The sequence below is a fragment of the Maribacter halichondriae genome (assembly GCF_027474825.1).
Lineage (GTDB): Bacteria > Bacteroidota > Bacteroidia > Flavobacteriales > Flavobacteriaceae > Meishania > Meishania halichondriae.
Genome location: NZ_CP107030.1, coordinates 3,888,357 through 4,003,699 on the forward strand (window position 1 = coordinate 3,888,357; position 115,343 = coordinate 4,003,699).

Consider the following 115,343-nt stretch of genomic DNA (forward strand, 5'->3'; position numbering starts at 1 on the left):
CAAAGACCATAACACCTACCAAAAGAATAAAGAACTGCATAGGAATTTTGAAAATTCCATTGAAAATCAATCCCAATTGACTTTCCCTAACGGATTTTCCCGATAGATAACGCTGTACTTGACTTTGGTCCGTTCCGAAATAGGCCAAGGCCAAGAAGAGTCCCCCTGTGATTCCACTCCAAAACGTATATCGGCTTTTAGGATCGAAACTGAAGTCGAGAATGTTTAATTTATCACTGGCTCCAGCAATTTTGAGCGCCTTACTAAAATTTATATCCGCAGGAAGATATCCCAAGATAAAAAAGAACGTGATGAACATGCCGGTCATAATGATGAACATCTGCTGTTTTTGGGTAACGCTGACCGCCTTGGTTCCTCCTGAGACGGTATAGATGATTACCAAAGTACCGATAATGATGTTCAGGGTCTGCAAATCCCACCCCAGTATGGCCGATAGTATGATAGAAGGTGCATAAATGGTAATCCCCGCGGCCAGACCGCGCTGTATCAAGAATAGGATAGCCGCCAACGAACGGGTTTTGAGATCGAACCGATTTTCGAGAAATTCATAGGCCGTATAGACCTTTAGCCTATGGTAAATAGGAACGAAAACCAGACAGATAATGACCATGGCTATCGGAAGCCCAAAATAGAACTGCACAAAGCCCATACCATCATGAAAGGCTTGCCCGGGAGTGGATAGAAAAGTGATGGCACTGGCTTGTGTCGCCATTACGGAAAGCCCTATGGTCCACCATTTGGCATCGTTACCACCACGTACATAATCGTTGACGTTTTGGCTTCCACGGGTTCTCCAAACACCGTAGACTACGATAAACAACAAGGTTCCAACAAGTATTGACCAATCTAATGTGCTTAATGTTCCCATATTACATATTAGAAGTCATTAGATAATAAAAGAAAAGCACGTAGATGATATTCAATATCAATACCAAGGAGTATTCTTTTTTCCAGATAAAATTATCTTTTTCGTTCATCCCTTTATTTGATCGTCGGTTTCGATTTTATCCCTGCCCAATGACAGCATATTGGCAAATAGTTTATACGCCCCTGTAACGCCCGCAGGCAGTTCTCTGAAAAAACTTAGTCCCGTATAAATATAGTTTCCTTTGCCATATGGGGCGACCAATAGACTACCTTTTGTCGCTTTTTCCCCTTCGTCGTTCATTTCAAGTATGGGTGTAAATTTAGCATCCCACTCATTCGGAAAGTAAAGACCGCGTTCTTGGACCCATCCATTAAAATCGCTCTCAGCAATTTTATTAGGGAAATTGACCAACGAATGGTCGTTCGCCAAAATCTTAACGGGTGAATTTTCGTTCGTGACCCGATCTCGAGAAAGTTTAAGGTCAAACGGGGCAATATCTTCGAATTGTGAGGACCACCTTCCCGCAGTGTTATATTGCACAATAAGATTACCACCTTCCTTTACATAGTCCAATAAATAGCGTTGTTTGAATTTAAGTGCTTCCACCACGTTATACGCCCGGATACCGACCACTATGGCGTCGTACTTTTGTAAAGTGCCCTCACTGATATCATTGGGGTCTATTGTTTGAACAGTATACCCGATTTGCTCCAAACTCTCTGGTACCGCATCGCCTGCTCCCATGATATAACCAATGTTTTCGCCGACTTTTTGGATATTTAACCGTACGACCTTGGCCTCTGCATTTTGAAGCACCGACTGGGTGGGAATGTGGTCATAAGCTATGGTGATCAATTCTTTGGAAATCTCTTTCCCGTTGATTTTGATAATAGGAGAAATATAGCTTTCATTTTCTTCTTCGGGAGGCCACAGTTTAAAAATCAAGGTTTGCTGATCACCCTTTTTGGCTATTTCAAAGGCTTGGGTCTCATTGTCGACTTTCCATCCTTTCGAAAAGCATAATTGCACTTCACCTTTTATACTATCTTTTTGTGCCTTGACGGTAACGGGGATTTCCTTCGCCTTTCCATCCGCAAAAATGATTATGGTATCATCAAAACTTGCGGTGGCCTCGGGCAATATTTCAAAAGGTTCGTATAATTCACCTTTGTCGGGTTTTGCGAATCGATAGACTATTGGCCTTTCAAATACAATCGGGTATTGGTCGAATTGTAGCTCGAATTCGACATAAAAGGCCCTGGGAGTTTCGGGCAAGCCTATAAGATTTTGATCCTCGACCTTATACATGCCTAAAGAACCTTTTTCGTTCAACCAATAGGGACTGGTGTATTGTGTCGTCTCTGGTATTTCGAATTCAAGTTCAAAATTATTTTTTTCATTATTTCTTAAAGGGACGTGAGGAGTTTCACTCACCAACGAAGGGTCTACCTTCAATGAACTTAGGGAAACCGATGTATCGGACCGATTTAGAACTTCGACGTCGATTTTCACTTTCCCACCAGGATTTGCACTGGAAGCATCGGCGGATGCTTCTAAATAAATTCCTGATATGGCTAAAATCAAATCTTTAAGTTCTTCTGTTTTTTGGTTTCGCCAATGTTCGTCAGGTACTTTTTGTAATAGTTTATAGGCCGCAATGAGTTGTGGAAGATGTTCTGAAGGATCCTTGAAATTAAAATTACTTTCTACATCATAGAGAATCTGACCAATGGACGCTCCGCCTTCGATGCGTGACCATGTCGTATCGATACCCTCAAATAAGTTGTTTTGGTCCGTTGGCATATCTCCCACTAAAAGTTCAACATACTCATTCTCGAAACCCCTTGAAGTCAATCTGCCAAAGCCCTGGCAAAGGTGTTGGCTACTGGCCAGAGAAGCGATTTCGTTATTCGACATTCCCAAAGATGGATAATAGGCCCCAATGTCAACATTCAACATTTTTGATTTATCCGCAGCCTCGAATTTTTCTTGACTCCCGTAAAACCACCATGAAGTATTGAAAAAAAGACGTTTGGGTTGCCAAGTTTCGGTACCCTCCAATTGTTTAGCATAGGCATTTTCATCATTTACAATATCAAAAGCCTCGACGCTGAGCATCGCCGAAGAAGTATGGTGCCCATGGGTGCTTCCCGGACTTCGATGGTCGAAACGGTTGATAATGACATCGGGCTTTAGGTTGCGAATAATCCAGACCACGTCACCCAGTACCTCTTGTTTATTCCATATTTTTAGCGTTTCATCGGGGTGTTTGGAATATCCAAAATCCACAGCTCTTGAAAAATATTGTTCTCCGCCGTCAACTCTTCTGGCCGCCAAAAGCTCCTGTGTTCGCAAGACACCCAGTAGTTCCTTAAGTTCGGGACCGATTAGATTCTGCCCCCCGTCGCCACGGGTCATTGAAAGGTATGCGGTCCGCGCCTTGGTATTATTTGACAAGTATGAAATCAACCTTGTATTTTCATCATCAGGATGTGCCGCGATGTAAAGGGCGGTGCCCAAAAAGTTCAATTTTTGTAGGGAGTGGTAAATATCGGTGGCAGATTGCTTCTTAGGAGCTTGACAAAATGAAGGATTGGCTACAAACAGAAAAGTAGCAAGCAGTACCAGAAAATGACGCATGAGCTTGAATTTAGTTGGCAATCAAAGATAGAAAGATTAAAGGCTAACGATTGTTTTTTAGAACTTCTTTAACAAACTAGAGGATTTCACTATCGTCAGGGGTGTCATTGTAATGATAAACCAAGGTGACGGCCTTTTGGATCATGAGGTTGTTGGGGTACACCAATAACTCACCGTTGTCTTTTCTGAGGTTGACATGAAACGCCTTTATATCTTCGATGAGATAGGGTTCTTCAGATTCGACATCTTTATCCAGAATTTTTACGCGATCCCCAATTTTAAAGGGAAAGGAGAAGAATAAAATCACCCCGGCCGTAATATTGCTTAAGATGGACCAACTTGCAAAAAGAGCTACCCCGATGACCGCAAAAATAGATGAGAAAAGCAGCCCTAAATCCTTAAAATTAACTCCCCAAATAAAAGTCAATGCACCAACGCCAAGAAACGTCAATAAGACGGATACATATTTGGTTATGAGCAACGTACGGGCTTCGACGATGTCGCTAATCTTCCCAATCTTCCGAACCATCTTATTTATTACATACCGCAGAATGATAAGGACCAAAAGCGTCACGAACGTCGCGAACAACTCGCTTTGATGGTTGGCTATAAAATTTTCCATACGATTATATTCCTAAACTATCGCGTAAAGATAAATCGTTATTTCCGTTCTGTCTCCAATAGGGGTTTTTAACCTTTTTAATTTTATGGCGGTGGAAGTCATAGATTTGGCATTGTCGCCGAATCCGCTTGTAAAAGTCTCTGTCCAGCTTTCTATTGTATAGGGAAAGGAAGAAGTAAAGTTGATTTTTAAAGTGCGCCCAAGTTCGGGATAGTTTAATTCATAGGAACTTAGTTCATTATTTTCACTTAAAGTAACAGTTGCTTTATATGATTTTAATTCTTTATGAGACAGTCGAATATATTCCAAGGACGGAATTATTTCTAGATTTCCGATCGGCAATGTGTTCGGATCGATTCGAATCTTGTTCCAAAGTTCGTTTTCCAGTATTGTTTTCTCCAATTCGATATTCTGGTCGGCCTCCGATTCGAAATACGAATGTGACATAATTTCGAATTTTGAGCGGTTGTTCAATTGAGCATACACCTGACCACACCATTCTTGCGCGGAGAAAGAAACTTTCAGTGCATGTCGATTATCATGAACGGGATAAAAACTACTGCTCATTATGGAATACGGATAAATACCGGTCAAGTAGTTTTTGGTACTGTTTAACTTTAATACGGGTATGTTGCTCTTGTCGTTACCGTCGGCTTTGACTTGTTTCTCGGGCAAAAATGGCTCTGTTACATAAATGAGCACCGAATTTCCTTCGCGTAGTTCCCCATATCTTGCCTGCTCAAGTTTGTATGAGGTTATTTCAGCATTGCCGGCATACCAATATTTTTTAAATTCTTCTGAGAGTTGCTTTTTTGGAGCCGCTTCGCGAGAATCTTCAATCGTTGCGACATCATTTCCAGAATTTATTTCTCGCTCCTTGCAGGATTCCATGACCGCAAAAATTGCCGCTAACAAGAGAACGGTAAGCTCCCATTTCAACCACTTTTTCATAACCCTTATATTTTACTACTAAAGTACCATGCTTTTTTAAAAATTAAAAATGCTATAGTCACATAGATAGTGGGCTAGAGATATTGGATAAGGGTCATGGTATTTTAGTTGGAACTTGAAACCAATTGTCTGAATTCACTGCGATAACCGAATGGGTCGGTTCCGATTGCGTTTTGCGTAAGTTCCAAAATCATTTCTTTAGAAATACTTCCCTTGAACTCGGAATCCTTCATGAGTAAACCGAATGCCGCTACACCCGTTGCGAACCTCATACTTTCAGAGGCGTTTTGTATTTCGGATGCATCTGAACCAATCGATAATGCCAATTCGCGACTACTTTCGGTATTCGGTTTTTTATATCGAAAATCGAAGGTTGCCAATGGTGACTGGCTCGCATTCTCGATCAAGACGATTTCATATAGCGCAGTGATTGTCTGTCCGGATCCTATTTCCCCTGCATCAATGGTATCATCCTCGAAATCATCTTCGTTAAGTGATCTGTTCTCATAACCGATGAGTCGGTACGAGTCTACCTGGTCGGCATTGAAAGTAACCTGTATTTTAGAATCTTTGGCCACGGCAAAAAACTTGCCTTTCTCGTGAATAAAAACTTTTTTGAGTTGCTCGATATTGTCGACGTATTCATAATTTCCATTTCCTTTGTTCGCTATCTGTTCCATGGCGTCGTCGTTGAGATTGCCGCTTCCTACACCTAAAACAGTAAGATAGACTCCGTTTTCTCTTTTTTCCTCGATCAGTTTTACCAATTCTTCGGTCGAGGACGGACCGACATTAAAATCGCCATCGGAACCTAAAATAATTCGATTGTTGCCATTGGGAACAAAGTTTTTCTCCGCAATCTCATAGGCGGTCAGAATACCCTCGGCACCTGCAGTGGATCCACCGGCACCCAATTGGTCGATGGCCGCTTTTATTCTTTCTTTGTCGTCCCCGAAGGTCGATTCCAACAAAACCCCGGCACTTCCAGCATAGGTGACGATTGCCATCTTATCCGTATCCCGCATTTCGTCTACCATCAATTTGAAGCCGGTTTTCAAGAGTTCGAGCTTTTCAGGACTGCTCATAGAACCAGACACATCGATAAGAAAAACATAGTTCGCATCAGGAATCTCCTCTTCAGCCACAGTTTTGCCCTTCATGCCCAACCGCATGAGATGGTGACCGTTGGCCCATGGGCAATTTGTAAGTTCTGCATTAAGAGTGACATTTTCTTCACCCTGCGGCTCTTCATAATCAAAAGTGAAATAATTCAGGAATTCTTCGATTCGAACGGCTTCAGGGGGTGGATTTTGCCCTAGGCTCAAAAACCGCCTTGAATTGGAATATGACGCTCCATCTGCATCCACGGAAAATGTGGAGACTTCTTGATCCGAGACTTTTATGAAGGCATTTTCTCCGTAATCGGTATATTTTTCGACCTGCGGGACCTCTAGTCCCGGTTCAAAAGAATTTGAACTAAAGTCCCCATCTAAAAAAGAGGCACTCGTACTATCGGAGTTGTCTTCACATCCGACCAACAAAACAAAGGCATAGCAATAAAGGGCTAATCTTTTCATAACAGTTTTCTTTAAAGATTTCGAAAAACAGAAAAGGTTGCGCCAGTATATATTGAAATTGTAAATAGCGTGGTGTTGGCGTTAAGAGACAAGTTCGTTCAAGACCTTGTAGACCAATTGTGTGGGTAGCCCGACCACATTGGTGTACGAGCCCTCTATTTCTTCGATTCCTATAAGGCCTATCCATTCTTGAATGCCGTAGGCACCGGCTTTGTCGTAGGGTTTGTAATTTGTTATGTAATAGTCTATTTCATCGTCCGAGAGGTTCTTGAACTTGACTTTGGTGACATGACTCACTGTTTTCTGCTTCTTTGTCGTAGTAAAGCAGACCGAGGTAATGACCTCGTGCCAGTCATCTGAGAGTTTTCGTAGCATTTGAAAGGCTTCTTCATAATTTTCCGCTTTTGCCAACGATTCATTTTTATACCAGACCACGGTATCTGAGGTAATCAATATTTCGTTATTAGCCAAGCTTCCTTGAAACGCGGAGGCTTTCAAAACGGCCAAATAATCCGATATTTCGATTTCGGTCAATTCTGGAGGATAAATTTCTTCCACGGATTTTATCCGGATTTCAAAATCCAATCCCATTTCTTTAAAGAACTGTTGCCTGCGCGGAGAGGCGGAAGCCAATATAATCCGATACTCCTTTAGTTTATCCTGTAACATAAAGTCTTATGCATTTTGGGCATCAAAATTCTCGAACCAATCACCGCGCACTTTCAATACTTGTTCGATAACGTCGCGCACACATTCGTCGCCCCCTTTTCTATGCGAGATATATTTTGAAATGGCCTTCACCTCTTGGGCGGCATCTTGCGGGCAGCAGGGTAGTGCCACTAGCTGCATAGGTGGAATGTCGGGTAGGTCATCACCCATATAGAGCACGTTTTCTGAATTGATTTCGTATATATCTAGAAACTCTTTTAAGGGTTCCTCTTTATGATGTGCGCCCATATAAATGTCGGTTACGCCCAAACCCTTCAAACGTTCACGGACGCCTTCGTTCGTGCCTCCTGTGATAATGCACACGTTATACCCTTTTTGAAGTGCGGACTTCAGAGCATAGCCATCTTTAACACTCATTTTCCGGAGCATCTCACCCTTTGTAGTAATTAAAAGTGTACCGTCTGTGAAGACACCGTCTACATCAAAAATGAAGGTCGTAATATCTTTTAAGTATTCTTTATAGCTTTTTTCCATAGGTTTCGGATATTGATTGGCTTAGTAGTGAATAGATTTCTTCATGTATGGTATTCCCCTTTAAAAGTTCAAGATGTGTATCGATGGTATTGGAGTCGTCCCTTTTTGAAGGACCGGTTTGCGCTTTTTCGGGGCCGAGCTCTTCTATTTTATGTGCAGTCTCGAGTATCAAAGGTTTCAAAATATCAAATTCGAAGTTTTGATTTTGGCAAATATCCGCCCCGATTTTATATAAATGATTAACAAAATTGTTCACGAAGACTGCTGCCAAATGCAAATATGCCCGTTTCTGTGAAGATACTTGATGAATTGTGGTGGAAATACTCTCAGCCAATTTTTGTAATAGCAATACATCTTTTTCTCGTTCCGCTTCAATGCAAAGGGGAATACTGTCGAATAGCACCTTCCTTTTTTTACTAAAGGTCTGAAGGGGATAAAAAACACCTCTTCTGATGTTCTTAGGAAGTACTTGCATATCTGCACTACCTGAGGTGTGTACTACTAAACCTCTAACATCAACAAATTCTTGCGAAACTTTTGAAATGGCATCATCGCTCACGGCAAGAATATAGATATCGGCCTTTTTAATTGTAGATTTTGTTAGCTCGGCGAACTGTTCATTATCGCCTAAAACATCTTTTTTCTACCAAAAACCTGGATTACCTGCACCTCATTGCTGTTAGAAAAAGCATGATAAAGGTGATAGGCAACATTTCCGGTGCCGATGAGGGTAACATGGATCATTCCGTAAAACTAGCAATATATTTTCACGATAATCAAATCAACTAACAGTCTTTAAAAATGATATCAAAAAAAGTAAACCGTTTAGGAACGGTTCACTTGATTAATTTTCAAAAAGCAAGGAATCACGCACAAGAAACTGATATTGAATGTGTATGACTGTCATCATTTGAGGACACTACCGAAATAGCACTGTTGTTCATCAAAGTAGTGAAGTTGGCAGCGGTCAAGGTAACCGTATGGTCATGACCTGACGACCCCTGAATCGAATATGTTTTTTCGGCCCCAGCAGCTACATCGGCCTTCGATACAACTAATGTATGTCCATGATTTCCCCCAATAGAGCTATTGGTTCCGTTGGCCCCACAATCTGCCTCTGCCTGAGGGTCTTCTTCTGGCAACATTGGGGTGGCCGTGCCATCATCGGAAGAGGAACAAGCGATAAACGATGCCACGGGCAATGCTACCAACATTGCGCCCGCGGTCTTTTTGATAAATGTTTTTCTGTTCATTTTCATAGCTTTTATATTTTTTATTACAAGATACTAATAATTAGGCATTTGTCGCAAATTGCAATGTAAGAGACAAGGGCACCGACAAAATTTTAAGAAAGCACTCCACAGAAATGACATTTGTTAAATCCCGTTTTTTCTTTTTAAAATACCTTATTTTTGCATCCTGAAAAAGAAAATTTCTCCGATGACGGAACTTCTAAAAAAGATTTTTTTCTCCACACGTTTAATGGCCATTTTATTCTTGGTTTTTGCCACGGCCATGGCTTTCGGAACCTTTATCGAGAGTAAATATAGTACCGAGACCGCCAGAATCTGGATCTACAATACCACTTGGTTCGAGGTGATCATGGTGTTTTTTGTGATTAATTTTATCGGGAATATGTTCCGCTATCGACTATTCCGTTGGGAAAAATGGCCCGTCTTGACCCTACATCTTTCTTGGATATTGATCATCGTCGGTGCTTTTGTAACGCGCTATATTAGTTTTGAGGGCATGATGCCGATTCGGGAAGGAAAAACGGAAAAAGTTTTCTATTCCGATAAGACATTTCTAACGGCCTACGTCGATGGGGAAATCAATGGCGAACCGCAACGAAAAGTCCTTCAACATGACCTGATCGTTACCTCGGAAGCCCTAAAATCGAACCTTCCCTGGGACAGTGATTTTAATGGACAGGATTTTACGATTAGGTATGTCGATTTTATTAAAGGTGCCGAATTGGGCATTATTCCTTCCGAGGAAGGCCAACAATTTTTAAAAATCGTTGAGGCCGGTCAAGGGCAGCGGGAAGAACATTATCTGGAGAACGGACAGGTGAGCAATGTCCATAATGTTCTGTTCGCACTGAATAAGCCCACCGACGGAGCTATCAACATTTTTACGACTGATTTTACCTATCAAATCCAATCACCTTTCGAAGGAAGTTTTATGCGGATGGCGGATCAATTTCAAGGACAGGTCGTCAAGGATAGTTTGCAAGAATTTCAACTACGCTCCCTTTATACTTTGGCGGGAATGCAATTCGTCATCCCCGAACCTATGTTAACGGGAACATACGGAGTGGTCAAAATACCGAAGGAAAGAGTTACTGAAGCAACGCTGGATGCATTGGTGGTTGAGGTCGCGAGCAACGGTAAGACCATTGAGAAAAAAATATTGGGCGGAAAGGGCATTTCCAATTTCTCCGAAAAGTTCGAAGTAGGTGGGCTTGATTTTTCACTGGCCTACGGGTCAAAAGTATACGAGCTTCCTTTTAGTATCAAGTTGAACGACTTTATTGCTGAAAAATATCCAGGTACCGAGCAAGGTTATAAATCGTATATGAGTAAAGTAACCGTGGAGGATGACCGGCCTTTTGATTATGACATCTTTATGAACAACATTTTGGATCATGAAGGGTACCGTTTTTTTCAGGCAAGTTTTAACCCCGATGAAAAAGGGACCATTCTGTCGGTCAATCATGACCAATGGGGCACTTGGATCACCTATATCGGGTATTTTTTGTTGTATCTGGGTCTCATGGGCATTATGTTCTTTGGAAAGACCCGTTTTAAGGATTTGGCTAATTCGCTTGACAAATTGAAGAAAAAGAAAAAAACCATACTGACGTCGCTACTCGTTCTCGGCATGGTTTCACAACTAGCTGCACAAGAAGAACATTCCGCCGATGATGGACACGACCATACGACCGGAATTCCCACTCAAAATCAAATCGATTCATTGTTACAGGCTACCGTCGTGTCTAAAGAGCACGCCGATAAATTTGGGGCTCTCATTATTCAGGATGAAGGAGGGCGTATGAAACCGATCAATACGTTTTCTTCTGAATTATTGCGCAAACTTAGCGGAGAGGACAAGTACAAGGGGCTAAACGCGGATCAAGTATTTCTTTCCATGGTGATGAACCCCCCACTTTGGTACAATACCGAATTTGTGCTGTTGGATAAAAAAAGTGATAATGATAGTCTGCACCGGTTGATAGGGGTTCCTGAAGGACAAGAATTTGTCAAAGCAACCGATTTTTTTGATGAAAAGGGAAACTATAAGTTGGAATCTTTTCTAAGGGAAGCGACTGCCACGAACAATCCGAACCAGTTTCAAAAAGATTTTAAGGAAGCCAATATCCGGCTGATGCTGCTCAACCAGGCTTTGAGCGGAGAGATTATGAAAATTTTCCCTCTATTGAACGATGAGAACAATAAATGGATTTCCGCTGTCGAATACCGGGGCGGGCAGTTCCAGATAAAGGATTCCCTCTATGCCAACTTTGTTAAAAATGCGCTTCCCTATTACAAAATGACTCTGGGGAATGCGCTGCAGACCGGCGATTACGGAGAGGCCGATAAATTGCTGGAAGCATTTAAGCAAAATCAAAAGAACCACGGCAGTGAAATTCTACCTTCCCCTGAAAAGGTAAAGACCGAAATTATTTATAACAAACTAAATATTTTCAACCACCTATACCGCTTATACGGATTGGTAGGAATCGTGCTTTTCTTCGTGCTCATTTTCCAGATTTTCAAAGATCGCGAAATATGGCGGGTGGCTGCCTATTTCTTCAAAGGAACCATTGTGCTCTTTTTTATATGGCATACGGTAGGGCTGATTTTACGATGGTATATTTCGGGGCACGCCCCTTGGAGTAATGCTTACGAAAGTATTTTGTACGTTTCATGGGCCACGATGGGTATGGGGCTGCTGTTTATCCGAAAAAGTGATATTACGTTGGCGGCGGCAGCTTTTGTTACGGCACTTCTTCTTTGGATCGCGCATCAGAATTGGGTTGATCCTGCCATTGGTAATTTGGTTCCTGTTTTGGATAGTTATTGGTTAATGATTCATGTCGCCGTAATCGTTGGTAGCTACGGCCCCTTGACCGTAGGAATGATTTTGGGCTTGGTGTGTTTGATTTTAATGATTCTGACCAATAAAAAGAACAAGTCTCGCATGGAAATGAACATCAAGGAACTGACGATTATCAACGAACTTTCTTTGACCGTTGGACTCATCATGCTGACTATCGGAAATTTTTTGGGTGGACAATGGGCCAATGAAAGTTGGGGTCGCTATTGGGGCTGGGACCCGAAGGAAACTTGGGCCTTAATTTCCATTATGGTCTACGCATTTGTGATTCACACACGATTGGTACCGGGCCTTCGGGGCAAATGGACCTTTAACTTTTTGAGCTTAATCGCTTTTGCCAGTATTATGATGACCTATTTCGGGGTCAATTACTATTTGGTCGGTTTACACAGCTACGGTCAGAGCGGGGGAGCGGCAATTACGCCAGATTATATCAAGTATATCGTTTTAGGTGCTATTTTTATAGGGGGTCTCAGTTATTGGCGCTATCGGGTCAATTATTCAAAATAGCAATAAACAACATAGTTTACTCCATCAAAAGTTTCATGAGTTCTTCTGCCGCAACTCTTCCCTTTAACTTTAAAAAAGGTCTTGGTGTATTGTCCCCTAGTTCAAAAACAATAGCCGGCATATCGTGGTTCACGTAAAAATAGTTTCGGGATACCATGGTCGGGTCGATTTTGGTCGAAGCACTTATATTGGTTTTTTTACTGGCTAATCTTTGGCTAATATTTTCAATCCAATCAAAGACAATTTTACCTTTCTCTTTTGTAACTACGGTATCTATGGGATAGTAGATATCGTCCCAAGTGGAGTGAAAATCGATTCCGAAATCGAACTCGAATCCTTCCTTGTTTTTGGTAGTCAGAAAATCACGGACACCGGAAGTTTCGGGCTGGTTGAACTCCTCCCAATCGCGATTCAGATCGATTCCGCCCATATTATGACGCCAATGCCCGTTATCCACACCATCCGGATTCATTAAGGGGCTAACGAAAACTTTATATTTTTCCCGAAAGGCAATGGCTTCTTTTGTGGTTCCACAAACGGTTTCGATGAAGGATTTCATGGCCAAAAATCCTGTCACTTCTGGAGGATGTTGCCTTGAAATGATCATGATTCCCTTTTTGGTATCTGAATTTCCTATTTCCAAAAGGTGCAAAGGTCGGCCCTCCTTACTTTTTCCAATTTCATAATTTTTAATGAATTGCAATGTTGAAAGGGAATCGATCCATTGTTTAACACGGGTCGAACCGTATAGTTCTTGAGCGGTTATCCAAGTCGGGTTTTCATCTATGGCCAACGTAATCTCGGCAAATTCAGGAGCAGCATTGATTCCGAATTCCCCTTCGCCCAAATTTATGGGTTTGTAATTAAGACTGTCCAGTACCTTGAAATGAAGGCCATCTGAACTGATTTTTGGATAATAACGACTTCGTGAATCTTGATACGTTAATTTGATGGTAACACGTCTTGGGGAAGTCGTCCAAGCCTTGAAAGCATACCATGGACTTACATTGATGGGCGTATTTTCCGCCGTAATCAAAATAGTATAATGATTATTGCCGTCATCGACGATGCCGTTCAGTCTTCCTCCTTCAAAATCATTACTAAAAAAAGTAGTGCTATCGGTTAGGGCCCATACCCCCTTCCATTGCTTTTGAACTGGTTTTGACTTGGTCGAAACAATGGGGCTTGGCCCTTGTCCCTGATAACCTGCAACAGTTTTTTTGGTATTCTTGCAGGAATAATACGTAAGTAAAAAAGTGATTAACAGAATTAAACGCAACGCTAATTTCATGGCTTTAAGATGATTTTTGACCAAAATACGTCGAAATTTTTTGTTCCGGCTTAAAAAATTTTGGCGTATAGTTTACTGAGCAATTGATTTTTTTCGCATCTTTATACTCTCATGAAGTTATAAGAATTATGTTTTTTAGAAATGTCATAGGGCTCAAGCCCAGAAAGTAATCGACTTGCTTAAGTCGACGTGTTGACATTTTTTACTTCTTCCGTTTAACATAATTCTATTTATAATGCAATCAACCAATAAACTCACGTTAAAAAAATTATACGATTATTTTATTATTGCGATAACCGGTAGGGAAACCGAATTTACGACCGGGAGTATTCGCAAGGCTATTTTTATGCTTTCCATTCCCATGATATTGGAAATGATGATGGAAAGTATTTTCGCCATTGTCGATATCGCCTATGTGTCTCAGGTCAGTGTCAATGCTGTCGCTACTATCGGCCTCACGGAATCGGTCATCACTTTAGTGTACGCCATAGCTATCGGACTCAGTATGGCCGCAACGGCAGTAGTTGCCCGAAGAATTGGGGAAAAGGATGTTAGGGGTGCAAGGGAGTCAGCTGTTCAAGCTATTATCCTAGGTGTGATTGTTTCACTATTGGTAGGGGTCATCGGATTTTTTTATGCACGGGAAATTCTTTCGCTAATGGGAGCCGAACAAGACCTAATCGATGAAGGTTATGGCTATACCCAACTGCTTATCGGTGGCAACATCACCATACTGCTTTTGTTCTTGATAAACGCCATATTCCGCGGTGCGGGAGATGCTTCCATTGCCATGTGGGCATTGGTACTTTCCAACGGACTAAATATCATTCTGGATCCCATTTTTATTTTTGGATGGGGACCTATTCCCGAGTATGGAGTCATGGGCGCAGCTATTGCGACGAACATCGGTCGAGGCACAGCAGTTTTATTTCAATTGGCCATCTTGTTTGTCGGATGGAGCAGAATAAAAATAGGTTTTAAGGATGTCGTGATTCGATTCGAGGTTATGCTCAATTTGGTCAAGGTTTCTTTGGGTGGCATCGCACAATTTCTTATCGGAACAACCAGTTGGGTGTTCTTAATGCGAATGATCTCCGAATTCGGCAGTGAGGTACTTGCCGGTTACACCATTGCCATTCGTGTCATGCTTTTTACGTTGATGCCCTCATGGGGCATGAGCAATGCTGCTGCGACTTTGGTAGGTCAAAATTTGGGAGCCAAAAAACTTGAACGTGCCGAAACTTCCGTCTGGAAAACCGGTAAGTACAACGCAATTTTTATGGGTATTGTCTCGCTGGTCTATTTATTTTTTGCAAAAGAAATTGTTGGCTGGTTCAACGATAATCCCGTTGTTGTCGAAAATGGAGGACTCTGCCTACGGATTATCGCCTTAGGGTATATTTTCTATGCCTATGGTATGGTGGTCACGCAAGCTTTCAATGGGGCAGGAGATACCGGTACACCGACCAAAATCAATTTTATTGCTTTTTGGCTCTTCCAGTTACCTTTCGCGTATTTGGCGGCCATAAAGTTCGAACTGGGTGCCCTGGGAGTATTCATTGCGATTACCACGGCTGAGGTCTTGTTGGCGGTAATAGCCATGATATGGTTCAGAAAAGGACATTGGAAGAAGTTTCAGGTGTAGTGCTTTTTTGTAACTTTAGCTTTTGCAAAATACAAGAAAGATGGATTCAAAAAAGAAAGGTTTGAATACGATTTGCACCCATGAGGGACAATTGGAAGACAAGCAACATAGAGGTGCGGTTTCTCCATTATATATGGGAACTTCCTATGCTTTTGAAGATGTTGATGTAAAGCGCTACCCAAGATATTTTAATACGCCGAACCAAGTAGGTCTGGCGAAAAAAATCGCAGCGCTGGAACATGCTGAAGCAGCCTTGATTTTCGGTAGTGGCATGGCGGCCATTAGTACCGCACTAATGGCTTTTCTTAAGGCTGGTGACCATATCGTGCTGCAAAATATGCTCTACGGAGGAACTTACAATCTGGTGACCGAGGAGTTTGAAAAATTCGGAATATCATATTCGTTTACCGATGGTTTGGCCGCTTCTGATTTTGAGTCGAAAATACAGGAGAATACGAAGGTTATCTATATTGAAACACCTTCGAATCCGTTGTTGACCATAACGGATATTGGTGCCATATCCCAAATTGCGAAAAAGCATGGATTGGTTTCGATGATCGATAATACTTTTGCCAGTCCCGTTAACCAGAACCCCATTGATTTTAGTATTGATGTTGTTATCCATAGTGCCACAAAGTACATGGGCGGGCATTCCGATATCTGTGCCGGAGCCGTCGCATCTACCCAAGAGCATATGGAACGTATTTTTGGTCTGGCAAAAAACTTGGGCGGAAGTCTTAGTGATTATACCGTATGGCTTTTGGAGCGTAGTATTAAGACTATGGGCATTCGCGTGAGGGCACAGAATGTGAACGCTCAGCATATGGCAGAGTATCTTGAAAGTAATGGGGATATTGAAGCGGTCTACTATCCGGGCTTGAAAAACCATCCGGATTATGAATTGGCCAAATCGCAAATGAAAGGTTTTGGGGGAATGTTGTCTTTTGAACTTAAAGAAGGATTGGACGCGTCTCAATTCCAAAAAAACCTAAAGCTTATTAAGTCGTCCATGAGCCTTGCAGGAATAGAAAGTACAGTATTGTCACCGACTCAGACCTCGCATGCCCTTTTAAGTGCTGAAGAGAGAAAAAAACAGGGAATAAAGGATGGCTTGATTCGTTTTTCCGTAGGAATCGAAGAACCCGAAGATCTTATTGCGGATATTGAGCAGGCACTAAAAGTAGTGGGCAATTTACAGTTGCAGTAGGTAGTTTTCAGTAAGTAGTAAAAAGTAAAAAGTGAACGGTAATCAGTAATAAGTGAAAAGCTGTGAGTTGAAATTGAATCTCTGAACGGATAATTTTTTGAACTTGAGCTTGAGCTTGAACTTGAACTTGGAATGAAACTAGACATATTGGTATTTGGTTCGCATCCTGATGATGCGGAGCTAGGTGCGGGAGCGACCATAGCAAAAGAAGTTTCGGCTGGAAAAAAGATAGGCATCGTAGATTTGACCCGAGGGGAATTGGGAACAAGGGGTACCGCCGAAATCCGTGATAAAGAGGCTGCGGCTTCCGCAAAGATATTAGGGGTTTCCGTTCGGAAGAATCTGGAATTTGCAGATGGTTTTTTCGTAAATGATAAAGAACATCAGTTATCCGTCATACGAATGATCCGGAAATATAGACCTGAAATCGTGCTTTGCAATGCGGTCGATGATCGTCATATCGACCATGCAAAGGGAAGCAAGTTGGTCAGTGACTCCTGTTTTTTAAGCGGATTGGTCAAAATAGATACGAAGTTCGAAGGCGAGGAAGTATGGCAAGAACCGTGGCGGCCCAAACAAGTATACCATTATATTCAATGGAAAAACCTACAACCTGATTTTGTGGTCGATGTCTCGGGATATATTGAAAAGAAAACAGAGGCCATTCGGGCGTATGCCTCTCAATTTTACGACCCTAAGAGCAAAGATCCTGAAACGCCCATAAGTAGTAAAAACTTTACTGATAGCGTTGAATACCGAGCAAGGGATTTAGGCAGAATGGTAGGAGTAGATTGCGCAGAAGGATTTACGGTTGAACGTTATGTGGCCGTCAATAGTTTCTCCGATCTCATTTAGGCGGTTTTCTGATACTCTTTTTTTGCCTTTGGAAGGGTAAAGTAAAAACAAGATCCTTTTCTCGGAATACTTTCGACCCAAATACTTCCGTCGTTTTTTTCCACCATCTCTTTGCATAAAGATAGCCCAAGACCCGTACCTTTTTCATTATTGGTACCGTAGGTCGTGTGGCTTGAATTTTCCGCAAATATCTTTTCCTGGGTTTCCTTGTCCATTCCGACCCCAGTATCCCTGACGAAAATTTCCCAATGGTTGTTCTTTTCGGCCGCACCGATAGTTATCATTCCATTTTCAGGAGTGAATTTTAGCGCATTGCTCAACAAGTTTCTGATAACAATGTCGATTTGGTCCCCATCAGACCAGGCGAGGGTATTCGCTGAAAGACGACTTACGATTTTTATTGATTTGCTACTGGCGATTTCCGAAAGTAGTTTTATGTTATCGGAAACGAGACCATCCAATGAAATAACGGATGGTTTGGTAATTGCCCCGTTCATTTGAGTTTGTCCCCATGACAATAAGTTGTTCAGCGTAAAAGAGATATGGTCCAAGTCGGTCCCCAGTTTGGGTATGAACTCCAAAAATTCTTTTTGTTTGATTTCCCCATCGCGGTAAAGCTTTAACAAACCTTGAAAAGCACCGATAGGCCCTCTGAGGTCGTGACCGATAATGGAGAATAACTTGTCTTTGGTTTCATTGATTTCGGTTAGCTCCCGTTCACTTTTTTCAAGTTCCTCTTTATTGGCATTCAGTTCGATGTTCAGTTTCTTTTGAATGTTCTCGTTTCTTCTTACCAGAAATGTAATGATTAAAAATATCGACAAAATACTTAGGGCCGCGTAGACATACTTTTTCTGTTGGGCCAAGGCTCTTTCATTTTCTAGTATTAGATCTCTTTTTTGTTCATCATATTCGAGTTTGGTCTTTAACATCGTCAAACTCTTTTTGTTCTCGTTTCTTGAAAGCGTATCCGATAGCTTCGAGTACAGTTCATGATAGGTTAGGGCTGTTGCAAAGTCTTTTCCTTTCTTACTTATTTTATATAGTGTATTGGCACACTTTTGTGTACCTTCCTTAAACTTCAATTTGCGGGAAATATCATAGGCATGCAGTGCATAATGTTTCGAAACACTATCCTTGCCAATACCGAAATACGCTTCTGCCATTCCGTTGTACAAATCGATGCGACCACGCTCATCTTGAATTTTTTTGTGTAGGGCCTCACTTTGACGATACCAATACAATGCCCATTTGTGATCGTTTTGCTTTAAATAGGTCTTACCCTTTATTTCATAGGCATAGGCCAGCCAATCGATGATTTCTTGCTTTTCGAAAATCGCAATACTGGCATTCACGTTAAACATGGCATACTCAAGCTCGTTCATATCCGCATAGACAGAGGCCATATTGCTCATGGTCTCGGCGGAATAGATTTCGTTACCAATCTCGGCATTAATCTTTTTGACCTTTTTATAAAATTCCAATGCCTGTTTGTAGTCTTTTTGGGATGCATATAAATTGGCGATGTTCTCGTTGATAATAGAGAGCATTTTGAGGTCATTTAATTTTTCAGCCTGTTCTATGCTTAACAAATAACCGCTCAGGGCTTTGGCATAGTTTCCATTGTATGCGTATTCTCCTGAAAGATCATTGTGTATTCGAACGGTAAAGAGGCTATCTTTGATTTCTGTGGCCTTTTGCAGTGATTTTTCTAAATATGCTATGGCATTTGAACTGTTTCCTTTGTCCGAGTGATAATTACCCAGGTTGAATAAGGCCCGACTTTCTCCTTTAGCATATTGAATGGCCTTACTGATTCTCAATGATTTTTCGGATAACAGAAACAGGCTATCGGTCCGGTAATACCGCAATTCGGAGCCGAGATTCGAAAGCAGGTTTACGTAAGTGGTATCCTTTTCAATAAAATTGGTGCTTTGTTCCAATGTTCGAATGGCCTGCACTAAGCTATCCCTGGTTTTCTGTGCCTGACCGAAATGAAAGGTACATACCCAAAACAAGAGAAGAAATATCCTCTTTTTTGAAAAAGGTAATTTAGGTACAAAGCAGGTTAGTGCCAAGGTCATGATTTGGGAGATTAACTGGCAGTAAATTTAATCCTACAACGCAGCTTATTCTAAATTATGTTGTGAAACGACAATTTTTGTGTGTTTTGACCACTAAACTATGTATTTGGTCGATGTTTTTGCATTTTGACCTTAAGGATTGTAGAAACGAAAAAGCATGTGCTATGGTAAAATATTCTTTTGCGATAGGAAATAGAGGTTCATTTATTTTGATGGAATAGTTAAAAAAAATTACCTTTGCCATCGCTTACAAATGGTGGTTGTAGCTTCTGCCTTCGCCCACAAAAAGTGGGACTACGTCGGTCAGGCAGCTTCGCCAAGTAAATTTTGAAGCAAATTAGTTACATGGTGGTTGTAGCTCAGCTGGTTAGAGCATCGGTTTGTGGTACCGAGGGTCGCCGGTTCGAACCCGGTCTTCCACCCTAGAGGTTGTTAAAAGTCCTGTCATTATTGATGGGACTTTTGTCTTCTATAATTTATGTGGTAGCGTGAGAAGCTTGTACTGACCACCTGTCTGAATGACATAGTAGGGCAGGCATGCGAAATGAATCCTGTCTACCGTAGATAGGTCTTTCACCCAAAAAGCAAAAGCCCTGTCGACGGACAGGGCTTTTTGTTCACCTATGTTCTCAATTTGTTTACTTGGTAGCCTTGTCAACTATTACTTTATTATCCCTATTGGCAACTTCCCAAGCGGTATGGAAGATGAGCCGAGATCTATTCTCTAGAAGGTCGTAATTTATTTTATCAGGAGTATCCCCTGGGCGATGGTAATCGTCGTGGGTTCCGTTGAAATAGAAAATAATGGGAATATTGTTCTTTGCAAAATTGTAGTGGTCACTGCGATAGTAGAACCGATTAGGGTCATTCTCGTCGTTATAGGTATAATCCAACTCTATATTGGCATATTTTTTATTGACCTCTTCAGAGAGTTCATGGAGTTCGGTACTCAATTTATCCGAACCGATTAAATAGACATAATTGCGGTCGCCTTCTCGCTTGGGATCGATGCGGCCTATCATATCGATATTCAAGTTGGCTACCGTTTGTGCCAATGGAAAAATGGGCTCAACATCTGTATAATATTGAGACCCTAGCAATCCTTTTTCTTCACCGGTTACATGCAAAAATACAATAGAACGTTTTGGTCCGTTGCCTTCATCGGCGGACTTTTTGAAGGCCTCTGCAATTTCAAGTAGGGCAACTGTTCCCGAACCATCATCGTCGGCTCCGTTATTGATATCACCATCGGCAGAAATTCCGATGTGATCCAAATGCGAAGAAATCACGACATATTCATTGGGTTTTTCACTTCCCTTGAGTATGGCCGCAACATTCTCAGAGTCTACCTCTTCGTTAGTGCTGGTCAAATTCATCGAAATCTTTGTCGCTATTGTCTCTGGAGCATTTTTTTCATCAATGTTTGGCATTAGTACTTTGGCCAACTTGGAATTGATAAATAGATTGGCACGCTCATTCGCATCTTCATTCTTAAGGCCCATCTGTCCTCTATCGTTATTCTTCATATAGTCATAATATCCCTTGTAGCGTTGAAAGTTTCCGTCATCATAGTAGATGAAACCCTTAGCTCCTTTTTCGGCGGCCAACTCCATTCGTTTTCCGGGGGCTTCTGACATATTGCTCCAAACGGACTTTTTCTTCACTTCCAGAAAATAGATAGGTACCATCTTCATTTTGAGGTTCCCCGGCTTTTACCAAAATCCACTTGTCTTTTACATCGACATCCTTATAATCGGAATAATCGCCTTCTTCGATTCCGTAGCCGACATAAATTAGTTCTTCAATATCTCCGGTAGCATTTGAAAAAGTCAGCATATTCTCTCCGATGGGAAATTCGGTGCCATTGACGGTCATAGATCCAGTTGGGAGGTTTTTGACCTCTAATGGAACGTTTTGGAAATAATCACCATCACTTTTTGCCGCTGGGATTTCCATTTTTTCATATTCGGCCTTTAAGTAGGCTATCGCTTTTTTCTGTCCGGGTTTACCGGTCTCACGACCTTCGAATTCATCGGAAGAATAGGTATACAAATGTTCCTTAAGTTCAGCTTCGGTAATCGATTCGGCATAGGTAACCGGCCCAATTTTGGGTTTTGTCGGCTCAGCGTCCTGTTCTGTGACCGTTTTTTGTGAGGAATTACAGCCCATGGCCATGGCCACGATTATGAGTAGTACTTTTTTCATTTTATCTTTTTATAGTGTTCAAAATTTCCCAAAAATAGTGAAAATAGAGCGATTTGTGGTTTACGTACTTGATTATTACATCTCCATGAGGATGGTATAAATTTGTAACACTTAATGGGTAGGTTCCGGCCTCATTTTTTTTGCGTACTGGGAGGGAGAAGCCATTTTATTCTTCTTAAACTTTCTGTTGAAGTTGGAAATCGACTGAAAACCAGAGGCTTCCGATATTTCGGCAATCGACAGCTTTTCGTTCCCGGATAATAGTTGACAAGCATGTTCCAGTCGAAGCTCAATCAAAAATTCAAAAAACGTTTTGTTCGTTCGTTGCTTGAAAAACCGGCAGAATGCCGGGGTGGTCATGTGCACTAAACTAGCGACATAGTTCAGTTTGATTTCTTTGTCAAAATGGTTCATGGCATAATCGAAAACCAGTTGAAGTCGGCGTCCCTCGTTGTTCGAAATGATTTTTTTGGACGGAACAAAAGTGGTCAGTTCTCCTATTGTGGCACCGTTTATTTTCTGAACCAATTTTAAAAATCTAATAAATGCCTGCAATTTATCGACCGTTGGTAATTCTAGCAAAATTCTCCGAATCGATTTTTTTTTGGAAAGTACTCGTATTCCACCTTCAGAAGTCCTGAAAAACTTTTTTACATCTTCCAATTCAGGAATCTGGAAAAAATCGTTTCCAAAACTTTCCTCGGTTACAAAAAGGGTAATCATGTGAGATAACTCTTTGGTAGGTATGCTTTGAAAAAGATGCGGGATATTACTTCCAATAACATAAATATCCCCCGCTTCAAAACTATATACGCTGTTCGCAACGATCAATTTTCCCTGGCCCTGTACGATGTAGCTGATTTGTACCTCGGCGTGCTGGTGTAATTGATTATAGAAGATTCGGGCCTTGTCTTCTTGCACCACCAAAGTACTGTCAAAAGGCTTGGGAATCTTAAATGGGAGTACTTTCATAACCAAATAATATGTTAATATTATGAATAAATATTTTAAAAAGTAACAGAGAGGGTTAAAATAATCATAGAATTGATTAAAATTGAATTAACATAAAATAGCACCTCAATGCTATTTTTGTTTCAAACTTGTAAACCGATAGCAATGAAAGTACAATGGGAGGGTGTCATGCCCGCAGTAACTACAAAATTCACCGACGACGACCGATTAGATTTGGCTATGTTCAGAATCAACATCAACGCACAGGTCGATGCAGGAGTACATGGAATAGTATTGGGGGGATCACTCGGCGAAGCCAGTACCTTGACCCAAGAGGAAAAGAATATTTTGGTCAAGGAAACAGTCGATATCTTGGAAGGAAAGATTCCTGTTATTATGACCGTGGCCGAACAGTCGACTAGGATAGCAATTCAAGCTGTAAAAGAGGCAGAAGATGCAGGGGCTAACGGATTGATGATTTTACCACCGATGCGGTACAAATCGACCGACCATGAAACCGTAACCTATTTCAAGGAAATCGCAAAAAGCACATCGTTGCCCATCATGATCTATAATAATCCCGTGGATTATAAAATCGAGGTAACGGTCGATATGTTCGAAGAGCTCATGGAACTTGACAATATTCAGGCCGTGAAAGAATCTACCCGCGATATTATCAATATTGGAAGACTACGCAATCGATTTGGCAACAACCTTAAGATCTTGACAGGTGTGGATCCCCTTGCGCTAGAAAGTTTATTAATCGGTGCCGATGGTTGGGTTGCCGGACTGGTGTGTGCATTTCCAGCCGAGACCGTTGCGATTTATGAACTGGCAAAAGCGGGACGCGCCAAAGAAGCTATCGAAATTTACCGCTGGTTCCTTCCTTTATTGGAGCTTGATATTAGTCCGCAATTGGTACAGAACATCAAATTGGCCGAAGTGGCTACAGGAATTGGTACCGAAAATGTCAGACCTCCTCGACTTCCTTTGCAGGGAGCCGAAAGAGAACGGGTCTTAAAAGTGATCGAAGAAGGGGTGCGAACAAGACCCACCTTACCCGATTATAAAGCGCTTGCCATGTGCTAGAAATTCGACCCACGTGCGAAAATTGTAATAAATCGCTTCCGTTTGATGCGGAAGACGCTATGATTTGTACTTTTGAATGTACATTCTGTAAAGCGTGTGTCGAAACGATTTTACATGCAGTCTGCCCCAATTGTGGGGGTGTTTTTGAAAAAAGGCATATCCGTCCGGAGGGACTATTAGGAAAATATCCCATTTCGACCAAAATTGTTCATAAACCTGTTGATGTGGAAGCACATCTAAAACGAATCAAAAAAAGATGATCAAAGGCGTAAATTATATCGGAGAGGAAGTATCTGCCAAGGGAGACACTATTTTTTCGACCTTCAATCCGAAAAGTAATAAAGAAACCAGTTGGAAATTCCATGAGGCCACCAAAGCCGAAATCGACGAGGCAGTACAATTGGCGGCTGATGCCTTTAAAACCTACAAGGATTTTTCAGGAAATAGAAAAGCAGAATTTTTAAGGGCCATTGCCGAAGAGATAGAAGCCCTTGGTGATGCCCTGATCGATGTATACGTTCAAGAATCCGGATTACCTGAAGGCAGGGCGAAAGGCGAACGAGGCCGAACCATGGGTCAATTGAAAGCTTTTGCCACCCTTTTGGAAGAAGGTTCGTGGGTCGAGGCCACCATTGATCCGGCAAAACCGGATCGTGAACCCTTACCGAAGGTCGATATTCGAAAAATGCTTTTTCCTGTAGGGCCGATTGTGGTTTTTGGGGCGAGTAATTTTCCTTTTGCCTTTTCAACCGCCGGAGGCGATACCGCTAGTGCGTTGGCCGCGGGTTGCCCGGTCATTGTAAAAAGTCATCCCATGCACGCAGGAACTGGTGAAATGGTTTCCCATGCTATTGCCCAGGCTGCCAAAAAAACAGGAATGCCCAAAGGGGTATTCTCCAATTTGAATAGTCGCGGCATTGAAGTCGGACAACAATTAGTGATGCATCCTTCTGTCAAGGGTGTTGGTTTTACCGGAAGCATTAAAGGCGGCACTGCACTTTATAAATTGGCCAATGAACGTGATGAACCTATTCCTGTATTCGCGGAAATGGGAAGTATCAATCCGGTTGTAGCCTTACCGGCGGCACTTGTGGAAGAAGGAGACGAATGGGCGACACAATATGCAGGTTCGATAATGCTGGGTGCCGGACAGTTCTGTACCAATCCCGGTTTGATTTTGGGTATCAAAAGCACTTCTCTGGATAATTTTATCAAAACCTTGGGAACCGAAATCTCAAAATTGGAGCCGAGTTGTATGCTCCACCCGAATATTCATGGCAATTACGAAAAAGGGAAAAAGGAACTTTCATCGCAAGGAGGCGTCAATGTGGTCGCAGATAATGAATCGCAAGTTGCTCCCAACCATGCGCAGCAAACCGTATTGACAGTTAATGGTCATAATTTTTTAAAGAATCCGAAATTGCATCAAGAAGTATTTGGCCCCTTTTCAGTGGTTGTCCGTTGTGAGGATGCGAACGAATTGACCCAAATTTTGAACAAACTCGAAGGACAATTAACGGGTACCCTTCTGGGCAATGCCGACGAAATTAAGAAATACGAAAACGTTGTGGATGCTTTGAGAAGTAGGGTAGGGCGTATCATCTTTAACGGAGTGCCCACTGGTGTGGAAGTATGCCCATCAATGCACCACGGAGGCCCATTTCCTGCAACGACGGATAGTCGGTTTACTTCGGTCGGAGAATCCGCTATCAAGCGATGGGTGCGTCCAATTTCGTACCAGAATTGGCCACAAGAGCATTTGCCAGAGGCTTTAAAAAATGAAAATCCGTTGGGAATCATGCGTATCGTGGATGGTAAGCACACCGACACTAAAATCTAATTTCGATGAAAAGATCGTTTCTATTCAGAAAGGTTTGTCTGGTTTTTATTTTGATTTTTTTGATTTCGTGCGAGACCAAAAAAAAGAAGATGCATCCGATCAATTAACTTCGATAATCGAGGAAACACAGAATTTCAATCCTTTTGATTTTGAGGCACATCCCTTAGGTAATTATGACGCTGAAAATGAAAAGCAGGAAGCTGAATTCGCCGACAAACAGTTGGCGCGTTTGGATTCCATTGCTTCAGAGGGACTTTCCGAAACAGAGCTCATCTCCCTAAAACTCTTAAAATTCAAGCTAAAGAATATTGTCGACGAGTACGAATATGAAATGTACCTCAATCCTATTCAGTCGGATCAAGGGTTTCATCTCAATCTGAATTATCGGGTAAAACCTATTTTGAATCATGAGGATGCGAAAAAGTATCTGAAGGTGTTGAACGCCATTCCGAGGTTTACCGATCAACATTTATTATTGCTTAGGGAAGGATTGAAAAAAGGCCTTTCGCAACCCAAAGTGATTTTTCAAGGTTATGAATCCACTTATGACGAGCATATCGTAGTCGATTATTCCAAAAGTAATTTCTATTCCCCCTTTAAAAACTTACCAGAAATATTGTCTGAATCTCAAAGGGATTCCGTTTTACAGGAAGCACAAAAAGCGATTGAAAACAGCGTCGTACCTTCTTTTGAGCGGATAAAAAAGTTCTTTGAAGAAGAATACATTCCGAATACCCGAGAAGTAATCGGAGTTTCGGAAACCCCACGGGGAAGTGAGTTCTACCAGAACCGAATCGATTATTATACCACGACTGACGAATACACCGCCGATGACATCCACAATATCGGTTTGAAGGAAGTGGCCCGGATAAAGTCCCAAATGGAGGAAATTATCAAGCAAGTCGATTTCAAAGGCAGTTTTTCCGATTTCTTGACCTTTTTACGTGACGATGAACAATTCTATGCAAAGACAGGAGATGATCTTTTGAAAGAAGCCCGTGATATTGCCAAACGTATCGATGCCGAATTGCCCAAGTTTTTTATCACATTGCCCAGAAGACCCTATGGAGTAGGAAAAGTCCCTGATGCCATCGCCCCAAAATATACGGGCGGGAGATATTCAGGCCCATCCAGTGAAACCCAACCTGGGTATTATCTGGTGAACACTTATAAATTGAGCAGTCGACCACTCTATGTTTTACCATCGTTAACAGCGCATGAGGCTGTTCCCGGGCATCATTTACAAGGTGCACTGAATCGTGAATTGGGCGATAGTATTCCCGATTTTAGAAAAAATATGTATCTCTCGGCCTATGGCGAAGGTTGGGCACTGTACACCGAATTTTTAGGAAATGATATGGGTATTTACAGAACGCCCTATGAGCAATTCGGGAAGTTGACTTACGAAATGTGGCGCGCTTGTCGCTTGGTGGTCGATACGGGAATCCATGCCAAAGGCTGGTCGAAGCAACAAGTGTTGGATTATATGCTTTCCAATACTGCCCTTTCTGAACATGAGGTAAATACGGAGACCGACCGCTATATCGCATGGCCGGCTCAGGCGATTTCCTATAAAATGGGTGAAATCAAAATTCGGGAACTTCGCAAAAAGGCTGAAAAGACTTTAGATGCTAAATTCGACATCCGAGAATTCCATGAGGTTATTTTGGAACAGGGTACGGTGACGTTGCCTATTTTGGAGGAGCGGGTCAATAGCTATATTGAATCTAGTAAAGAGGATTAATTTTCTTATGGCACACATTTTCAAATGCATCGACGCCCACACCTGCGGCAATCCGGTCAGGGTAGTGGTCGAGGGTGGCCCTAAACTTAAAGGTGCTACCATGGTCGAAAAACGCCAACATTTTTTGCGGGAATACGATTGGATCCGCAAGGGACTTATGTTCGAACCCCGGGGCCATGATATGATGAGTGGTAGTATTTTTTATCCTCCCGCAAATCCTGAGAACGATTTCGGTATTCTTTTTATAGAAACCAGCGGATGTCTGCCCATGTGTGGTCATGGAACTATTGGGGCTATTACCATCGGCATTGAAGAAGGGTTGATACAGCCTAAAACTCCGGGTAAAGTCAGAATGGAAACCCCAGCGGGACTAGTTCAAATCGATTACCAACAAACTGGAAAAAAGGTCGATTGGGTAAAACTGACCAATGTAAAATCGTATTTGGCCGCTTCCGAATTGACCATCGAAAGTTCAGATCTGGGCGAATTGGTTTTTGACGTTTCCTACGGCGGTAATTTTTACGCCATTGTGGACCCTCAAAATAATTTTTCCGGAATACAGGATTTCTCGGCAAGCAAACTGATTCAATTCAGTCAAGAGTTACGCCAGAAGATCAACCAAAAATATCCCAATAAATTCATTCATCCCGAAGATGATACCATTCGCGATGTAAGCCACATGTTGTGGACAGGGAATGCGATTTCCCCTAAAGCAACGGCGCGAAACGCGGTTTTTTATGGAGACAAGGCGATTGACCGTTCCCCTTGTGGCACCGGAACTTCAGCGCGAATGGCCCAATGGCATGCGAAAGGCAAATTAAAGGTTGGCGAGGAGTTCATCCATGAAAGTTTTATAGGTTCACAATTTATTGGAAGAATTGAAGAGGAAACAACCTTGGCGGGCATTAAGGCTATTGTACCTAGTATTCAGGGTTGGGCCAAAATATATGGGCAGAACACGATTACTATCGATGACGATGATCCCTATGCCCACGGATTTCAAGTGATTTAAAAATGAGTAAGAACATCATTATTATAGGAGGGGGAATCGTAGGGCTGAGCTCTGCGTACTATCTTCAAAAAGAAGGCCACCAAGTAACCGTAATCGACAAGTCGGATATCACGTCGGGAGCTTCCTTTGTGAATGCAGGATATCTTACGCCTAGTCATATCATTCCCTTGGCATCCCCTGGTAAAATTGCGCAGGGCATTAAATGGATGTTCAATTCCTCGAGTCCATTTTATATGAAACCCCGATGGGATGTGGATTTCTTCAAATGGTCGTGGTATTTCCATAAATCCTCTACCAGGGAAAAAGTGGAAAAGGCAATCCCCGTTATCAAGGACGTCAATTTGTTCAGTCGTGATCTTTTTGAGGAAATGAAAGCCTCTGGCGATATGGGCGATTTTCATTTGGAGCGTCGCGGATTGCTTATGCTCTACCAAACCGATACGGCTTATGAACATGAGATGGAGGTTGCCCGAAAAGTAAGTTATTTGGGATTGGAAGTTTCCGAATTGAATAAATCGCAATTGGATAGGTTAGAACCCAAGATTAAAATCAACGCCAAAGGAGCCATTCACTATGAATGCGATGGGCATACCACTCCGACCGAACTAATGCCCAAGCTTTTGAAATATTTACGAGATTCGGGAGTTGTTGTGCGGACCAATGAAGAAGTGTTGGATATATCGGTAAAAAATGGTGTGGTAAAAGAACTAGTTACTTCTCTTGGCACATATCAGACCGATCAAGTAGTGCTCGCCGCTGGTTCGTGGAGCGGGAACCTTTCGAAAAAATTACAGATAAATCTACCACTACAACCTGGAAAAGGGTATCGTATCAACATACATCGACCTTTGGGCATTTCAATGCCTGCGATTTTAATGGAACGCAATATGGCCGTAACCCCAATGCAGGGATTCACTCGATTTGCAGGAACTATGGAGTTTTCGGGCATTAATACTGTTGTCAGAAAAGAAAGAGTTCTGGCCATTGCCAATGGCGCCAAAACCTTTTATCCAGAATTGGAAATTACCCAAGAGGAAATCGATGATGCCAAAACGGGCATGCGTCCCGTATCTCCCGACGGGTTACCTTACATTGGAAAATCCAGCAAACTCAAAAACCTGACCTTTGCTACCGGCCACGCAATGATGGGTTGGAGCTTAGGTCCCGCCACAGGAAAACTGGTTTCAGAAATCATCGATGGTAAGAAAACATCCATGGATATTTCCGCATTTGATCCCAATCGAAAATTTTAGCAGGAAGAATCCCCTATAATTTTCCATTCCCCATTGATCCTTTTGAAAACAATCATAAACGTTCCGTTGGCATCACCAACTTCTCGGGTTAAAAAATAACTGCCCATGACCCAGTAGGCATCGGCATTGATTTGGGTAATGTTGGCGATTTCAAAATTCAGCTTCCCGATTTCTTTTTCTGTGGGATAGTTCTTTTTGTAGTTTGCCAAGGTGGTCTGCCATCCTTTTGTTATTCTTCCCCGGCTGAAATAGGTAAGTTCATCCGATTTCCAATAACCTGCCATAAAACTTTCCAGGTCATTGTTCGACCAGGCTTTTTGTTGCTGGTCAAGAATGGTACGAATTGCGGTTATATCATCCGTTGCTGTCGGGGCATTTGTTTTACAGGATAAAAAGAAAAAGATTGCCAATGCGAGTATAAGTTTTTTCATGTTTTTGTTTTTCCCGAAAATAGCGAATAAAAAGAAAAGGCCCAGACAAAAATGTCGAGGCCGATTTCAAATTATTTCAGTTACCTACTAATCGTTCGAAAGAATACTCAAAATATACCAGAACAATAACATCAAAGAGGCGAACAGGCCTAAAGAAGCGGCGACATGTTGATGTTTTTGGTATTTATGGATCATGTTCGAGGTCTGGTATAAGATTGAGCCAGAGGCCAAAACGACCATACCTACACTGAACCAAAGTCCGAGATTAAAACCGAACAACGTACCTGCTATGATCAATCCCAATGCGATACAGAATCCGACGGCAAGGGCAGATTTCAGAAATGAAAAGTCTTTCTTGGTCAAAAACACAATGGCAGAAAGTCCTGTAAATAGGGATAAAGTCAGAATGGCAGCTTGATTTAGAATATCGAATGCGCCTTCACCAGCCATCATCATTGCTATGAAAATCAAAGGAATAAATATAAAGGCCTCGGCGATGACATATAGGATCAACCCGGCGTAATGCATATTTGTATTGTCGCTTTTCAGTGCCATACGCTCGGCATAGTTGGTAACTAGCATGAAACCTCCTAGAAGCAATAACCAACTGATACCACCTGTCAATGAAAGTGCCAATTCGACAATGACATCGATTTGAAAGAACAAAGTTTCGACAAATATGAACAGCAATACGGTGCCTGCCAAATGTGCGTATGTTTTTTTGTAAAAGGCTACGCGTTCGACATCGGTAAGTTGACCTACCATTTGAATGTTGGAATTTTGATGATTTTCCATAAAGACTTGGGTTTTTAAAATCGTTTAAGTTAATGGAACGTCGGTATCGAAATGAAAATTGCTTTTAACGGACGAATGGACAATTTTTTCGTTTTATCACCAAATTTGCAGGCAAAATGCTAACCTCTTTCCTATGGGAATCACGAGTGAAACAAAACTTTGCTATCTTGGTATTAGATTAAGATATATCCTAAAACGCGTGAACTATTATAGCGTAATTCACAAAATTAAGAATAGAAAAATATGAGACTATTTAAGACCGAAAACGGGGCAGTCGTAGCGTTTGAGGGTGTTTATTATATAAGAAGGGAAATCGATTGGAATCGTTTCATTAATCGAAAAAACCTTTACCAAATCGTAAAGCAAGAATTGAAGGATTTTTTACCAATTGGAGCATTTGATCAAGAAAAACATCATATCGCCCCAATTCAAAATCAAGAAATATGGGCCTCTGGCGTAACCTATATGCGCAGCAAACAAGCCCGAATGGAAGAGTCAAAAGATGCCGGTGGAGGCACATTTTATGATAAAGTGTACGATGCCGAACGACCTGAGCTTTTTTTAAGGCAACACCTAGCAGAACGGTCGGCAATCACGGTACGGTTCGAATTCGCAAAGATTCCACTTGGGATGTGCCGGAACCTGAATTGACACTTTTTGTAACCTCGGAGGGAAGTATCGAGGGCTATTCCATAGGTAATGATATGAGCTCTCGCAGTATAGAAGGAGAAAATCCGTTGTATTTGCCTCAAGCTAAAACATATGATGGTTGTGCAGGGTTGGGTCCTTGTATCTATGTTCCTGAAAATTCTATTGATCCCAATACCATGATACGTCTAGAAATCTTAAGGAAGGGGAAAATCGAGTTTAAAGGGGAAATCTCCATTAGCAATATGAAACGAAAACATCAAGAATTGGTTGATTTTCTATTTCGGGAATGTAGCTTCCCAAACGGGGTCTTTTTAATGACAGGTACGGGCATAGTTCCTCCAGATGAATTCACTTTACAATCTGATGACGAGGTGCGCATCAGCATTGAAAACATAGGAACTTTGATAAATTATGTTGCCTAGCCTATTTACTTTTAGAGAAGTGAAATGAAAAATAGTTTTACATTTTTTTTAATAATACTGGGATTGGTTTCCTGTAGAAGCGATGTGAAAAAAGAGGAGAATACTGTAGTGACGCATCGCCCGAACGTTATCTATATTTTGGCCGATGATCTTGGGTATGGGGATTTGGGTTGTTATGGGCAGGAAAAAATCAAAACTCCTATAATCGACGAAATGGCTCAAAACGGCATGAAATTTACCAGTCATTATGCCGGAAATACCGTTTGTGCCCCTTCAAGAGCATCTTTGATGACCGGACTCCACCAAGGGCATGCCCCTGTCAGGGGAAACAGGAACAATATTTTGGGAGCGGATGATATTACACTCGCCCGATTATTCAAGAGCAACGGGTACAAAACTGCTATGATCGGTAAATGGGGCCTTGGTGAAATCGGTTCGTCAGGCGAACCCAATAAACAGGGCTTCGATTCCTATTTTGGATATTTGAACCAGATTCATGCACATAATTACTACACGGATTATCTCATCAAAAATGGAGACAGTATTCCGTTGGACAATATAATAGTTAAGCAGACCGAGGGTTATGCGAAAGGCATTGGCCAAGCCGCAACCATCAAAAAAGACTATTCTCATTCAATGTTTATCCAAGAGGCACTGAGCTTCATAGGCAGTGACCATGAAAAACCATTTTTTCTTTATCTACCCTTGACCATTCCCCATGCTAACAATGAGGGACATTTAACGGCCGAACATGGTATGGAAGTACCCGATTTGGGTATGTACGAAAATGAAGATTGGCCCGAGGTGGAAAAGGCCAAAGCTGCCATGATTAGTTTATTGGATGCCGATGTGGGTCGAATTCTCGACATACTGAAATCGAAAGGTTTGGATGAAAACACGCTGGTAATTTTCACAAGTGACAATGGTCCGCACCAAGAAGGTGGAGTTAATCCTGACTTTTTTGATTCAAACGGAGAATTACGTGGTATCAAACGTGATTTGTATGAGGGCGGTATTCGCGTGCCTTTTATCGCACAATGGAAAGGAAAGATTAAGCCAAATTCCACTTCAGATTTGTCGACAGCCTTTTGGGATATTATGCCCACGTTTTCAGAATTGGTAGGCGCAAATCTTACGGGAAGTACTGATGGAATTTCGTTTTTGCCAACGCTTATGGGCGAAGTTGATTCGCAAATGGAACATGATTATCTCTATTGGGAGTTCGCCGAAGGCGACCACGATGCGCAGGCAGTTCGCAGTGGGGATTGGAAACTGTTGCATATCTATAAAAGTGATACCTGGGAACTTTATAATCTCTCAACGGATATAGGTGAAAACAAGAATGTAATCGATGAAAACAGAGAAATCTTTGAACGGTTGAAAGGATTTATGGAGAAAGCCCATCGATTCGACGCCGATTACCCATTACAAGGAGAGCCCAATGCCTAATGCACCTTCTCTTTTTTGAGTTTTGAAATTGCCCTGGCTTTCTTGACCTCCATTTTTTTCAACATCCAATCTGGGTAGTCAGAGCCATCTTCCGCTTCATAGATCTGTAAAAGTTGGCCTTCTCTTGGTTTTTTCAACTCATCGGGGTGTTTGCCTAATATGATTGCCGCCGTATCGACACCCGAATGTGATGCACCCGCGACGCCATGTGATAAGATACTTGCACCACAGAGATAGAGGTTCTCAATTTCACTTTTGGCCTTATACGCAAACGGACCGATATGTTTCAGACTTTTTTCGGTGCCATATACATTACCTAGCGTGGTATTGATATAATATTCGTTGGTTATTGGTGTGCCTAACTCGGCATGTACAATGTGTTGGCTGATTCCCGGCAACGCTTTATCCATGCCGTTGATCATTTTTTCGGTCAAACGGGTTTTGAATTTTAAATAAGCTTCGGAACGTTGCTCTTTTTCATCCTTAAAATTCTCAAAGGCACTGTAATCGATAAACGTTATCGCTTCAAAACAATGGTGCTTACCATCGAAGCTCGTAGGGTCCTTTAGCGTAGTACAGCTTATGAACATTCCTTCAAAAGCTTCCCCTTTCGAAATATCGGTATTGAGAGCGTTGTCATAATATTCATCGGCATCTTTATTGGGCATCATCCAGATGTTGCCGGAATCCATTCCCAATTGGCGGACATCAGTATCAACGGTCAAGAATAGCATCAATGAGGTACAGGAATACTTCGTTTTTTCAAGTTTTTTTGAAGCTTGGCACTCAAGTGCTGCTTTCCTATTAAATTCAAATAGGTAATTCCCGGATCGGCATTGGAAATTATTCGTTCAGCAAAGACTTTTGTGCCATCTCCCAATTGTACTCCGATTGCCTTTTTTTCTTGCTCTCCTTCCAAAAGAATTTTTAGTACGGTAGTGCTGGTTCGAATTTCACTTCCGTATTTCTTTATGGTATTTGTCATCGACTTTATCAAGGCACCGCCTCCGCCCATTGGATAATATCCACCTTGAAAATAGTGGTTCATCAATGCCGCATGTAACGGAAAGGCCGCTTTTCTAGGTTGAACGCCATGGTCGCCACATTGAATGTTAAGAATATTGCGCAACAAGGGGTCTTTGATATGCCAACCGATAACTTTACGAAGGCTAAAAAGGGCGTATTTCCCAAAATGTCTGGTGCGGTAGGGTAAGGTCAATTTTTGCCAAAACCCTTTGATATAAGGCATTGAAAACAACTCTTTGCTTACTTTTTTAAGAAGGTTCAGGTATTTTCGAATTCGTTTCTTTTCCTTGGGAAAACGTTCGGAAAGTCTATCGATGAGTTGTTCGAAATTCGCCGGATAATCAAAGCGATGTTCACCGATATGAACGTGTTCATACGCGTCGGGATTCATTCTAAAAAAAACAAGCTCATTGGCAATTTCCAATCCACGGTACAAGTCGTTGGTTGCCTCTCCTTCCCCTAAAAGACCTACATAGTGTACGCCCGGGGTAAAGCGATGTCCATTAAGATAAAAGCTGTGGCACCATCCTCCTGGAACATCATGTTGCTCCAAAACAAGAACCTTCTGTCCTTCACGGGCCAAACAGATAGCCGCAGCCAAGCCTCCGGCGCCCGAACCTATAATAATGGTATCATATACCTTTGATGGACTCTTTGAAGAAGTATCGTTCAATGGGATTTTTTTCAAAGTTAGCTATTTCAAAACTTTGGCAATAGCTTCCTCGACCATGGGCTCCATGACTTTATATCCCTCAACGGTGGGATGAACCTCATCTTCCGCATACTTTTTTGGGAGTCCGTTACGATCATCAACCATTTCTGAAAAATAGTCCAAATAGATATGCCCGTTGGCTTTGGCATATTCTTGAATCATTTTATTGAGGGCGGGAATCTTTTCATTGGGCTTCAATCCGGGGCGCCACGGATAATCGAAGGCCGGTAGAACGGAAGACAACACCACTTTGATATTATTTTGATGGGCAAGTTCGGCCATCGATTGCATATTGTCCATAATCTGTTCCAAGGTCATTGGGCCGGTATTACCCGCTATATCGTTCGTGCCTGCTAAAATTACGACCACTTTGGGCTGCAGGTCGATTACATCTTGACGAAAACGTAACAACATTTGGGGTGTAGTCTGTCCGCTGATACCTCGATTGATATACGGTTTTCCTTGAAAGAATCCAGGGCGACTGTTCAACCAACCTATTGTAATGGAATTGCCCATAAAAACGACGCGGTCTTCATCTTCCGAAGGAGGAACCACATTTTGATTGGCTTCCTTAAAATGTCCCAAAGCGGCCCAGTCTTGAGCCTGTACCATATTCGATAGCCCCATTATTGCAATCAATATCAAAAAAGCGGTTTTTGAATGTTTCATATAGCCCAGTTGTTTTCAATATTTAGCAGATTTTCCATTTGCCAATGTGTTTTTAATAAAATCCCGAATGTCATCATTTGCATTTTGAAGATCTTCGCGACGTAGGTACATCATATGACCGCTGCGATATCCTTTGAAATCAAAACGGTCTTTCATCCGCCCACTAGGGTCTACCTGCCACATAAGATACTTCGCGTTGAAATAAGTCGTAGCTCCGTCATAATACCCTGATTGTACCAAAACATTAAGGTAGGGATTCTGTGCCATCGCCTGTCTTAGGTCTTCACGTGTGGTTTCGTCGTCATTGTCCCAAGGATGGACCGGACCGAACATATTGTATTTGATGTCAGTCTTAAAATTCAGCTCTTCCTGTAAATAATAATTGATGGCAGGCGTGAAGCTATGTAGCCAAGAAGTGAGTTCGGCACTGTAATCGGGCCGAAGACCTTCTAATTGTTTGTCGATACCCAAATATCGGGAGTCCAGTCTCCCAATATTATAACCACCTTTCTCTTTTAAAAGATTTTTCCAAAAGTAGGGGGTGGGTACGGCGAGATTTTGGTCGAGGATATCTTTTTTGGGCAATCCTGAATAATAGGCCATTTTTTCCGCCACCGCATCGCGTTCGGCATCGTCAATGAATCCGCCTTTCGCCATCGCTGGAATTAGCGTATTGACCGTATACTCCTCTGATTCGGGAAGAACTTCCAACAAGTCTTTATTCTGTAATTCAGCGGGCAACGCTTTATGGTGCCATGCCGCTGCCGTATAATAGGGTAGTTTGATGGCATCGGAAACAGGCCCTCCGTTTCGTATTATCGTGTAATCGGCAGGGGATACCAAAATAACGCCATTGAGGTACATCCACTGTTCGTTTTGTAATGCCAGTGAGAGCCCCATCACCCTTGGACCACCATAACTTTCGCCTATCAGATATTTTGGCGAACTCCAGCGATTATTACGCGTAACAAAAGTGTTCAGCCATTCCGCCAGGTATTTGATATCGGCATTGATTCCGAAGAATTTTTTACGATCTTCCTTTTCCAATTTTTCGGGTATTGTACGCGAATAGCCTGTATTCGCCGGATTCACATATACAATATCGGTAACATCCAAAACCGAAAACGGATTTTCCTTTACACCATAAGGTTGTATTGGATAGCCTTCGTCGTCGATTTTTAAGGTTCTTGGTCCGGTATAGGCCAAGTGCATCCAAACGGAACCGGAACCTGGGCCTCCGTTAAAAGAAATTAATAAAGGTCTTGACGCTCTATCTTTAACATTGTTACGAGTGTAATAGGTATAATGTAACGAAGCGATGGGTTGGCCTTCTTCGTCCCAAACCGGCTGTGTGCCCACCTTGGCGGTATAACTTATCGGGGTGCCATTAATATTTACGCTGTGTTGCGAAGTAACGACGGTGTCGACCGGCAGTTTTCGTTCTTGGGAAATCGTAGTTAGCACAAAGAGAAGGGTAAAAGGGAGTATAATTTTTTTCATGAATTCTATTTTTGTCTCGCCTTAAAAATATGAATTTTGAACTATACAAACCACGGGGAACTGCTAAGATTCGGTATATTAACGGGAAAGACCCCCTTGCAGGTGAAATCATGCTCAAACTATAGGGCACACTCATTATTAAAACCGATTTTGGCATTCACTTTTCAGGTGTTGCGAATCGATATCGCCTTCTCACCTAATGTTCTGGCGCAGTCCTTTTTAAAAACGGTTGTGCTTTGGTCACCTCTTCGGAAAGTACGTTTCTAAATATGTTCGCATCAAAAGCTATTTTGGATTTTACCAAGGTGGAATTATTTCGAAATTGAATACTATCGAGCCATGGTACTTCCCAATCAGTGGCCGTGGCCTTGATCAATTCCATTTGAGGAATTATATGTTGCTTTATAAAAACGTTGCGGTCGAAGACGATGTCATCGTTTTTTGATAAAAGGGATACCGAGACACTTATCTCTATCATCCATGCGCGAAAAAGATCGGGATTTTTAAAACTCTCCTTAAAAACTTCGAGGTACTCCTGTAGTCCAAGATAAACACTGGCTGCCTCATATCTAGCTCGTACGGCTAGTATTGCACTTGAATCACTTTGGTCCAAATCACTTAGAATAGGGCCAACCAGCGCATATTGTAACATTAGAAGAAGATGATGTTCATCCATCCGCTCCACATGGAGTCCGTCCATAGCTACCATTAGCCTATTTTTTAAACCAATACAATTCTTTGTTAAGGCCGAATCATAACGTAGAGCTTCGCTCAGGTTTTGCCATAACCAATCAAATTCAAGGGATTTTTCATTACGGATTTTCGCAATTTCGTTATCCTTTGCGTTCGGGCGGTCTATCGAATTAAGTAACGCATCATACTTTGAGCCGTTGTATAACAGAACAGGCTCAGCCTTCTTGAAGAATCCCCTCGCTTTTGCAAAAAAGTATTTTCTGTTTTCTTCGTTATCACTTTTCAATAGACTATCAATATATACGGAGCAGGAAGCGAGTTGATCTATATAAACCAATTCTACATTTTTGCCAATATGCACCGAACCTTGTACCGCCATGAACTTTTTTTGTTTATCGCAACCTATCACAAGAAAAAGGAGAACCCAACCAATAAAGCCCGCCTTGATATACTTAAACTTAACTCCGTACATGCTTTAACTTCTAAAAAGACAAAATTAGAAGTGTATCATTAAGACAATCTTAGTTGAATATTTTTAATTGATGATGTAAAGGTTATCCATATTATGTTTAGGTAAAGACGTTCTACGCTCATAATTTCTCCGCATAACAAAACTGTTTTCTGAAAAAGGGCAAAGTGTAAAACCTTCAAGAATCTGTAAAACAAATAGTTACGATATTTTTTACATTAAGTTCAAATTGGATTAACAAGTTGGCTACGTAAATTTTTTGATTATTTCACATTGTAACATTTCGTTAAACCTCTCTTAATCTAATCACAAAATCTAGCTAACACACTTTGCACAATGCCTAAGTAGTTTGTCAAGAACCTTAAAACTTTATAAAATGAAAATGATTAAAAAAATTATGCTATGCGCCGTCGTCGTAGCTTTTGCATCTTGTGAAAAGCTCGAAGATTTTACCGGAGACATTTCGTCTGGAGGAAATGATTCAGAGGGTACCATCTTCGAAAACAAATCCGCATTGGAGCCCTTGGTGGCCGTACAGTCGCAATTCAATTTTGTAAAAGCCTATTCCTTGATAAGTTCTACCGACGTGCTTGAAGATGATTTCAGGCTCGTAGGAGCCCAAGATGGTGCTGGGTTTTTGAGAGATGGCGATGGCTATATTTATGTCGTGAATGCGGAAGATGATTATGCGATAAGTAGAATTCATCTCGATAGAAATTTAAACCCGACCGGGGGAGAATGGCTTTTAAACTCAGGAGTGGAAGATTATGCCCGTCAATGTTCGGGCGTGTTCAAAAAGTGATGATCCGATTGAAAACAAAAGCGAAAGTGGCGAGGAGAATAAGCCTAATATTGTCGAACTGGCACAATACGTTAATCAACTGAGCACCTTGATCGATGTTCTCGAACGCTCAGACGCTAGTATCTCAGAGATGCTTCGGGCGGAAGGTGCAATGACCGTATTCGTGCCAACAAACAATGCTTTCAAGGCCTTTCTATCCCAATTGGAAGATTTCGAATCCATAAAGGATTTCGATGAAGTTTCAGAAAAACAATTATTGGCGACAATCTTAGAATACCATATTGTAACCGATGCCGCCTATTTCTCCGATAACCTTTCCGATGCAAAGGTCTTGACTACACTTCAGACCGAAGAACTGACAATTAACTTAGTTACCGATGTTTTGGTTCAAGATAAGACGGAAGAAACTGCGGCAGTACTGAATGCTGATAATGAAGCCTCGAACGGTGTTGTCCATATTATCGATAAAATACTTTTGCCACAGGAAGTTTTGGATGAGTTGTTTCCAAAGCCGACTATTTTTGAAATTATCGAAAGTCAGGATGATTTATCGCTATTTCGTGACGCTATCGTAAAAACAGGACTTCACACAATCCTTAAGGAAGAAGCCCCCCTGACCGTTTTTGCGCCGACCAACCAGGCCATCGAGGTCCTTTTCGATGTACTTGGCGAAGAATTTACAGGACTTGACGATTTTGACAATTCCGTTTACATTGAAGTATTGCGACAACTATTGTTATACCATATAGTTCCTGGAAATTTTGCTTCCAATGACTTTGAACCAGGTATGTTGGAAACTTTATTGACGGATGAGTCTATAGAAATTATCCCTTCCGAAAATACTTTTATTATAGGGGATGCCTCTGCGTTCAACGCAAACCTACTATCTGTTGACCAATTGGCCTCAAATGGAATAATACACAGTATTGATAGAATATTGATTCCACAAAGTGTCATCGATTTTATAAGGTCGGCAAAGTAAAATAATTCAAAAGACTTAAAATTTTTCAAAAACTCCCAATCCGAATAAAGCAAAATCATATTTTACGGGATCATCGGGGTCTAGTCTCTGTAGTTTTTCGTCCAATTCGACCAAGGCCTTGGCATCATTTTGTTTCCGTTTTAGCAACTTAAGTTTTCGAGCCACGTTGCCGGAATGCACATCAAGCGGACATGATAATTGAGAAGGGGCGATACTTTTCCATAATCCAAAATTTACTCCGGTGCGGTTGTCACGAACCATCCAACGCAAGAACATATTGGTGCGCTTGGCCGCAGAACCTTTCAATGGATCGCTGATATGCTTTGTTGTTCTTGCAGGATGGGGAAGTTCGAAAAAAGTCTTTTTAAAAGTAGAAATAGAGGCTTGTAGGTTATCTTTTTTTGCTTCCTTGGAAAACACTGCTTCCAGACCATCATGCTGTTGGTAAATATTTTGTAACCCCCGTATGAAATAGGTAAGGTCGTTGCCGTTAAAAGTCCGATGTACAAAATCCTTTAGTGTTTCTAGCTCTTTTTGACTGTGGTTCATTATGAAGTCGTAGGGTGCATTTTCCAAAAGCAACATCATTTTTTCCGCGTTATTGATGATGCTTTTTCGATTTCCCCAGGCAATGGTAGCTGTTAGAAAGGCACTTATTTCTATATCCTCCTTTTGGGTAAACCGATGCGGAATTTGCAACGGGTCGCTCTCTAAAAAGCGAGGGTGATCGTACTGCTCCGCTTTAGCATCCAAAAACTCTTTAAGTTCTGTTTGGGTCATTCCAACGGGATATCTAGAACTTTCAAAATCAAGACCGGACCTACCAACAACAAATTGTAAACGGCATGCAGTGCTATGGCCCACAATAGACCAAAACGTACACGTATAAACCCTAAAAGTGCACCGACGCTTAACTGCGGCGAAACCAATAATGGGGATAACAAAAGTGTTGTCGAAGTGATTTCGAAGTTGGTCATGTGGTAAAATCCAAAAATCAATACCGAAGCGTAGAAAAAGAATTTGAAGTATTTTGACCCGTTAAAGAAAAATAAGGGGCCTCTGAATATAATTTCCTCGAGTATCGGAGCTATGAACACTGCACCAATGAAAAGAAAGTATAGCGGATATTTTTCAAGAGCCTCTTCAATGGCATGTTTACCAAAATCCAAGTCAAAGACAGTCTGTACCAAACTGACGAACAATCCTAAAATTATACTGAAAACCAAAGCTAAACCTAGAAGTTTTAAAAAAACAGAAAATCGGTAAGACCATTCTCGGTTTTCATCCTCCTTATAGATAGGGCTTTTCAAAAATTCCAATACATCATTCCACATACCGATATTTTTTGTCGAAGGACCTTTAGGTTAACGTTACAGGTTCTGAATTTGTAATACCCCCATCGACCATTACCAATTTGCGATCTGCAAGATTGGCCAATTCTTCATTATGCGTTACAATGACAAAAGTCTGTCCGAACTGGTCTCGCAACTGAAAAAAAAGCCGATGTAGATTATCAGCACTTTCAGAATCTAGGTTGCCACTGGGCTCATCGGCAAAAATAATCGAGGGATTATTGACCAAGGCCCTAGCCACGGCTACCCGCTGTTGCTCTCCACCGGAAAGTTCGCTGGGTTTGTGGTCATATCTTTCTTCTAGACCTAAGAAATCCAATAGTTCTTTAGCTTTTTTTTCGGCGTCGGTTTTAGAAGTTCCTTTTATAAATGCCGGTATACAGACATTCTCCAAGGCCGTAAATTCGGGTAATAGCTGATGGAATTGAAAAATAAACCCGATATGTTCATTGCGAAATTTGGCAATTTCCCTATCGGATAAATTGGTCACCTCAATACCGTTGATGACCAATGTACTATCCGCCTTGTTGGTCTGGGAGTCCAAGGTTCCCAAAATTTGCAAGAGGGTAGTTTTACCAGCACCCGATGCACCAACAATGGAAACCACTTCACTTTTTTTAATATGAAGGTCGACGCCTTTTAGTACATTAAGTTTACCATAAAACTTTTGAATATTAGTGGCCTTGATCATAGTCTAAAAATATAAAAGTTGAAAAGTAAACATTACGGTCAACACCTCAAAATTATTCGATAAGCACTATGGTTGAATTGATTACTTAATTATTGCGTTGGCAGTCTATTTCGTGCTATTTGTTATTTTGTTTGCCCATAATGTGAATTATACGTTAATTTCGGTAGAAGTCATTAGTAAATCAAATTATTGTTTAATATTTGAATAAAATATCTAAACAAAATAATGCTATAATATATGTCGCCATATAGAAACTTAGAGGAATACAATTTAGAGATTACCGATGAGGTTAAAAGTAGATATTCATCTATCATTGATGAAATAGGAGAAGATATTTCTCGAGAAGGCTTGGTCAAAACTCCTGAGCGCGCCGCCAAAGCCATGTTATTCTTAACACAGGGCTACAAACAAGATGCCGTTGAGATATTACAGGGTGCCATGTTCAAAGAAGATTATGACGATATGGTCATTATCAAGGATATTGAACTGTACTCACTATGCGAGCACCACATGCTTCCTTTTTTCGGGAAGGCACATGTCGCCTACATTCCAAACGGACATATTGTCGGTTTGAGCAAAATTCCCCGTGTCGTTGATGTTTTTGCAAGACGACTTCAAGTTCAAGAGCGATTGACGCATGATATTTTAGAGTGTATCAATGACACATTGAAACCCAAAGGGGTGGCCGTAGTGATCGAAGCGTCGCATATGTGCATGATGATGCGAGGAGTACAAAAACAGAATTCGGTGACAACCACATCAGGATTTCGCGGCCAATTTGAAAAAATAGAAACCCGTAATGAGTTCTTGAAACTCATCAGTTCGAACTTATCCTGAAAAAATGCAGGTTCAGGTTCAAAAAAGCCTAAGGAGTTTATAAAATAATTTTTGTATCCTCTACTGACTACTGACTACTGACTACTGACTACTTTTTTTGGCACTTTATTTGCTTCTATTTGACATGAACACTAATTTTAGATGATGTCAATAGAAAAAGACGATAAATATAAAAAACTCCTTTTAGGCCTTCTATTCGACGCTGTAGGGTTACTATCTTTTACCATTCCCTTGGTCGGAGAATTTTCCGATATTGTTTGGGCACCTCTGGCCGCCTGGTTGATGACACGTATGTACAAAGGGAAGATCGGACAGGAGCTGGAGTAATCACTTTTATAGAAGAAATTATTCCCGGCTTAGATGTTATTCCGACCTTTACGATTATGTGGTTGTACACGTATGTGTTCAAAGGTTCGAAGAAAGGTAAGGTTATCGATATCAAATAAGAGGTTGTGCGACGTTTCGTATTACACTCAGTGATTTCCTTAAGTTTTTTTACCGTAACACTTGTTACTTAAAAGTGCCGTAAAAAGTTCTAACTTTACGGGGTAACCAATTCATTGCTCCGTTTCATGCATAGAAGAAACTTTGTCAAGAAAACCATTTTGGGCACCATGGCCGGAGCCATTGGAACTGAAATTGTTTTTGGAAATCATATACTGGATGGGTATGTTCCCCTTGGCCTACAAGACCCCGACCCTTTTAAAATGTTCAATAAAGACCCGGAAATGGTTGTGTTGAACGACAAACCTTGGAATATGGAGGCCAGGGCACATTTGTTGGATGATAAGATTACGCCGAACAAGTTCATGTTTATCAGAAATAATGGAATAATCCCTGAAAAAATCGATGCTTCGAGCTGGACCCTTACCATCGATGGGGAATCGGCCCGACAGACTAAAACCTATACCTTGGCTGAATTGAAATCGAAATTCAAGCAGTATACCTATCAGCTCACTTTGGAATGTGGAGGAAACGGACGAAGTGAATTCGACCCTCCCGCAAAGGGGAATCAATGGACAATAGGTGCTGTCTCTTGTGCAACATGGACGGGTATTCGTTTACGAGATATTTTAGAGGATGTAGGAATAAAAAAGGATGCCGTTTACATAGGGTACCACGGCGCAGATATCCATTTAAGCCGAGACCCATTAAAAGAACCGATTTCTAGGGGAGCTCCTTTGGCAAAGGCCTTACAAGATGAAACACTTTTGGCTTTTCAGATGAACGGAGAAGAAATTCCTTTGGCACATGGGTATCCCTTACGTTTGGTCGCGGGTGGGTGGCCCGCTTCTGTTTCCGGTAAATGGGTGAATCGTATTAGTATACGCAATAAAGAACACGATGGTGAAAAAATGGGAGGTTCTTCATACCGCGTTCCCTGCAAACCTGTTGCTCCCGGTGAAAAAGTCAGCGATGGGGATATGTGTATTATAGAATCGATGCCGGTCAAATCTCTGATTACCTATCCCAAATCTGGGGCCACCTTTCCGAAATCGAAACGACTTGAAATCCGGGGCCATGCCTGGGCAGGAGAACTTGAAGTTTTAAAAATGGAATATTCCATTGATTTTGGGGCTACCTGGTCGGATTGCAAATTGGAAAAACCCATTAATCGATTAGCCTGGCAGCATTTTTCTGCCAGTATTCCCTTCACCGAAATAGGATATTATGAAGTATGGGCCAGGGCCACCGATTCGAAAGGAAAAGCACAACCGATGCTTTTGCCCGGTTGGAACCCCAAAGGATATTTGAACAACGCCTGTCACCGTATCGCGGTAAAAGTGATTTAATATGGATGATAAAGAAATCTATAAAAGTTCGCGGCGGTTGTATCGTTTTCTCATTGTTATGTGTGCCGTGGTCGTGGTTGCCTCGATTATCGGAATATATTTGTATTCGAATGACGAGGGAAGTGCACAAGGGTCTGCAAATAGCGAAGAATATACATCTGTTCCCGAAGATGATGATCCGAACAAAATCGTGGATGGTATTCATGTACGTACGGGATTTATAGAAGCTCCGGGAATGACGGAGACCATAAACAATTGCACGAACTGCCATTCTGCGCAATTGGTAATCCAAAATCGTATGAACGAAGAACGTTGGATTTCGACGATTCGTTGGATGCAGAAAACGCAAAATTTATGGGATTTAGGCGAAAATGAAAAAATTATAGTGGATTACCTTGTTACTAATTACCCTCCGGTTGAAAAGGGTAGGAGACAAGCGTTAACAGATGTCGAGTGGTATAAACTTGGGGAGTGATGTAAAAGAGAACCTTTTCTACGACCAAAACACCGTGGTTCTAAACAAAAACTGTTTTGAAAAATTATTTAGAAGCTTTTATAGATTCCTTTATTGGTACGCTACAATGGACGTGGAGGTCCATCATCTTCGAGGTGCCATGGTACACCAATTATTTTTGGGGTTTAATCTTGATTTCACTTATTGTTTGGGGATTGGAAATTGCCTTTCCGTGGCGAAAGAACCAATCCATTTTCAGAAAGGACTTTTGGTTGGATGCTTTCTATATGTTCTTTAACTTTTTCATTTTTGCCATTTTTATTAGTGGTTTTTATAGGCTGCTTGAAATCTTCTTTTCGGATGTAGGTATTTCAAAATCAAGTTTGACCTTATTGAATATGGGTGACTGGCCCGGATGGTTACAGTTGACGGTTTTCTTCGTTCTCTTGGACTTTGTACAATGGTTTACCCATATTTTATTACATCGTTATGAATTTCTGTGGCGATTTCATTCCGTCCACCACAGTGTGAAAGAAATGGGTTTTGCCGCTCACCTGCGGTATCACTGGATGGAGAACATCCTTTACAAACCGTTAAAAATATTGGGTGTAATGGTCATTGGGGGCTTTGAGCCCGAACAAGCGTACATCGTTCATTTTGTGGCGATTGCGATTGGTCATTTGAACCATTCTAACATCAAGATCACTTGGGGCCCCTTGAAGTATATTTTTAACAATCCAGTGATGCACTTATATCATCACGCCTATACGCTTCCCAAGGGGAGTAAAGGCGTCAACTTTGGTATCAGTCTCAGTCTTTGGGACTACCTTTTTAGAACTAATTATATTCCTGAAGATAGTGGAACAATTTCACTTGGATTTCCGGGTGATGAAAAGATACCTAAAAGCTTTTTAGGTCAAATGTCTTTTGGCTTCAAAAAGTCAAATCAGAAGACCGATATCAATCCGCAAAGCTAATGCACATCAGGGTATCATCTACATTTACCGGTGGTGTTGAAATTTTGTAAAGGATGACCCCGGAAACCGGTGCTTTGAACTCGGAAATCTTGGTTCCGAATTCATTTGTTATATGTCCGACGGTATCGCCTTTCTGTACAGCGTCACCTGCTTTGTAGGTACTGTAGAATATACCACTTGCGTCGGCATCGATATACTTTTGATTGTTCAATCGAATCAACTTTTGGTCAGGTGCCATTATATTTTTAGGGTACATGTTCATGGTGTTGAGCATATTGTAAACACCAGTTTTAACCAAGGCGACTGCCTCCTCTTGCACATTTCCTAATTTTCCGCTTTCTATACTGAGTGCTACCTTACCATCTTGACAGGCTTGCTTAAATACATATTTCGCAGGGTCATCTTTTTTTAGCGTATATGCATAGGAAACGACGTATTCAAACCCGCTGATTTCTGAAAGTTCTTTGGCTTTTTTTGTCTGTTCTGGATAGTTTTCATTGTTATAGTAGCATATGAATGGAAGCAAATCTTCCGACGCATCACCACCATGGATATCCAAAAAAACATCGCTCACGGGAATTATATTCGTTGTTATAAAGTGTGCGATTTTTTGTGTCACTGAACCATCAGACTTACCGGGGAAAGCTCCGTTCAAGTTTACTTTGTCCTGCGGATTCATAAATGGGGTTCGCGAATAAAAAGACCCTGTATTGGCAATGGGAATGATAATCAGGGTTCCTGAAAGATTGTTCATGTCAATTTCTTTCATCAGTTCCTGTGTAGCCACAATAGGAGGGTATTCAAATCCGTGAACTCCGGCCACCATGGTAAAAACCGGCCCCTCTTTCTTGCCTTTTATGACGATTATGGGCAAAAAAGTTTGGTTGTTCTGAGAATCTTCGATTTCTATTCGAAGATTTTTTTGAGCGGTCTTATTTCGCTCTCAAAAACTTCCTGAAACTGATTTTGCGCTAGCAAAAAAAAGGAATCACAAACATCAATAGAGCTCCGAACCACTTTTTTGTTTTATCGCTTCTCATGGGAAAAGGGGAGTGGAATGACTCCACTCCCGATTTTATATTTAAACATTTATCGAACTCTATTCAACGGTGACAGTGAATGTCTGTGCAATATCAGTCTCGCCCCCGGCATCGGCCAACGTGCCATCGTTCGGTTTTTTGGGCTCATGGCGAAGGGTGATTTGCAACGTTCCGCTTCCAGCCTCGCCAGTTGAAAGCTCGAAACTCAAACCTAGTGGATTACCATCACCATCTTGGTCTGAATAAGTCGCCCCCGTAACCGAACCACCCGTACTAAAGAAAAATTGATGTTCTTCATCTTCTTCCTCGACTTCCTCGGTAATGTCTTCGGCAGGAGTTTCCGTTTCGTTCAAAAGTTCGATACTTCCCGAATAGGTGGCATTGGCTGCAAGGTTTCCTGATACGGTGATTTCGGGAGCGTTCGGCCCATCCCCATCAAGGTCTTGTGATTGAAGGGTCACCGTTGAATTTCCTGAACTGGTCAACGTTACCGTCATTGTTGTAATGACTTCCTCTTCATCCACAGGTACGGGATTTTCATCGTCGTCGGAACAGGATGTGAAAGCCATTGGAATAAACAATAGACAAAGCGCATAAGAGCGAAACGAAGTTTTCATAGATTTTTTGTTTGTTTTCATTTTTATTGTTTTTAAGGATTAATAATTATAAAGTATACGTATGCTTATATTTCTGCCGAGATCATCTACGAAATAGCGTAACCGATTTAGATAGTCACGATATTCGGTATTCAACAAGTTTGTGATTCGTAATCCGACGGTCAAATCGTTCGTTTTGGAAATACTGAACTGTATCTCGGAATCCAAAGCCAATAAATGATAGGCTTCCGGAGGCGAATTGATGTCCAATTCAACTTCTTGTTGTTGTTCGGGCGAGAAAACCGAAATATTGGGGGGAAACCGTTTTTGCTCAAATACATATTGGCTCTCTAGAGCGACCCTTAGGTTTTTCCAATTTGCATCGGTAAATGTCAAGGTATTGTTTAGATTGGCAGCCGGAATATTGATCAAGGGCGTATCCGTACTTTTATCATGCCCTCGTACCCATGAGAAATTATGATCGGTTCGCCACCGGTCCGTCCAGTTTTTGAATAGGGCCACATCGATGCCCAATAATTTTGCGTCGGTTTGACGATATGACCAAACGGGAAAAGCCCCACGAATAGTAAATTCAACGGAGGAAGGTTCCAAAAGGATAAAGTCATTGATGGAATTCAAATAAGGTGCGACACTATAGCCCCAATCGGTGCTCTTTCGTTCAAGGGAAGCTGAAAATTTGGAGGCCGACTCGCTCTTGATACGCAAATCGCCCAGCTCTATTCTGGCGGCGGAGTGATGAAGCCCATCACTAAAAAGCTCCGATGGGTTAGGAGCCCTGTTCGAAAAGGAATAATTGAACCGTACCACATGATTCTCGTTCAAATCGTACTTAAAACCTGCTGTAGCGGACACGTTATGATAATCAAAAACGGGATTGGTCAATAGCTGCGTACCGAGATCTTCGATAACGAAATCAGCAAAATCCTGGTCATAATTACGCTCTTCCCAACGAGAATCGCGATAAAATTTCTTGGCATCCATTCTGGTAAAATCATAACGTAGGCCGCCATCGATTACTATGTTGTCTTTTAGCTGATATTCGGCTATTCCGTAGCCTCCGAAATCATATTTGTCATAATCCGGTATCAACCTCCGAACACCCGTACCGGGATTGGCGAAATTGTTCTGGTACCGTCCCAAAAGTCCGACTTTAAGGTCAAACCCTTGCTTGGCATCCCATTTAAAATCTGTGGAGAGCGTGTGCGTTTTCAATCGCAAATCCAAGGAGGCCTTATCGGCATCATCGCCTACCCGTATGTCGTATTCGAACCGCTGATTACGTTGAAAATCGTATTGAATCGTCCATTTTCCTAGGCCTTCGAACCTTCGGTAATAGTTCAGCTTTCCCAGATGATGACCTACTTCTTGGTTCGGGCGATTAATGTCATAGGTAAAAGCGTTTATAACATTCGGTTCTTCACTATTTATGGCCTGTATCAAATCATCGACATTACCAATGTGCGAGGCCCTCAGAATACCGATATCGGAATCAAAAAAAGAATAGTAGGCCTCCCATCCTTGTATAAATTCTCGTTTTCCGACGGTAAGAGAAATTCCTCGCTCTTGTATTCCGGTATTGGACAACAGGTAGTCGGGAGATTCCAAATCGCCTAAATATTTAAAAGAACCCTGTGCTTTAAGATACAGACCACTGGAATAAGATTTGACAAGACTTGAGGTAATATTTCCCCCACGTCCGTTCGAAAATGCGTTCAATTGCGTTTTTCCAAAGAGGGAATCGGTATTTACGATAGGCAAGGGATCCATGATGATGACACCACCGATGGCATCGCCACCATATTCAAGAGCCGCGGCACCTTTAATCACACTTATATTCTGATTCGCATTGATATCGACATTCGGCGCATGTTCTTCGCCCCATTCCATATCTTGCATCCGTACATTATTGTTAAGAATAAGAATGCGACTTCCGTTTAGCCCTTGAATAACAGGTTTAACGATGTTCGCTCCCGTATTAAGCGAGGAAACCCCGTTGATTTGTTTCAGGGCATCTCCCAAACTTCCTCCGCTAAAACGTTCCACGGTCTTCAGGGAAAGGCTTTCCTCTTGGCTAGAAGCGGTCTTGTTTATAACGGATGAACCGACTACCTTGACCTCGTCCAATTCCTCCAAGTGATGCTCCAGTTTGATTTTTTGATACGTATCTCCTTTAATCTCGACGGTAATGAATTCCGATTTACATTCAGGATGCGATACCTCGAGTTCAATGACACCGTTGCACAGATTTTTGAAAGTGAATTTTCCTTCGGCATTTGAGGTGGTGGTATTCGACCTCCCTGTAATGGTTATGGAAGCACCCAATAGCGGGGTATTATCATGGAAATCTACGATTTCTCCTAAAAGGATACGCTCACATTCCTGTGAAAAACAGATATTGGATACCACACAAAAAAGAATGGATAGAATAAATCTCATCAAAGAGGATTTGACACTCAAAGGAGTGCCGTTATATTAAAAATGGGTTGTTGAAATGCGGATTTATCCTATGGAAGGCGGGGGCCTACCGAACAATCGATAGTGTAAAAGAAAAGAAGTGAAAACAGTGTTTTCCCGAATAATGGGATTTTCGCCGATAACCGCAATTTTAGCAATATCGAAAGAAAGTACAGGTTCTACCTGTTGTTCCGATGATTGGGTTTCAAGCACCAAATGACAGATTTTGCAATTATCCAACTCATCGGTGGGACTGTCATGATGAGTATAGACATGAAAAGCGGAGACCTTTACCAAAAGCAAGGCAAATAGGAGAAAAGCGATAGCCGAACCTATTTTTTTATTTTTCACGGTCTAAAATTAAACGAAAGCAAAAGAAAAGAATGTTAAAGAAAACTTAACTTATTTGAAAAGAAAGCCTAGACCCATCCGAATGAGCATTTTCCTTTCGAACTGCCAAAAGAACTTGAACTGCCCGAAAATCCAACCGAAAAGCACTAATAATACTTGATAGAATGGAAAAATCAGCAATATTCTCAAAGTCCAATATAAGGTGCCGCCCCACCAAGCTTGGGCAAAACTATCACGATTTAAATGGATTAGCTCTAAAAAAGGCTTGGCCACATATACGGAGGAAGATCCGGTAATGGCGAAAACTATGAAAATAATAATGAGCTGAAAATTGGAGGTAATGCCCCAACGTTGCTTTAGTTTTTGCATGGATAAATTATAATAGGCAAAGATAGGATTCAAATACGGGGAAGCCAGGGCCCTAAGCGTTGTTTGTAGCGCCTTTGAAAATAAATGAAGTAGTTGTAAAGCTTATAGTTGACCTCGTACCCATAATCGATATTCGGATTGTAGTCGATTTGCAGCTCATAAAGACTTGGGTCGTATTGTGATGGTAAGAGTACTCGTTGATTCCAGTTCATTACAAAGACTTGATTTCGATTTTCTAAAAAGGATTGAGAGTAATATCCCTCTGGTTGCGCTATGCTACGAAGCCAATAATTAAAGCCAGGTTCAATAATAATAATTTCGTATTCGGTCTTATCGCTGGCAATCTGAATGGTATCACCTTCTGTTTGCGCAAAGGCTTTTGTTTCTTCATCGGAGTGTACTAGCGTTTTTTTCGAGCTGTTGCAACTGCCGACAAGCAAGAGGAATGTAAATGATACTATTCCAAGAAGAATATAACTCTTTGTCATGAGACTTAAGATACAAAAAAGCCGCCTACCTTTTGGTTGACGGCTTAGTTAAATTATGTTAAGTGCGGGTTATTTGCCGAAAAGTCCTCCAAGTAATCCGCCTAGACCACCACTCTTTTTATTCGACCCCATGACCATTCCGGCGACATCGTCCAAGATGCTACCATCGCCATCGGCATCCAACAAAGTTGTAATAAGGCTTTGGTTTTGTTGTGGCTGACCGCCCAACATACTACCTAAAAGGCTGTTCATGCCGTTAGCATCCCGTACATTGCTCTGGGCCGTTTGCTTACCAACAAAACCCATAACGATAGGAGCAGCTATTTTAAGGATATTTCCAATTGAACCTGCATCTAGACCTGATTTCTGGCTTAAGGCATTTTCAACGTTCGCTTGTTTTCCGCCAAATAAATGACCTAGAATTCCTGATCCATCCTGTACGACTTCATCATCGACTCCGCCTCCGAAAAGACCTCCTAGATTATCCAAAATACTACCATCGTGTTTGTTGGAAAGTGCGTTCATTAAACCTTGTGCGCCTTGGGGAGACGAAGAAACATTTTTCTTCATGGCACCCAAAATTAAAGGCATGGCCATGCTCAATACATCGGCCGTTTTATTTTCGGGTTGATTGGTTTGACCGGCAACCCCGCTAATCAATTGTTTGCCCATGGGGCTGCTTAGCAAATCTAATAATCCTGACATTTTCATTAGTGTTTTAAAGTTCAGATGCCCAATGTACGAAAAAGAAGGATAACTCAGGGCTTACCCGAAAATTTAGAAGACTATTTCAGTAATCTTATAATCTGTTCTGCCAATTCGGAACCAATTCTGTTCTGCGCCTCACCCGTCGCCGCACCAATATGTGGGGTCAACGATATGTTCGGATGCATAAGAATCTTGATTTCGGGGTTTGGCTCAGATTCAAAAACATCGAGGCCGGCAAAGGTTACTTTGTTGTTTTCCAAGGCATCGACGAGCGCCACCTCATCTAATACTCCGCCACGCGCGGCATTCACTATGCCCACACCACTTTTCATTAATTCAAATTCTTTTTTGCCTATGACATACTCTTTTTGCGCCGGAACATGCAATGTAATGAAGTCGGAAATTTTCAGCACATCCTCCTTCGACATACTTTTGAAATCGAAGGTAACTGACTGCCCATCAAAAAAAGGTACTTCTACCGATGCAGATTCAATAAAAGGATCAAAGTAGATGACCTTCATGCCAACGCCCAGTGCGACTTTTGCGGTAGCGCGACCAATACGGCCGAAACCGATAATACCTAAGGTTTTTCCGCGAAGTTCAATACCGCCTGCATACGATTTTTTAAGTTGCTTGAACTTGCTATCCCCATCCAAAGGCATATTTCGATTGGCGTCGTACAAAAAACGCACTCCCCCGAATAGATGGGCAAAGACCAACTCGGCAACTGACTCAGATGAAGCAGCGGGAGTATTAATCACATGTAACCCTTTCTCCTTGGCATATTCCACATCGATATTGTCCATGCCGACACCACCACGGCCAATCAATTTCAGGGTCGGGCAGTTGTCTATGACATCTTTACGAACTTTAGTTGCACTGCGTACCAATAGCCCTACTATGCCATTTTCGTTAATGAAATTGACCAATTGCTCTTGAGCAACGGTGGTAGTCAATACTTCAAAACCCGAACTTTCCAAAGCTGATATTCCGGATTGCGAGATGCCGTCGTTTGCTAATATTTTCATGAAAGAATGTTAAGTGTTAAATTTTAAGTTGTAAATGCACTACTTCTAAGAATTCGAGTTCGATTGACTTGTCTTAACTATCTTGGTCAATATCTTGATAATTTCTTCAATCTCTTTTAAATAAAATTCTAAATCTTCAGAAACAAGGCCGCTCTCTTTAATAAGTTTTAACCAGTACCGTGTCTCCCTGGCCTCCTTCGAAGCTATTGCCATCTTGGCAATAAAGTCCTTTTTGGACTGTCCAGCTCCAGCCTCGGCAACATTTGCTCCGATGCTTGTGGAGCACCTTAGCAGCTGATTAGCAAAGATATATTCTTTATGAGCGCGTAAGATTTTTACCAAGTTGATGGTATTAAGTGCGAATTGGAAACTTTTTTCCTCAATCAACACATTTGTCTTAAATCCAACACTTAAAATTTAACATTTAGAATTACACCTTACCCTTTGCGTTCCATTTCGCTCATAACATCTACAAGTATACCCACACTATCTAGTGAGAGGGCATTGTACATTGAGGCCCGATACCCGCCAACGGATCGATGACCATTGAGGCCATTAATTCCAGCTTCTTTTAGCATAGTGTCAAAGGTGTCCTTTAATTTGTCATCCGTAATATTGAAGGTTGCGTTCATGTTCGAACGATCTTCTTTTTTTGCATAACCATCAAAAACAGGATTCAAATCGATTTCGGAATAGAGCAATTGTGCTTTCTTGTCATTGATTTCTTCAATAGCGGAAATACCCCCTAAATCTTTCAACCATTGTAATGTCAGCATAGAAACATAAACAGCGAACACTGAAGGCGTATTGAACATACTGTCTTTTGAGATATGCACTTTATAATCAAGCATAGAAGGTATTTTTCGAGAGACTTTACCCAAAATATCTTCTTTCACCACTACCAAAGTTGTGCCCGCGGGACCCATGTTTTTTTGTGCCCCGGCATAGATGAGATCGAACTTTGAGAAATCAAGTTGTCTTGAAAAGATATCGGAGCTCATATCGCACACCAGAGGGGCATCTGTCGTCGGAAATTTTTTGATCTGTGTCCCGAAAATGGTATTGTTCGAAGTCAAGTGTAAATAATCAAGTCCGGTTGGAACACTGTACCCTTTGGGGATGTAGTTGAAATTCTCATCTTTGGAGGAGCCCACCTCGACCACCTCACCGAACAGTTTTGCTTCTTTAATGGCCTTATCGGCCCAAGTACCTGTATTTAAATATCCGGCCTTCGTTTCCAACAGGTTATAGGCGACCATGAGAAATTCCATACTTGCACCTCCTTGAAGAAATAATGCCTGATATCCTTGGTCTTCAAGTCCTAAAAGTTCTAACGCCAATGATCGTGCACTTTCCATTACCGCCACGAAATCTTTGCTTCGGTGCGAAACCTCTATTAAAGAAAGTCCGGATCCGTTAAAATCCATGATGGCTTCCGAGGCCTTCAAAAAGACTTCTTGTGGAAGAATACAAGGGCCAGCACTGAAATTATGTTTTTTCATTTTCTTAAAATTTGAATTGATGATGAAATAATCAAGGAGCTAAAGGTCATAAATTTATAGGTAACTAACCGCTCCGAAAAAAAATAATTCTGTTATGTTTTTAACAAGAATTCAACAGTATCGATTCCATCTGCATAATCATCCAACTGGGGTTTTTGGGTTTGTCCAAAAAGTATTTCGTTGGGAAGTATTCCACTTCCCACTACACATTGAATTTTTTCGGTATCCGATTCAAGACGTGCTTTCATAGCATCCAAATCGTCATATTCCTCATAAAATAGGGTTGCGATGGGTGAGGCGAAGCTATCATCCCTTTTTAACATTAAAAATCCGTTATCCAAAAAATCAAACTCACTCATTAAATAAACCGCTTTATTATAATCGTAATTGTTGGCGTATTTTACTTGTTCTATTATTTCTTTAAAAGGATATAATGCCTTGAAGAACGAATCGAAATCATATCCCTTGGGAACAAAAATTTTGGAGACGTTACGGCAGCCCAATCCGTAATAGCGAAAAATATCTTCACCCAAGGCCTTCAATTGTTCCGAACTTTCAAACCCGTTCAATACAGCGACCGAGTTTCGGTTTTTACGTATAATGTTGGGAACTTTTCCAAAATAATATTCAAAATACCGAGCTGTATTGTTGCTTCCGGTGGCAATGACCTTGTCAAAATCGGTAAATCGATCTTCCTTGAAAATAATCGCCTTGGCCAGCGAAGGTTCTTTTTTAATCAGGAATTCGGTAATAAAAGGTAACAAAACAAAATCATTCGAGGATGATTTTACTAATGCAGTGTTACCTGTCAACAGCACCGCTAAAAAATCAGGAAAGCCTACCAGGGGAATATTTCCGGCCATAATCAAGGCCACATTATTTGGACTATTCTTCTTTAAATCATAGTCCGATAACCAATTATTTAGTTTTTCATTGGTCAAAAGTTTTGCCCAATTTTCAATTGAGAATAGGATATTCTTTTTGGTAAACCATCCATTTTTATGTCCTGCCAAGACAATGGCATCATCCAGTTTTGAAAACCAATCATTTTGATTCTCAATAGATTGGCCTCCTTGACTAACATATTCGCAATATGAGTTAAGAAAATCGCCAAGTTTAACAAAAGCTTGTAATCGCCGATGATGTACGTCCATTATATTTGTTCGAAATTGTTTTAGGCAGTACCTTTGCACGAATGAATTGCAAAAGTAATGATGCCGATCGTTTTTCGGCATTAAAAGAAAGAGAAAATCATGGCGATTATAATAACGGATGAATGTATCAATTGTGGAGCCTGTGAACCAGAATGCCCCAATACGGCCATTTACGAAGGTGCGGATGAGTGGCGTTACTCAGATGGTACCTCGCTTAAAGGCAATGTTGTGTTGCCCAATGGTAAAGCGGTCGACGCAGATACGGTCCAAGAACCGATAAGTGACGAAATCTATTATATCTCACCCGATAAATGTACGGAATGCATGGGCTTTCATGAAGAACCCCAATGTGCGGCCGTATGTCCTGTAGATTGTTGTGTTCCTGATGAAGATCATGTAGAATCGGAAGAAACATTGTTGGCGAAGCAGGCGTTTATGCATCCTGATGGGTAAAAAAAGGATTTTAGACCGTTTTACTGCTAGAACCAAGAATCAAGACAATTTTTTGCTCCAACAAAGTTGGAGCTTTTTAATTTGAGAAATTTTAGCATCCCGCCTCTAGCTCAAATGTTTAACATCTTCTCAGTGATTTCCTTTAAAAGCTTCGCGCAAACCATAGCAGTCATACCATTGATGTCTCTAGTAGGGTTATATTCCACAATGTCCGCTCCAATTATCGATACATTTATATTTTGGATTATGACTAACACTTCCCGTGTACTGAATCCTCCTGGTTCATGATGTGAAACTCCTGGGGCGAATGCGGGATCTAGAGCATCAATATCAAGCGACAGATATATCGGATTCTCAAATTTCGGAAGTTTTGAAAGGTGAAAATCCTTCATTTCAATGGTTTCCACTTTATATTTCTTGGCCTGTTCCCTTTGATGGGTGGAAAAGGTTCGAATTCCGATTTGGACCAACCGAGAGGCCAGTTCGCTTTCCATAATTCGTGCAAAGGGGCAGGCATGGGAATATTTGTCGCCTTCGAATATATCGTATAAATCACCATGGGAATCGATGTGCAAAATATCGATCGGGCCGTACTTTTCAAAAAATGATTTGATAATGGGATAGGTAATTGAATGGTCACCACCTAAAGTCATTAAAGGAAAGCCCTGAGCCAAGTTTTCTTTGGTGGTTTTTTCGATTTCAAAATAGTCTTCGATTTCGAAATCGCCTTTGTCGTCAAATAGCTCAGGCCGGATTTCCAACCCTGATTCGGTAAAATAGTTGGCAGAGTCACTTCTATATGCTTTTCGTATCAGGGGCGGGGCCAAAGCTGGCCCCCTAAGGTAGGATGATTTTTTATCGTAGAGGATTCCTTGTAACGTTATTTTGTTCATAGAAAAAAGCTTTTTTTGTGCCGATCATGGGCAGGTTAAATATAAAGTAAAAACTATCTTTGCAGCCGAATTAAAAAGTCTAGCGTCAGGGCTTTATCAAAAACCTTTTGACAAACGGTAAGAGATTCCCGCCTTCGCGGGAATGAAAAAAATATTCATTTATGAAAGCAGGTATCGTCGGATTGCCTAACGTAGGTAAGTCTACTCTTTTTAATTGCCTATCGAACGCCAAGGCTCAAAGTGCGAATTTTCCGTTTTGTACTATTGAGCCTAATATCGGTGTCGTGAACGTTCCCGATTCGAGGTTGCAGAAATTGGAAGAACTGGTGAATCCTGAGCGGGTGATTCCAGCGACCGTTGAGATTGTCGATATTGCTGGCTTGGTTAAAGGTGCAAGTAAAGGCGAGGGTCTTGGCAACCAGTTTTTGGGAAACATCCGTGAAACGGATGCAATTCTTCATGTTTTGCGATGTTTCGACAACGATAATATCGTGCATGTCGATGGTTCGGTAGACCCCATACGTGATAAGGAGACCATCGATATGGAGCTCCAATTGAAAGATTTGGAAACGGTCGAGAAAAAACTGGAAAAGGTAAAACGCGCTGCCAAAACCGGAAACAAGGAAGCCCAAAAAGAGGAAGCTGCACTTTTAAAAGTAAAAAATGGATTAGAAAGCGGAACTTCAGTACGGGCTATAGAACTCACTAAAGATGAACGCATTGAATTCATAAATCCCTTGCAATTTATTACAGACAAACCCGTGATGTATGTTTGTAATGTGGACGAAGAGTCTGCCGCCTCAGGAAACAATTACGTCGAAAAAGTAAAAGCTGCTGTTGCCAATGAAAATGCTGAAGTTGTTGTACTGGCCGTAGGCACGGAAGCTGATATTACCGAATTGGAAACTTATGAGGAACGCCAAATGTTCCTCGAAGATCTGGGATTGACCGAACCGGGTTCCGCCAAACTCATCCGCGGGGCCTACAAATTATTGAATCTTGAAACCTATTTTACCGCAGGCGTTAAAGAGGTCAGGGCATGGACGATTCCAATAGGAGCGACTGCGCCACAAGCAGCAGGCGTAATTCATACCGATTTCGAAAAAGGCTTTATCCGTGCGGAGGTTATTGCCTATGATGATTACGTAAAATATGGCAGTGAGGCGAAAGTTAAAGAAGCAGGTAAAATGCGGGTCGAAGGCAAGGAGTATATTGTGAAGGATGGTGATGTGATGCATTTTCGCTTTAACGTATAGACTCGCTGCGCTTGTAAATTCCAAAAACCAAATTCCAAATCCCAAAATAGTGCAAACCGAAAGCTTACCATTGGAATTTGGAATTTGATTTTTATTGGAATTTGCCCTGCTAATGGGCTTTCTATCAACAAAACCCCCATTTCCATTGTTAATTACTTTAATGGATAGGGGTTTTATCTTTTTATGAACCGTGCTATCTTTAACACCACTTAGGTAAAAACATCGATACTATGTCCGAAAAGAACCAGTATACCGAAGATAATATCCGTTCGCTTGATTGGAAAGAACACATCCGATTGCGGCCAGGTATGTATATTGGTAAGCTCGGTGACGGCTCTTCGGCCGATGACGGTATCTACATCCTATTAAAAGAAACCATCGACAACTGTATCGATGAGTTCGTCATGGGTGCTGGCAAAACGATTGAAATCAGCATTAAGGATAATGTCGTGAAGGTTCGTGATTACGGGCGTGGCATCCCTTTGGGAAAAGTCGTCGACGTAGTTTCCAAAATGAATACTGGTGGTAAATATGATAGTCGGGCCTTTAAAAAGTCCGTGGGACTGAATGGTGTCGGTACCAAAGCGGTCAACGCACTTTCCAGTTTTTTCGAGGTGCAATCGACCCGTGACAATCAAATCAAGACAGCACAATTCAGCCAGGGAGACTTGGTTTCAGAAGAGGGGCCGGTAGAAAGCTCAAAACGCAAGGGCACCAAAGTTTCCTTCACGCCTGATGAGGCCATTTTCAAAAAATACAAGTACCGTAACGAGTACATTGAGCGTATGCTCAAGAATTACGTATATCTGAATCCGGGGTTGACGATTGTTTTTAATGGGGAGAAATTCCATTCCGAAAACGGATTGAAAGACCTGTTGGAAGATAACAACAATATGGATGACATGTTGTACCCTGTTATCCACTTGAAAGGCGATGATATCGAAGTCGCTATCACCCATAGTAAGACCCAGTATAGCGAGGAATATCATTCTTTCGTCAACGGACAGCATACGACGCAAGGCGGTACCCACCAATCTGCTTTCCGAGAGGCTTTGGTAAAAACCATACGTGATTTCTATGGAAAAAATTATGAGGCTTCCGATATTCGAAAATCGATTATTTCGGCCATTTCCATTAAGGTAATGGAGCCTGTTTTTGAAAGCCAGACCAAGACCAAATTAGGCTCTACTGATATGGGTGGGGACTTTCCGACGGTACGTACCTATATCAACGATTTTGTTGGAAAGTATTTGGATAATTATTTGCACAAGAATCCTGAAACCGCCGAAAAGCTGCAGCGAAAGATCATGATGGCCGAGAAGGAGCGAAAAGAACTTTCGGGCATTCGAAAATTGGCCCGTGACCGTGCAAAGAAATCGAGTGTCCACAATAAGAAACTTCGTGATTGCCGTGTGCATTTGGGAGATATGAAAAAGGACAACCGTCTGGACAGTACCCTATTTATTACCGAGGGTGACTCTGCTTCGGGTTCCATCACCAAATCCCGTGATGTCAATACCCAAGCCGTTTTCAGTTTACGTGGGAAGCCCTTGAATTCCTATGGAATGTCGAAAAAAATCGTTTACGAGAACGAAGAATTCAATCTGTTGCAAGCGGCGCTCAATATCGAAGAATCGATGGAGGACCTTCGGTACAATAACATTGTAATCGCTACGGATGCGGATGTCGATGGTATGCACATTCGATTGTTATTGATTACGTTCTTCTTGCAATTCTTTCCTGAATTGATCAAGGAAAACCATCTGTACATCCTCCAAACGCCCCTGTTCAGGGTGCGAAATAAAAAGGAAACCATATATTGTTATAGTGACGAAGAACGGCGCAACGCCATACGGAAATTGAGCGGAAAACCCGAAATAACCCGTTTTAAGGGATTGGGCGAAATATCACCCGATGAATTTCAACATTTTATCGGTGACGATATCCGCTTGGAACCCGTGATGCTGGACAAGGCCATGTCCATCGAGGAACTATTGAGTTTCTATATGGGAAAAAACACGCCGGATCGACAAAGATTTATTATCGAAAACCTTAAAGTAGAAGTGGACCTCGTTGATGAGGATAACTTATAAACCAACAAACACGAATACTTCTGAATGGAAGAGAATGATGAACTAGAACTGCCCGGAGAGGAAAGCTTACCTGATGATGAGGCTGGGGAACAAAATGAAAGTACTGACGGAGAGGCCGTGCAAGACGATGCCCTGACCCGAGTTTCGGGTATGTATAAGGATTGGTTTTTGGATTATGCGTCATACGTAATCCTTGAACGTGCCGTACCTGCTATCGAGGATGGATTCAAGCCAGTGCAACGTCGAATCATGCATGCCCTCAAGGAATTGGATGATGGCCGATACAACAAAGTGGCCAATGTGGTGGGCCATACCATGCAGTACCACCCCCATGGCGATGCCAGTATCGGCGATGCCATGGTACAGATCGGGCAGAAAGAGCTTTTGATAGACACCCAAGGTAACTGGGGCAACATTTTGACCGGTGATGGGGCGGCTGCCTCGCGATATATCGAGGCCCGTCTTTCAAAATTCGCGTTGGAGGTCGTATTCAGCCCGAAGATTACGGAATGGCAACAATCATATGACGGCCGTAAGAAGGAGCCGGTCAACCTTCCGGTGAAGTTTCCCTTGCTTTTGGGACAGGGCGCTGAAGGTATTGCGGTTGGATTATCCACAAAAGTACTTCCTCATAACTTTATTGAGCTTATCGATGCCTCCATCAAACATTTGAAGGGGCAACGTTTTAAATTATTTCCTGATTTCCCCACAGGTGGTATCATTGATGTCGATAATTACAATGATGGGTTAAGAGGCGGAAAGATTCGTGTTCGTGCCCGTATATCGCAGCAAGATAAAAATACATTGGTAATCAATGAAATACCTTATGGAACCAATACCTCTTCTTTAATAGATTCCATTCTAAAGGCGAATGACAAAGGGAAGATAAAAATCAAAAAAATAGAAGATAATACGGCTGCAGAAGTCGAGATTTTGGTCCATTTGCCCTCGGGTATTTCTCCTGATAAAACCATTGATGCCCTGTATGCCTTTACGGCCTGCGAATCCTCCATTTCGCCATTGGCCTGTATCATCGAGGACAACAAACCGCTGTTCATTGGCGTGACCGAAATGCTGAGGCGCTCTACCGATGCCACGGTCGATCTCTTAAAGCAAGAATTAGAGATTCAACTGGGGGAACTTGAAGAGCAATGGCACGCCGCTAGCCTTGAGCGAATATTTATTGAAAACCGTATTTACCGTGATATCGAGGATGAGGAAACTTGGGAAGGCGTGATTTCGGCCATTGATAAAGGTTTAAAGCCATTTACCAAGCACCTGAAACGCGCGGTAACCGAAGAAGATATTGTCCGCCTGACGGAAATTCGAATCAAGCGCATTTCGAAATTCGATTTGGATAAGGCCCAACAGAATCTCGATAATCTAGAGCAGAAAATTGCAGAGGTGAAACATCATCTTGCCAACCTTATCGAATACGCCATTGACTATTTCAAAAGCCTGAAGGAAAAGTATGGCAAGGGTAGGGAGCGTAAGTCGGAGATTCGCATGTTCGACGATATCGAGGCCACAAAGGTGGTCATCCGTAATACCAAACTATATGTAAACAGGGAAGAAGGTTTTGTAGGCACCGCATTACGACGTGACGAATATGTGACCGACTGCAGCGATATCGACGATATCATCGTTTTTACCAAAGATGGGCAAATGATGGTCACGAAGGTAGATGCAAAGACCTTTGTTGGAAAGAACATCATTCATGTGGCGGTCTTTAAAAAGAAGGACAAACGCACCATTTATAATATGGTCTATAAGGATGGTAAAGGAGGTCCGTCTTATGTGAAGCGCTTCGCCGTTACGAGCATTACACGTGATAAGTTGTATGACCTTGGTACCGGAAAAGCGGGGACGGATGTCCTCTATTTTTCGGCGAACCCCAATGGAGAGGCCGAGGTGGTGACGATCAACCTCCGACAGGTCGGAAGTATCAAAAAGCTAAAATGGGACATCGATTTTGCCGATGTATTGATTAAGGGTAGGGCCTCAAAAGGAAATATCGTTACCAAATACTCCGTAAAACGTATTGAACTCAAAGAAAAAGGACTGTCAACTTTAAAGCCTAGAAAATTATGGTTCGACGATACGGTACAGCGTTTGAACATCGATGAACGAGGCGAACTGTTGGGCGAGTTCACCAAAGAAGACCGACTGTTGATCGTAAACCAAAAGGTATTGTGAAAACCGTCATTCCCGATTTAACCCTTCGGTTCGATGACGATATGATCGTTTTGGAAAAGTGGGTGCCGAACAAGCCTCTGACCGCTATTTATTGGGAAGGAGAAAAAGAACTATTTTACGTAAAACGCTTTCTCATCGAAAATGCGGATAAGGAAGAAGCGATTATAACCGAACATCCAAAATCGTATCTAGAGGCCATCTTTACGGATTATCGTCCGCAGGCCGAATTGGTATATGCCAAGAAACGCGGTCAAGATCGAAAAGAGAATGTGACCATCGATTTGGAGGATTTTATCTCGATCAAAGGCATTACGGCCATGGGCAATCAATTGACCAAAGATAAGGTGCTGGAAATCAATGTAATGGAACCCTTACCGTATGAGGTTCCTGAACCTCGGGCACCTGAAGATATCGAAGTTGTGGACGAAGAGAATGTTCCTTCCTCTATTGAGGAGACAAATCCTAAAAAAGACACAAAATCGCCACAAGCAAATGACGATAAGGAAGCTGAAGGCGACGGGCAGATAACATTATTTTAGACATGAAAAATTTTATACAAGAGTTCAAGAACTTTGCCATTAAAGGCAATATGATCGATATGGCCATTGGTATCATTATCGGTACGGCCTTTAATAACGTCGTCAATACGATTGTCAAGAAAGTTGTCATGCCCCCGTTATCGCTTTTGACCGATGGGGTCAATCTTGCCAATCGAAAATTAGTACTGAGAGATGCGAGTGATACCGCCGAGGAAGTGGCCATGGGCTACGGAGAACTCGTCGAGGCACTAATCGACTTCGGAATCATCGCCCTAACCATTTTCTTGGTTTTGAAAGGCATCAATCGGTTTCGTGACAAGGCCGAGAACCCCGAAGATACCGAAGTGACCACCCCAAAGAACATTGAGCTTTTATCGAATATGGAAAAATTAATGAAGGAACAGAACGAACTTTTGCGCGACTTAAAAAAATAAGAATTCCCTAAAAGTTCAAATAGCCTATCTTTGAAAAAAATATTGCCGAATGGATTTTACCAACCCCTGGTTTACGGAGTACCTTGTTTTATTGCTTTTATTCTATTGGAACTTACTTATAGTAAGACCCATGGCGACGACCATTTGTACGAATGGAAAGATTTGTTCGCCAGTGGAGCCATGGGTGTAGGTTCGGCCATTATCGGTCCACTGTTCAAGGTGGTTTTCGCCATTGTTCTTTTTACGGCAACTTTTGAGTTTTTTAATCCTGAAGTTGATGGGGTACGTACCAATCTCTTTGGACACAAGTCATTCGGTTATGCTTGGTGGGTATTTTTACTCTGCCAATTGGCCGATGATTTTACCTATTATTGGTTCCATAGGGCCAATCACGAGATACGGGTTTTGTGGGCCGCACATATCGTTCACCATTCCTCAGATAACTTTAATTTGGGCACCGCGGTTCGTAATGGATGGTTTACAATCCTATACAAGCCCTTGTTTTATATGTGGCTACCGGCGGTAGGATTTCCACCTGAAGTGGTGATGGTCTGTTTAGGCATAGAAGCCTTGTGGCAGTTTCAGTTGCATTCGGTCTATGTTCCCAAAATGGGAATCATTGAAAAAGTATTCAATACCCATACCATGCACCAGGTACATCATGCGCAGAATGTAGAATATCTCGACAAAAACCACGGGGGTTTTTGAACATTTTTGATAAGATTTTTGGTACTTGGAAGGAGTTGGATGATGATGTCGATGTGAAGTACGGCGTAATCCACCCACCAAAAAACTATAATCCCATAGAGATTTTGACCCATGAATACAAGGATATCTGGAAGGATGTAAAAAAGTCTCCCAAACTATACGATAAGTTCATGTATATTTTCGGCCCTCCGGGGTGGAGCCATGATGGAAGCACCATGACGGTAAAACAGCAGCAACGTCTGTTCGAGGAGCAGAAAAGAATGAACCCTGAATTGGTTTTTGAGCGGCCGAACTAAGAGATTAGCTCCGCGTCGACCATACCCCCCTATATAGCCCTTTTAAGAAGCTTTTTGATCTTCCTGTACATCCACCTTTTTTCGCAATTTCATGTTCAAAAATTCTATCAAAAGCGAAAAGGCTATGGCAAAATAGAGATACCCTTTGGGAATGGCACCGATTTCTTGACCAAAGATTTTGGTATGGCTTAGATGGGCCGCCTCGGCAATTAGCATAAAACCGATAAGAATTAGAAATGAGAGGGCTAAAAGCTGCATAGAAGGGTGCTTGTTAATGAACACCCGTATGGGATTGGCAAAGACCATCATAATAATTATGGATATCACCACGGCGATAATCATCAAAATCAAGGCGTCCATCGGGTCGTTTCCGATACCATTGGTCATACCGACCGCGGTAAGAATGGAATCTATGGAAAATATAAAGTCGATAATCACTATTTGAACGATTGCTTTGGAAAAGCTGGTAATTTTTTTGCGTCCAATTCATCTTTGTCATGCTCAGGCAATTCAACTTTTTCATGTATTTCAGATGTGCTTTTGTAGAGTAGAAATAGCCCCCCGAAGAAAAGAATCAAGGCTTGGCCACTTATGCCGGTGGTAAGCCAAGAAGTGTCGATATAATAAAAAGCATTTTTGAGCCCTATCAAAAAAGAAACGGCAAACAAGAGGATGATACGTTGTACCATGGCCAACAACAGTCCAATGTTGGTGGCCCTTTGCCGTTGGTTGTTTGGCAACTTGTTGGCTACAATGGATATGAACACAATATTGTCAATGCCAAGTACTATTTCAAGAAATGTCAATGTCAGTAGGGCGACCCAGGCATCTGGACTTGCGAAGATTTCAAACATAATTTGGTGGGTTTATAGGTTTATGTCTTGTAAAAAGAGTTTATAGTTTATGAGTTTTTGCGACATAAAAAGTACTTTTTTAGCTCACTGCTCACTGCTCACTGCTCACTGCTCACTGCTCACTCTAACGGCAGTTCCCTTCGATTTTTGCGTGCCCCCGACAATGTTGTACTCAAATGTATAAGAATTATCGGTGGTGGACAATATCTTGATATGAATTGATTTTTCTTCAGCCGCATTTTTTGGGTTGATCTTCTTGACAATGTATTCGCAATCATTGATCCAGCGTATGGATGATGTATCCGACTTTTGCTCGAAATAATCGATTTCAATTTCATCATTTCTCACAAAGGTGGTGGTTTTCTCTTGCCCATTAATTTCGGAGGTGAAGGTAAACTCACCATTTTTAAAGTCGGCGCAGTCCCTTTGGGGTTGATAGCAGGCAGATAGAAACAGTGACAACAAAAGGATACTGATTAAATTTCGCATAAGAGTACAAAATAAGGAAATTCACGGAGATCTTAGAACCGTTTTTCTGAATTCTTAACAATTATCTTCAGTATAAGACTTAAAACTACCGTCTGAATAAAAAACTATTATTTTTTCGATAGATTTTAGACCCTTGCCTTTCACGGGAATAGCTTTTTTTTGACCGGTATCTTTATCCGAAATAGGAGAGGAAGACAATTTTTCACTTACATCGGCAGGGAAGAAACCTTTTCCGTTCAAAAGCCAATATAGATTTACTTCGGGAAAGGTCTTTATCACTTTAAGCACAAATTCCAAACTAGGTTTGTTTCTTCCGGAAAGCAAATGGGAAATGGAGGAACGCTGCACTTGAATTTTATCGGCGAAGGCCGCGGCCGAAAGTCCATAATAATCGAACAATCGTTCCAGTCGCTTTATAAAATCCGAAGTGTTTACCATTGTAAAACTTAATATTCAAAAATAGGTAAAGGAAGCAGATTAATTACTAAAAATCATTGAAAAGTATCATTTTTATCCACCTTTTTTATTTAAGTAAAAGGTATTAAAATACTGATTTTAAATAATTTATACCTTTTAAAATTATCGATTATAAATTTTAAACCCTATAGATTACAAATGTGTACACTCACGGTCAAATTAAAATTATTTTTGTTTACAATAGTAAATTATATCATTTACAAATGTAATTTTAATAGATTGTATTTTTGTTCTTTCTAAATGTAATGCATGACTTTATCCGCGACCGAATATCTATCTGTTCAAGAAAAATCCGTCTCAGGGCGTTACGTAACTCATAGGCAGATAGCCGATTATTTGACCAAGATAGAGGCTGATTTTGACATCCAAGATGTGGGCAAATCCGTTCAAGGCAGAACCATACAAGCGATTAAATTAGGTACTGGTCCTAAAAAAGATTCTGATATGGTCGCAAATGCACGGTAATGAATCAACGACTACAAAGGCCGTTCTGGATTTTCTCAACTATTTCAAAGCTGAAAATCCGAGTCCCAACAAATGCTAGAGCAATGTAGTTTGGTTATTTTGCCAATGCTGAATCCTGATGGAGCGGAGGTTTATACCCGTGTCAATGCCAATAACGTAGATCTAAATAGAGATGCGCAAGAACGAACCCAGCCTGAAAGTCGAATATTGAGGCAAGTGTTCGAAGAATTCCGACCGGAGTACTGCTTTAATCTTCACGATCAGCGTACGATTTATAATGTCGGCGATACGAACAAACCGGCTACGGTTTCATTTTTATCCCCTGCGTTCGACATCGAAAGAAGTATATCGGTTTCACGAAAAAAAGTATGGCGTTGATTTATTATATGAATAAGGTACTTCAACAAGAGATTCCTGGTCATGTCGGGCGTTACGATGATGCCTTTAATCCCAATTGTGTCGGAGATACTTTTCAAATGCTCGAAACGCCTACGGTACTTTTTGAAGCGGGCCATTATCCTGGTGATTATCAAAGGGAAGAAACCCGAAAATTCATCCTTGCCGCATTGCTTACGGCATTGAAAACCTTGGCCAATAACATGCTCCACGAGTTTGAACCCGGTCTATATACTGAGATTCCTGAAAATAAAAAATTGTTTTATGATGTTATTGTGCGGAATGTCCACGTTATAAATGCTAACCTCAAATCAGATGATTCCATCGGGATATTATACAAAGAAATATTACAAGAAAAAACAATTCGATTTCAACCCGAAATTGAAAAAATCGCTAATCTTGATTCCCATTTCGGACACGAAGAATATGACTGCAAGAACCCTAGAAGTTTAGAGGACCTTAAAAACCAATCTTTCTGGGACCTAGTAAATCGTTGATTCTGAATTTATTGTTCCAAAATTAGCGAATCATTGCAGTTTCGTTAAAAAAATCATCCTTTTACTGAATTTAATTTCATAATTAGTTATTTTTGCCAAAAATAATTTGATTATGGGTAAAGTTAAACTGGATGAAATCGATCACCAGATTTTGGACTTGTTGATCGATAATACACGTACTCCGTTTACAGATATTGCAAAGAAACTTTTGATTTCTGCGGGTACGGTTCATGTTCGGGTAAAAAAGATGGAAGATGCCGGAATTATTCAAGGTTCATCGCTTACACTCGATTACATAAAGCTAGGGTATGCCTTCATTGCGTACGTTGGAATATTTTTAGAAAAGACACACCAGACCAAATTCGTTTTGGAACGTCTCAACCAGATACCCAATGTTACGATTGCCCACATCACTACGGGCAAGTTCAATATCTTTTGTAAGATTAGGGCCCGGGATACGAATCATGCCAAAAATATTATTTTTAAGATCGATGATATCGAAGGGGTCAGCCGAACCGAGACCATGATTTCGTTGGAAGAAAGCTTTAATGATAAAAAGCGTTTGATGCATACGATTTTCAATGAGATATAATAAGAAATGAATGAAACAAAATCCCGATCATATGGTATGGTTGGGATTTTTTATTGAAATCATGTAATAAAAATATATGAGAACATCAGAACTTCAGATTGCCGAGCCTTTTCCGTATTACAAAACGTATATCGATGTATTGGGAGATTGTGAATTGATGGATAAACTACAAAGACAAGTAAGCAATTTTCCAAAGTTCATCGAAAGTATTCCCGATTCAAAAATGGATTATGCCTATGCGGAAGGTAAATGGACAGTGGCAGAAGTATTACTGCACATCATCGATACAGAGCGTATCTTTCAATATAGGGCCTTACGCTTTTGTAGAGGGGACAAAACCCCGTTGCCTGGTTTTGATCAAGATGTTTTTATTTCAGGACTTAATGTAAAAAGGTATTCAAAAGAGAACATTATCGAAGAGTACAAGATTGTTCGAAAATCTACCATTGCGTTGTTCGCCAATCTAGATCGTAAAAGTCTGGAGAGTACGGGAATCGCAAGCCAATTGAACTGGAGTGTGGCCGCATTGGGTTTTGTGATCTGCGGGCATCAAAGACACCACCGCAACATTATTCGTGAGCGTTATCTATGAGTTCAATCAAGGTCTAACTCCTCTTCGAGATCAGACTCACTGCTCATATCGTACTCCATGCCATTGGAGTCGACTTCTTCCAATATGGGGTCGGTTTTAACTTCATCTTCAATTTCAAGCTCTTTTTCTATATTATCCTCAAAGTTGGAAATAAAATTGGCAAGACTTTTACTGATTTTTACTAGGTAAACGATATCGTTCGTCCTTAGCTCAACGGCTTCGACGATCTCACCTTGCAAATTTTTAAAGGCAATGATATCGTCGTCGCCATATCCATCGGGGTAGGTTTCGATCAATAAAGCGGCCAGTTCATGGTCAAGCTTTTTGTAATCCACAATTTTACGTAGCATAGTAGGTTATTTTTCTCGATTTCGGTCGAGTTGGTTCATGGTTCATTTGGGATACTCTAATAAATGTTCTAGGTACAGAACGTTAACTGATACCCAATCTATACATTTTTTAGATCAGTTTTCGCAAAGAGTTGTCAAATGGGCTTTTTAGTATATGAAACTAGAATTCGGCGTAGTAAGCAAAAGCTTCTTCGAACAGATTCTCAGGAACTTGAATATCTATTTGAGGATTCCCGATAGCTTCCAGAAGTACAAAATTGATATTCCCGTGGGAGTTTTTCTTATCAAACTTTAGAAGGGATAGTATTTTCGGGATGTCCATTTGTTCAAAGTCCACTTTTCCGTAGCGACTCGCAAAGACTTCTGAAATATCCGTCAAGGCTGCAGACGTAAGTCCCGTAAGTTTATGTGAAAGGTAGGCTTCGAGTATCATCCCAACAGCTATGGCTTCACCGTGCAAAAGAGTAGGGTGTGCTTCACTTTCCAAGAAATAAGATTCTATGGCATGCCCTAGGGTATGTCCGAAATTCAAAATTTTTCTAAGGCCTTGTTCCGTAGGGTCTTGCAATACGACCTTGTTTTTTATTTGGACGGAATCGTAGATCAAAGTGCCCAGGTTGCTAAAGTCATTCACTTTTTTTAATGCTTCCCAGTACGCTGCATCCTGTATGAGGCCATGTTTGAGCATTTCGGCAAATCCGCTTTGAAGCTGCCTCTGACCAAGTGTCTTTAAATAATCGGGTAGCACCATGACCATTACCGGTTGGTTGATTACGCCGATCTGGTTTTTCAAAGGTCCGAGATCTACACCGGTCTTCCCGCCGACCGAAGCGTCCACCATAGACAAAAGTGTAGTCGGTGTATTGATGAAATCGATGCCTCTTTTAAAGGTCGAGGCTACGAATCCGCCCAAGTCGGTAATAACGCCGCCGCCCAAATTGACCAAAAGACTTTTGCGGTCAGCATTTTGGTCGGATAATGCATTCCATACCGCTAGACATGTCTCAATATTTTTATGTGCTTCTCCTGATAGAATTTCGATTACTTCAATGGACTTCTTGGAATCAATAGATCCTAAAAAAATGGGTAGACAATGTCTTTTTGTATTCTCATCGACAAGAACGAAAATCTTGGAATACGCGGTTTGAGATAGATGCGCATTAAGTGCATCGGTCGCCGATTGGTTGAAATGAACAGCGTATGAAGTATTGCGAATAGATTGCATTAAAAATCGTTTTTAGCTTCCACCAAGACAGAAGACACCAAAGGTTTGAATACAAAATAAAGGTTATTTTTTCTTAAAGGAATACAATTAACGTCTTTATATTTGAATCTATAATTATTCAATAAAAATGGATCAAATTTTTGAGAATACCGCAACGGCATTTGCCTTGAAAACGGACTCCGAATTGGAACGGGCCTACTTTCTTTTCAAAATGATTGCAAATGAGCCTTTGGTACGCATGGGCACGGCGGTTACGAATTTTGCCATCAAAGCGCATCTTCCCGTAGAAGGTTTGATACGGGCTACCGTTTTCGATCATTTTTGTGGTGGTGTCAATGAAATGGACTGCATGCCCGTGGTAGACAAAATGTGGGAAAAAGGCGTTTGCTCCGTACTCGATTATTCCGTTGAAGGCAAGGATAGTGAAGATCCTTTGGACGATGCCCTGAACATGATTTTAAAAGTACTTGATTTCGTCAAGGAAAAAGAGGCGATACCTTTTGCAGTATTTAAACCCACAGGGTATGGCCGTTTTGAATTATTCAAGAAAATCGGAGCGGGTATAAAACTGACCTCTTCGGGACAATTGGAGTGGAATAGGGTAGTGGCCCGATTCGATAAGACCTGTAAAAAGGCACATGACCTTGATGTATCGCTGCTTATCGATGCTGAAGAAAGCTGGATGCAAGATGCTGCCGATCAACTGGTCGAAGATATGATGCGGAAATATAACAAGAACAAAGCCGTCGTTTTCAATACCCTACAGATGTACCGTTGGGACCGTCTTGACTACCTCAAAAAGTTACATCAACGCGCCAAGGAAGATGGTTTCAAGATCGGGATCAAAGTAGTGCGGGGCGCCTATATGGAAAAAGAAAACGAACGTGCCGAAGAAAAGGGATATCGAACCCCGATCTGTGCAACCAAAAAAGAAACGGACGAGAATTTCGACACTGCGGTGGCTTATATGGTAGAACATCTTGACATTATTTCGCTTTTCAACGGAACCCATAATGAGAGCAGTTGCTATTCCTTGATGAAGTTGATGAAAGACTACGGTATTTCGAACGAAGACCCACGTATCTGGTTTGGACAGTTGTTCGGAATGAGCGATCATATTTCTTTTAACCTTGCGGCCAAGGGCTACAACGTAGCCAAATATTTACCTTTTGGACCCGTGCGCGATGTGATGCCCTATCTAATACGAAGGGCGGAAGAAAATACTTCGGTAGCCGGGCAGACCAGTCGTGAGCTTTCCTTGCTCAAAAAGGAGCGAAAACGAAGGAAGATTTAGTGGGCAGTTTGCCGTAGTCAGTAGCAGTGGGCAGTGAAAAGTTTGGTTTATGTTAAAGGGTTGTCTCTTGATGGATGTCATGCCGAGCGGGGTCGAAGCACGGCCTAAGTGTTGAAGTTGTCTATGAGTCAACTGCTATTCAAAAACTAAATTGGCGATTACCGCTTTTTCTTGGCAATTTTCAACCTCCAAAACTGCTTCTTTGTTCTTTAATTCCCCTTCAATATAGTAAGTCTTACAGTCCGTGGATTTTGTGTCGCTGCTACCAAAATCTACATCTCCCTCATTTAGAAAATAAGCAATATCCACGGAGTCAATCTTTTTCTCTTGAATCATCCTATCTATTTCATAGGAATATTGCAAAGGTTTTGAACGTATGTCCTTCAAAGTTCTACAATTGGGAAAATAACAGAACGAGACGCCGGTTTCATCCGATTTCTTTTTCAGGAAGAAGGCAAGGAAAACAATACCGATGGAAAGTCCGAATAGATAAAATCCCAAACGTTTTAAAAAGGCCATGCGCAAAGTTACGAGTAAATGTAATGATTGTGTAATTGAAGAATAATAAAACCGTCATTAGAATATCAGAAAATTGATATCACTGTACTGAAGGTCGAACCATTCGCCGACCGATTTGTTGGTCAAAATACCGTGATACAAATAAAGGCCATTTCGCAGGCCCTTGTCGAAACGCAATGAATTTTCGAGGCCCCCGTCTTCGCCAAGTTTTAGTAGATAGGGCGTAAAAATGTTACTTATCGATATGGATGCTGTTTTCGGATATCGTGAAGGAATGTTCGGAACGGCATAATGAATGACCCCGAATTTTTCGCGGGTCGGTTTGGCATGTGTGGTAATCTCACTTGTTTCAAAACAGCCACCGGTATCAATGCTGACATCGATGATAACGGCTCCCTTTTTCATATGCTCGACCATGGTACTTGAAACGACCACAGGCGCACGATCTTTCCCCTTGTCGCCCCAATGGCTACATCGCAGCGTTTCAATGCCTTCAATAAGTTCTTGGGTTGAATGGTAGACGTATAAACCGTTTGTCTCAAATTCGATTGAATATTCCGGAGTTTGGTAATCGAATTGTCGAATATCTTGACATTGCCACCTAGACCTATGGCCGAGCGTGCCGCAAATTCCCCAACCGTGCCCGCGCCAATGATGACAACTTCTACAGGAGGCACCCCGCTAATGTTACCGAACATAAGGCCGTTGCCATTGTTGGTCTTCGACATGATTTCGGAGGCGATAAGTACGGAGGAAATCCCGGCAATTTCGCTTAACGATCTTACAGCGGGATATTTACCGTCCTCATCACGAATATATTCAAAAGCTATCGCGGTAATACGCTTTTTCGCCATGGCCTCGAAATAGGCCTTAGACTGGGTCTTGATCTGAAGTGCTGAGATAATCGTGGTCTGCGGATTGATCAATTCGATTTCCGCAAGGGTCGGGGGTTCTACTTTTAAGAGTAGGGGGCAACCAAAGACTTTTTTGGTATCGTTGGTGATTTCGGCTCCGGCTTCGGTATAATCCACATCCGAAAAATGGGCGCCTTCCCCTGCGCCGGATTCTATCAGTACACGATGCCCGTTTGATGTAATGGCATTTACGGCATCGGGTGTCAGGCAGATCCGTTTCTCTTGATATTGCTTTTCTTTGGGGATACCAATAAAAAGCTCTCCTTTTTGTTTTAGTACTTCAAGGGTTTCTTCTTGGGGCAGCAATTGTTGTTTGCTAAAGGGCGAACTCGGTTGATCCATAAAAAGATGTGTCAATTCCCACAAACGGGATAACGAAGTGATTTAAACATTTTGTATTTAAGCGAAAATTAAGGATTTTGTAACCATTTGAAGCCTTTTTTGAGATGCATAGCAGGGCTACGTAGCGAGAAAAAGACAAAAAATGGGTGCAAAAGACTAATTTTTTAGCAAATGGAAAATGTTTAAATCACTTCGACATCAAATTTACAATAATTTATGGAAGTTATACTTGGGGTAAGTTGTCAAAACAGTCTCTTAGGGAAACTAAAACTTTAGGTGGAACCAGTTTTGAAGGGTGTGCTGAAAATGCCGGAACTGATTTTCGAGATTTCCTGTTGAAAATAGGTAGTTTAATTTTTCGGTAAAGGGTAGGCCGTTTAGATTTATAGGGCCATCTTTATGTAGCTCTTTTTCGGAATTATTATTTTCTTGTTTTTTTCGAAGAGATTTCAGCTCAGCTTCCATAGCTTCAATATCAATACCGTGTACGTACCTATCGACCAATTTTATCCTAATTATATAGATAATAGGTATGATTACCATACATACAATTAAAAGATATTGTATTTCATTCTCATCGATTTTCTCAACATCCTCGCTAAAGACGCTATAGAACTGAAATGCATACATCGCAATGGGTATCAGAATGGCATGATACCACCACCTTTTACAGGTGATGAACCAGACAATTAAAAGAATTAAGGGAATGAGTTTACCGACGTAATAGTAGAAAGCAGTGGAAACATCCTTGTATCCATTTTCGGTAAAAGTAATTCCTAAAAAACTCCATTCTGTATCCGCGGTTAAAGGGACATATTTATACGAATAAAACAAGAGCGGTGTCATTGCGATTAGGAAAGCTAACAGCCCTTCAATAATTAACTTCTTTTTTATTTTTCTGTTGTCCGCCATAACTAAATAGCTAACTAAGAACGCAAAGAAATTATTGCAATAAAAAAGACACTTTCGATGTAAGTGCCTTTTTTATCTTTAAAAAGAAAGTTAAATGCTGTTTAACTGCTCCTTCTTGGGTCTTTGTCTGCTTCTTTCTTATCTATACCATTTTCATATAAATCTTCTTCAGAAGTATTGGGTTGACATGAGGCCGCAAGTAGGGTAGCGCTCGCCATAATCGCGAATAAGATTTTTCTAGTGTTCATTTTTTGGGGTTTTTAGTTAGATTTCTTACAAAATGTGTTACGAAAGTAAGAATAAAAAAGATTTAAAAATGCATTTCAACGTTAAAATTGAACATTTTATCCAAAAAAATATACACTTAATCCGATTTCTTACTTTTTAATCTTATGACACTAAAGGTAAACCTACAAAACCGAATTATAGTGATTGAAGAAAAGGTTCAAGCGATTTGAATGCTAAATATTGTGAAGTTCGATCTGGCGCGTTTGGGGGTCCAAAATCTTGATTTGGATATCCGTTCGTTTTTCGGGAAGAAACGATTCTATTTTTTCGGGCCATTCCATAAAGATCCAACAATCTTGGGCGAGATAATCTTCGAGTCCGAAATCCAAAGCTTCGGTCTCATCGTTCAGTCGATAAAAATCAAAATGATACCCGAGCAGCGAACCATCTTCAAAATGATATTCGTTTACGATACCAAAGGTAGGACTGTTGGCGGAACCTTGCCCGCCCAGTTCTTGAACCATTGTCTTTATCAACGTAGTTTTTCCGGCGCCCATTTGGCCATAGAAACATAAGATTTTTGTAGTACTTTTTTCCAGTAATTGCTTTACGGCAATAGCTATCTCGGTCTGGTTGTATTGGATTGGCATAGCATTGTGGATTTCATTCACTAAATCGATGCATCAAAGATATTATCTGGGCTCCAACACAACAAACGGAATAATCATCTCTTCCAAAGAAACGCCACCATGTTGATAGGTGTTACGGTAATAACTTACATAGTGGTTATAGTTATTGGGGTATGCAAAAAACAAATCGTTCTTGGCAAAAATAAAAGAGCTGCTCATATTAATACTGGGTAGATGTATGCTACGGGGATCCCGAGCTTCTAAAACATCCTTTTCTTCATAACTAAGACTTCGGCCCGTTTTGTACCTTAAATTGAGGCTCGTCTCTTTATCGCCGATTACTTTAGATGGATGTTTGACATTAATGGTGCCGTGATCCGTTGTAATGATCAATTTCATTCCCATAGCCTGCGCCTGTTGTATGATTTCTAACAAAGGAGAGTTCTTGAACCAGCTTTGGGTCAGAGAGCGATATGATTTATCGTTGGAGGCCAATTCTTTGATAACGTCCATTTCGGTTTTCGAATGCGAGAGCATGTCCACAAAGTTGTAGACGATGGCGGTCAAGTCATTGTCTTTTTGAGATCGAAAGTTTTGCGATAGGTGCTTCCCCTGTTTGAGGCTGCTAATTTTATGGTATTCCCACTTGATGTCGAGCCCAAGGCGCTTAATTTGCTCGCCCAGAAACTTGTCCTCGAACAGATTCTTTCCACCCTCATCGGTATCGTTCTTCCACCAATCAGGGTATTTCTTTTCCATATCCAAAGGTGTCAGCCCTGAAAAAATAGCATTCCTGGCATATTGCGTCGCTGTAGGAAGAATACTGAAATACGACTTTTCTTTGGTCTTTTTAAAAAAGGAACCTACCGTGTCCTCAAAGGCATACCATTGATCATATCTTAAATTATCGATAACGACCAGCAGGGTAGGAGTATCTTTTATTTCGGTAGTATCCACTCCTTGAAGAGTGTATGTGACATCACGGGGCCGTCATGGGAGTTGAACCAATCGGTATAGTTGTTGTCCACGAATTTCCCAAATTGAATATTAGCCTCGACCTTTTGGGATTCCAAAATTTCGAACATGCTGCCGTCCTCGATTTCTTCTAGTTGTAGTTCCCAATAAATTAATTTTTTATAGAGCTCCGTCCATTCATCAATGGTATTTACCATCGAAAGATCCATGGCAATTTTTCTGAATTCCTGTTGATAATTTGCGGTGGTTTTCTCGGAGACCAGTCTCGAATGATCCAAGTTTTTCTTAAGGGATAAAAGTATTTGATTCGGATTGACCGGTTTTATCAAATAATCTGCAATTTTAGAACCAATGGCCTCTTCCATGATAAACTCTTCCTCACTCTTGGTAATCATGACCACGGGAATGGAAGAGTCGATAATTTTTATCTCATTTAAAGTTTCCAATCCCGAAATACCAGGCATATTTTCATCTAGAAATACAATGTCGACCCGGGTATCGACTAGTTCTTCTAGAGCCTCTTGGCCACTTTTGCAAGTGATAACTTCATAGTTTTTCCCTTCGAGAAATAAGATGTGCGGCTTAAGCAAATCAATTTCATCGTCGACCCAAAGAATAGTTATTTTGTTCATTTATTATCTATTGTTATTAGGTTAAACGTTATTGGGTCAATAGGTAGGAATATATAAATACACAGTCGCCAAATAACTTTCAAAATGCTGTTCTTCTCCCCTTGTTGCTCGTACATTGTTTATCTTTACCAAAGTATAAAGACAAAGTATCCGCATTTTGACAACCTCTAAAAAGCTTAAAATTTTCAATGATCCAATTTACGGATTTATTAGAATACCCAATGCGCTTATTTTTGACTTGATCGCCCATCCTTACTTTCAAAGACTTCGCCGTATTTCGCAAATGGGACTTTCGTATTTGGTCTATCCGGGGGCACATCATACCCGGTTTCATCATGCCCTTGGCAGCATGCATCTGATGCAGCAAGCTATACAAATACTTCGTTTTAAGGGCATTACGATTGCTGAGGCTGAAGAAGAAGGGCTTTTATGTGCTATTTTGTTGCATGATATTGGGCATGGCCCATTTTCCCATGCCATGGAGCACAGCTTGGTTCACGGTATTTCACATGAGCAGATTTCCCTGCTTTTCATGCAAGAACTGAACCGTAGCTTTAACGGAAGTTTAACGCTTGCCATTGAAATCTTCGAAAGCAAATACCACAAAAAATTTCTGAACCAGCTTGTTTCGAGTCAATTGGATATGGATAGACTCGACTATCTCAAACGCGATAGTTTTTATACCGGGGTGGCAGAAGGTAATATTAATGCGGAGCGATTGATTACCATGTTAAATGTTGCAGAAGGAAATCTAGTGGTCGAAGAAAAGGGAATTTATTCCGTAGAAAAATTCTTGATGGCGCGAAGGTTTATGTATTGGCAGGTTTATTTACATAAAACAGGATTGGTCGCCGAACAGCTATTGATACGTATTTTGAAAAGGGCCAAGATGTTACTATCAGAGAAAAAGCCATTAGAATGTTCGGAAAACCTTCTTTTCTTCATTCGGCAAGATATTGGACTTCAGAACTTTGGTGTCGATGTGTTAAGAACTTTTGCAAAAATTGATGATGTTGATGTGCTTGCCGCTATTAAAAAATGGCAGGATCATCCTGATTTTGTCCTTTCACAATTGTGCCAGATGGTCCTAAATAGAAGGTTGTTGAACATTAAGCTAAAGAATAAGCCTATTGATACTGAAAAGTTTGAAAATCATTTTCAAAAATTCAAAATTGCCCACGGTCTTTCCGATGATGAAACGAGCTATTTTGTTTTTTCGGGAGTCATTGAAAATCAGGCCTATAATCGAGAAAACCAGAACATTAATATTTTACGCAAAACCGGAAAACTTACCGATGTTGCCAAAGCATCCGACCAACTGAATCTTAAGGCTCTTTCCAAAACGGTAACCAAGTATTATATGTGTTATCCCAAAGAATCTGTTTAACTATTTTTCTTACTTTTGTGCCCATGGTGTTCACAGCAGGTCAAATTGCGGGTATTTTAGAAGGTGAAGTAGAAGGAAATCCTGAGGTAGCCGTTCATAAACTCGCCAAAATCGAGGATGGCGAGATAGGCTCGTTGACCTTTTTGGCCAATCCAAAATACACCCCTTATATTTATAAAACAAAGGCCTCAATTACGATTGTCAATAAAGATTTTGTTCCTGAGCAAAATTTGCAGACCACCCTAATAAAGGTGGATGACCCCTACGAGTCTTTTTCAAAGTTATTGGAATACTACGATCAAGCAAAAAAAGCCAAGTCAGGTATAGAAGATCCCGTTTATAAATCGAATACGGCAAAGTACGGGTCGGATTTTTATCTTGGGGCATTCTCATATCTGGCAGAAAACGTTGAAATTGGGGATAACGTGAAAATATATCCCAATGTTTATATTGGCGATAACGTGACGATTGGAGATAATGTAGTGGTATTTGCCGGGGCGAAAATATATTCCGAATCGATAATCGGTAATAATTGCGTCATCCATAGCGGTGCCATTATCGGGGCTGATGGCTTCGGATTTTCACCTAGTAAAAATGGAACGTTCAATAAGATTCCCCAAACAGGTAACGTTATTTTGGAAGATGACGTAGATGTAGGCGCGGGCACTACCATTGATCGTGCGACCCTGGGTTCGACTATTCTTCGAAAAGGCGTAAAACTTGACAATCAGATTCAGATTGCACATAATGTAGAAATTGGTGAACACACTGTTATCGCAGCACAGACAGGCGTTGCGGGCTCTAGTAAAATAGGAAAACATTGCATGATTGGCGGACAAGTTGGAATTGTAGGCCATATTACGATAGGAGACAATGTTCGAATTCAGGCTCAATCGGGTATCGGAAGAAATGTTAAGGATGACGAAATACTACAAGGATCGCCCGCAATCAACTATGGCGATTACAACAAATCATATGTACACTTCAAAAATTTGCCTAAGATCGTAAATAGGATTAACGAATTGGATAAAAAGATTGACCTTGAACACAACCAAGACTAAACAGCGCACCATAGCCTCAGAAGTGACCTTAACAGGAGTAGGACTTCACACAGGTGAAAACGTTACTTTAAAGTTTGTTCCGGCACCGGTTAACCATGGCTATGCATTCAAAAGGGTGGACCTTGAGGGGGAACCCATCATTGAAGCCGACGCCAATTATGTGGTAAATACACAACGTGGTACCAATCTAGAAAAAGAGGGGTCAAGATTCAGACCTCCGAACATGTATTGGCCGCTTTGGTCGGTCTTGAAATCGATAACGTCCTTATCGAGTTGGATTCGCCAGAACCTCCTATTTTAGATGGTTCATCTAAGTTCTTTGTGGAGGCCTTGGAGAAAGCAGGAATTGTGGAGCAAGATGCATTTCGTGAAGAATACGTTGTTAAAGAAGTGATTTCGTACAAAGATGAAGACACGGGAAGCGAGATTACGGTGATACCTTCAGAAACATATCAAGTAACCGCGATGGTGGACTTCGGCACGAAAGTTTTGGGTACCCAAAATGCTACCTTGAACATACTTTCCGATTTCAAGAATGAAATCGCGGATGCCCGTACCTTTAGTTTTCTCCACGAATTGGAAATGCTTTTGGAAAATGGTCTGATAAAAGGTGGGGACCTAAATAACGCCATTGTATATGTGGATAAGGAAATTTCCGAAGCCACCATGAAAAAATTGGAAAAGGCATTCAAGAAGAAGAAATTATCGGTTAAGCCAAATGGTATTTTGGATAACCTGACCTTGCATCAACCGAATGAGGCGGCAAGGCATAAATTGTTGGATGTTATTGGAGACTTGGCCTTGGCAGGCACCAGAATTCGTGGCAAAGTTATCGCCAACAAACCCGGGCATTATGTAAATACACAGTTTGCCAAAAAATTGGCCAAGATTATAAAGACCGAAATGCGGAACAATGTTCCAAAATATGACTTGCACAAAGCACCTTTAATGGATATTGGCAAGATCATGTCAATGTTGCCACATCGGCCACCATTTTTGCTAGTCGATAAAATTTTGGAAATGTCGGACACGCATGTTGTTGGATTAAAGAACGTAACGATGAACGAACCGTTCTTTGTGGGGCATTTTCCGGGGGCACCTGTGATGCCGGGGGTTTTGCAGTTGGAAGCTATGGCCCAGACAGGCGGTATTTTAGTTTTGAGCACGGTTCCTGATCCGGATAACTATCTCACCTATTTGCTTAAAATCGACAACGTACGTTATAAGCATCAAGTTGTTCCTGGTGATACGTTGATCTTTAAATTAGATCTAATATCGCCGATTCGCAGAGGAATTTGCCAGATGCATGCTAAGGCCTATGCCAACGATAAGCTGGTTTCAGAGGCTGAAATAATGGCCCAGATAATAAAAGTAAAAGGAGATTAATGAACCAACCGCTAGCTTATATCCATCCCGGGGCGAAAATTGCAAAAAATGTTGTAGTCGAGCCGTTTACCACCATCCATAATAATGTGACCATCGGTGATGGTACTTGGATAGGTTCCAACGTAACCATTATGGAAGGGGCCCGAATCGGAAAAAACTGTAATATATTTCCCGGAGCTGTAATTTCGGCCCCTCCGCAGGACCTAAAATATAATGGCGAGGAAACGACGGTCACTATCGGAAACAACACGACGATTCGCGAATGTGCGACGATTCATAAAGGCACGTCCGATAGAAACAAAACCGTAATCGGGAAGAATTGTCTTATTATGGCATACTGTCACGTCGCCCATGATTGCATTGTTGGTAACAACTGTATTTTTTCTAATAATTCTACTTTGGCAGGCCATGTTACGATAGGTGACAATGTAATTTTGGCGGGACTCGTTGCCGTCCATCAATTTGTATCCATTGGTCAGCATGCCTTTGTTACGGGGGATCTCTGGTTAGAAAAGATGTTCCGCCTTATGTTAAGGCAGCACGTGAACCTTTGTCTTATGTCGGTATAAATTCCGTAGGGCTTAGAAGACGCGGTTATAAGTCGGAGAAAATCCGTGAAATTCAAAACATCTATCGCATTTTGTACCAAAAACATTATAACAATACCCAAGCAACCCAAATCATTGAGGCCGAAATGGAAGCGACGCCGGAGAGAGATGAGATTCTTCAATTCATAAGGGATTCGCAACGCGGTATCATGAAAGGATATTTTAGTAATAATTGATTTTCTTTATAGTGTACGGAAAAGTAGTTTTGACCTTAACTTGAAACATTAAACCTGAAACCTAAAAATGGCATCAACATCAGATATTAGAAAAGGACTATGCATTAGATACAACAATGATATTTATAAAATCATTGAATTTTTGCACGTAAAACCGGGTAAAGGCCCAGCATTTGTGAGAACCAAACTTAAAAGTGTGTCCAATGGTAAAGTTCTCGATAATACGTTTTCCGCCGGACATAAAATAGAGGATGTGCGCGTCGAAACCCGTTCGTATCAGTTTTTATATGCCGAAGGGGAGACCTATCATTTTATGAACACCGATGATTACAATCAAATTTCACTTCAAGAAACTGCTTTAGATGCACCGGGACTTTTAAAAGAAGGCGAAGTAGTGACCATTCTATTCAATACAGAAGACAGTATGCCACTATCCGTAGATATGCCCGCCAGTGTAGTATTGGAAATAACCTATACCGAACCCGGCGTAAAAGGCAATACCGCTACGAATGCAACTAAACCCGCAAAGGTTGAAACAGGCGCAGAAGTAAAAGTGCCCTTATTTATCAACGAAGGTGATAAAGTAAAGATTGACACGGCCAGCGGTTCTTATATGGAACGGGTCAATGATTGAGGTCTCGAAGAACCAATTCGTTTTTTATCTAGGATTTTGGTCATTATTCCATGAACATTTTAAATGAGATTTAGCACTCCCCATACCTTAAAGCAAGTTGCGACTATCATCGGTTGTGAACATGTGGGCAGTGATGATTTTCCCGTTTTGGGCATGAACGAAATTCATGTGGTGCAGGCCGGTGAAATTGTCTTCGTAGATCATCCCAAATATTATGACAAGGCACTAAAGTCAAAGGCGACCGTAATTTTGATAAATAAACAGGTGGATTGTCCAGAAGGAAAAGCCCTACTATTATCCGATGACCCTTTTCGTGATTTTAATAAATTGACGGTTTATTTCAGACCTTTTGAAAAATCCGAAGTTTCGATTTCGACTTCATCAATAATAGGACAAAATACTGTAATTCAACCAAATACATTTGTTGGAAACAATGTTGTAATCGGAGATAATTGTATCATACATTCCAATGTGTCCCTATACGACAATTGTATTATTGGTAATAATGTGACGATCCACTCAGGTTCAGTTTTGGGTTCTGATGCGTTTTACTATAAAAAACGTCTTGAAGGTTTTGATAAACTGATTTCGGGCGGAAGGGTCGTTTTGGAAGATGATGTTGAAATAGGTGCTTTGTGTACGATAGACAAGGGCGTTACGGGTGATACAACCATAAAAAAGGGCACCAAACTCGATAATCAAGTACATGTAGGACATGATACCGTGATCGGAGAAAAATGTTTGATCGCCTCCCAAACGGGTATAGCCGGATGTGTAGTCATAGAAGACGAAGTTACCCTTTGGGGCCAAGTGGGAACAAATAGCGGTATAACCATAGGAAAGAAAGCGGTGATTATGGGCCAGACGGGAGTTACCAAATCCGTCGCAGGTGGTAAAAGTTATTTCGGGACCCCGATAGAAGAGTCAAGGGAAAAGCTAAAACAATTGGCTTACATAAAAAAGATTCCATCCATATTGAAAAAACTTGAAGAATAATTAAACCGATTTCTTTAGAAATCCTTTGCAATCCCATATTTTTGCGCATATAACAAAACTTGAGATATTAGGATAAAAGAGACCTAAATATCCATTTAACTTAATAATGAATAACTGACCCATGAGCGTTTTAGTGAATAAGGATTCCAAAATTATAGTGCAAGGTTTTACAGGCAGTGAAGGAACCTTCCATGCCGAGCAAATGATAGAATACGGAACGAATGTTGTAGGCGGAGTGACGCCAGGCAAAGGTGGACAAGAACATTTAGGGAGACCAGTTTTCAATACCGTCGAGGAGGCGGTTGAAAAAGTAGGTGCCGACACAACGATTATTTTCGTGCCACCTGCTTTTGCCGCAGATGCGATCATGGAGGCCGCTGATGCTGGAATTAAAGTGATCATAACAATAACGGAAGGAATTCCCGTTGCCGATATGGTCAAGGCTTCGAATTATATCAAGGATAGAAATTGTAGATTGATAGGTCCAAACTGTCCGGGTGTAATTACTCCCGGAGAAGCCAAGGTTGGGATCATGCCAGGCTTTGTGTTCAAAAAAGGAAATGTTGGTATTGTTTCAAAGTCAGGTACTTTGACCTATGAGGCAGCCGATCAGGTGGTACGACAGGGTTTAGGAATCACTACTGCCATTGGTATCGGAGGAGACCCGATTATAGGGACTACCACCAAAGAAGCCGTTGAATTATTGATAAATGACCCTGAAACGGAATGTGTGGTTATGATCGGCGAAATCGGCGGTCAGTTAGAAGCCGATGCCGCAAAGTGGTACAAAGCCAGCGGAAGCAAAAGCCGGTGGTCGGATTTATCGCCGGAGAAACTGCACCTGCGGGAAGAACTATGGGACATGCCGGAGCGATCGTAGGCGGAAGTGATGATACCGCCCAAGCCAAAAAGAAAATTATGCGAGAACATGGTATTCATGTGGTGGATTCACCAGCTGAAATAGGAAAAAAAGTAAAAGAAGTCATGGGATAATACCCTGTTAAAACAATTGTAAAATCCCGTATTCAGCGGGATTTTTTTAGCCATTAATTGAAACAAAACTTATATTTGAGGTAAAACCGACTAAAGACGAATCGATGAAACTTCTAGAAGGACAAAATGTTATCATTACAGGAGCAAGTAGGGGTATAGGAATGGGCATAGCTCAAGTATTTGCAAACCATGGCGCAAATGTGGCATTTACCTATAGTTCGAGCGAGGCACCGGCCTTGGCCTTGGAAAAAGAGCTCACTGAAAAGGGAGTGAAAGCAAAGGCATATAAGAGTAATGCAGCGAGTTTCACGGATGCCGAAAAATTGGTCGAGCAAGTTTTAGAGGATTTTGGCGGAATCGATGTCTTGATTAACAACGCAGGTATCACCAAGGACAATTTGTTGATGCGTATGGCCGAAGAAGATTTTGATTCCGTAATCGAGATCAATCTAAAGTCTGTTTTTAATATGACCAAGGCGGTTCAGCGAACCATGCTAAAACAACGAAAAGGATCTATTATCAATATGAGCAGCGTGGTGGGGGTCAAGGGTAATGCCGGACAGACCAATTACGCGGCCTCGAAGGCCGGTATGATTGGGTTCACGAAATCGGTCGCTTTGGAACTGGGTTCAAGAAACATTCGTTGCAATGCCATAGCCCCTGGATTCATCGAAACGGAAATGACTGCTAAATTAGACGAAAAGACCGTTCAAAGCTGGCGTGACGGTATTCCTTTGAAAAGAGGAGGTTCGCCCGAAGATATTGCCAATGCCTGCTTATTCTTTGCTTCTGATCTATCCAGTTACGTGACTGGGCAAGTTTTGAATGTTGATGGAGGAATGCTTACCTAATACCGAGTTGTTCGCTAGTGGCATACAGATTAAAACATTACTCGGTCTACACTTAAATTGACAATACCTTTATGGAAACCCGTACAATCCTACTTATCATCGCTGCGGTAATCGTGGCCTTGGGGATTGTAATTTTTCAGTACTTTTACCGTACCAAAAAAAGAGGTAATCTCTCTGTCATACTTTCTTTTCTTAGGTTTATCGCGCTGTTCGGTCTGTTTTTACTCTTGATCAATCCGAAGTTTACGAGACAAACATATACCCTCGAAAAACCAAATCTGATTTTACTTTCCGATAACTCCTCGTCCGTTGCAAAGGAGAAGGATGTTCTGTCGGACGTTACGAATTCATTAATGGCAAACAAAAGTATATCCGATCAGTTTGAGGTGGAGACCTATAGCTTTTCCAACATTCTCAAAAATTCGGATAGCTTGAGTTTTTCAGGGAGGAATACCAATATCACCGGAGCCCTTTCATCATTATATGATATTTATGCGAATTCCAATACAGCGATAGTTCTGCTATCGGATGGAAATCAGACACTTGGCCAAGATTATGCATTTTACGAAAGAGATAATAAGATGCCGGTTTTCCCCGTGGTATTGGGCGATACCACTCAATATGAAGATGTGCGTATAGACCAGGTCAATGCGAACCGTTATGCTTTTTTGAAAAATAAGTTTCCAATTGAGATCTACGTTGCCTATAATGGGGAGCGCAATATCACGTCAAACGTATCTATTTCCATCGACGGAAAACAGGTTCATCAAGAGCGGGTTAACCTTTCGAACCAAAACAATTCCAAAATTCTGAATACGTTGTTAGAGGCCAGTTCTGTAGGACCAAAATCGATTCAAGTAGTAGTTTCACAGGTGGATAATGAGCGAAATACGTTAAACAATAAGAAAAATATCGCCGTTGAAGTCATCGATGAGAAAACCAATGTAGCCATTATTTCCGATATGTTGCATCCCGATATCGGTGCCCTCACAAAGGCCATTGAAAGTAATGAGCAGCGATCGGTTTCGGTTTTGAACCCGAAAGTATCCGCAAAAGAATTGGATGATGTTGACCTTTTTATTTTATATCAACCCAATGCTTCTTTCAACGGGGTATACGATTACATTAAAAAAAGAAATGCCAATTCGTTCACAGTATGTGGCACACATACAGATTGGAATTTCTTGAGCAGGGTTCAAACAAAATATGATTTCGAGGACAACGGAATCGTTCAAGAAGTTTCACCACAATTGAATTCAGGTTTTACGAAGTATGACATTTCAGAAATCTCTTTTCAGGCATACCCACCCCTCAATAGTGATGGTGGACTTGTTGGTAGTTATGGTGGATTGGATGTTTTGATGAATATGAAGATACGGGGAGCCGAAATGAGAAGCCCACTAATGTTCGTGGCCCAGAATAATATCCAAAAAGAGGCTTTCGTTTTTGGTGAAAACCTTTGGAAATGGAGAATGCAAAGTTATCGCGAGCATCAGGACTTCAAAAATTTTGATGATTTTGTTGGAAAGTTGGTACTGTATCTGTCCGACAACAAATCAAAGGAACGACTGCAACTTGATTACGAATCAATTTATGAAGGAAGTAACAGTGCCAAAATTTCAGCTAGCTATTTCGATGAAGCTTTTGTATTTGATTCCAATGCTAATCTTTCCATAAAACTAAAGGGAACCGATGATGAGGTTTCAAAAGAAATTCCCATGCTGTTAAAAGGAACTTATTACGAAGTAAATCTAGCTGGTCTTGAAGCGGGCAAGTACAATTTTACGGTAACTGAAAAAAGCGAGAACCGTTCGAAATCAGGAAGTTTTACCATTCTCGATTTTGACATTGAACAACAGTTTGCATCAAGTGAATACAAAAAATTGGGATTATTGGCGAACAACACGGGGGGGACATTATTTTTCCCATCCCAGATAGACTCCCTGATTCAATTTGTAAAAAATGATGAGCGCTTTAGACCAATACAGCGAGGCGCTGAAAATGTCGTATCTTTAATCGATTTCCGATGGCTGTTGGGTATAATTACAGCTGCACTTGCCCTTGAATGGTTTATCAGAAAATATAACGGACTAATCTAAAACACTATACAAAATGGACAAATTACCAAAAATTGCATTACCAGTGATATTCGTATTGATCGCGCTGGTTATTTTAATATCTAAATCCGCTGTCACCATTGGATCGGGTGAAGCGGGCGTACTTTATAAGACCTTTGGAGGCGGTGTCGTGACCGACGAACCACCTATGGGAGAAGGCTTTCATATTGTGGCACCATGGAACAAGGTTTTTATTTACGAAGTACGTCAGCAAGAAGTATTTGAGAAAATGCAAGTATTGTCATCCAACGGCTTGGAGATTAAATTAGACGCTTCCGCATGGTTCGAACCAAAACGGGAATTTCTGGGAAAATTGCATCAAGAGAAGGGCACTGAATATATTCAACGAGTGTTGCTACCCACAATTCGTTCCGCTGCTCGAAGCGTTGTTGGCCGGTATACCCCAGAACAATTATATTCAAGTAAGAGAGATGCGATTCAAGCTGAGATTTTCGAGGAAACCAAAAAAATTGTGGATGGCCAATATATTCAACTGAACGAAGTATTGGTGCGAGATGTTACCTTGCCCGCAACCATTAAGGAGGCTATAGAACGTAAGTTGAAACAGGAACAGGAATCATTGGAATACGAATTTCGCCTTGTCACCGCACAAAAGGAAGCTGAAAAAGTTACTATCGAGGCACAAGGTAAGGCCGACGCGAATAGAATTTTAAGCGCGTCCTTGACCGATAAAATTCTTCAAGACAAAGGCATCGACGCCACCTTGGAGCTATCGAAATCTCCTAATGCTAAAGTCGTTATCGTAGGAGGTGGAGAAGCTGGTCTACCTCTTATTTTGGGCAATAACTAATCCCTATCAGGTCGAGCATAGTTCAGACCTATCTATAAAAAGAGATATTTAGCTTTTGAGAATTGAAAATAAGTTTTACATTTACACCATAATGAGAAAGAACAATACACATCATCATTTTTACCACTGCGCTCAAGCGAGGTAAAAATGTATTGTAGTATTACAACATAATTTACGACCCGTTTGAGAAATCAAGCGGGTTTTTTAATTAGTATGTTTACTGTCATTCCCACGAAGGTGGGAATCTGTTGAAAATTATTATGAGATTTCCCTCTTCAGGGAAATGACAATAAAATTAGTTTTATGAAAATAAGAATAGCCATACAGAAGTCCGGGAGGCTCAATGAAGATTCGCTCAAAATCTTAAAAGATTGCGGCATCTCCATCGACAATGGAAAAGATCAGTTGAAAGCCAATTCCAGAAACTTTCCACTGGAAGTCTTTTACCTCCGTAACGGCGATATTCCACAATACCTGAGAGATGGCGTAGTTGATATTGCCATTATTGGCGAAAATGTTTTGATAGAGAAAGGAGAAGATATCGAAGTTGCGGAAAAGTTAGGCTTTTCAAAATGTAAAGTTTCGTTAGCCGTGCCGAAGTCAGTAAAATATGATTCGGTCAAAGATTTTGAAGGAAAACGTATTGCAACAAGTTATCCGAATACGGTGCGGAACTATTTGGAGAAAAAAGGAGTTAAGGCAGATTTGCACATCATTAGCGGTTCAGTAGAGATTGCTCCTAATATTGGTCTGGCCGATGCCATTTGTGATATCGTTTCCAGCGGAAGTACCCTTTTTAAAAATAACCTGAAGGAAGTCGAGGTCATGTTGAAGAGTGAGGCGGTCTTGGCCGTTTCCCCAAAAATATCCGAAGAAAGAAGGGCAGTACTAAAGAAAATACAGTTTAGGATAAAGTCCGTGTTACAGGCGCGACAATCAAAATATGTGTTGATGAACGCCCCAAATGACAAATTGGACGCGATTCTTGAATTGTTGCCGGGAATGCGCAGTCCCACAGTGTTGCCACTGGCCGAAGAAGGTTGGAGTTCGGTACACACTGTAATCAATCAGGACAAATTTTGGGAGGTCATAGACGAGTTAAAACAAGCAGGGGCTGAAGGTATTTTAGTATGCCCAATTGAGAAAATGGTACTCTAACTAATTTCTTGTCATTCCCGCGTAGGCGGGAATCTATATTAAAGTACTGATAATGAACAAAATATACAATCCTAAACGTGAAGACTGGCAGTCCGTTTTAAAACGGTCCACCCGAACCGTAGCCGATATTGAAGTGATAGTGGATGGCATTTTCGACGAGGTAATGAAAGGTGGCGATAGTGTCTTGAAAAAGTATACCGAAAAGTTCGATGGTATTTTGTTAGATGACTTGTTGGTTTCAAAATCTGAAGTTGAAGATGCCAAAAAAGGGGTTTCAAATGAATTGAAGAAAGCCATTCAATTGGCAAAAAGTAATATTGAAAAATTCCATATCGCCCAAAAAACAGATATTGTTGAAGTTGAGACTGTAAACGGGGTTCGATGTTGGCAAGAAAAACGACCGATTCAAAAAGTAGGGCTTTATATTCCCGGTGGAACGGCACCTTTATTTTCGACAATTTTAATGTTGGCGATTCCTGCAAAGATTGCCGGCTGCGATGAAATCATTATCTGCACGCCGCCGTACGATGAGGGGAAAATACATCCCGCTATATTATATACCGCATACCTATGCGGGGTGACCAAAATATTCAAGGTCGGTGGCATACAGGCCATTGGAGCGATGACTTTCGGCACTGAGAGCATTCCTCAGGTATATAAAATATTCGGTCCGGGCAACCAGTATGTTACGGTTGCAAAACAGATAGCGACAAAGCATGGAGTGGCCATTGATATGCCCGCTGGCCCCAGCGAATTATTGGTCGTGGCGGATGATAGCGCAAATGCCAGTTTTGTGGCCTCTGATTTGTTGAGCCAAGCCGAACACGGCACTGATAGTCAGGTAATTTTAGTCTCGACATCCAAGGAAATGATAGATGCTGTAGAAACTCAGGTAGAAAATCAACTTAAAGAATTGCCGCGCAAAGAAATCGCGGAAAAGGCCATAGCCAATAGTAAATTAATCTATGTAGACGATGATGAGACAGCAATTGATCTAATCAACGAATACGGTCCGGAACACTATATCATCTGTGTCGAAAATGAGGATTTTTTTATAAATAATACCATGAACGCAGGTTCCGTATTTATAGGCAATTACACTCCTGAAAGCGCTGGTGATTATGCTTCGGGCACGAATCATACACTTCCGACCAATGGATATGCAAAACAGTACAGTGGCGTAAACCTTGATAGTTTTTTGAAAAGTATGACGTTTCAGAAAATTACCGAACAAGGCATTCAAGAAATTGGCCCTGCCATTGAATTAATGGCCGAGGCAGAAGGTTTGCAAGCCCATAAAAATGCAGTGACACTTAGATTGAATAGTATAAAATAAAAACAAATTTGTTCCCTCTCCTTCGGAGAGGGCTAGGGAGAGGACAATGAGCAAAAATTTCAATATACAAAACCTGGTTCGAGAGAACGTAAAAGGTCTGAAACCCTATTCATCCGCGAGAGATGAATACGTCTCAGATGGGTCGGAGATGGTTTTTCTTGATGCCAATGAGAATCCGTTCGACAATGGAGTCAATCGTTATCCGGATCCTCAGCAGCGCCGTTTGAAGTCCGTTTTGGCCGAACAAAAGAAAATAGATACAAGAAATATTCTTTTGGGAAATGGAAGCGATGAAGTTTTGGATTTGTTGTTCAGAGCCTTTTGCGAACCAAAAGTTGACAATATAATTACGTTACCACCGACCTATGGAATGTACAAAGTATTAGCGGGCATTAATGACATTGAAAACTGCGAAGTACTACTAACGAACGACTTCCAACCAAATGTGGATGTAATATTGAGCAAAGTGGATAAAAACACGAAAATGATTTTTATCTGCTCTCCGAACAATCCCACGGGAAATAGTTTTAACGAAATTGCTATTGTGGAATTACTGAAAGGTTTTATGGGCTTGGTAATCATTGACGAAGCTTATATTGATTTCTTAGGAAAACAAAGCTGGATTTCAAAATTATCCGATTTTCCGAACCTAGTGGTTACCCAGACCCTTTCAAAAGCTTATGGTATGGCGGGGATTCGATTGGGTATCTGTATTGCTTCTGAAGAAATTATATCCATCTTGAATAAGATAAAACCTCCGTACAATGTCAATGAATTGACTCAGACACGGGCTCTGCGAAGGGTTTCCAATATATTACGGATAAAATCGGAGGTGTCGGAAATACTGGAACAAAAGAAACTTTTGATTAAAGTACTGCCAAAGATTGGTTTTGTGAAAGAAGTCTATCCTTCCGACTCAAATTTTCTATTGGTGAAGGTGGATGATGCCGATAAACGCTATGATCAATTATTGAAAGTGGGGGTAGTCGTTAGAAATAGAAGTACCCAGCCATTATGTGAAAATACTTTACGTTTTACGATAGGCACACCAGATGAGAACATAAAATTAGTAAATGCACTTCAAAACCTTGGGTCTTGAACTTGATTAAGGAATCATGATTAAAATTAAGATGAAAAAAGTACTATTTATAGACCGCGACGGTACTATTATCAAAGAAACGGTCGATGAGCAAATCGATGCCTTTGAAAAAGATGATATTTTACCCTAAGGCTTTTTCCTTCTTGGGTAAGATTGCAAAAGAGCTTGATTATGAATTGGTCATGATTACCAATCAAGACGGATTGGGCACCGATGTATTTCCAGAAGAAACCTTTTGGCCTGTTCATAATTTCATCTTGAAATCCTTCGAGAATGAAGGCGTTGTCTTTGATAAAGTTTTTTTAGATAGAACCTTTCCTTCGGAAAATGCCGATACCAGAAAGCCAGGGACCGGATTGTTGACCGAATACTTTTCCGAGGATTATGATTTGAAGAATTCTTTCGTAATCGGTGACCGCTTAACTGATATGGAATTAGCCAAAAATTTGGGTTCTAAAGGAATTTTCATCAATGATGAAACGAATTTGGGCAATGGGGAAATAACCGTAAAACGAGATGAACTTGACAATCACATCGCTTTGGAAAGCAATGATTGGGAAAAAATCTACGAGTTTTTAAAGTTGGAGAATCGAGTTTCGGAAATTCGAAGGAAAACCAATGAGACCGACATTCAAATCAAATTGAATTTAGATGGCACCGGAAAAAGTGATATCAAAACCGGATTGGCATTTTTCGACCACATGCTAGATCAACTTGCCCGCCACGGTCAAATGGATTTGGAAATCAATGTTGACGGTGATTTGGAAGTCGATGAACACCACACTATCGAAGATACCGCGATTGCTCTGGGAGAAGTATTTAGCAAAGCCCTTGGCAATAAATTGGGTATCGAGCGCTATGGTTTCTGTTTGCCAATGGATGATTGCCTGGCCCAAGTGGCGATAGATTTCGGAGGCCGGAACTGGCTCGTTTGGGAAGCCGATTTCAAACGTGAAAAGGTGGGCGATATGCCTACGGAGATGTTCCACCACTTTTTTAAATCCTTTACCGATGGGGCAAAAGCGAATTTGAACATTAAGGCCGAAGGCAAAAACGAACACCATAAAATAGAGGCGATTTTTAAGGCGTTCGCGAAATCCATTAAAATGGCTGTGAAACAGGATGTTGAAAAGATGGTTCTTCCATCTACAAAAGGCATGTTATAATGAACTTGGTCATCATAGATTACGGGGCTGGCAACATCCAAAGCCTAAAATTCGCAATACAACGATTGGGCTACGAAGCTATTTTGAGCCATGACGCTGCGGAAATCCGTTCAGCGGATAAGGTTATATTTCCGGGGGTCGGAGAGGCCAGTTCGGCGATGAAAAAGCTTCGAGAAACAGGCTTGCAAAATCTTATCCCTACTTTGAAACAACCGGTATTGGGCATTTGCCTCGGCATGCAATTGATGTGCAACCGTTCTGAGGAAGGAAATACTGAAGGACTTGGAATATTCGATGTGGACGTGGTTCGCTTTTCAAACGATGTCAAAGTTCCCCATATGGGATGGAATGTCGTTTCGAATCTGAAATCCAAACTTTTTTGGATGTAGCCGAAAATGAACACGTATACATGGTACACAGTTATTTTGCGGGTTTGTGCGATGAGACTATCTCTGAAACTGATTATCACGTTAAATACAGTTCCGCATTGGGAAAAGATAATTTTTACGGAACGCAATTCCATCCTGAAAAGAGCGGTACTACCGGAGAACATATTTTAAGGAATTTTTTGAATATGTGATGATAGACGGTATCTACATAACATCTGATAAATCCAAGTTAGATATTGCTTTCATTCATGACTATCTATCAAACCAGGCTTATTGGGCAAAGGGTAGGAGTATGGAATTGGTAAAGAAGTCCATCGAGAATTCATTGTGTTTTGGAGTATTTACATCGGATGAAAAACAAATAGGTTTTGCCCGGATCGCAACGGACTTCGTTGTTTTTGCTTGGCTCATGGATGCATTTATTGATGAGGAATATAGAGGAAAGGGTATAGGCAAGTATTTAATTGAAACGATTGTAAACCATCATGAATTGATAAATGTAAACGGAATAGGGTTACGAACGAATGACGTTCATGAATTGTATAAACAGTTTGGTTTTGAGGAAATTCCCAATCCCGAAACCTGGATGCTAAGGAAAAAGAAATGAGAATTATTCCCGCAATAGATATCATCGACGGTAAATGTGTGCGTCTCTCCAAGGGAGATTATGGCACGAAAAAGATTTACAACGAAAATCCTTTGGAGGTAGCAAAGGAATTCGAGGCGCACGGAATCCAGTATTTGCATCTAGTGGATTTAGACGGGGCAAAGTCCAAACATATTGTCAACCATAAGGTATTGGAACAAATCGCCGCCCAAACTAATTTACAAATCGATTTTGGTGGTGGGTTAAAAACGGATGATGATTTGCGTATCGCTTTTGAAAGTGGCGCCAAACAGATTACAGGTGGTAGTATTGCCGTAAAGGATAAAGAAACCTTTATCCGTTGGATCGAATCGTACGGTACGGAGAAAATCATCTTAGGCGCTGATGCCATGGATGAAAAAGTGGCCGTTTCAGGTTGGCAAGAAGAATCGCAAGAAGAGCTGATTCCTTTTATTCTTGGTTATCAGGAAAAAGGAATTGAATATGTAATCTGTACAGACATCAGTAAAGATGGGATGTTGGAAGGCCCCTCCTTTGATTTATATAGACGAATTTTGGAGAAATGCCACGAAATTAAGCTAATAGCCAGTGGCGGAATATCCACTTTTGACGAACTTCCAAAACTGGCAAAAATGGGTTGTGAAGGTACTATCATCGGAAAAGCGATTTATGAAAACCGAATCAGTTTAAAACAACTGGAAAACTATATACTAGCGAAATGAGCAAAGAAGATCTTTTAAGGGAAGAATTGGTAAAAAACGCCTTGTACCGTTTAGATGAAAGCACCCGTATGATAAGTATAAGTTTGACCGAAATTTCAGAAGAAGAACTTTGGCAAAAACCCAATGCATCCCTGAACAGTATCGCAAATCTAATTTTGCATTTATGTGGTAATATTACACAATATGTCATTTCCTCCTTGGGAGAAACAAAAGATATTCGAAATCGTGATCTGGAATTCTCCATAAAAGAAGGTGAAAGCAAATCGGAACTCCTTAAGAAGCTAGAGAAAACGGTCGATACGGCCAAACGGGTCATTTTCGATGCTTCCCAAGAACAATTGCTAAAAGGCAAGTCCGTACAGGGATTTTCTTTTTCAGGAATCGGAATCATTATGCACGTAGTGGAGCACTATTCATACCACACGGGCCAAATCGCGTTTTGGGTCAAAGTGTTGAAAAACAAGGATTTGGGGTTTTATGATGGCCTGGATCTTAATGCCAAAAATAAAAGTTAGGTACGAGGTACGAAATTGGAGGTACGAGGTATTAAATACGAATTACCATAAAAGCAAATTGGGGCTTAGAAGTATGAATTACCAAATTTGAATATATTGTTGTGCAAGATTTAAAAGCCAGAACTAAAAGATTTGCTATTGATTGTTGGAGACCTTGTACTAAGATTCCGAAATCCCGTGAATATGATGCTTGGGTTCGACAGTTGATTAAAAGTTCAAGCTCAGTTGGAGCTAATTATCGTGCATCGCAAAGGGCTAAATCTTCTGCTGATTTTATAAATAAACTCAAGATTGTTGAAGAAGAAGCTGACGAAAGTACATATTGGCTGGAACTTTTTTTGGAAGTGATGGATTCAAATCACCAAGAAATCAATAGATTGATAAAAGAGGGCAATGAGCTTTTGGCGATCACGGTGGCATCTATCAAAACGGTAAGAAAGAATAATAAATGAAAAGGCATTGGGTCAAGAAGTTCGAAAAGTCAATCTTATTATGATATTCTATACTTCCGACCTCGGACCTCTAACCTAGTACTTTAAAATATGCTCAAGAAAAGAATTATTCCTTGTCTAGATATCAAAGATGGCCGCACCGTAAAAGGCATCAACTTTCTTGACCTCAGAGACGCCGGCGACCCTGTAGAACTTGCTGAAATCTATAGCAAGGAAGGGGCCGACGAACTGGTGTTTCTCGATATTTCGGCAACCGAACAAAAACGAAAGACCTTGGCCGAACTGGTCTATCACGTTGCAGAAAAGGTCAATATTCCTTTTACCGTTGGTGGTGGAATTTCCTCTGTGGAAGATGTCGATATTTTATTGAAGAACGGAGCCGATAAGGTTTCCATTAATTCGTCGGCTGTCAAGAATCCGCAATTGATCAATGATTTGGTGGCCAAGTTTGGATCGCAATGCATAGTGGTTGCCATCGATGCCAAACAAATCGATGGGGAGTGGATCGTACATTTGGTAGGAGGGAAGGTGCCCACAAAACGTAGGTTGTTTGAATGGGCCAAGGAAGTCGAGGAGCGCGGTGCTGGAGAAATTCTGTTTACCTCTATGGATCATGACGGCACCAAAAACGGATTTGCCAATGAGGCATTGGCGCGTTTGTCCAAGGATGTGAACATTCCGATAATCGCTTCCGGGGGAGCGGGAGATATGCAGCATTTTGCCGATACTTTTATCGATGGAAAAGCCGACGCGGCCCTAGCAGCCAGTGTTTTCCATTTTAAGGAAATAGAAATAAACGATTTGAAAAGAAACTTACGGGATAACGGAATTCCAGTTAGAATCTAAAAATAGTTGATAGTTTTTCGTTGAAGGTTGTTCGAGAATAACCATCAACCATTAACCATCAACGAACAACCATAGTATGAAAATAGACTTCAATAAAAATGCAGATGGGTTAGTCCCTGCAATCGTACAAGACGCGACAACCAAAAACGTTTTGATGCTTGGCTACATGAACGAAGAGGCTCTGGCAAAAACCCAAGAAACCAAGAAAGTAACTTTTTACAGTAGAAGTAAACAACGGTTATGGACAAAAGGGGAGGAGAGCGGCAATTTTCTAAATCTCGTCGATATCAAAAACGATTGTGATAATGATACGCTTCTGATTTCCGTAAACCCTGTTGGGCCGACCTGTCACACCGGTAGCGATACCTGTTGGAATGAAGAAAACACTTCTAACTTCGGATTCCTATCACAATTGGAAAAAGTAATAGAACAAAGACGCACCGCCGGTTCAGGCGATACGTCGTATGTGGCATCCCTTTTTGAAAAGGGAATTAATAAAATCGCACAAAAGGTAGGCGAGGAGGCGGTCGAGACCGTTATCGAAGCAAAAGACAACAATGACGAACTTTTTCTTTACGAAAGTGCCGATCTTTTATTTCATTACCTGATTTTACTTCAAGCAAAAGGATTTACCCTAAAAGACATCGAGGCCGAGCTTCAGAAGCGACATAGATAGCCTAAGCTAGTTCTGGTTCTTAACTTCTGACGAACCTGAAAGTTTTTTGTTATTGATGGTAGCATTTCCTTTGTAATTTAAAACACTGGCTCCTGAAGCGCTGACATCTATGGTTCGGTTAACCGATAGAAATGCGTCACTAGCACCTGAAAGTTCAATTTTTAGGTCTTCGACCTCTAAATCGTAATCTCGAACATTACTGCTGCCTGATAACTTCGCATTTAGGAAAGTTGCCTTTCCGAAAAGGTCTAGACTTGAAGCCCCTGCCATATCCAAATATAAACGCTCAGCGACTACCTCGCCCGTAAAATCGGAGGCTCCCGAAAGGTCTATTCTGGCGTCCGATTCGACCCATTCATTTTCCAAGGTCAAACGTGATGCTCCGGAAATATCAAATGTGGAAATGTTTTTGGTGACAATGTAAGCGTTCAGAGTGGCATTGCCGCGAACGCTAGTGAACTTCTTTAAGCGGATGACCAAGGCATTACCTTCTTGATTGACGATAATCTTATCATGAAGATTGTCGTTGGCCTCGATACGGATACTTTCCTCCGTATCCGAGAACGTAACATAAGCATTAAAAGCGTTGGAAATCTTCAACTCCGAATAATCAGGAATGGAGTATTCCAAAGAGGTCACTTCGCCCGACGCCCGAATGGTGTCGTGGTCGCAAGAGGTAAATAATCCTATACTTAGGATGATGAGTCCGATAAAAATTTTTGATTGTTTCATTTTGATTGATTTTAGAACCCGTTCTTCAACGGGTGTGTTGATGGAATATGATTTATTTTAATTTATCTGCTATACTGACGACCGGGATCCATTGGAAATTAATGGGATACCATATTTCTTCTTGCTTTTCTATGACATTCGAATTTTCGCAGTCCTCTTTGAGAAAGACCTGCTCTTCTTTGACAAATACATATTTCGTTCGAATCGTATTTTCAGGTGTTGCGAACCAAACAACTTTATTTTTCATGATTTGTACCTTTTTAGATTTTCTTCTTATATCGGTTTCTTCCCATATTAAAGACACCGACTTTGATTCCGACTCCTGCTGAAAAGCCGTTGATTCTTGAAACAGGACTCTCGAAAAGGTCGATTTTATTGGAAAATCTATATTTGACTCCAGCCTCCAATTGCAAATAACGGTTGATATTGAAAAGGGCGCTTACACCAGGTTCTAAAACAAAGAGAACAGCACCGTTGCTTTCATCGATGGTTACTTCCTCATTTCTGTCAATAACGGTCCGGTCCACATAGCCCACAGCTCCCGCTCCGATCAATAAAGGAAAAGAAAGGTTTACGGCGGACTTACTGAAAAGAATAGGTTCTAAATGCAGCCCACCATACGCCCCGATAAGGTCTTGGTTGGGCTCCGTCGCAGATTTAAAAATACCTTGTTCCGAATAAAGAAACTTTCCCGAAAAACCAACTTCAAACTGCTGGTTGGCAACATAGGCAATCTTTAGTCCGCCCATAAAGGTGTCCTTCTTATCTATTTCCCCGTACGCAAAATTGAGGCCTAGATATACCCCATGAACAACATTATTGCGATCATTGAATTCTACATAATCCCCTACTTCTTCATCTGATTGCTCTTCTTGCGCATTGACGAAGAACAAGGCCCCGAAAACCAATATTAAATAAGTGAGTGTTGTTTTTTTCATTTTATTTGATTTTGATTGATATTTTAAAGACAAACAGTTTGTAAAAAAGTTGCACCCATATCAAAAAAATTATTAAAGTTTATGTGATGGTATTGTTTCTAGTGGCTTTTTTCATTGATTTAAGTCAAGAAGGATTAAAATTCTATGAGTAGTACCACCCCTTTCTTTCCAATTACGGAAATATTTCCTGCTTTGCTTTTTCCATAGGTAGCCTTGATTTCGCGTAGTTTTTTACTCTTGTCAAGCATTTTAGAATCGATGTTCTCAAATGATTTCGGCAGGCGCACAAGTCCTTCTTCCAAAGTGGCCTCGAAACGGTGGGAAAACCCGGTCACGTTCAGATTGACCTCTGATGATTCTTGCTCGATGGCGATATCCGCATTTGGGTCCAAGATTTCCGAAACCCTGAAATCGGCTACCCTCATGTTCATATCGACACTGGTTTTGAGGCGGTTCAACTCCAAAGTCGTGAATTTCAAGGTTCCGTAAATCGTACCGACTTCTGAGATAGAAACTTCATCTTTATTGGAATAGAATTCAAGCGAAGTAACTTTATTGATTGACATTTCAGTACCGCTACTATTGATCCGTAGGCTTTTGGAATCCTCCATATCAAGGTCGCCGTTTTTTAAAGTCAGATTTCCGTAGTTGATGGACTTTGCCCTGAGCTTCCCGTATTCCACTTCGATATCTGCCTTGTTCAAGGTTTCGTTGATCCAAAGATCTCCGTGCTGCACCTTCGCTTTTAGTTTTCCTATCCAACTTTCGATAATGACATCCCCAAAGGTGTTGGTCACTTCCAATTCTGCCTTCGTGGGCATATAAACGGTATAGTCGATTTGAATATTACTGTGGTTAAAATCAAACGGATTCGCCTTATCGAACAGGTTGGCGAAAAAACCGCTGCTCTTTTCTTTTATTTCATAGCTTATGGAAATAAAATTATCGCTTTCTTGAATCATGGGGCTGATCCTTTTTAACAGATCTTCGGCATTCTCCTTTTTTCGATGGTTGACCGTGATATTGATGACCACGGAAGCTTCATCTTTATCCCATCCATAGAGATCGATATTCCCATATTTATTTTCCAGATGCAGTTCGCCCGTATCGGTCATTTTGTAGGACTTCTCTATCTTCTTAGATACTTGTTCTTGTGCGCTAAGACCTTGCCCTAGTGCAAGTGTCAACGCCGCCAACAGTAGTTTTTTACAAAGTGTATCCATAATCTTCATCTTGTATTTTCGAATCGTTTATCTGCTTCAACAGCTTTTCGATGAGTTCGATCCGCTGTTTATAGTTGGAAACAATCGCTTCCAACACCTGTTCGTTATCAAGGTTTTTTTGCATCTCTAAGCGCAACTCCTCATATTCGGCATCGAGCTCGTCCATAAAGGATAAAAACTCGGCTTTATCTTCTTCCGTCAGGTTCGGATTATCCTTTACCAACTGTACTTGATAAGAGACTAAATTTTTATAGTGCATGTCGATGTCCAATAATTCTTTAGACGCATATTGGCTTTCATCATTGGTCGCCCCAAATACTTGCACCGCAACAAAACTTGCGATGCCTAACAGTATAAGTAGGGTAGCGGCCACTCTCAACATCGGCGACCTCCAAATAGGAATCACTTTAGGGGCCTCGGTCTTCAGTTCTCCCGCGATGTTCGCCCACATTTTTTCTTTGTCGGCCTTGTGCTTGTCGAACTTCGCTGCGTTTTCCCGTATGTATTTTTCGAAATTGTCCATTACAATTCGTTTATGATTTCAAGTAATTTTTTCTTTGCCCTGTGGTATTGTGATTTGGATGTAGATGTCGAAATCCCTAATACTTCCCCGATTTCATTATGGTCGTAACCTTCGATCAGGTACAGGTTCAAAATTTGTTTATAGCCAGTCGGAAGTTTTTCGATGCCGATCTTCACTTTTTTGATATCGACGGCTTCCGTTTGTTCAGGAGGCTCCTCGTGCAAGTGGAATTCATGATCTTCCATCGGTACGACCGGAACCCGTTTTACTTTTAAATAATTGATACTCTTGTTGATGACGATCCGCTTTAACCAGGCCCCGAACGTACTTTCGTAATTGAAACCGCCTAAATTTTTAAAGGCCGATACAAAACTCTCCTGTACGATATCCTCTGCATCCTCCTTATTTCCCAACATCCGCATACCAATATTGTACATGGCATCGACATAGAGCGAATACAACTGGTATTGCGAGCTGCTATGGCCGGTCTTGCATTTTTCTACAAGTGCCTGATGCGTAAAACGGATGTTGGTTTCCAATGAGATTATCTCGTATTTAGCGGTCGTTTAAAGTAAAAGACAATACGAAGTTAGGAAGGTTGCATTAAAGGCGAAAAAAAGTGCGAAGTAAGAGATAAAAGGTAAGAGGTTAGAAGTAAGAGGTACGAAATATAGGCTACGACGTATTTGACAATACGGTATGAATTAATACCTTACAATATGACATTAAAACTGCACCTTGTACTTCGATGAAAACTGAGCGGGGATTTCATTTTTATCCTCTCCTAGGTTTTGTCGCAGATCGATCTCGATGCCTCGGGCAATGGTAGCGATAGGAACATCGTTCGAAGTGCCCTCAAATGGGTTTTCCCCGGTTCTGCCAATGCGTTCCATGGTATGGAACATCCAGGCGACCGCTACATAAATGGGAATCGTAAACCATATAAAATTTTTACCCAAAACAGGATGAATAAGAGCAATTTCCTTTCCAATATCCATGAATTGGGGAATCAGGGCCATGGGCAGGAGCAACAGTAGAAGCCACATAAAATAGTGGTTGAGCGAAGCATATTGTCTGGGGTAGGGGAAATTCTTGATGCGCTCGGTCTGTCCTTGTAAGGTAAAGAGTTCTTTGATAATTCCTTCGAGTTCCAAAAATGAAAATTCCCAAATAATACCTGATTCCTTTAATCTTCGAAGATGATGCGATTGTAAATAGAGTAGCGCCGTTTGGTGGTTGCCTTTGCCCATCGCATATTCCACATCGCTTTCTGATAGATATTCCTTCAATTCATCTTCCAAAGGGGAATCATGTTCAGGCGGCCGAATTCCCCATTCTGTATTCGTTCTGTGGTTACTGGTGGTTTCCCATTCCCTTTTTGAACGCATGGCATAACGCAAGGCGGTCATCCACGCGATATGGCGGTATGTCAATGCCTTTATTTCTTGTTGTAGCATAGCCGCAGATACATTTTCCTCGGTATATTCATTGGTAAGCATGTCTTGCACAAAGACCCCAAACGTGCGTGAGGTGTTCACGATTCCTCCCCATATTTTTTCGCGCCTCCCAAATACGGTCGTACACCGCATTGTTTTGAAAACCGATAACGAAGGCCACCGCTGTACCGATCAAGGCCATGGGTGTCCATGGAATGCGAAACCAAGCCATATCCAAAAAATAATAGATAGCGACCCATATACTTATAATCAGGATGAACATAATCGTTTCGAAGCGCGTCCATTTTGCCATTGCCCATGGGCGATATACTTTACCTGTGTACATATTCTTTTTGGTTTAGCGGATTGTGGCGTACCAAGCGTATTTAAACTAGGTACATGTAAATATAATGAAATTGGTCAACGCTTTCCGAGGGCATGTAAAGGAGACCATTTATTGCTCTTTAAGCTAAAAGGATGGAAGGAATACGAGAAACAGCGTAATTCAGATATTAAGTATAAAATTTAATATAAGAGGTATCAGGTTCTCAAATAGTTATTGCACCCAATATCATTATTTAATACCTTTTACATTTAATACCTTTTACTGATATTTCGTAGTTTTCTTCTCAACTTTAAAGACACCGCGGTGGGAAGTAAGGCAATGAGTAGACCGATAAAGAGGCCCTTAATCATAAACTTTAGCGTTCGCGGAGTTTCAATATCATGTCGATGGTTCCAAAACTCGACTATTCTTCCATTCTTGATGCGAAACACGTTGATTATGCTGATGGGTTCTTTGGTTTCCAAAGCGATGCGGCCGAATAGTGTAGTGGCCTTAAAAGATCCTGTCCATCGTGTGGCAACGAAATCTCCTTCAGCAATTTGATAGTCGATTTTAGAGTCGAAGTCCCCATTTTCCCAAAAGAAATCGGCTATTTTCTTTTGCTCGATAGCCTGTTCCTTTACTCCTTTTCTGTCTCCTATGTCATGTACGATATATTCATCCGCAACATATTTTGTGTAGTTGTCCGTATTGTTAGTGAACCACAGATCGCGATAGAAGTTTCGCGCGATTTCTTTATTGATTTCGGTTTGATTCTCTTCTATTAGACGTTGCTCTTGTGAAAATGAACAAATCGAAAATTGAACGACGAGGATTAAGACAGAGATATCTTTCATTTTAAACGGATTTAATTTCAATCAAGATAATACCTCGAGTTACTTCTGGTATAATGCCAAAAGTCGCTTTGTTAGTGCTGGAAGACGAAAATATCAGGGCTGTGAAGAAGGTAGCTCTCCGAAGTATTTTTAGTAGGCGGCTGTAAAATTTGAGGGGTGTGCATACCCCAAATCGTAACTTATTTCGGTCGGGGTTTTAGTCTTTGCAATGATCAATTAACGGGCAAATTCCATTCTGATTTTATTACGGTATTGAAAGGGCGCACTACCGAAGAGTTGTTTGAACGAAGTTTTGAACTTGGTAACGCCCATATTCGCTATTATAGCGAGTTCTTGAATAGTAGGGGTATTGGTTGCCAAGGGATTTCTAAGATGTACCGATGTCTTGAACAAATTTTTCACATCCTCGGAATGTAGGTGTTCATGTTGTTTTATTCGGGAATGTGAACTTATTTTTTCAAAAAAAAGATACATAAAATGCAGCACGTTGGCATGGCATTCTATTTTATTTCGGATGGTTGATAAGGCTTTATACAAAGCATATTCCAATTGGTAGTCCAAGTCTTCATAGACCAGATTTTTATTGATATCGATACTGTTTTGCCAATCTTTAAAATAGGTGTTCAAAAAGGAACGATGAAAATGAACGGATACCAATTCCATTTCTGCATTTACGGGTAACTTGGTGTCTATTTCGAGCGAAGTTCCATAGAGCAAAAGGCCGATAGGCAAATGTTTTTGAAATTCGATAGATCGATCTCCAACTTTTTTTGCTGTGGGGCTTTTGAGAGATTGATATGGATTAAAAACCATTCTGAATCGACCGGATTAATCGATTTCATGTGAATGGGAATTTTGAAATATGATTTTCTGAAGTGGTAAAACTCCATTTGCCCTGGAAAGTCCACAAAGACCATGGGCTGACCTCCGGCAATAGAGGGGTGTAGAAAATATTCCCCCTCAACTTCCTGCAGCTTAAAATACTGCTGAAATTGGTCTTTTAAATTCTTGTTGATATTTAGTTCAATATTCAAGCGGTAAGGACTTTTAAGCGCAGCTAGGGTCTTTATAACCGCGCTTACCCCAGCATAAATATAGTCAAAACATTGGATTTGGAAAGATATCCTTTATTGGCCCGAAGCCAATGATAGCCTGAGTTCCCCCCGGCGTAACTTAATTGCTACTCCACAATAACCGAATCAATCCATTCGTTGGCCCTAGATACCCTAACCAAAGCCATGACCGCCCCGTATTTGATTTCTCGGTTCAATGCCCCGGACACGATTCCCACAAATACCATTTGTCCATCAACTTCCATAAATACGCCCCCACCGCTATCTCCTTTCGAGCCCCCGATTTCAAGTTCAAGGGGAATGGGAGAACCAAAATGGTTGAACTCCGGAGTGTCGGGGCTATCGAAATCACAGACCATAACATTGGTACTGAATTCCCTATTTTCAAATGTGCCGCCGATGGCATCTACGACATTTTGCCCGCCTAGTTTTTCTTGTTTTCTTGGGTCGTCCATGCCAGTTTTGCCGTTTCCGATAAACCCATATCCGATTTTAGTGATTGTCTGCCCCAATTCTTTATTGCCATAATAACGTTTGGCAGGTACCATGTCCTGAACAGGTTCATCAAGTTCTATCAGGGCCATATCCCAGCCGTTCCATTGGGTTTCTTCGGCATCGGGTTTAATCTCGGGATGTTTGATGATTCGTTTGGTTTTGTAAAAGGTATCTCCGAATTTCCAAAAGAAGTGTCTTGCACAAAGTGTTGTGCGGTCAACACCCAATTCGGCGCTATTAAGACCCCGACTGCGTAATCGGTACTTTCTACGGATTCAGAATAGGGGCCAACACAATTGAATTCGGGTCGATTGCCAAGCTCCCTATATTTTGCCAATTCGGTATCGTGGCGAATGATTCCATTTGGATTGTAATCGATTATCGGCAACGAAGCTGCGGTCGAGAAAATCAGTAAGGTACAGAATGTTATAGATTTGAATAAAGTCGTTTTGGTCATTGAAGTGATTTTTAGGTGCTGGAATAGTATACCACTTGTATGACGAGGTATTTTGGGCTTTGGTTACCTAATTACCGAAAATTAGCAATTTGGGGCGAGAAGAGTTTTCTATGACTTCTCGGCTTTTCACAGAGACCCTAGTTTGGCTAAGTTAATCACGAAAGGTCTTGAACTGTTCATATCCTCTATACGTCCGAAGAGCAACTAGGCAGATCCATATGAAAATTGAAAGTAGAAGCAGTCGCTGCCAGAGCCCTGTTAAGTTCTTCGACTCGAATGAACTGATCATTAGGATCAAGAGTACCGCGGAAATGATTCCCGAAACAATCGAATACCACGCTAGGGCTTGATACTGATTTATTTTTCGAAATGAAAAACCCAATAAAATAATGCCGACAATGGCTGAAACAAAAGTGATCGCCGAAACCCTGTCATGAATGATGGACTCCGTAGAGCCGTTCGGCGGACAACCTGCATCACATGAAAAAAGACCGGCGACGGCCATGCCAAGTCCGAAAACCGTAATCAAGAGCGCGCCAATTTTTGGCATTGCTTTTTTGGAAGAAGCAAAAATAACGAGAGGCCGAACAGATCGATTAGCAATCCCGAAGGTACAAATCCAAAAAAATTCATTAGGGATTCATTTGCTGTTTCAGTTGCGCCAAGTTCGCTGATGAAATTGTGCAGATGGTCATAGTCCGTTCGCAAACTTGCGCTTACGATTACCGCGATGGTAAAAGAATCGGCCCCGCAATACCACCTAAGACAGCTAATTTCTTCATTGTTTCAAATGTTAGAAGCAACAATTAGTGGGGGAGTGGTTTAAATTACGAAAAATACAACTGAAATTTAGGCAATACCTTTTCAGTGCTTCGGTTTCCCTCTTCCAAAGACTAAAGAAATTAAAGTTCTTATTACTCTTTCCAAACCATGGCTACTTTTCCTTTCGTGTGCATGGCCTCGATATAACCTATGGCTTCCGGAATTTTCTCGTACGGATAAGTCTTTTCAATATACACTTTGATTTTGCCCTTTTGTATCAAGGATGCCAATGTTTCCAAATCCGCCGTATTGGCTTGGGCCGTGAATTGGGTCAGATTGAATTTACCAAATGCTTTTTTGAGGAGGACTGAAAACATATGCCCCATGGTCGTAAAGCCGACCATCACGCCTCGTTGCCCAAAACGCTTGTAGTCATCATACGAAAGATTGCCGTGGGTATCCACGACTAAATCGTAGGCTCCCTGATGTTGATGTATGTCATGTTGGTCATAGGCCAATACCTTATCGGCACCCACTGCTTTTACGAAGTCAACACTTTTGCTGGAACAAATTGCCGTGACCTTGGCACCATGCGCTTTTGCAATCTGAACCGCAAAATGCCCGACACCGCCAGAAGATCCATTGATAAAGACCGACTCCCCTGTTTTGAGTTTTCCATGCGTCGTAAGGGCCTGTAGAGCGGTCAATCCCGCTATGGGAACACAAGCCATTTCTGTAAAATTAGCTTCTTCGGGCATAATGGCGCAGGCATGGGCAGGAGCACAAATATATTCTGCAAAAGCACCGCCTTGAAGGGACTCCCCAAAGACTCGGTCACCGACCTTGAAATCGGTCACGTTATTGCCTACCGCTTCGACAATACCCGAAAAATCGGCCCCTAGAATTTTATCCTTGGGTTTAAACAGGCCAAACGAGAATCGTGCAAAAAAGGTTTTCCCCTTAGGATATGCCAATCGGCAGGGTTGGCCGAATTCGCCTTGACCTCGACCAAAATGTGATCCGATTTGATAATGGCTTTTGCGACTTCTTCCAGTTGCAGTACTTCTGGTCCGCCGTATTTTGATTTGGTAAAGGCTTTCATAATGCTTTGTTTTATTCTCACTCGGTACGCCACTAGTCACACCTACCCGCCAAAACCTCATTTAGTGGTGCAGGAGGAGACTAGCGGTAGCGGGAAATTACATATTATAAACGCCCCCATTGATGTCGAGCGTGGCACCGGTTATAAAACCGTCGTATTCAGACGCCAGATATAAAACCGCTCGCGCTACGTCATCTGCATTACCTGCTCGTTGGATCGGAATGCCGGCCGTTGTTGCGGCCGCCGATTCTTTTGTGGTATGCGTGTTGTGAAATGAAGTTCCAAGGATAAGGCCTGGAGCAACGGCGTTGACCCTTGTGCCATGAGGCCCCAATTCGGCAGATAGGGCTCGGGTGAATGTTAGAATAGCTCCTTTACTGGTAGAATAAACTAGAGACCCTGGATGACCACCTTTACGCCCAGCAAGCGATGCCAAATTAACTATACTGCTGTGGTCATTTTCTGCTAGGTAAGGAGCTGCGGCACGCGTCACGAACATCATGGATGTGAGGTTAATGTCCATTACCTTGTGCCAGAACTCGGCTTCCATTTCACTCAGCATTTTACGCGCAACGAGGGAGCCTGCGTTGTTAATCAGTATGTCAAAACCACCTAGCGCTTCAACCGTTTTTTCAACCAGTGAATTCGCATCGGCTTCTTTTGTTAGGTCACCAGCTATGGCAACCGCTTTTTGACCTTTGCTGGTTGCGTATTCCGTCAATTCGTTCGCGGTATCGGTACTGGAAAAATAGTGGATCGCAACGTTGGCTCCGCTATCGATAAAGTGTCTCGTGATCGATTCGCCGATTCCCTGAGCGCCAGCCGTGATGAGCACGTTTTTTCCTATTAACTTGTTATTTTTTTTCATGGTATTCCTATAGTATTAGTGTTGATAGACGTAGTGGCATCAATACGTGTCTTGATGGACGACATCCTTTTATTTTGAAGTCATTTACAAATATAATATAACAAGACACGTATTTTCATATTGTTCCCAACGCCTTGCAATGTACGCCACCCAAGGGGTTGTATTTGTATTCAATATAAAAAAATAAGGATTAGAATTTTGTCCTTCAATTTATGGTTATTGTTTCCAAATGTTTGGCAATAATGACCTTTGTTTCTGGCGAAAGGGTTTCTATATCTTTTTGAAATGGAATTAGCTTATTTTCAATACCGGTTTGTTGTGAAAATCCGTAGGGCAGTCTAAAATTGTCCCAATGCGTAGGAATGATCACCTTAGGGTAATTTGTAATTGCAAGAAGACGTTCGTTATATTTATAGAGACCAAGTTGTGAACGATTAACACCGGCCAAAAGGATATCAGGTGTAAGACCTTGTAGTTCCCGTTCAACGAAGTTCATCGAACCCATAGTTAATATTTGATGGTTCGAAAATCGGGCAAGAAACATAAGTGATCCACCTTCTATAAATTCAGAAACTTTAAGCGGAACTTCAGGTATTTCGCTATAAACCCTATTATCGATGTAATGTTTTTCATCTAATGCGGAATGAATGGAAGGAATAACTTTTACGGAAAAATTATTGAATTGATAATCTTCTCCTCCTTTTACGGGATATAATTGCTCCTTTGGAATTCCATATCCGCGCAAAATATTGCAGGTTGTTTCGGTGCCAATAACTTTTGCCCCGGTTTTTTTAGCAATATAGGGTACATCGGCAAGATGGTCAAAGTGGGAATGATGAACCAAAATAAAGTCAGCTTTGGTAATTAGACTATCAATAGAGGTGGTGTCCGAAACTGCAATATCCGATCGTTCAACAGTTGCTCGTTTATCATCAGGACTTATGCCGGGACCGGAACCGAGTTTGAAACGCGAGATATATGGATCGATCAATACGGTAATATCACCATCTGTTATTTCCCAACCTGCGGTTCCAAGATATTTTAATTTTATAGGATCTGTTTGGGCATTTGTAATCAGGGATATTAGTAAAACAAAAGAACAAACTAGTTTAACTAGTTGGCTTTTGCTGAAGGAGATACGTTCAATAAAGGAAAAGATGCACATGTTGGTTGGTTTTATATTATTTCTTTTTTTGATTAAAATAGTAACGATTAATAGCATCTGAGTTGGCTTCAACAATATCGATCAAGCCATCATTATTTAAATCAGCGGTAATTATATCATACGTTTGAAATTCTTCATTGGACAATATGGAACTTGTCCAATTTTGGCCATTCCCTAAATTCCAAAAGACGGTATTGGGGCTATCGGAATTTCCTATGATGATATCCAAGTCATTATCCAAATCGAGATCGGCGACAGCAACAGCATAACTTTCCGATGTAGAGGAATCAAAGATGACGGAAGTTTCATAGGGCGCTGTGTTGTTTCCAAAGTAAATTACGTTCGGTTCCTCAATGTTGGCAACAACAATATCGGGTAAGCCGTCATTATTCAAATCGGAAACACTTACAGAGCGCGTATTATCGCTACCCGTTCCGAAAGAGATCTTTTTAGAAAAATCAAGCATACTGTTGTTCAAATAAATATAATTTGATTGTGAATCACGATTTGCCAAAATCAAATCAAGATGGCCATCGTTGTTCATATCTGCAATGGCTACATCTATGGTTGAATCCTTTTCATTTCCAAAAGGCATGTTGGTCGAAAAAATTCCTTCCCCATTGTTCAAACAAATTTCATTGGCACGACCTCTATTTGTTATAAGTATGTCGATATCGCCATCTTGATCGAGATCGGCCAATGTTAAGTTTCTCGTAGGGGCATATGCTATCCCGAAGGATGAACTCATTGAAAAATTGCCTCTACCATCATTTTTATAAATATAATTGGGAGCCATGTCGTTTCCTACTGCTATGTCAAGATCACCATCGTTATCAAGATCTGCCAATTCAGCGGCGTAGGTTGTTGCCCTTTGATTACCTAGATTCATTTCCACAGTGAAAATCCCTCTGCCATCATTGATGAAAATTCGATTCTGACCCGGCCAATGTCTTCCATTGGCTACAATAATATCCATATCGCCATCGTCATCAATATCCCCGGCAGCAACCGATGCCGTGCGTTCTTCATAGGTGCCCAAAATAAGACGCCCATTGGATAGCATTTCATGTTCTTGTGTAAAACCATAGTGAAAAGCATAGACAAAAACGAAGGCTGCGACACTAGTTTTAGTTCCCATATAGCATGTAATCATTATTAAATAGTTGGTCAAAATGTTCGTTAAGGCACATAGCGTCAGCCAGTTGGCGGATTGGTTTTTCCTACCGGTTTACCTGCTGTAGGCATGGCAGGCAGGTTTGTATTTCCTGCTCATGGATTCTAAAAATACAAAAACAACCACATTGCTATCATGGTTCTTTCCCAATTTTTATTACTGGCCGTAATTGGCTTACTCTTGACGGCACGAGCATAAAGATGCTCGCGCTAGCGGGGGGAGGATATTAGTTGTAGTTTTTATTCAATTCGAATTCCATTTCTAATTGTTCAAGATTATTTTCGAGTCCTATTTTATTGAAAAAATCGTTTACAACGTTCGACCTTTTATCTACATTAATTATTGAAAGCGTATTTCCATATTTTTCTGTCAATTCTAGAATTAGAGTGGAAGCTATTCTCTTTTTTCTAAAATATTTACTTACGGCAATTTGTTGTATTCGTTTGTTTGTTGGATTGTAAATAACATAACCGACCAACTGATTTTCAATATAAGCACCTAGTGAAGTATTGTTATATTTTAGCTCATTGACAACGCTTTTTGAGTTTTGCCAAGTAGGATAAATATCCCAAAATGATTCCATCAGTTCCCAGTTGTAGTTCTGTAACTCCTTAATTTCTATATTGTTATTTGGGTTAGACACCTCAACTTCTCCCTTATAACACAATAGTTCCCTTTTAACTTTAAAGCCAAATTTATCATAAGATTTTATAGCTTGAATATTCTCGGAAATGACTTCAAGCATTAGTTTGTTTATTCCTTTTTTTGCTAAAAGCGGCAGAATGAAAAGATACATTTGCTTTGTTAACCCCAAACCTCTTTTCTCAGGAATAACTCCTGTTCCTCCGTTGTATATCACATTTTGGTTATTAATCGTATCAAATCCGTGCAAAATGAATGCAATCAATTTTCCGTTTTCAAAAACACCGATAGATAAGCTAAGGTCAGTTTTATCAACCAACATTTTTGAGGTTAGTTGTTCCTCCGTTAGTTTAAAAGGAACAAAATAGTCAGAAAAAGAGTCATTAAAAATTTTCAAAATCTCTTTTAAATCTATTCCTTCTAAAGTTTTTATTTCCATTTCAGATTTTCTCAATTAAACATAATTAACACGGCTTATTTGTAGCCTTCTTCGCTACTGCTACCACCAGTTTCCTCCAAAGGCGGACAGGTGCAACTGGTGGCCGTTAGAGGCTGAAAGCGTTAAATTTAAAATCCTACCGTTGCTTCTATACCGCTGCGGTCTTCACTTTGTTCTTACTCGGTACGCCACTAGTCACAGACTAGCGGGAGCGGGGGAGTGTAAATAATTCTTACTAGTAATTTGATTTATTCTATAATTTCGTAATCAATGCTTAGTTTTCGCAAGGCTCGTAAGGCAGAACCATAATTTTTATCATCCACTTGAATGTCAACAGCATCTCCTTCTAAAAGTATAGCGGTAAGTTCATTTGACAAAGATGCATTACCATGAATTGAAAGCTCTGTAATACAGTTGGCTATCGCTCGTCGGTCTGGCCGTAGGGCATCGCATGACAATAAGTTTAATTTCATACTACAAATTTATTTATGCAAGATACCAAAGTTGTGATGAGATATCTCTGGAATATTCGTACTTCATTCTTCTTTCTGTTGAATACTCGTTTGGGTTACTCGTTACAGGCTGGTGGTAGCGATGCGTAATGTGTGATTTAACCTAAAAACCCAATATCATCTATTTCCAAAACCATATGGTCATCGGCAAAGTTTCGGGCACTACTGTATTTCCATTCCGTGGGTGTGGTTACGAAACCAGGTATGACAGGATTGTTATGGATGTAATCAATTTTCTGTTTAATGACCTTTGTGCTCCACAATTCAATAGGTTGGTTATGATGCTGCCAGAACTGCCTTTTTGAGACGTTGCTTTTCTTTTTGGCTGCTTTTTCAAACGCTCGTAATAGCCATTCTTTTCTGCTTTCTTGAGGATTTTCTTCAATAGCCTTCAATAGTTGTTTGGCAGTATATTTTTTGAAATCACGCAGTAACCCAGCTGGGTCCTCATTGGCAGAACGAATGATTAAATGAACATGGCTGGGCATAAAGCAATAAGCATAGACCTCCATAGCTTTTTCGGCTCTGCAGTAGGTAATGCTATCGGCCAATATTTTGAAATAGTCTTGTCGTGTAAAAACATCTATCCAATAAACCGTGGCAAACGATACAAAGTAAGCGCCAACCTTGTTATGGAACTTGTAATTTCTGCTCATCGCCTAAAGATAAGAAGCTAGGCAGTAATGATTATTTCGTGTTCTTGTTTTTGAAGTAATTTTACTTCCTAATGGTCGCTACCGCCAGTTTGCAACTGGTGGCCGTACGAGTGATTGCGGACAAGGTAAATTTAAAACCGTATTGTTTCTAAGATCACTTTCTTTCTTACTCGGTATGCCACTAGTCAGAGACTAGCGGGAGCAGGGGACCCGTACGCTTAGTGGGTGAGAGCCGTAGTGGCGGCTTTTAGGTCGTCACCCGTCTACTCGATTATGGGCTGAACTTCAAATTATTCTTGCTTATGCCTTTTAGTCTCTTCCTCTGATAATTCAAGAAATCTGGCAGCATTATTATAGAAAATATCAGCTTTTTGGTCAACTGATAAAAAGTCTGCTGAATTTAGGGCTTCGATACCATCTGAAATAGTCTCCACCCACATCATTTGATCTGTTCCAAACATAATACGTTTACCAAATCCAGCATCAACTAATCCCTTTACGTAGGACTGAAACTCTTTTTTAGGTAAAGCCCAACAAATTGCACCGAGTCCAACATATATTTGCGGATGTGCATACATTAAAGCTTTCAAATCTTCAAGATATGGCCAGGCAGCGTGCATAATATATATTTTTAGATTTGGTCGATCAAATAGTATCTCTTCAAACTGTAGCGGTTTACCTTGAAAAGCCCTGGTTCTAGGATAAGCAAAATAAGCACCTCCGGGTGGGCCTCCTGGAAACATGTGATATCCAATTGGGATATCTAATTCTACAGCTAAATCAAAATACTGGGTTAGACTTTCATCTGTTGGTAATATTCCCTGGTAATTAGGAGCTACTTCACCAATCACTTTAAGTTTTCCAATTTTAAATCGCTCCCTAAGTTCTTCGACGGAATAGCGATGGCTGTTCCCAATTATAATTTTTTCTGGAGCATGATCAAACCAAAGCTCGCCTTGACTTACCATGGCTTTTACAACATTGTGTTCTTTATACTTTGCTAATGTTTCAATTCTCAACGAATCTATAGTAGAAGAAGCTTTATAGGTCTTACCTGTTAAAGGATTTGTATAGTCTTGACCTCCAAAAAACATTTGATCAAATGCATGACAATGCATATCTATTATAGGTCCAGAATAGGATGTGGAGCCTTCTGCAGCCAGATTTTTCTCTGTTTTTCTGTTTTGGCTTGTACACGAGACTAATAATATTAATTGAAATAATAGTATGTTTTTTATTGCTTTCATAATCTTCTTGTTTTGCCCATAACAAATGGATATAGTTATTAACTATATCTCTATTATAAAATCCCTACAAATTTAACATTTTGTAATCAGCTGAAAAAACCCTACGTAACATCAATTATCCATAGTTTTTTAACAACAGTTTTCGCAATAAAAGTTTAAGGAGCATCATCCTTTAATTTGGCCGTGGCACAATACCGGTTCGTTTGCCCCAGCGCAACCACATGTCGGCCATTTTTGTAACCAGATCTTGATGGTTGGCGGCTATGTCGTTCATTTCAGTACGGTCTTTTTCCATATCAAAAAGCTCCCAATTGGAGCGTTCCAGTTCATCAACTTTATCCCACAGAAAAGATTGTTTTTTACTGGCATTCGAGACCAACTTCCATTTGCCCATGCGCACGGCACGGTTGCCCTCATGTTCCCAAAAAATAGCCTCCCGTTCCAAATCTTTTTGGTCAAAGGCAGCCACGAGACTCTTGCCCTCCATGGGTTGTATTTGATTACCGTCAAAGTTCTTTGGGTAACTACCACCCCCGACTTCGACAGCGGTGGCCATGATATCTATCAGATGGGCGGGCTCGGTACGAAATTCCCCTCCAGCGACTTCGGGGTCGATTTTAGCAGGCCAATGCACGATCAAAGGCGAGGCTATTCCCCCTTCATGCACCCAATGTTTGTACTCACGAAAGGGGGTGTTACTCGCGTTGGCCCAATTCAGCCCGTAAGCGGTATAGCCTTCCGGTGGGCCGGGCCATGCTTCGCGCATTAACTTTACAGGTTTACCATCCCTGGTAATCGTAGGCACCATTTCTGTTTGTATGGCACCCGGAGCCATCGGGGTAAGGTCCTTTTCGTCAGGGCGGTCGGTGACCCAGTCCAGTTCTTCGGCACAAGCGCCGTTATCTTGAAGGTAAATGATCAAGGTATTTTCCAATTGTCCCTTGGCTTTTAACGCATCAACGACACGACCGATACCTTCGTCCATGAGCGTGGTCATGGCGGCATAGGTTTCCATATTGGCGAGTTCCCATTCCCGGTCGGCAATATCATTTGACCAAGGCGCTACAAAAGAATCTCGAGGCGTCAATTGCCATTCATCTTTTGCTAGGCCAAGTTCTTTCATGCGTTCGAATCTATTTTTTCGAACTTCGTCCCACCCTTGATCATAATGCCCTTTGTATTTGTCGATGGCTTCTTTGGGTGCGTGCATGGGCCAATGAGCGGCGGTATACGACAAATAAAGAAAAAAGGGATTGTCGGTTGCATGTTCATTGATACGTTCCACGGCATAATCGGTGAAATCGGTCGTGCAATAAAAATCGTCACGCGGCGCAACATATTCATTGTCCAAAGTCAAGGAACGGGGATCGTACAAGCT

At 41.2% G+C, this 115,343-nt stretch carries 114 protein-coding genes, 1 tRNA gene and 11 pseudogenes (2 of these 126 cut by a window edge); 55 read left to right on the forward strand and 71 right to left on the reverse strand.

Translation table 11 applies throughout. From position 1 onward, the window contains the following. The 9 genes from N8A86_RS18115 to N8A86_RS18155 all read right to left on the reverse strand — a co-directional run. A protein-coding gene (locus N8A86_RS18115) for a sodium:solute symporter family protein (RefSeq protein WP_273566650.1) crosses the window boundary here: on the reverse strand, nucleotides 1-889 show its 5' portion. 845 nt of this gene lie to the left of the window's left edge; the window shows 889 of its 1,734 coding nt (coding positions 1-889); it begins with the start codon at nucleotides 887-889; the stop codon falls past the left edge of the window. A gap of 105 nt (nucleotides 890-994) precedes the next feature. Then, nucleotides 995-3,529 (reverse strand): PIG-L family deacetylase, encoded by a 2,535-nt coding sequence (locus tag N8A86_RS18120; protein WP_273566651.1) that lies wholly within the window; start codon nucleotides 3,527-3,529, stop codon nucleotides 995-997. A gap of 76 nt (nucleotides 3,530-3,605) precedes the next feature. Further along, nucleotides 3,606-4,151 (reverse strand): mechanosensitive ion channel domain-containing protein, encoded by a 546-nt coding sequence (locus N8A86_RS18125; protein WP_273566652.1) that lies wholly within the window; start codon nucleotides 4,149-4,151, stop codon nucleotides 3,606-3,608. A gap of 12 nt (nucleotides 4,152-4,163) precedes the next feature. Next, complete coding sequence (locus N8A86_RS18130; RefSeq protein WP_337251664.1) at nucleotides 4,164-5,102, reverse strand: septum formation inhibitor Maf; 939 nt, start codon at nucleotides 5,100-5,102, stop codon at nucleotides 4,164-4,166. A 104-nt stretch (nucleotides 5,103-5,206) separates the two neighbouring features. Beyond that, nucleotides 5,207-6,679 carry a vWA domain-containing protein gene (locus tag N8A86_RS18135; RefSeq protein ID WP_273566653.1) on the reverse strand — a complete coding sequence of 491 codons (1,473 nt, stop codon included), beginning with the start codon at nucleotides 6,677-6,679 and terminating at the stop codon, nucleotides 5,207-5,209. 81 nt (nucleotides 6,680-6,760) lie between these two features. Next, a complete protein-coding gene (locus N8A86_RS18140; RefSeq protein WP_273566654.1) occupies nucleotides 6,761-7,348 on the reverse strand; it encodes a Maf-like protein in 588 nt (195 codons plus the stop codon). A gap of 6 nt (nucleotides 7,349-7,354) precedes the next feature. Next, the gene (locus N8A86_RS18145) at nucleotides 7,355-7,882 is read right to left on the reverse strand and encodes a KdsC family phosphatase (RefSeq protein WP_273566655.1); all 528 of its coding nucleotides are present in this window, start codon (nucleotides 7,880-7,882) and stop codon (nucleotides 7,355-7,357) included. Beyond that, a complete protein-coding gene (locus tag N8A86_RS18150; RefSeq protein ID WP_273566656.1) occupies nucleotides 7,866-8,441 on the reverse strand; it encodes a Rossmann-like and DUF2520 domain-containing protein in 576 nt (191 codons plus the stop codon). The genes N8A86_RS18145 and N8A86_RS18150 overlap by 17 nt, the downstream gene beginning before the upstream one ends. A 307-nt stretch (nucleotides 8,442-8,748) precedes the next feature. Beyond that, entirely contained in the window at nucleotides 8,749-9,135 is a 387-nt protein-coding gene (locus tag N8A86_RS18155; RefSeq protein WP_273566657.1) for a hypothetical protein, read from the reverse strand. A 187-nt stretch (nucleotides 9,136-9,322) separates the two neighbouring features. Between N8A86_RS18155 and N8A86_RS18160 the strand changes: the two genes are divergently transcribed. Beyond that, entirely contained in the window at nucleotides 9,323-12,511 is a 3,189-nt protein-coding gene (locus N8A86_RS18160) for a cytochrome c biogenesis protein (protein ID WP_273566658.1), read from the forward strand. Nucleotides 12,512-12,527: 16 nt separating this feature from the next. Here N8A86_RS18160 and N8A86_RS18165 read toward each other — a convergent pair whose 3' ends face one another. Then, nucleotides 12,528-13,802 (reverse strand): M14 family metallopeptidase, encoded by a 1,275-nt coding sequence (locus N8A86_RS18165; RefSeq protein WP_273566659.1) that lies wholly within the window; start codon nucleotides 13,800-13,802, stop codon nucleotides 12,528-12,530. 235 nt (nucleotides 13,803-14,037) lie between these two features. Here N8A86_RS18165 and N8A86_RS18170 point away from each other — a divergent pair, with 235 nt between their 5' ends. The 3 genes from N8A86_RS18170 (at nucleotide 14,038) to bshB1 (ending at nucleotide 17,509) form a co-directional block, all read left to right on the forward strand. Continuing rightward, entirely contained in the window at nucleotides 14,038-15,447 is a 1,410-nt protein-coding gene (locus N8A86_RS18170) for an MATE family efflux transporter (RefSeq protein ID WP_273566660.1), read from the forward strand. A gap of 40 nt (nucleotides 15,448-15,487) precedes the next feature. Then, the gene (locus N8A86_RS18175) at nucleotides 15,488-16,654 is read left to right on the forward strand and encodes a trans-sulfuration enzyme family protein (RefSeq protein ID WP_273566661.1); all 1,167 of its coding nucleotides are present in this window, start codon (nucleotides 15,488-15,490) and stop codon (nucleotides 16,652-16,654) included. A gap of 132 nt (nucleotides 16,655-16,786) precedes the next feature. After that, nucleotides 16,787-17,509 carry a bacillithiol biosynthesis deacetylase BshB1 gene (gene bshB1, locus N8A86_RS18180; RefSeq protein WP_273566662.1) on the forward strand — a complete coding sequence of 241 codons (723 nt, stop codon included), beginning with the start codon at nucleotides 16,787-16,789 and terminating at the stop codon, nucleotides 17,507-17,509. On the opposite strand, the gene N8A86_RS18185 is transcribed toward bshB1, so the two are convergent. Next, the gene (locus N8A86_RS18185) at nucleotides 17,506-19,593 is read right to left on the reverse strand and encodes a tetratricopeptide repeat-containing sensor histidine kinase (protein WP_273566663.1); all 2,088 of its coding nucleotides are present in this window, start codon (nucleotides 19,591-19,593) and stop codon (nucleotides 17,506-17,508) included. The two genes, bshB1 and N8A86_RS18185, sit on opposite strands and share 4 nt — an antisense overlap. A 347-nt stretch (nucleotides 19,594-19,940) precedes the next feature. Between N8A86_RS18185 and N8A86_RS18190 the strand changes: the two genes are divergently transcribed. Further along, nucleotides 19,941-20,016, forward strand: a tRNA-His gene (locus tag N8A86_RS18190). 215 nt (nucleotides 20,017-20,231) lie between these two features. Here the strand turns inward: N8A86_RS18190 and N8A86_RS18195 are convergent. After that, a pseudogene (locus tag N8A86_RS18195) lies at nucleotides 20,232-21,798 on the reverse strand (M28 family metallopeptidase). 111 nt (nucleotides 21,799-21,909) lie between these two features. Then, entirely contained in the window at nucleotides 21,910-22,770 is an 861-nt protein-coding gene (locus N8A86_RS18200) for an AraC family transcriptional regulator (RefSeq protein ID WP_273566664.1), read from the reverse strand. Between the two features lie 144 nt (nucleotides 22,771-22,914). Here N8A86_RS18200 and N8A86_RS18205 point away from each other — a divergent pair, with 144 nt between their 5' ends. From N8A86_RS18205 to N8A86_RS18230, 6 genes are read left to right on the forward strand one after another with little or no spacing between them, the layout of a single operon-like run. Next, nucleotides 22,915-23,838: a dihydrodipicolinate synthase family protein gene (locus tag N8A86_RS18205; RefSeq protein ID WP_273566665.1), complete on the forward strand. Its 924-nt coding sequence runs from the start codon at nucleotides 22,915-22,917 to the stop codon at nucleotides 23,836-23,838. Next, nucleotides 23,832-24,098, forward strand: coding sequence for a DUF1272 domain-containing protein (locus tag N8A86_RS18210; protein ID WP_273566666.1), 267 nt, complete (start codon nucleotides 23,832-23,834; stop codon nucleotides 24,096-24,098). Before N8A86_RS18205 ends, N8A86_RS18210 begins: the two co-directional genes overlap by 7 nt. Next, nucleotides 24,095-25,678, forward strand: coding sequence for an aldehyde dehydrogenase (NADP(+)) (locus N8A86_RS18215; protein ID WP_273566667.1), 1,584 nt, complete (start codon nucleotides 24,095-24,097; stop codon nucleotides 25,676-25,678). Before N8A86_RS18210 ends, N8A86_RS18215 begins: the two co-directional genes overlap by 4 nt. Beyond that, nucleotides 25,617-27,422: a DUF885 domain-containing protein gene (locus N8A86_RS18220; RefSeq protein ID WP_273566668.1), complete on the forward strand. Its 1,806-nt coding sequence runs from the start codon at nucleotides 25,617-25,619 to the stop codon at nucleotides 27,420-27,422. Before N8A86_RS18215 ends, N8A86_RS18220 begins: the two co-directional genes overlap by 62 nt. Before the next feature lie 7 nt (nucleotides 27,423-27,429). Then, entirely contained in the window at nucleotides 27,430-28,434 is a 1,005-nt protein-coding gene (locus tag N8A86_RS18225) for a 4-hydroxyproline epimerase (protein WP_273566669.1), read from the forward strand. A 2-nt stretch (nucleotides 28,435-28,436) separates the two neighbouring features. Further along, on the forward strand, nucleotides 28,437-29,687 hold the full coding sequence (locus tag N8A86_RS18230; protein WP_273566670.1) for an NAD(P)/FAD-dependent oxidoreductase: 1,251 nt from the start codon (nucleotides 28,437-28,439) through the stop codon (nucleotides 29,685-29,687). Here N8A86_RS18230 and N8A86_RS18235 read toward each other — a convergent pair. Continuing rightward, entirely contained in the window at nucleotides 29,684-30,118 is a 435-nt protein-coding gene (locus N8A86_RS18235) for a YybH family protein (RefSeq protein ID WP_273566671.1), read from the reverse strand. The two genes, N8A86_RS18230 and N8A86_RS18235, sit on opposite strands and share 4 nt — an antisense overlap. Before the next feature lie 87 nt (nucleotides 30,119-30,205). After that, a complete protein-coding gene (locus N8A86_RS18240) occupies nucleotides 30,206-30,913 on the reverse strand; it encodes a Bax inhibitor-1/YccA family protein (RefSeq protein ID WP_273566672.1) in 708 nt (235 codons plus the stop codon). 243 nt (nucleotides 30,914-31,156) lie between these two features. Between N8A86_RS18240 and N8A86_RS18245 the strand changes: the two genes are divergently transcribed. The 3 genes from N8A86_RS18245 to N8A86_RS18255 are packed head-to-tail and all read left to right on the forward strand — an operon-like array spanning nucleotide 31,157 to nucleotide 33,435. Next, the gene (locus N8A86_RS18245) at nucleotides 31,157-31,564 is read left to right on the forward strand and encodes a hypothetical protein (protein WP_273566673.1); all 408 of its coding nucleotides are present in this window, start codon (nucleotides 31,157-31,159) and stop codon (nucleotides 31,562-31,564) included. Continuing rightward, a complete protein-coding gene (locus N8A86_RS18250) occupies nucleotides 31,546-31,986 on the forward strand; it encodes a fumarylacetoacetate hydrolase family protein (protein WP_273566674.1) in 441 nt (146 codons plus the stop codon). The genes N8A86_RS18245 and N8A86_RS18250 overlap by 19 nt, the downstream gene beginning before the upstream one ends. A gap of 24 nt (nucleotides 31,987-32,010) precedes the next feature. Beyond that, entirely contained in the window at nucleotides 32,011-33,435 is a 1,425-nt protein-coding gene (locus N8A86_RS18255; RefSeq protein ID WP_273566675.1) for an arylsulfatase, read from the forward strand. Here the strand turns inward: N8A86_RS18255 and N8A86_RS18260 are convergent. From N8A86_RS18260 to N8A86_RS18280, 5 genes are all read right to left on the reverse strand, one after another. Next, nucleotides 33,432-34,169: a phytoene desaturase family protein gene (locus tag N8A86_RS18260; RefSeq protein WP_273566676.1), complete on the reverse strand. Its 738-nt coding sequence runs from the start codon at nucleotides 34,167-34,169 to the stop codon at nucleotides 33,432-33,434. The genes N8A86_RS18255 and N8A86_RS18260 overlap by 4 nt on opposite strands. Next, a complete protein-coding gene (locus tag N8A86_RS18265; protein WP_273566677.1) occupies nucleotides 34,169-35,149 on the reverse strand; it encodes a phytoene desaturase family protein in 981 nt (326 codons plus the stop codon). Before N8A86_RS18265 ends, N8A86_RS18260 begins: the two co-directional genes overlap by 1 nt. A 6-nt stretch (nucleotides 35,150-35,155) precedes the next feature. Next, on the reverse strand, nucleotides 35,156-35,842 hold the full coding sequence (locus N8A86_RS18270) for an SGNH/GDSL hydrolase family protein (RefSeq protein ID WP_273566678.1): 687 nt from the start codon (nucleotides 35,840-35,842) through the stop codon (nucleotides 35,156-35,158). 15 nt (nucleotides 35,843-35,857) lie between these two features. After that, nucleotides 35,858-37,342: a S10 family peptidase gene (locus N8A86_RS18275; RefSeq protein ID WP_273566679.1), complete on the reverse strand. Its 1,485-nt coding sequence runs from the start codon at nucleotides 37,340-37,342 to the stop codon at nucleotides 35,858-35,860. Nucleotides 37,343-37,538: 196 nt separating this feature from the next. Further along, a complete protein-coding gene (locus N8A86_RS18280) occupies nucleotides 37,539-38,414 on the reverse strand; it encodes a hypothetical protein (protein ID WP_273566680.1) in 876 nt (291 codons plus the stop codon). Nucleotides 38,415-38,880: 466 nt separating this feature from the next. On the opposite strand from N8A86_RS18280, the gene N8A86_RS18285 reads away from it, so the two are divergent. Further along, entirely contained in the window at nucleotides 38,881-39,306 is a 426-nt protein-coding gene (locus N8A86_RS18285) for a hypothetical protein (RefSeq protein ID WP_273566681.1), read from the forward strand. Next, nucleotides 39,272-40,288: a fasciclin domain-containing protein gene (locus tag N8A86_RS18290; RefSeq protein WP_273566682.1), complete on the forward strand. Its 1,017-nt coding sequence runs from the start codon at nucleotides 39,272-39,274 to the stop codon at nucleotides 40,286-40,288. The genes N8A86_RS18285 and N8A86_RS18290 overlap by 35 nt, the downstream gene beginning before the upstream one ends. 15 nt (nucleotides 40,289-40,303) lie before the next feature. Here the strand turns inward: N8A86_RS18290 and N8A86_RS18295 are convergent, their stop codons facing one another. From N8A86_RS18295 to N8A86_RS18305, 3 genes are read right to left on the reverse strand one after another with little or no spacing between them, the layout of a single operon-like run. Continuing rightward, on the reverse strand, nucleotides 40,304-41,068 hold the full coding sequence (locus N8A86_RS18295; protein ID WP_273566683.1) for a TIGR02757 family protein: 765 nt from the start codon (nucleotides 41,066-41,068) through the stop codon (nucleotides 40,304-40,306). Beyond that, the gene (locus tag N8A86_RS18300; RefSeq protein WP_273566684.1) at nucleotides 41,065-41,622 is read right to left on the reverse strand and encodes a CPBP family intramembrane glutamic endopeptidase; all 558 of its coding nucleotides are present in this window, start codon (nucleotides 41,620-41,622) and stop codon (nucleotides 41,065-41,067) included. Before N8A86_RS18300 ends, N8A86_RS18295 begins: the two co-directional genes overlap by 4 nt. 25 nt (nucleotides 41,623-41,647) lie before the next feature. Next, nucleotides 41,648-42,331, reverse strand: a complete 684-nt coding sequence (locus tag N8A86_RS18305) for an ABC transporter ATP-binding protein (RefSeq protein WP_273566685.1) — start codon at nucleotides 42,329-42,331, stop codon at nucleotides 41,648-41,650. Nucleotides 42,332-42,568: 237 nt separating this feature from the next. Here N8A86_RS18305 and folE point away from each other — a divergent pair, with 237 nt between their 5' ends. The 5 genes and pseudogenes from folE (at nucleotide 42,569) to N8A86_RS18330 (ending at nucleotide 46,392) form a co-directional block, all read left to right on the forward strand. Beyond that, entirely contained in the window at nucleotides 42,569-43,168 is a 600-nt protein-coding gene (folE, locus tag N8A86_RS18310) for a GTP cyclohydrolase I FolE (RefSeq protein ID WP_273566686.1), read from the forward strand. 144 nt (nucleotides 43,169-43,312) lie between these two features. Further along, nucleotides 43,313-43,614, forward strand: a pseudogene (locus tag N8A86_RS18315) (hypothetical protein). 126 nt (nucleotides 43,615-43,740) lie between these two features. After that, nucleotides 43,741-44,961: a sulfite oxidase gene (locus tag N8A86_RS18320; protein WP_273566687.1), complete on the forward strand. Its 1,221-nt coding sequence runs from the start codon at nucleotides 43,741-43,743 to the stop codon at nucleotides 44,959-44,961. A 1-nt stretch (nucleotide 44,962) separates the two neighbouring features. Then, nucleotides 44,963-45,436 (forward strand): monoheme cytochrome C, encoded by a 474-nt coding sequence (locus N8A86_RS18325; protein WP_273566688.1) that lies wholly within the window; start codon nucleotides 44,963-44,965, stop codon nucleotides 45,434-45,436. A 56-nt stretch (nucleotides 45,437-45,492) separates the two neighbouring features. After that, nucleotides 45,493-46,392 (forward strand): sterol desaturase family protein, encoded by a 900-nt coding sequence (locus N8A86_RS18330; RefSeq protein WP_273566689.1) that lies wholly within the window; start codon nucleotides 45,493-45,495, stop codon nucleotides 46,390-46,392. Here N8A86_RS18330 and N8A86_RS18335 read toward each other — a convergent pair. The 11 genes from N8A86_RS18335 to N8A86_RS18385 form a co-directional block, all read right to left on the reverse strand. Continuing rightward, entirely contained in the window at nucleotides 46,376-47,266 is an 891-nt protein-coding gene (locus N8A86_RS18335) for a succinylglutamate desuccinylase/aspartoacylase family protein (RefSeq protein ID WP_273566690.1), read from the reverse strand. The two genes, N8A86_RS18330 and N8A86_RS18335, sit on opposite strands and share 17 nt — an antisense overlap. Nucleotides 47,267-47,491: 225 nt before the next feature. Continuing rightward, nucleotides 47,492-48,070: a type 1 periplasmic binding fold superfamily protein gene (locus N8A86_RS18340; protein ID WP_430682167.1), complete on the reverse strand. Its 579-nt coding sequence runs from the start codon at nucleotides 48,068-48,070 to the stop codon at nucleotides 47,492-47,494. An 18-nt stretch (nucleotides 48,071-48,088) separates the two neighbouring features. Continuing rightward, nucleotides 48,089-50,485 (reverse strand): TonB-dependent receptor, encoded by a 2,397-nt coding sequence (locus tag N8A86_RS18345; protein WP_273566691.1) that lies wholly within the window; start codon nucleotides 50,483-50,485, stop codon nucleotides 48,089-48,091. A 63-nt stretch (nucleotides 50,486-50,548) separates the two neighbouring features. Further along, a complete protein-coding gene (locus tag N8A86_RS18350; RefSeq protein ID WP_273566692.1) occupies nucleotides 50,549-50,854 on the reverse strand; it encodes a hypothetical protein in 306 nt (101 codons plus the stop codon). Between the two features lie 51 nt (nucleotides 50,855-50,905). Beyond that, complete coding sequence (locus N8A86_RS18355) at nucleotides 50,906-51,223, reverse strand: DUF6787 family protein (protein WP_273566693.1); 318 nt, start codon at nucleotides 51,221-51,223, stop codon at nucleotides 50,906-50,908. Between the two features lie 29 nt (nucleotides 51,224-51,252). Continuing rightward, entirely contained in the window at nucleotides 51,253-51,711 is a 459-nt protein-coding gene (locus tag N8A86_RS18360; protein WP_273566694.1) for a DUF6146 family protein, read from the reverse strand. Between the two features lie 69 nt (nucleotides 51,712-51,780). Next, nucleotides 51,781-52,416 carry a DUF937 domain-containing protein gene (locus N8A86_RS18365; RefSeq protein WP_273566695.1) on the reverse strand — a complete coding sequence of 212 codons (636 nt, stop codon included), beginning with the start codon at nucleotides 52,414-52,416 and terminating at the stop codon, nucleotides 51,781-51,783. Between the two features lie 80 nt (nucleotides 52,417-52,496). Next, nucleotides 52,497-53,447 carry a D-2-hydroxyacid dehydrogenase gene (locus N8A86_RS18370; protein ID WP_273566696.1) on the reverse strand — a complete coding sequence of 317 codons (951 nt, stop codon included), beginning with the start codon at nucleotides 53,445-53,447 and terminating at the stop codon, nucleotides 52,497-52,499. Nucleotides 53,448-53,492: 45 nt separating this feature from the next. Further along, nucleotides 53,493-53,837 carry a four helix bundle protein gene (locus N8A86_RS18375; RefSeq protein ID WP_273566697.1) on the reverse strand — a complete coding sequence of 115 codons (345 nt, stop codon included), beginning with the start codon at nucleotides 53,835-53,837 and terminating at the stop codon, nucleotides 53,493-53,495. Between the two features lie 47 nt (nucleotides 53,838-53,884). Further along, the gene (gene serC, locus N8A86_RS18380) at nucleotides 53,885-54,949 is read right to left on the reverse strand and encodes a 3-phosphoserine/phosphohydroxythreonine transaminase (protein WP_273566698.1); all 1,065 of its coding nucleotides are present in this window, start codon (nucleotides 54,947-54,949) and stop codon (nucleotides 53,885-53,887) included. A gap of 92 nt (nucleotides 54,950-55,041) precedes the next feature. Further along, on the reverse strand, nucleotides 55,042-56,103 hold the full coding sequence (locus tag N8A86_RS18385) for an acyl-CoA reductase (RefSeq protein ID WP_273566699.1): 1,062 nt from the start codon (nucleotides 56,101-56,103) through the stop codon (nucleotides 55,042-55,044). A 99-nt stretch (nucleotides 56,104-56,202) separates the two neighbouring features. Between N8A86_RS18385 and N8A86_RS18390 the strand changes: the two genes are divergently transcribed. Beyond that, nucleotides 56,203-56,556 carry a 4Fe-4S dicluster domain-containing protein gene (locus N8A86_RS18390; RefSeq protein ID WP_273566700.1) on the forward strand — a complete coding sequence of 118 codons (354 nt, stop codon included), beginning with the start codon at nucleotides 56,203-56,205 and terminating at the stop codon, nucleotides 56,554-56,556. A gap of 110 nt (nucleotides 56,557-56,666) precedes the next feature. Here the strand turns inward: N8A86_RS18390 and speB are convergent, their stop codons facing one another. Next, on the reverse strand, nucleotides 56,667-57,449 hold the full coding sequence (gene speB / locus N8A86_RS18395) for an agmatinase (protein WP_273566701.1): 783 nt from the start codon (nucleotides 57,447-57,449) through the stop codon (nucleotides 56,667-56,669). Nucleotides 57,450-57,610: 161 nt separating this feature from the next. On the opposite strand from speB, the gene ychF reads away from it, so the two are divergent. The 6 genes and pseudogenes from ychF (at nucleotide 57,611) to N8A86_RS22090 (ending at nucleotide 64,971) form a co-directional block, all read left to right on the forward strand. Further along, nucleotides 57,611-58,705 carry a redox-regulated ATPase YchF gene (gene ychF, locus N8A86_RS18400; RefSeq protein ID WP_273566702.1) on the forward strand — a complete coding sequence of 365 codons (1,095 nt, stop codon included), beginning with the start codon at nucleotides 57,611-57,613 and terminating at the stop codon, nucleotides 58,703-58,705. A gap of 230 nt (nucleotides 58,706-58,935) precedes the next feature. Then, a complete protein-coding gene (locus N8A86_RS18405; protein ID WP_273566703.1) occupies nucleotides 58,936-60,798 on the forward strand; it encodes a DNA topoisomerase IV subunit B in 1,863 nt (620 codons plus the stop codon). A 24-nt stretch (nucleotides 60,799-60,822) separates the two neighbouring features. After that, a pseudogene (locus N8A86_RS18410) lies at nucleotides 60,823-63,533 on the forward strand (DNA gyrase/topoisomerase IV subunit A). A 2-nt stretch (nucleotides 63,534-63,535) separates the two neighbouring features. Continuing rightward, nucleotides 63,536-63,967 carry a large-conductance mechanosensitive channel protein MscL gene (mscL, locus tag N8A86_RS18415; RefSeq protein ID WP_273566704.1) on the forward strand — a complete coding sequence of 144 codons (432 nt, stop codon included), beginning with the start codon at nucleotides 63,536-63,538 and terminating at the stop codon, nucleotides 63,965-63,967. 30 nt (nucleotides 63,968-63,997) lie between these two features. After that, complete coding sequence (locus tag N8A86_RS18420; RefSeq protein WP_430682168.1) at nucleotides 63,998-64,675, forward strand: sterol desaturase family protein; 678 nt, start codon at nucleotides 63,998-64,000, stop codon at nucleotides 64,673-64,675. Next, a complete protein-coding gene (locus N8A86_RS22090) occupies nucleotides 64,672-64,971 on the forward strand; it encodes a hypothetical protein (protein WP_430682169.1) in 300 nt (99 codons plus the stop codon). The genes N8A86_RS18420 and N8A86_RS22090 overlap by 4 nt, the downstream gene beginning before the upstream one ends. Before the next feature lie 42 nt (nucleotides 64,972-65,013). Here N8A86_RS22090 and N8A86_RS18425 read toward each other — a convergent pair. The 3 genes and pseudogenes from N8A86_RS18425 to N8A86_RS18435 all read right to left on the reverse strand — a co-directional run bounded on the left by N8A86_RS18425 (nucleotide 65,014) and on the right by N8A86_RS18435 (nucleotide 66,752). After that, a pseudogene (locus N8A86_RS18425) lies at nucleotides 65,014-65,825 on the reverse strand (TerC family protein). A gap of 105 nt (nucleotides 65,826-65,930) precedes the next feature. Then, the gene (locus tag N8A86_RS18430) at nucleotides 65,931-66,314 is read right to left on the reverse strand and encodes a DNA topoisomerase IV (protein ID WP_273566705.1); all 384 of its coding nucleotides are present in this window, start codon (nucleotides 66,312-66,314) and stop codon (nucleotides 65,931-65,933) included. Nucleotides 66,315-66,368: 54 nt separating this feature from the next. Then, nucleotides 66,369-66,752 carry a helix-turn-helix transcriptional regulator gene (locus N8A86_RS18435; protein WP_273566706.1) on the reverse strand — a complete coding sequence of 128 codons (384 nt, stop codon included), beginning with the start codon at nucleotides 66,750-66,752 and terminating at the stop codon, nucleotides 66,369-66,371. A 288-nt stretch (nucleotides 66,753-67,040) separates the two neighbouring features. Between N8A86_RS18435 and N8A86_RS18440 the strand changes: the two genes are divergently transcribed. From N8A86_RS18440 to N8A86_RS18460, 5 genes are all read left to right on the forward strand, one after another. Then, nucleotides 67,041-67,256 (forward strand): M14 family metallopeptidase, encoded by a 216-nt coding sequence (locus tag N8A86_RS18440; RefSeq protein WP_273566707.1) that lies wholly within the window; start codon nucleotides 67,041-67,043, stop codon nucleotides 67,254-67,256. Nucleotides 67,257-67,328: 72 nt separating this feature from the next. Then, nucleotides 67,329-67,634 (forward strand): M14 family metallopeptidase, encoded by a 306-nt coding sequence (locus N8A86_RS18445; RefSeq protein ID WP_273566708.1) that lies wholly within the window; start codon nucleotides 67,329-67,331, stop codon nucleotides 67,632-67,634. Further along, nucleotides 67,625-68,149, forward strand: a complete 525-nt coding sequence (locus N8A86_RS18450; protein ID WP_273566709.1) for a M14 family metallopeptidase — start codon at nucleotides 67,625-67,627, stop codon at nucleotides 68,147-68,149. Before N8A86_RS18445 ends, N8A86_RS18450 begins: the two co-directional genes overlap by 10 nt. 112 nt (nucleotides 68,150-68,261) lie before the next feature. Then, nucleotides 68,262-68,741, forward strand: a complete 480-nt coding sequence (locus tag N8A86_RS18455) for an Lrp/AsnC family transcriptional regulator (protein WP_273566710.1) — start codon at nucleotides 68,262-68,264, stop codon at nucleotides 68,739-68,741. A 76-nt stretch (nucleotides 68,742-68,817) separates the two neighbouring features. After that, a complete protein-coding gene (locus N8A86_RS18460; protein WP_273566711.1) occupies nucleotides 68,818-69,333 on the forward strand; it encodes a DinB family protein in 516 nt (171 codons plus the stop codon). Nucleotides 69,334-69,335: 2 nt separating this feature from the next. On the opposite strand, the gene N8A86_RS18465 is transcribed toward N8A86_RS18460, so the two are convergent. Together N8A86_RS18465 and aroB are read right to left on the reverse strand one after the other, a co-directional pair. Beyond that, the gene (locus tag N8A86_RS18465) at nucleotides 69,336-69,683 is read right to left on the reverse strand and encodes a hypothetical protein (protein WP_273566712.1); all 348 of its coding nucleotides are present in this window, start codon (nucleotides 69,681-69,683) and stop codon (nucleotides 69,336-69,338) included. 160 nt (nucleotides 69,684-69,843) lie between these two features. Then, nucleotides 69,844-70,908 carry a 3-dehydroquinate synthase gene (aroB, locus tag N8A86_RS18470; protein ID WP_273566713.1) on the reverse strand — a complete coding sequence of 355 codons (1,065 nt, stop codon included), beginning with the start codon at nucleotides 70,906-70,908 and terminating at the stop codon, nucleotides 69,844-69,846. Nucleotides 70,909-71,035: 127 nt separating this feature from the next. On the opposite strand from aroB, the gene N8A86_RS18475 reads away from it, so the two are divergent. Then, nucleotides 71,036-72,202, forward strand: coding sequence for a proline dehydrogenase family protein (locus N8A86_RS18475; RefSeq protein WP_273566714.1), 1,167 nt, complete (start codon nucleotides 71,036-71,038; stop codon nucleotides 72,200-72,202). A gap of 135 nt (nucleotides 72,203-72,337) precedes the next feature. Here the strand turns inward: N8A86_RS18475 and N8A86_RS18480 are convergent, their stop codons facing one another. The 6 genes and pseudogenes from N8A86_RS18480 to porX form a co-directional block, all read right to left on the reverse strand. Then, on the reverse strand, nucleotides 72,338-72,721 hold the full coding sequence (locus N8A86_RS18480) for a DUF4258 domain-containing protein (RefSeq protein ID WP_273566715.1): 384 nt from the start codon (nucleotides 72,719-72,721) through the stop codon (nucleotides 72,338-72,340). 57 nt (nucleotides 72,722-72,778) lie between these two features. Beyond that, nucleotides 72,779-73,977 (reverse strand): annotated as a pseudogene (locus tag N8A86_RS18485) (alanine dehydrogenase). Between the two features lie 264 nt (nucleotides 73,978-74,241). Then, nucleotides 74,242-74,889, reverse strand: coding sequence for a hypothetical protein (locus tag N8A86_RS18490; RefSeq protein ID WP_273566716.1), 648 nt, complete (start codon nucleotides 74,887-74,889; stop codon nucleotides 74,242-74,244). 101 nt (nucleotides 74,890-74,990) lie between these two features. Further along, on the reverse strand, nucleotides 74,991-75,137 hold the full coding sequence (locus tag N8A86_RS18495; protein ID WP_273566717.1) for a hypothetical protein: 147 nt from the start codon (nucleotides 75,135-75,137) through the stop codon (nucleotides 74,991-74,993). A gap of 213 nt (nucleotides 75,138-75,350) precedes the next feature. Beyond that, nucleotides 75,351-75,767: a tRNA (adenosine(37)-N6)-threonylcarbamoyltransferase complex ATPase subunit type 1 TsaE gene (tsaE, locus tag N8A86_RS18500; protein WP_273566718.1), complete on the reverse strand. Its 417-nt coding sequence runs from the start codon at nucleotides 75,765-75,767 to the stop codon at nucleotides 75,351-75,353. Between the two features lie 42 nt (nucleotides 75,768-75,809). Continuing rightward, nucleotides 75,810-77,353: pseudogene (gene porX / locus N8A86_RS18505) on the reverse strand (T9SS response regulator signal transducer PorX). A 157-nt stretch (nucleotides 77,354-77,510) separates the two neighbouring features. Here porX and N8A86_RS18510 point away from each other — a divergent pair. The 21 genes and pseudogenes from N8A86_RS18510 to hisIE all read left to right on the forward strand — a co-directional run bounded on the left by N8A86_RS18510 (nucleotide 77,511) and on the right by hisIE (nucleotide 97,339). Beyond that, the gene (locus N8A86_RS18510) at nucleotides 77,511-78,740 is read left to right on the forward strand and encodes an HD domain-containing protein (RefSeq protein WP_273566719.1); all 1,230 of its coding nucleotides are present in this window, start codon (nucleotides 77,511-77,513) and stop codon (nucleotides 78,738-78,740) included. 23 nt (nucleotides 78,741-78,763) lie between these two features. Beyond that, nucleotides 78,764-79,801, forward strand: coding sequence for a UDP-3-O-(3-hydroxymyristoyl)glucosamine N-acyltransferase (gene lpxD / locus N8A86_RS18515; RefSeq protein ID WP_273566720.1), 1,038 nt, complete (start codon nucleotides 78,764-78,766; stop codon nucleotides 79,799-79,801). Beyond that, nucleotides 79,782-81,187, forward strand: a pseudogene (locus tag N8A86_RS18520) (bifunctional UDP-3-O-[3-hydroxymyristoyl] N-acetylglucosamine deacetylase/3-hydroxyacyl-ACP dehydratase). The gene lpxD and the pseudogene N8A86_RS18520 overlap by 20 nt, the downstream one beginning before the upstream one ends. Further along, a pseudogene (lpxA, locus tag N8A86_RS18525) lies at nucleotides 81,187-81,971 on the forward strand (acyl-ACP--UDP-N-acetylglucosamine O-acyltransferase). Before N8A86_RS18520 ends, lpxA begins: the two co-directional pseudogenes overlap by 1 nt. Before the next feature lie 67 nt (nucleotides 81,972-82,038). Next, entirely contained in the window at nucleotides 82,039-82,605 is a 567-nt protein-coding gene (efp, locus tag N8A86_RS18530) for an elongation factor P (RefSeq protein ID WP_273566721.1), read from the forward strand. Nucleotides 82,606-82,668: 63 nt separating this feature from the next. Then, a complete protein-coding gene (locus N8A86_RS18535; protein ID WP_273566722.1) occupies nucleotides 82,669-83,601 on the forward strand; it encodes a UDP-3-O-(3-hydroxymyristoyl)glucosamine N-acyltransferase in 933 nt (310 codons plus the stop codon). A gap of 121 nt (nucleotides 83,602-83,722) precedes the next feature. Beyond that, nucleotides 83,723-84,594: pseudogene (sucD, locus tag N8A86_RS18540) on the forward strand (succinate--CoA ligase subunit alpha). Nucleotides 84,595-84,698: 104 nt separating this feature from the next. After that, nucleotides 84,699-85,445: a 3-oxoacyl-[acyl-carrier-protein] reductase gene (fabG, locus tag N8A86_RS18545; protein ID WP_273566723.1), complete on the forward strand. Its 747-nt coding sequence runs from the start codon at nucleotides 84,699-84,701 to the stop codon at nucleotides 85,443-85,445. A gap of 71 nt (nucleotides 85,446-85,516) precedes the next feature. Beyond that, complete coding sequence (locus N8A86_RS18550) at nucleotides 85,517-87,544, forward strand: VWA domain-containing protein (RefSeq protein WP_273566724.1); 2,028 nt, start codon at nucleotides 85,517-85,519, stop codon at nucleotides 87,542-87,544. Between the two features lie 13 nt (nucleotides 87,545-87,557). Beyond that, nucleotides 87,558-88,373 carry a prohibitin family protein gene (locus N8A86_RS18555; RefSeq protein ID WP_273566725.1) on the forward strand — a complete coding sequence of 272 codons (816 nt, stop codon included), beginning with the start codon at nucleotides 87,558-87,560 and terminating at the stop codon, nucleotides 88,371-88,373. Between the two features lie 303 nt (nucleotides 88,374-88,676). Then, on the forward strand, nucleotides 88,677-89,531 hold the full coding sequence (hisG, locus tag N8A86_RS18560; RefSeq protein WP_273566726.1) for an ATP phosphoribosyltransferase: 855 nt from the start codon (nucleotides 88,677-88,679) through the stop codon (nucleotides 89,529-89,531). A gap of 52 nt (nucleotides 89,532-89,583) precedes the next feature. Then, entirely contained in the window at nucleotides 89,584-90,867 is a 1,284-nt protein-coding gene (gene hisD, locus N8A86_RS18565) for a histidinol dehydrogenase (protein ID WP_273566727.1), read from the forward strand. A 46-nt stretch (nucleotides 90,868-90,913) separates the two neighbouring features. After that, nucleotides 90,914-91,966, forward strand: coding sequence for a histidinol-phosphate transaminase (hisC, locus tag N8A86_RS18570; RefSeq protein WP_273566728.1), 1,053 nt, complete (start codon nucleotides 90,914-90,916; stop codon nucleotides 91,964-91,966). Nucleotides 91,967-91,997: 31 nt separating this feature from the next. Further along, nucleotides 91,998-93,132 (forward strand): annotated as a pseudogene (hisB, locus tag N8A86_RS18575) (bifunctional histidinol-phosphatase/imidazoleglycerol-phosphate dehydratase HisB). Continuing rightward, nucleotides 93,132-93,712, forward strand: a pseudogene (hisH, locus tag N8A86_RS18580) (imidazole glycerol phosphate synthase subunit HisH). Before hisB ends, hisH begins: the two co-directional pseudogenes overlap by 1 nt. Beyond that, nucleotides 93,712-94,128, forward strand: a complete 417-nt coding sequence (locus N8A86_RS18585) for a GNAT family N-acetyltransferase (RefSeq protein WP_273566729.1) — start codon at nucleotides 93,712-93,714, stop codon at nucleotides 94,126-94,128. Before hisH ends, N8A86_RS18585 begins: the two are co-directional and overlap by 1 nt. Continuing rightward, entirely contained in the window at nucleotides 94,125-94,850 is a 726-nt protein-coding gene (gene hisA / locus N8A86_RS18590; protein WP_273566730.1) for a 1-(5-phosphoribosyl)-5-[(5-phosphoribosylamino)methylideneamino]imidazole-4-carboxamide isomerase, read from the forward strand. Before N8A86_RS18585 ends, hisA begins: the two co-directional genes overlap by 4 nt. Beyond that, nucleotides 94,847-95,365: a DinB family protein gene (locus N8A86_RS18595; protein ID WP_273566731.1), complete on the forward strand. Its 519-nt coding sequence runs from the start codon at nucleotides 94,847-94,849 to the stop codon at nucleotides 95,363-95,365. The genes hisA and N8A86_RS18595 overlap by 4 nt, the downstream gene beginning before the upstream one ends. A 101-nt stretch (nucleotides 95,366-95,466) precedes the next feature. Beyond that, nucleotides 95,467-95,817, forward strand: a complete 351-nt coding sequence (locus N8A86_RS18600) for a four helix bundle protein (RefSeq protein ID WP_273566732.1) — start codon at nucleotides 95,467-95,469, stop codon at nucleotides 95,815-95,817. A 90-nt stretch (nucleotides 95,818-95,907) separates the two neighbouring features. Beyond that, nucleotides 95,908-96,663, forward strand: a complete 756-nt coding sequence (gene hisF, locus N8A86_RS18605; RefSeq protein ID WP_273566733.1) for an imidazole glycerol phosphate synthase subunit HisF — start codon at nucleotides 95,908-95,910, stop codon at nucleotides 96,661-96,663. A gap of 76 nt (nucleotides 96,664-96,739) precedes the next feature. Further along, nucleotides 96,740-97,339, forward strand: coding sequence for a bifunctional phosphoribosyl-AMP cyclohydrolase/phosphoribosyl-ATP diphosphatase HisIE (hisIE, locus tag N8A86_RS18610; RefSeq protein WP_273566734.1), 600 nt, complete (start codon nucleotides 96,740-96,742; stop codon nucleotides 97,337-97,339). 6 nt (nucleotides 97,340-97,345) lie between these two features. On the opposite strand, the gene N8A86_RS18615 is transcribed toward hisIE, so the two are convergent. The 25 genes from N8A86_RS18615 to N8A86_RS18730 all read right to left on the reverse strand — a co-directional run. After that, entirely contained in the window at nucleotides 97,346-98,071 is a 726-nt protein-coding gene (locus N8A86_RS18615) for a head GIN domain-containing protein (RefSeq protein ID WP_273566735.1), read from the reverse strand. Between the two features lie 52 nt (nucleotides 98,072-98,123). Then, nucleotides 98,124-98,318, reverse strand: coding sequence for a hypothetical protein (locus N8A86_RS18620; RefSeq protein WP_273566736.1), 195 nt, complete (start codon nucleotides 98,316-98,318; stop codon nucleotides 98,124-98,126). A gap of 13 nt (nucleotides 98,319-98,331) precedes the next feature. Then, the gene (locus N8A86_RS18625) at nucleotides 98,332-99,009 is read right to left on the reverse strand and encodes a hypothetical protein (RefSeq protein WP_273566737.1); all 678 of its coding nucleotides are present in this window, start codon (nucleotides 99,007-99,009) and stop codon (nucleotides 98,332-98,334) included. 134 nt (nucleotides 99,010-99,143) lie between these two features. Continuing rightward, on the reverse strand, nucleotides 99,144-100,241 hold the full coding sequence (locus N8A86_RS18630; RefSeq protein WP_273566738.1) for a hypothetical protein: 1,098 nt from the start codon (nucleotides 100,239-100,241) through the stop codon (nucleotides 99,144-99,146). Continuing rightward, nucleotides 100,216-100,755 (reverse strand): hypothetical protein, encoded by a 540-nt coding sequence (locus tag N8A86_RS18635; protein ID WP_273566739.1) that lies wholly within the window; start codon nucleotides 100,753-100,755, stop codon nucleotides 100,216-100,218. The genes N8A86_RS18630 and N8A86_RS18635 overlap by 26 nt, the downstream gene beginning before the upstream one ends. Then, on the reverse strand, nucleotides 100,755-101,294 hold the full coding sequence (locus tag N8A86_RS18640; RefSeq protein WP_273566740.1) for an RNA polymerase sigma factor: 540 nt from the start codon (nucleotides 101,292-101,294) through the stop codon (nucleotides 100,755-100,757). The genes N8A86_RS18635 and N8A86_RS18640 overlap by 1 nt, the downstream gene beginning before the upstream one ends. A 186-nt stretch (nucleotides 101,295-101,480) precedes the next feature. Further along, a complete protein-coding gene (locus tag N8A86_RS18645) occupies nucleotides 101,481-102,293 on the reverse strand; it encodes a bestrophin family protein (RefSeq protein ID WP_273566741.1) in 813 nt (270 codons plus the stop codon). Beyond that, complete coding sequence (locus N8A86_RS18650; RefSeq protein WP_273566742.1) at nucleotides 102,241-102,537, reverse strand: bestrophin family protein; 297 nt, start codon at nucleotides 102,535-102,537, stop codon at nucleotides 102,241-102,243. Before N8A86_RS18650 ends, N8A86_RS18645 begins: the two co-directional genes overlap by 53 nt. Before the next feature lie 248 nt (nucleotides 102,538-102,785). Then, nucleotides 102,786-103,373 carry a nuclear transport factor 2 family protein gene (locus N8A86_RS18655; protein ID WP_273566743.1) on the reverse strand — a complete coding sequence of 196 codons (588 nt, stop codon included), beginning with the start codon at nucleotides 103,371-103,373 and terminating at the stop codon, nucleotides 102,786-102,788. Nucleotides 103,374-103,589: 216 nt separating this feature from the next. Continuing rightward, complete coding sequence (locus tag N8A86_RS18660; RefSeq protein WP_273566744.1) at nucleotides 103,590-104,105, reverse strand: hypothetical protein; 516 nt, start codon at nucleotides 104,103-104,105, stop codon at nucleotides 103,590-103,592. Continuing rightward, on the reverse strand, nucleotides 104,063-104,407 hold the full coding sequence (locus N8A86_RS18665; protein ID WP_273566745.1) for a hypothetical protein: 345 nt from the start codon (nucleotides 104,405-104,407) through the stop codon (nucleotides 104,063-104,065). Before N8A86_RS18665 ends, N8A86_RS18660 begins: the two co-directional genes overlap by 43 nt. Before the next feature lie 146 nt (nucleotides 104,408-104,553). Next, the gene (locus N8A86_RS18670; RefSeq protein ID WP_337251666.1) at nucleotides 104,554-105,030 is read right to left on the reverse strand and encodes a hypothetical protein; all 477 of its coding nucleotides are present in this window, start codon (nucleotides 105,028-105,030) and stop codon (nucleotides 104,554-104,556) included. Then, complete coding sequence (locus N8A86_RS18675; RefSeq protein WP_273569120.1) at nucleotides 105,021-105,398, reverse strand: hypothetical protein; 378 nt, start codon at nucleotides 105,396-105,398, stop codon at nucleotides 105,021-105,023. The genes N8A86_RS18670 and N8A86_RS18675 overlap by 10 nt, the downstream gene beginning before the upstream one ends. Nucleotides 105,399-105,549: 151 nt before the next feature. Beyond that, complete coding sequence (locus N8A86_RS18680) at nucleotides 105,550-105,948, reverse strand: DUF998 domain-containing protein (RefSeq protein WP_273566746.1); 399 nt, start codon at nucleotides 105,946-105,948, stop codon at nucleotides 105,550-105,552. After that, nucleotides 105,924-106,172 carry a DUF998 domain-containing protein gene (locus N8A86_RS22095; protein WP_430682209.1) on the reverse strand — a complete coding sequence of 83 codons (249 nt, stop codon included), beginning with the start codon at nucleotides 106,170-106,172 and terminating at the stop codon, nucleotides 105,924-105,926. Before N8A86_RS22095 ends, N8A86_RS18680 begins: the two co-directional genes overlap by 25 nt. A gap of 140 nt (nucleotides 106,173-106,312) precedes the next feature. After that, entirely contained in the window at nucleotides 106,313-107,134 is an 822-nt protein-coding gene (locus N8A86_RS18685; protein WP_273566747.1) for an NAD(P)-dependent alcohol dehydrogenase, read from the reverse strand. Beyond that, nucleotides 107,059-107,262, reverse strand: a complete 204-nt coding sequence (locus tag N8A86_RS18690) for a hypothetical protein (protein WP_273566748.1) — start codon at nucleotides 107,260-107,262, stop codon at nucleotides 107,059-107,061. Before N8A86_RS18690 ends, N8A86_RS18685 begins: the two co-directional genes overlap by 76 nt. Nucleotides 107,263-107,359: 97 nt before the next feature. Further along, on the reverse strand, nucleotides 107,360-108,130 hold the full coding sequence (locus N8A86_RS18695) for an SDR family NAD(P)-dependent oxidoreductase (protein ID WP_273566749.1): 771 nt from the start codon (nucleotides 108,128-108,130) through the stop codon (nucleotides 107,360-107,362). A 205-nt stretch (nucleotides 108,131-108,335) separates the two neighbouring features. Beyond that, the gene (locus N8A86_RS18700) at nucleotides 108,336-109,295 is read right to left on the reverse strand and encodes an MBL fold metallo-hydrolase (RefSeq protein WP_273566750.1); all 960 of its coding nucleotides are present in this window, start codon (nucleotides 109,293-109,295) and stop codon (nucleotides 108,336-108,338) included. A 16-nt stretch (nucleotides 109,296-109,311) separates the two neighbouring features. After that, entirely contained in the window at nucleotides 109,312-110,433 is a 1,122-nt protein-coding gene (locus N8A86_RS18705; RefSeq protein WP_273566751.1) for an FG-GAP repeat domain-containing protein, read from the reverse strand. Between the two features lie 262 nt (nucleotides 110,434-110,695). Further along, nucleotides 110,696-111,565 carry a GNAT family N-acetyltransferase gene (locus N8A86_RS18710; RefSeq protein ID WP_273566752.1) on the reverse strand — a complete coding sequence of 290 codons (870 nt, stop codon included), beginning with the start codon at nucleotides 111,563-111,565 and terminating at the stop codon, nucleotides 110,696-110,698. A 233-nt stretch (nucleotides 111,566-111,798) separates the two neighbouring features. Continuing rightward, nucleotides 111,799-112,023 (reverse strand): hypothetical protein, encoded by a 225-nt coding sequence (locus N8A86_RS18715; RefSeq protein ID WP_273566753.1) that lies wholly within the window; start codon nucleotides 112,021-112,023, stop codon nucleotides 111,799-111,801. Between the two features lie 137 nt (nucleotides 112,024-112,160). Continuing rightward, complete coding sequence (locus tag N8A86_RS18720) at nucleotides 112,161-112,718, reverse strand: REP-associated tyrosine transposase (protein WP_273566754.1); 558 nt, start codon at nucleotides 112,716-112,718, stop codon at nucleotides 112,161-112,163. 290 nt (nucleotides 112,719-113,008) lie between these two features. After that, complete coding sequence (locus N8A86_RS18725; RefSeq protein ID WP_273566755.1) at nucleotides 113,009-113,965, reverse strand: amidohydrolase family protein; 957 nt, start codon at nucleotides 113,963-113,965, stop codon at nucleotides 113,009-113,011. Between the two features lie 172 nt (nucleotides 113,966-114,137). Further along, nucleotides 114,138-115,343 carry the 3' portion of an arylsulfatase gene (locus N8A86_RS18730; protein WP_273566756.1) on the reverse strand. Its footprint extends 507 nt past the window's final position, so only the last 1,206 of its 1,713 coding nucleotides appear in the window; its start codon lies beyond the right edge, outside the window — the gene reads right to left on this strand; its stop codon occupies nucleotides 114,138-114,140.

Bases quoted from the DNA above. Each gene is read 5' to 3' on its own strand.
- N8A86_RS18120 (WP_273566651.1), bottom strand. From the start codon at position 3,529: ATGCGTCATTTTCTGGTACTGCTTGCTACTTTTCTGTTTGTAGCCAAT.
- N8A86_RS18125 (WP_273566652.1), bottom strand. From the start codon at position 4,151: ATGGAAAATTTTATAGCCAACCATCAAAGCGAGTTGTTCGCGACGTTC.
- N8A86_RS18130 (WP_337251664.1), bottom strand. From the start codon at position 5,102: ATGAAAAAGTGGTTGAAATGGGAGCTTACCGTTCTCTTGTTAGCGGCA.
- N8A86_RS18135 (WP_273566653.1), bottom strand. From the start codon at position 6,679: ATGAAAAGATTAGCCCTTTATTGCTATGCCTTTGTTTTGTTGGTCGGA.
- N8A86_RS18140 (WP_273566654.1), bottom strand. From the start codon at position 7,348: ATGTTACAGGATAAACTAAAGGAGTATCGGATTATATTGGCTTCCGCC.
- N8A86_RS18145 (WP_273566655.1), bottom strand. From the start codon at position 7,882: ATGGAAAAAAGCTATAAAGAATACTTAAAAGATATTACGACCTTCATT.
- N8A86_RS18155 (WP_273566657.1), bottom strand. From the start codon at position 9,135: ATGAACAGAAAAACATTTATCAAAAAGACCGCGGGCGCAATGTTGGTA.
- N8A86_RS18160 (WP_273566658.1), top strand. From the start codon at position 9,323: ATGACGGAACTTCTAAAAAAGATTTTTTTCTCCACACGTTTAATGGCC.
- N8A86_RS18165 (WP_273566659.1), bottom strand. From the start codon at position 13,802: ATGAAATTAGCGTTGCGTTTAATTCTGTTAATCACTTTTTTACTTACG.
- N8A86_RS18170 (WP_273566660.1), top strand. From the start codon at position 14,038: ATGCAATCAACCAATAAACTCACGTTAAAAAAATTATACGATTATTTT.
- N8A86_RS18175 (WP_273566661.1), top strand. From the start codon at position 15,488: ATGGATTCAAAAAAGAAAGGTTTGAATACGATTTGCACCCATGAGGGA.
- bshB1 (WP_273566662.1), top strand. From the start codon at position 16,787: ATGAAACTAGACATATTGGTATTTGGTTCGCATCCTGATGATGCGGAG.
- N8A86_RS18185 (WP_273566663.1), bottom strand. From the start codon at position 19,593: ATGACCTTGGCACTAACCTGCTTTGTACCTAAATTACCTTTTTCAAAA.
- N8A86_RS18200 (WP_273566664.1), bottom strand. From the start codon at position 22,770: ATGAAAGTACTCCCATTTAAGATTCCCAAGCCTTTTGACAGTACTTTG.
- N8A86_RS18205 (WP_273566665.1), top strand. From the start codon at position 22,915: ATGAAAGTACAATGGGAGGGTGTCATGCCCGCAGTAACTACAAAATTC.
- N8A86_RS18215 (WP_273566667.1), top strand. From the start codon at position 24,095: ATGATCAAAGGCGTAAATTATATCGGAGAGGAAGTATCTGCCAAGGGA.
- N8A86_RS18220 (WP_273566668.1), top strand. From the start codon at position 25,617: ATGAAAATCCGTTGGGAATCATGCGTATCGTGGATGGTAAGCACACCG.
- N8A86_RS18225 (WP_273566669.1), top strand. From the start codon at position 27,430: ATGGCACACATTTTCAAATGCATCGACGCCCACACCTGCGGCAATCCG.
- N8A86_RS18230 (WP_273566670.1), top strand. From the start codon at position 28,437: ATGAGTAAGAACATCATTATTATAGGAGGGGGAATCGTAGGGCTGAGC.
- N8A86_RS18235 (WP_273566671.1), bottom strand. From the start codon at position 30,118: ATGAAAAAACTTATACTCGCATTGGCAATCTTTTTCTTTTTATCCTGT.
- N8A86_RS18240 (WP_273566672.1), bottom strand. From the start codon at position 30,913: ATGGAAAATCATCAAAATTCCAACATTCAAATGGTAGGTCAACTTACC.
- N8A86_RS18245 (WP_273566673.1), top strand. From the start codon at position 31,157: ATGAGACTATTTAAGACCGAAAACGGGGCAGTCGTAGCGTTTGAGGGT.
- N8A86_RS18255 (WP_273566675.1), top strand. From the start codon at position 32,011: ATGAAAAATAGTTTTACATTTTTTTTAATAATACTGGGATTGGTTTCC.
- N8A86_RS18260 (WP_273566676.1), bottom strand. From the start codon at position 34,169: ATGCTATTCTTGACCGTTGATACTGATGTCCGCCAATTGGGAATGGAT.
- N8A86_RS18270 (WP_273566678.1), bottom strand. From the start codon at position 35,842: ATGAAACATTCAAAAACCGCTTTTTTGATATTGATTGCAATAATGGGG.
- N8A86_RS18275 (WP_273566679.1), bottom strand. From the start codon at position 37,342: ATGAAAAAAATTATACTCCCTTTTACCCTTCTCTTTGTGCTAACTACG.
- N8A86_RS18280 (WP_273566680.1), bottom strand. From the start codon at position 38,414: ATGGCGGTACAAGGTTCGGTGCATATTGGCAAAAATGTAGAATTGGTT.
- N8A86_RS18285 (WP_273566681.1), top strand. From the start codon at position 38,881: ATGAAAATGATTAAAAAAATTATGCTATGCGCCGTCGTCGTAGCTTTT.
- N8A86_RS18290 (WP_273566682.1), top strand. From the start codon at position 39,272: ATGCCCGTCAATGTTCGGGCGTGTTCAAAAAGTGATGATCCGATTGAA.
- N8A86_RS18295 (WP_273566683.1), bottom strand. From the start codon at position 41,068: ATGACCCAAACAGAACTTAAAGAGTTTTTGGATGCTAAAGCGGAGCAG.
- N8A86_RS18300 (WP_273566684.1), bottom strand. From the start codon at position 41,622: ATGTGGAATGATGTATTGGAATTTTTGAAAAGCCCTATCTATAAGGAG.
- N8A86_RS18305 (WP_273566685.1), bottom strand. From the start codon at position 42,331: ATGATCAAGGCCACTAATATTCAAAAGTTTTATGGTAAACTTAATGTA.
- folE (WP_273566686.1), top strand. From the start codon at position 42,569: ATGTCGCCATATAGAAACTTAGAGGAATACAATTTAGAGATTACCGAT.
- N8A86_RS18320 (WP_273566687.1), top strand. From the start codon at position 43,741: ATGCATAGAAGAAACTTTGTCAAGAAAACCATTTTGGGCACCATGGCC.
- N8A86_RS18325 (WP_273566688.1), top strand. From the start codon at position 44,963: ATGGATGATAAAGAAATCTATAAAAGTTCGCGGCGGTTGTATCGTTTT.
- N8A86_RS18340 (WP_430682167.1), bottom strand. From the start codon at position 48,070: ATGAAAACAAACAAAAAATCTATGAAAACTTCGTTTCGCTCTTATGCG.
- N8A86_RS18345 (WP_273566691.1), bottom strand. From the start codon at position 50,485: ATGAGATTTATTCTATCCATTCTTTTTTGTGTGGTATCCAATATCTGT.
- N8A86_RS18355 (WP_273566693.1), bottom strand. From the start codon at position 51,223: ATGCAAAAACTAAAGCAACGTTGGGGCATTACCTCCAATTTTCAGCTC.
- N8A86_RS18360 (WP_273566694.1), bottom strand. From the start codon at position 51,711: ATGACAAAGAGTTATATTCTTCTTGGAATAGTATCATTTACATTCCTC.
- N8A86_RS18365 (WP_273566695.1), bottom strand. From the start codon at position 52,416: ATGTCAGGATTATTAGATTTGCTAAGCAGCCCCATGGGCAAACAATTG.
- N8A86_RS18370 (WP_273566696.1), bottom strand. From the start codon at position 53,447: ATGAAAATATTAGCAAACGACGGCATCTCGCAATCCGGAATATCAGCT.
- serC (WP_273566698.1), bottom strand. From the start codon at position 54,949: ATGAAAAAACATAATTTCAGTGCTGGCCCTTGTATTCTTCCACAAGAA.
- N8A86_RS18385 (WP_273566699.1), bottom strand. From the start codon at position 56,103: ATGGACGTACATCATCGGCGATTACAAGCTTTTGTTAAACTTGGCGAT.
- N8A86_RS18390 (WP_273566700.1), top strand. From the start codon at position 56,203: ATGGCGATTATAATAACGGATGAATGTATCAATTGTGGAGCCTGTGAA.
- speB (WP_273566701.1), bottom strand. From the start codon at position 57,449: ATGAACAAAATAACGTTACAAGGAATCCTCTACGATAAAAAATCATCC.
- ychF (WP_273566702.1), top strand. From the start codon at position 57,611: ATGAAAGCAGGTATCGTCGGATTGCCTAACGTAGGTAAGTCTACTCTT.
- N8A86_RS18405 (WP_273566703.1), top strand. From the start codon at position 58,936: ATGTCCGAAAAGAACCAGTATACCGAAGATAATATCCGTTCGCTTGAT.
- mscL (WP_273566704.1), top strand. From the start codon at position 63,536: ATGAAAAATTTTATACAAGAGTTCAAGAACTTTGCCATTAAAGGCAAT.
- N8A86_RS18430 (WP_273566705.1), bottom strand. From the start codon at position 66,314: ATGCGAAATTTAATCAGTATCCTTTTGTTGTCACTGTTTCTATCTGCC.
- N8A86_RS18435 (WP_273566706.1), bottom strand. From the start codon at position 66,752: ATGGTAAACACTTCGGATTTTATAAAGCGACTGGAACGATTGTTCGAT.
- N8A86_RS18440 (WP_273566707.1), top strand. From the start codon at position 67,041: ATGACTTTATCCGCGACCGAATATCTATCTGTTCAAGAAAAATCCGTC.
- N8A86_RS18445 (WP_273566708.1), top strand. From the start codon at position 67,329: ATGCTAGAGCAATGTAGTTTGGTTATTTTGCCAATGCTGAATCCTGAT.
- N8A86_RS18450 (WP_273566709.1), top strand. From the start codon at position 67,625: ATGGCGTTGATTTATTATATGAATAAGGTACTTCAACAAGAGATTCCT.
- N8A86_RS18455 (WP_273566710.1), top strand. From the start codon at position 68,262: ATGGGTAAAGTTAAACTGGATGAAATCGATCACCAGATTTTGGACTTG.
- N8A86_RS18460 (WP_273566711.1), top strand. From the start codon at position 68,818: ATGAGAACATCAGAACTTCAGATTGCCGAGCCTTTTCCGTATTACAAA.
- N8A86_RS18465 (WP_273566712.1), bottom strand. From the start codon at position 69,683: ATGCTACGTAAAATTGTGGATTACAAAAAGCTTGACCATGAACTGGCC.
- aroB (WP_273566713.1), bottom strand. From the start codon at position 70,908: ATGCAATCTATTCGCAATACTTCATACGCTGTTCATTTCAACCAATCG.
- N8A86_RS18475 (WP_273566714.1), top strand. From the start codon at position 71,036: ATGGATCAAATTTTTGAGAATACCGCAACGGCATTTGCCTTGAAAACG.
- N8A86_RS18480 (WP_273566715.1), bottom strand. From the start codon at position 72,721: ATGGCCTTTTTAAAACGTTTGGGATTTTATCTATTCGGACTTTCCATC.
- N8A86_RS18490 (WP_273566716.1), bottom strand. From the start codon at position 74,889: ATGGCGGACAACAGAAAAATAAAAAAGAAGTTAATTATTGAAGGGCTG.
- N8A86_RS18495 (WP_273566717.1), bottom strand. From the start codon at position 75,137: ATGAACACTAGAAAAATCTTATTCGCGATTATGGCGAGCGCTACCCTA.
- tsaE (WP_273566718.1), bottom strand. From the start codon at position 75,767: ATGCCAATCCAATACAACCAGACCGAGATAGCTATTGCCGTAAAGCAA.
- lpxD (WP_273566720.1), top strand. From the start codon at position 78,764: ATGGTGTTCACAGCAGGTCAAATTGCGGGTATTTTAGAAGGTGAAGTA.
- efp (WP_273566721.1), top strand. From the start codon at position 82,039: ATGGCATCAACATCAGATATTAGAAAAGGACTATGCATTAGATACAAC.
- N8A86_RS18535 (WP_273566722.1), top strand. From the start codon at position 82,669: ATGAGATTTAGCACTCCCCATACCTTAAAGCAAGTTGCGACTATCATC.
- fabG (WP_273566723.1), top strand. From the start codon at position 84,699: ATGAAACTTCTAGAAGGACAAAATGTTATCATTACAGGAGCAAGTAGG.
- N8A86_RS18550 (WP_273566724.1), top strand. From the start codon at position 85,517: ATGGAAACCCGTACAATCCTACTTATCATCGCTGCGGTAATCGTGGCC.
- N8A86_RS18555 (WP_273566725.1), top strand. From the start codon at position 87,558: ATGGACAAATTACCAAAAATTGCATTACCAGTGATATTCGTATTGATC.
- hisG (WP_273566726.1), top strand. From the start codon at position 88,677: ATGAAAATAAGAATAGCCATACAGAAGTCCGGGAGGCTCAATGAAGAT.
- hisD (WP_273566727.1), top strand. From the start codon at position 89,584: ATGAACAAAATATACAATCCTAAACGTGAAGACTGGCAGTCCGTTTTA.
- hisC (WP_273566728.1), top strand. From the start codon at position 90,914: ATGAGCAAAAATTTCAATATACAAAACCTGGTTCGAGAGAACGTAAAA.
- N8A86_RS18585 (WP_273566729.1), top strand. From the start codon at position 93,712: ATGATAGACGGTATCTACATAACATCTGATAAATCCAAGTTAGATATT.
- hisA (WP_273566730.1), top strand. From the start codon at position 94,125: ATGAGAATTATTCCCGCAATAGATATCATCGACGGTAAATGTGTGCGT.
- N8A86_RS18595 (WP_273566731.1), top strand. From the start codon at position 94,847: ATGAGCAAAGAAGATCTTTTAAGGGAAGAATTGGTAAAAAACGCCTTG.
- hisF (WP_273566733.1), top strand. From the start codon at position 95,908: ATGCTCAAGAAAAGAATTATTCCTTGTCTAGATATCAAAGATGGCCGC.
- hisIE (WP_273566734.1), top strand. From the start codon at position 96,740: ATGAAAATAGACTTCAATAAAAATGCAGATGGGTTAGTCCCTGCAATC.
- N8A86_RS18615 (WP_273566735.1), bottom strand. From the start codon at position 98,071: ATGAAACAATCAAAAATTTTTATCGGACTCATCATCCTAAGTATAGGA.
- N8A86_RS18620 (WP_273566736.1), bottom strand. From the start codon at position 98,318: ATGAAAAATAAAGTTGTTTGGTTCGCAACACCTGAAAATACGATTCGA.
- N8A86_RS18625 (WP_273566737.1), bottom strand. From the start codon at position 99,009: ATGAAAAAAACAACACTCACTTATTTAATATTGGTTTTCGGGGCCTTG.
- N8A86_RS18630 (WP_273566738.1), bottom strand. From the start codon at position 100,241: ATGAAGATTATGGATACACTTTGTAAAAAACTACTGTTGGCGGCGTTG.
- N8A86_RS18635 (WP_273566739.1), bottom strand. From the start codon at position 100,755: ATGGACAATTTCGAAAAATACATACGGGAAAACGCAGCGAAGTTCGAC.
- N8A86_RS18650 (WP_273566742.1), bottom strand. From the start codon at position 102,537: ATGTACACAGGTAAAGTATATCGCCCATGGGCAATGGCAAAATGGACG.
- N8A86_RS18655 (WP_273566743.1), bottom strand. From the start codon at position 103,373: ATGAAAGATATCTCTGTCTTAATCCTCGTCGTTCAATTTTCGATTTGT.
- N8A86_RS18670 (WP_337251666.1), bottom strand. From the start codon at position 105,030: ATGGCCCTGATAGAACTTGATGAACCTGTTCAGGACATGGTACCTGCC.
- N8A86_RS18675 (WP_273569120.1), bottom strand. From the start codon at position 105,398: ATGACCAAAACGACTTTATTCAAATCTATAACATTCTGTACCTTACTG.
- N8A86_RS18680 (WP_273566746.1), bottom strand. From the start codon at position 105,948: ATGCCAAAAATTGGCGCGCTCTTGATTACGGTTTTCGGACTTGGCATG.
- N8A86_RS18690 (WP_273566748.1), bottom strand. From the start codon at position 107,262: ATGAAAGCCTTTACCAAATCAAAATACGGCGGACCAGAAGTACTGCAA.
- N8A86_RS18695 (WP_273566749.1), bottom strand. From the start codon at position 108,130: ATGAAAAAAAATAACAAGTTAATAGGAAAAAACGTGCTCATCACGGCT.
- N8A86_RS18700 (WP_273566750.1), bottom strand. From the start codon at position 109,295: ATGTGCATCTTTTCCTTTATTGAACGTATCTCCTTCAGCAAAAGCCAA.
- N8A86_RS18705 (WP_273566751.1), bottom strand. From the start codon at position 110,433: ATGGGAACTAAAACTAGTGTCGCAGCCTTCGTTTTTGTCTATGCTTTT.
- N8A86_RS18715 (WP_273566753.1), bottom strand. From the start codon at position 112,023: ATGAAATTAAACTTATTGTCATGCGATGCCCTACGGCCAGACCGACGA.
- N8A86_RS18720 (WP_273566754.1), bottom strand. From the start codon at position 112,718: ATGAGCAGAAATTACAAGTTCCATAACAAGGTTGGCGCTTACTTTGTA.
- N8A86_RS18725 (WP_273566755.1), bottom strand. From the start codon at position 113,965: ATGAAAGCAATAAAAAACATACTATTATTTCAATTAATATTATTAGTC.